At 65.3% G+C, this 111,858-nt stretch carries 100 protein-coding genes and 2 pseudogenes (1 of these 102 only partly in view); 49 read left to right on the top strand and 53 right to left on the bottom strand.

Going from position 1 to position 111,858, the window contains the following annotated elements; genetic code table 11:
- Positions 1-83: 83 nt before the first annotated feature.
- The 6 genes and pseudogenes from QX041_RS18415 to QX041_RS18390 form a co-directional block, all read right to left on the bottom strand.
- Entirely contained in the window at positions 84-512 is a 429-nt protein-coding gene (locus tag QX041_RS18415) for a tyrosine-type recombinase/integrase (RefSeq protein WP_316166199.1), read from the bottom strand.
- Positions 397-912, bottom strand: a complete 516-nt coding sequence (locus QX041_RS18410; RefSeq protein ID WP_316166177.1) for a site-specific integrase — start codon at positions 910-912, stop codon at positions 397-399. The genes QX041_RS18415 and QX041_RS18410 overlap by 116 nt, the downstream gene beginning before the upstream one ends.
- The gene (locus QX041_RS18405) at positions 909-1,835 is read right to left on the bottom strand and encodes a tyrosine-type recombinase/integrase (RefSeq protein ID WP_316166176.1); all 927 of its coding nucleotides are present in this window, start codon (positions 1,833-1,835) and stop codon (positions 909-911) included. The genes QX041_RS18410 and QX041_RS18405 overlap by 4 nt, the downstream gene beginning before the upstream one ends.
- Positions 1,836-1,843: 8 nt before the next feature.
- The gene (locus tag QX041_RS18400) at positions 1,844-2,233 is read right to left on the bottom strand and encodes a tyrosine-type recombinase/integrase (RefSeq protein WP_316166198.1); all 390 of its coding nucleotides are present in this window, start codon (positions 2,231-2,233) and stop codon (positions 1,844-1,846) included.
- Positions 2,234-2,526: 293 nt separating this feature from the next.
- A pseudogene (locus tag QX041_RS18395) lies at positions 2,527-2,742 on the bottom strand (site-specific integrase); the annotation flags it as partial.
- Positions 2,743-3,214: 472 nt separating this feature from the next.
- Positions 3,215-3,373: pseudogene (locus QX041_RS18390) on the bottom strand (transposase); the annotation flags it as partial.
- A gap of 281 nt (positions 3,374-3,654) precedes the next feature.
- Here QX041_RS18390 and QX041_RS18385 point away from each other — a divergent pair.
- Positions 3,655-4,812 (top strand): glycosyltransferase family 4 protein, encoded by a 1,158-nt coding sequence (locus QX041_RS18385; RefSeq protein ID WP_316166175.1) that lies wholly within the window; start codon positions 3,655-3,657, stop codon positions 4,810-4,812.
- Positions 4,809-5,810, top strand: coding sequence for a glycosyl transferase (locus QX041_RS18380; protein WP_316166174.1), 1,002 nt, complete (start codon positions 4,809-4,811; stop codon positions 5,808-5,810). The genes QX041_RS18385 and QX041_RS18380 overlap by 4 nt, the downstream gene beginning before the upstream one ends.
- 4 nt (positions 5,811-5,814) lie before the next feature.
- On the opposite strand, the gene QX041_RS18375 is transcribed toward QX041_RS18380, so the two are convergent.
- The 4 genes from QX041_RS18375 to rfaD are packed head-to-tail and all read right to left on the bottom strand — an operon-like array spanning position 5,815 to position 11,496.
- A complete protein-coding gene (locus tag QX041_RS18375; RefSeq protein ID WP_315825085.1) occupies positions 5,815-7,728 on the bottom strand; it encodes a nucleoside-diphosphate sugar epimerase/dehydratase in 1,914 nt (637 codons plus the stop codon).
- Positions 7,725-9,008: an O-antigen ligase family protein gene (locus tag QX041_RS18370; RefSeq protein ID WP_316166173.1), complete on the bottom strand. Its 1,284-nt coding sequence runs from the start codon at positions 9,006-9,008 to the stop codon at positions 7,725-7,727. Before QX041_RS18370 ends, QX041_RS18375 begins: the two co-directional genes overlap by 4 nt.
- Positions 9,005-10,477: a D-glycero-beta-D-manno-heptose-7-phosphate kinase gene (gene rfaE1, locus QX041_RS18365; RefSeq protein ID WP_316166172.1), complete on the bottom strand. Its 1,473-nt coding sequence runs from the start codon at positions 10,475-10,477 to the stop codon at positions 9,005-9,007. The genes QX041_RS18370 and rfaE1 overlap by 4 nt, the downstream gene beginning before the upstream one ends.
- Positions 10,478-10,515: 38 nt before the next feature.
- The gene (gene rfaD / locus QX041_RS18360; protein WP_315768713.1) at positions 10,516-11,496 is read right to left on the bottom strand and encodes an ADP-glyceromanno-heptose 6-epimerase; all 981 of its coding nucleotides are present in this window, start codon (positions 11,494-11,496) and stop codon (positions 10,516-10,518) included.
- Between the two features lie 148 nt (positions 11,497-11,644).
- On the opposite strand from rfaD, the gene waaF reads away from it, so the two are divergent.
- The 3 genes from waaF to QX041_RS18345 are packed head-to-tail and all read left to right on the top strand — an operon-like array spanning position 11,645 to position 13,887.
- Positions 11,645-12,709, top strand: a complete 1,065-nt coding sequence (gene waaF, locus QX041_RS18355) for a lipopolysaccharide heptosyltransferase II (RefSeq protein WP_316166171.1) — start codon at positions 11,645-11,647, stop codon at positions 12,707-12,709.
- Between the two features lie 56 nt (positions 12,710-12,765).
- The gene (locus tag QX041_RS18350) at positions 12,766-13,359 is read left to right on the top strand and encodes a D-sedoheptulose 7-phosphate isomerase (RefSeq protein ID WP_315768717.1); all 594 of its coding nucleotides are present in this window, start codon (positions 12,766-12,768) and stop codon (positions 13,357-13,359) included.
- The gene (locus QX041_RS18345; protein ID WP_315825089.1) at positions 13,360-13,887 is read left to right on the top strand and encodes an HAD family hydrolase; all 528 of its coding nucleotides are present in this window, start codon (positions 13,360-13,362) and stop codon (positions 13,885-13,887) included.
- On the opposite strand, the gene QX041_RS18340 is transcribed toward QX041_RS18345, so the two are convergent.
- A complete protein-coding gene (locus tag QX041_RS18340; RefSeq protein WP_316166170.1) occupies positions 13,869-14,915 on the bottom strand; it encodes a glycosyltransferase family 4 protein in 1,047 nt (348 codons plus the stop codon). The two genes, QX041_RS18345 and QX041_RS18340, sit on opposite strands and share 19 nt — an antisense overlap.
- Positions 14,916-15,044: 129 nt before the next feature.
- On the opposite strand from QX041_RS18340, the gene galE reads away from it, so the two are divergent.
- The 4 genes from galE (at position 15,045) to QX041_RS18320 (ending at position 20,257) form a co-directional block, all read left to right on the top strand.
- Positions 15,045-16,058: a UDP-glucose 4-epimerase GalE gene (gene galE, locus QX041_RS18335; RefSeq protein WP_316166168.1), complete on the top strand. Its 1,014-nt coding sequence runs from the start codon at positions 15,045-15,047 to the stop codon at positions 16,056-16,058.
- 102 nt (positions 16,059-16,160) lie between these two features.
- The gene (locus QX041_RS18330) at positions 16,161-17,966 is read left to right on the top strand and encodes an ABC transporter ATP-binding protein (protein WP_316166166.1); all 1,806 of its coding nucleotides are present in this window, start codon (positions 16,161-16,163) and stop codon (positions 17,964-17,966) included.
- Between the two features lie 33 nt (positions 17,967-17,999).
- Complete coding sequence (locus tag QX041_RS18325) at positions 18,000-18,701, top strand: fumarylacetoacetate hydrolase family protein (RefSeq protein ID WP_316166165.1); 702 nt, start codon at positions 18,000-18,002, stop codon at positions 18,699-18,701.
- 1,151 nt (positions 18,702-19,852) lie between these two features.
- The gene (locus QX041_RS18320; RefSeq protein WP_315771443.1) at positions 19,853-20,257 is read left to right on the top strand and encodes a hypothetical protein; all 405 of its coding nucleotides are present in this window, start codon (positions 19,853-19,855) and stop codon (positions 20,255-20,257) included.
- 142 nt (positions 20,258-20,399) lie between these two features.
- On the opposite strand, the gene QX041_RS18315 is transcribed toward QX041_RS18320, so the two are convergent.
- From QX041_RS18315 to QX041_RS18305, 3 genes are all read right to left on the bottom strand, one after another.
- Positions 20,400-21,329, bottom strand: coding sequence for an aspartyl/asparaginyl beta-hydroxylase domain-containing protein (locus QX041_RS18315; protein WP_315768730.1), 930 nt, complete (start codon positions 21,327-21,329; stop codon positions 20,400-20,402).
- A gap of 220 nt (positions 21,330-21,549) precedes the next feature.
- The gene (locus QX041_RS18310) at positions 21,550-21,705 is read right to left on the bottom strand and encodes a hypothetical protein (protein ID WP_315712861.1); all 156 of its coding nucleotides are present in this window, start codon (positions 21,703-21,705) and stop codon (positions 21,550-21,552) included.
- A 176-nt stretch (positions 21,706-21,881) separates the two neighbouring features.
- Positions 21,882-22,574 carry a PilZ domain-containing protein gene (locus QX041_RS18305; protein WP_315753618.1) on the bottom strand — a complete coding sequence of 231 codons (693 nt, stop codon included), beginning with the start codon at positions 22,572-22,574 and terminating at the stop codon, positions 21,882-21,884.
- Positions 22,575-23,248: 674 nt separating this feature from the next.
- On the opposite strand from QX041_RS18305, the gene cpaB reads away from it, so the two are divergent.
- Genes cpaB through QX041_RS18285 form a run of 4 tightly spaced genes read left to right on the top strand, consistent with a single transcriptional unit; the run spans position 23,249 to position 27,587 of the window.
- Positions 23,249-24,064 (top strand): Flp pilus assembly protein CpaB, encoded by an 816-nt coding sequence (cpaB, locus tag QX041_RS18300; RefSeq protein ID WP_316166163.1) that lies wholly within the window; start codon positions 23,249-23,251, stop codon positions 24,062-24,064.
- 17 nt (positions 24,065-24,081) lie between these two features.
- Positions 24,082-25,551, top strand: a complete 1,470-nt coding sequence (locus QX041_RS18295; protein ID WP_315712866.1) for a type II and III secretion system protein family protein — start codon at positions 24,082-24,084, stop codon at positions 25,549-25,551.
- 33 nt (positions 25,552-25,584) lie between these two features.
- Positions 25,585-26,322, top strand: a complete 738-nt coding sequence (locus QX041_RS18290) for a CpaD family pilus assembly protein (protein ID WP_315712867.1) — start codon at positions 25,585-25,587, stop codon at positions 26,320-26,322.
- The gene (locus tag QX041_RS18285) at positions 26,319-27,587 is read left to right on the top strand and encodes a CpaE family protein (RefSeq protein WP_315712868.1); all 1,269 of its coding nucleotides are present in this window, start codon (positions 26,319-26,321) and stop codon (positions 27,585-27,587) included. The genes QX041_RS18290 and QX041_RS18285 overlap by 4 nt, the downstream gene beginning before the upstream one ends.
- 132 nt (positions 27,588-27,719) lie before the next feature.
- Here QX041_RS18285 and QX041_RS18280 read toward each other — a convergent pair whose 3' ends face one another.
- The 3 genes from QX041_RS18280 to QX041_RS18270 all read right to left on the bottom strand — a co-directional run bounded on the left by QX041_RS18280 (position 27,720) and on the right by QX041_RS18270 (position 30,978).
- The gene (locus tag QX041_RS18280; RefSeq protein WP_315712870.1) at positions 27,720-28,589 is read right to left on the bottom strand and encodes a tetratricopeptide repeat protein; all 870 of its coding nucleotides are present in this window, start codon (positions 28,587-28,589) and stop codon (positions 27,720-27,722) included.
- Positions 28,590-28,673: 84 nt separating this feature from the next.
- Entirely contained in the window at positions 28,674-28,919 is a 246-nt protein-coding gene (locus tag QX041_RS18275) for a PilZ domain-containing protein (RefSeq protein ID WP_315712872.1), read from the bottom strand.
- Positions 28,920-29,055: 136 nt separating this feature from the next.
- On the bottom strand, positions 29,056-30,978 hold the full coding sequence (locus tag QX041_RS18270; RefSeq protein ID WP_315825095.1) for an FAD-binding monooxygenase: 1,923 nt from the start codon (positions 30,976-30,978) through the stop codon (positions 29,056-29,058).
- 100 nt (positions 30,979-31,078) lie between these two features.
- Between QX041_RS18270 and QX041_RS18265 the strand changes: the two genes are divergently transcribed.
- A complete protein-coding gene (locus QX041_RS18265; protein ID WP_315825457.1) occupies positions 31,079-31,531 on the top strand; it encodes a MarR family winged helix-turn-helix transcriptional regulator in 453 nt (150 codons plus the stop codon).
- Between the two features lie 174 nt (positions 31,532-31,705).
- Here the strand turns inward: QX041_RS18265 and QX041_RS18260 are convergent, their stop codons facing one another.
- A complete protein-coding gene (locus tag QX041_RS18260; RefSeq protein ID WP_409998680.1) occupies positions 31,706-33,256 on the bottom strand; it encodes a flavin-containing monooxygenase in 1,551 nt (516 codons plus the stop codon).
- Positions 33,257-33,316: 60 nt separating this feature from the next.
- Between QX041_RS18260 and QX041_RS18255 the strand changes: the two genes are divergently transcribed.
- Both QX041_RS18255 and QX041_RS18250 read left to right on the top strand, forming a co-directional pair.
- Positions 33,317-34,042, top strand: coding sequence for a hypothetical protein (locus QX041_RS18255; protein WP_315753612.1), 726 nt, complete (start codon positions 33,317-33,319; stop codon positions 34,040-34,042).
- A 175-nt stretch (positions 34,043-34,217) separates the two neighbouring features.
- Positions 34,218-34,949, top strand: a complete 732-nt coding sequence (locus tag QX041_RS18250; protein ID WP_316166162.1) for an alanyl-tRNA editing protein — start codon at positions 34,218-34,220, stop codon at positions 34,947-34,949.
- Positions 34,950-35,067: 118 nt separating this feature from the next.
- Here QX041_RS18250 and QX041_RS18245 read toward each other — a convergent pair whose 3' ends face one another.
- A complete protein-coding gene (locus tag QX041_RS18245) occupies positions 35,068-36,060 on the bottom strand; it encodes an AraC family transcriptional regulator (protein WP_315753626.1) in 993 nt (330 codons plus the stop codon).
- Positions 36,061-36,530: 470 nt separating this feature from the next.
- Here QX041_RS18245 and QX041_RS18240 point away from each other — a divergent pair, with 470 nt between their 5' ends.
- Positions 36,531-38,216 carry a PAS domain-containing methyl-accepting chemotaxis protein gene (locus QX041_RS18240; protein WP_315712876.1) on the top strand — a complete coding sequence of 562 codons (1,686 nt, stop codon included), beginning with the start codon at positions 36,531-36,533 and terminating at the stop codon, positions 38,214-38,216.
- A 92-nt stretch (positions 38,217-38,308) separates the two neighbouring features.
- Entirely contained in the window at positions 38,309-38,563 is a 255-nt protein-coding gene (locus tag QX041_RS18235; RefSeq protein ID WP_315712878.1) for a hypothetical protein, read from the top strand.
- A 112-nt stretch (positions 38,564-38,675) separates the two neighbouring features.
- Here the strand turns inward: QX041_RS18235 and QX041_RS18230 are convergent, their stop codons facing one another.
- Positions 38,676-39,167, bottom strand: coding sequence for an ATP-binding protein (locus QX041_RS18230; RefSeq protein ID WP_315825098.1), 492 nt, complete (start codon positions 39,165-39,167; stop codon positions 38,676-38,678).
- A gap of 466 nt (positions 39,168-39,633) precedes the next feature.
- Between QX041_RS18230 and QX041_RS18225 the strand changes: the two genes are divergently transcribed.
- The 4 genes from QX041_RS18225 to QX041_RS18210 all read left to right on the top strand — a co-directional run bounded on the left by QX041_RS18225 (position 39,634) and on the right by QX041_RS18210 (position 43,862).
- A complete protein-coding gene (locus tag QX041_RS18225) occupies positions 39,634-40,014 on the top strand; it encodes a hypothetical protein (protein WP_315825099.1) in 381 nt (126 codons plus the stop codon).
- 275 nt (positions 40,015-40,289) lie between these two features.
- Positions 40,290-42,692, top strand: coding sequence for a TonB-dependent receptor (locus QX041_RS18220; protein ID WP_316166161.1), 2,403 nt, complete (start codon positions 40,290-40,292; stop codon positions 42,690-42,692).
- Positions 42,693-42,960: 268 nt separating this feature from the next.
- Complete coding sequence (locus tag QX041_RS18215) at positions 42,961-43,239, top strand: PepSY domain-containing protein (RefSeq protein WP_315825101.1); 279 nt, start codon at positions 42,961-42,963, stop codon at positions 43,237-43,239.
- 47 nt (positions 43,240-43,286) lie between these two features.
- The gene (locus QX041_RS18210; RefSeq protein WP_316159257.1) at positions 43,287-43,862 is read left to right on the top strand and encodes a cytochrome b/b6 domain-containing protein; all 576 of its coding nucleotides are present in this window, start codon (positions 43,287-43,289) and stop codon (positions 43,860-43,862) included.
- 9 nt (positions 43,863-43,871) lie between these two features.
- On the opposite strand, the gene QX041_RS18205 is transcribed toward QX041_RS18210, so the two are convergent.
- A complete protein-coding gene (locus tag QX041_RS18205; RefSeq protein WP_315753598.1) occupies positions 43,872-44,051 on the bottom strand; it encodes a hypothetical protein in 180 nt (59 codons plus the stop codon).
- A 294-nt stretch (positions 44,052-44,345) separates the two neighbouring features.
- Between QX041_RS18205 and QX041_RS18200 the strand changes: the two genes are divergently transcribed.
- Positions 44,346-45,368 carry a hypothetical protein gene (locus QX041_RS18200; RefSeq protein WP_315712887.1) on the top strand — a complete coding sequence of 341 codons (1,023 nt, stop codon included), beginning with the start codon at positions 44,346-44,348 and terminating at the stop codon, positions 45,366-45,368.
- 282 nt (positions 45,369-45,650) lie between these two features.
- On the opposite strand, the gene ahcY is transcribed toward QX041_RS18200, so the two are convergent.
- From ahcY to QX041_RS18185, 3 genes are all read right to left on the bottom strand, one after another.
- Positions 45,651-47,072 (bottom strand): adenosylhomocysteinase, encoded by a 1,422-nt coding sequence (gene ahcY, locus QX041_RS18195; RefSeq protein WP_315712889.1) that lies wholly within the window; start codon positions 47,070-47,072, stop codon positions 45,651-45,653.
- A gap of 121 nt (positions 47,073-47,193) precedes the next feature.
- Positions 47,194-48,390, bottom strand: coding sequence for a methionine adenosyltransferase (metK, locus tag QX041_RS18190; protein WP_315712890.1), 1,197 nt, complete (start codon positions 48,388-48,390; stop codon positions 47,194-47,196).
- Between the two features lie 57 nt (positions 48,391-48,447).
- Positions 48,448-49,797 (bottom strand): hypothetical protein, encoded by a 1,350-nt coding sequence (locus QX041_RS18185; RefSeq protein WP_172112675.1) that lies wholly within the window; start codon positions 49,795-49,797, stop codon positions 48,448-48,450.
- Positions 49,798-49,952: 155 nt separating this feature from the next.
- Between QX041_RS18185 and QX041_RS18180 the strand changes: the two genes are divergently transcribed.
- The 4 genes from QX041_RS18180 (at position 49,953) to QX041_RS18165 (ending at position 54,147) form a co-directional block, all read left to right on the top strand.
- Positions 49,953-51,620 carry a caspase family protein gene (locus QX041_RS18180; RefSeq protein WP_316166159.1) on the top strand — a complete coding sequence of 556 codons (1,668 nt, stop codon included), beginning with the start codon at positions 49,953-49,955 and terminating at the stop codon, positions 51,618-51,620.
- Positions 51,621-51,803: 183 nt separating this feature from the next.
- A complete protein-coding gene (locus tag QX041_RS18175) occupies positions 51,804-52,181 on the top strand; it encodes a DUF2147 domain-containing protein (protein WP_315712895.1) in 378 nt (125 codons plus the stop codon).
- Between the two features lie 57 nt (positions 52,182-52,238).
- Positions 52,239-52,931, top strand: coding sequence for an SGNH/GDSL hydrolase family protein (locus tag QX041_RS18170; protein WP_316166158.1), 693 nt, complete (start codon positions 52,239-52,241; stop codon positions 52,929-52,931).
- A gap of 85 nt (positions 52,932-53,016) precedes the next feature.
- Entirely contained in the window at positions 53,017-54,147 is a 1,131-nt protein-coding gene (locus QX041_RS18165; protein WP_316166156.1) for an acyltransferase, read from the top strand.
- 42 nt (positions 54,148-54,189) lie between these two features.
- On the opposite strand, the gene QX041_RS18160 is transcribed toward QX041_RS18165, so the two are convergent.
- The 6 genes from QX041_RS18160 to QX041_RS18135 form a co-directional block, all read right to left on the bottom strand.
- Entirely contained in the window at positions 54,190-55,308 is a 1,119-nt protein-coding gene (locus tag QX041_RS18160) for a cobalamin-independent methionine synthase II family protein (RefSeq protein ID WP_315712900.1), read from the bottom strand.
- 448 nt (positions 55,309-55,756) lie between these two features.
- Complete coding sequence (locus tag QX041_RS18155) at positions 55,757-56,473, bottom strand: ABC transporter ATP-binding protein (protein WP_315825106.1); 717 nt, start codon at positions 56,471-56,473, stop codon at positions 55,757-55,759.
- Positions 56,473-57,219: an ABC transporter ATP-binding protein gene (locus QX041_RS18150; protein WP_315712902.1), complete on the bottom strand. Its 747-nt coding sequence runs from the start codon at positions 57,217-57,219 to the stop codon at positions 56,473-56,475. Before QX041_RS18150 ends, QX041_RS18155 begins: the two co-directional genes overlap by 1 nt.
- Positions 57,216-58,253, bottom strand: a complete 1,038-nt coding sequence (locus QX041_RS18145) for a branched-chain amino acid ABC transporter permease (RefSeq protein WP_315768766.1) — start codon at positions 58,251-58,253, stop codon at positions 57,216-57,218. Before QX041_RS18145 ends, QX041_RS18150 begins: the two co-directional genes overlap by 4 nt.
- 7 nt (positions 58,254-58,260) lie before the next feature.
- Positions 58,261-59,130, bottom strand: a complete 870-nt coding sequence (locus QX041_RS18140; RefSeq protein WP_315825108.1) for a branched-chain amino acid ABC transporter permease — start codon at positions 59,128-59,130, stop codon at positions 58,261-58,263.
- A gap of 244 nt (positions 59,131-59,374) precedes the next feature.
- On the bottom strand, positions 59,375-60,553 hold the full coding sequence (locus tag QX041_RS18135; protein ID WP_315768767.1) for an ABC transporter substrate-binding protein: 1,179 nt from the start codon (positions 60,551-60,553) through the stop codon (positions 59,375-59,377).
- A 344-nt stretch (positions 60,554-60,897) separates the two neighbouring features.
- Between QX041_RS18135 and QX041_RS18130 the strand changes: the two genes are divergently transcribed.
- A complete protein-coding gene (locus QX041_RS18130; protein ID WP_315825109.1) occupies positions 60,898-61,137 on the top strand; it encodes a hypothetical protein in 240 nt (79 codons plus the stop codon).
- 15 nt (positions 61,138-61,152) lie between these two features.
- Here QX041_RS18130 and purU read toward each other — a convergent pair whose 3' ends face one another.
- On the bottom strand, positions 61,153-62,016 hold the full coding sequence (gene purU, locus QX041_RS18125; protein WP_315825110.1) for a formyltetrahydrofolate deformylase: 864 nt from the start codon (positions 62,014-62,016) through the stop codon (positions 61,153-61,155).
- Positions 62,017-62,171: 155 nt separating this feature from the next.
- Between purU and QX041_RS18120 the strand changes: the two genes are divergently transcribed.
- A complete protein-coding gene (locus tag QX041_RS18120; protein ID WP_315768773.1) occupies positions 62,172-63,005 on the top strand; it encodes a uroporphyrinogen-III synthase in 834 nt (277 codons plus the stop codon).
- Positions 63,006-63,063: 58 nt separating this feature from the next.
- Here QX041_RS18120 and QX041_RS18115 read toward each other — a convergent pair whose 3' ends face one another.
- From QX041_RS18115 to QX041_RS18105, 3 genes are all read right to left on the bottom strand, one after another.
- Positions 63,064-64,011 carry a GDP-L-fucose synthase family protein gene (locus tag QX041_RS18115; protein ID WP_409999193.1) on the bottom strand — a complete coding sequence of 316 codons (948 nt, stop codon included), beginning with the start codon at positions 64,009-64,011 and terminating at the stop codon, positions 63,064-63,066.
- Positions 63,995-65,077 (bottom strand): GDP-mannose 4,6-dehydratase, encoded by a 1,083-nt coding sequence (gene gmd, locus QX041_RS18110; RefSeq protein ID WP_315768775.1) that lies wholly within the window; start codon positions 65,075-65,077, stop codon positions 63,995-63,997. The genes QX041_RS18115 and gmd overlap by 17 nt, the downstream gene beginning before the upstream one ends.
- A gap of 132 nt (positions 65,078-65,209) precedes the next feature.
- Positions 65,210-65,884: a Crp/Fnr family transcriptional regulator gene (locus QX041_RS18105; protein ID WP_315768777.1), complete on the bottom strand. Its 675-nt coding sequence runs from the start codon at positions 65,882-65,884 to the stop codon at positions 65,210-65,212.
- Positions 65,885-66,211: 327 nt separating this feature from the next.
- Between QX041_RS18105 and QX041_RS18100 the strand changes: the two genes are divergently transcribed.
- The 10 genes from QX041_RS18100 (at position 66,212) to QX041_RS18055 (ending at position 80,361) form a co-directional block, all read left to right on the top strand.
- The gene (locus QX041_RS18100) at positions 66,212-67,033 is read left to right on the top strand and encodes an ABC transporter ATP-binding protein (RefSeq protein WP_315712912.1); all 822 of its coding nucleotides are present in this window, start codon (positions 66,212-66,214) and stop codon (positions 67,031-67,033) included.
- The gene (locus QX041_RS18095; protein WP_316166155.1) at positions 67,030-68,961 is read left to right on the top strand and encodes a long-chain fatty acid--CoA ligase; all 1,932 of its coding nucleotides are present in this window, start codon (positions 67,030-67,032) and stop codon (positions 68,959-68,961) included. The genes QX041_RS18100 and QX041_RS18095 overlap by 4 nt, the downstream gene beginning before the upstream one ends.
- A gap of 121 nt (positions 68,962-69,082) precedes the next feature.
- Entirely contained in the window at positions 69,083-69,976 is an 894-nt protein-coding gene (locus QX041_RS18090; protein ID WP_316166153.1) for a branched-chain amino acid ABC transporter permease, read from the top strand.
- Between the two features lie 3 nt (positions 69,977-69,979).
- A complete protein-coding gene (locus QX041_RS18085; protein ID WP_315712915.1) occupies positions 69,980-71,053 on the top strand; it encodes a branched-chain amino acid ABC transporter permease in 1,074 nt (357 codons plus the stop codon).
- 58 nt (positions 71,054-71,111) lie between these two features.
- Complete coding sequence (locus QX041_RS18080) at positions 71,112-72,398, top strand: ABC transporter substrate-binding protein (RefSeq protein ID WP_315753568.1); 1,287 nt, start codon at positions 71,112-71,114, stop codon at positions 72,396-72,398.
- Between the two features lie 166 nt (positions 72,399-72,564).
- Positions 72,565-73,401, top strand: a complete 837-nt coding sequence (locus QX041_RS18075) for an ABC transporter ATP-binding protein (protein ID WP_315712917.1) — start codon at positions 72,565-72,567, stop codon at positions 73,399-73,401.
- Between the two features lie 126 nt (positions 73,402-73,527).
- A complete protein-coding gene (locus QX041_RS18070) occupies positions 73,528-74,748 on the top strand; it encodes a phenylacetate--CoA ligase family protein (RefSeq protein WP_316166197.1) in 1,221 nt (406 codons plus the stop codon).
- A 137-nt stretch (positions 74,749-74,885) separates the two neighbouring features.
- Positions 74,886-76,076, top strand: a complete 1,191-nt coding sequence (locus QX041_RS18065; RefSeq protein WP_315753562.1) for a CaiB/BaiF CoA-transferase family protein — start codon at positions 74,886-74,888, stop codon at positions 76,074-76,076.
- Between the two features lie 167 nt (positions 76,077-76,243).
- Entirely contained in the window at positions 76,244-76,405 is a 162-nt protein-coding gene (locus QX041_RS18060) for a hypothetical protein (protein ID WP_316166151.1), read from the top strand.
- An 896-nt stretch (positions 76,406-77,301) separates the two neighbouring features.
- The gene (locus tag QX041_RS18055; protein WP_316166150.1) at positions 77,302-80,361 is read left to right on the top strand and encodes an autotransporter domain-containing protein; all 3,060 of its coding nucleotides are present in this window, start codon (positions 77,302-77,304) and stop codon (positions 80,359-80,361) included.
- A 61-nt stretch (positions 80,362-80,422) separates the two neighbouring features.
- Here the strand turns inward: QX041_RS18055 and QX041_RS18050 are convergent, their stop codons facing one another.
- The 6 genes from QX041_RS18050 to QX041_RS18025 all read right to left on the bottom strand — a co-directional run bounded on the left by QX041_RS18050 (position 80,423) and on the right by QX041_RS18025 (position 87,162).
- On the bottom strand, positions 80,423-81,943 hold the full coding sequence (locus QX041_RS18050) for a tripartite tricarboxylate transporter permease (RefSeq protein ID WP_315712921.1): 1,521 nt from the start codon (positions 81,941-81,943) through the stop codon (positions 80,423-80,425).
- Between the two features lie 119 nt (positions 81,944-82,062).
- On the bottom strand, positions 82,063-82,605 hold the full coding sequence (locus QX041_RS18045) for a tripartite tricarboxylate transporter TctB family protein (protein ID WP_315712922.1): 543 nt from the start codon (positions 82,603-82,605) through the stop codon (positions 82,063-82,065).
- A gap of 32 nt (positions 82,606-82,637) precedes the next feature.
- Positions 82,638-83,624 (bottom strand): tripartite tricarboxylate transporter substrate binding protein, encoded by a 987-nt coding sequence (locus QX041_RS18040; protein ID WP_315825115.1) that lies wholly within the window; start codon positions 83,622-83,624, stop codon positions 82,638-82,640.
- A gap of 133 nt (positions 83,625-83,757) precedes the next feature.
- Positions 83,758-84,555, bottom strand: a complete 798-nt coding sequence (locus tag QX041_RS18035) for an enoyl-CoA hydratase/isomerase family protein (RefSeq protein ID WP_316166149.1) — start codon at positions 84,553-84,555, stop codon at positions 83,758-83,760.
- Entirely contained in the window at positions 84,555-85,748 is a 1,194-nt protein-coding gene (locus tag QX041_RS18030) for a pyridoxal-phosphate-dependent aminotransferase family protein (RefSeq protein WP_315753552.1), read from the bottom strand. Before QX041_RS18030 ends, QX041_RS18035 begins: the two co-directional genes overlap by 1 nt.
- A 208-nt stretch (positions 85,749-85,956) precedes the next feature.
- The gene (locus tag QX041_RS18025; RefSeq protein WP_316166148.1) at positions 85,957-87,162 is read right to left on the bottom strand and encodes an alanine--glyoxylate aminotransferase family protein; all 1,206 of its coding nucleotides are present in this window, start codon (positions 87,160-87,162) and stop codon (positions 85,957-85,959) included.
- Positions 87,163-87,289: 127 nt separating this feature from the next.
- Between QX041_RS18025 and QX041_RS18020 the strand changes: the two genes are divergently transcribed.
- The 5 genes from QX041_RS18020 (at position 87,290) to QX041_RS18000 (ending at position 93,373) form a co-directional block, all read left to right on the top strand.
- On the top strand, positions 87,290-88,048 hold the full coding sequence (locus QX041_RS18020) for a GntR family transcriptional regulator (RefSeq protein WP_316166147.1): 759 nt from the start codon (positions 87,290-87,292) through the stop codon (positions 88,046-88,048).
- Between the two features lie 113 nt (positions 88,049-88,161).
- Positions 88,162-91,116: an FAD-binding and (Fe-S)-binding domain-containing protein gene (locus QX041_RS18015; protein ID WP_316166146.1), complete on the top strand. Its 2,955-nt coding sequence runs from the start codon at positions 88,162-88,164 to the stop codon at positions 91,114-91,116.
- A gap of 167 nt (positions 91,117-91,283) precedes the next feature.
- Positions 91,284-91,712 (top strand): GlcG/HbpS family heme-binding protein, encoded by a 429-nt coding sequence (locus tag QX041_RS18010; RefSeq protein ID WP_315753544.1) that lies wholly within the window; start codon positions 91,284-91,286, stop codon positions 91,710-91,712.
- Positions 91,713-91,918: 206 nt separating this feature from the next.
- A complete protein-coding gene (locus QX041_RS18005) occupies positions 91,919-92,923 on the top strand; it encodes an SDR family oxidoreductase (RefSeq protein WP_316166145.1) in 1,005 nt (334 codons plus the stop codon).
- 87 nt (positions 92,924-93,010) lie between these two features.
- Positions 93,011-93,373: a VOC family protein gene (locus QX041_RS18000; RefSeq protein WP_315753540.1), complete on the top strand. Its 363-nt coding sequence runs from the start codon at positions 93,011-93,013 to the stop codon at positions 93,371-93,373.
- 1 nt (position 93,374) lies between these two features.
- On the opposite strand, the gene QX041_RS17995 is transcribed toward QX041_RS18000, so the two are convergent.
- Complete coding sequence (locus tag QX041_RS17995) at positions 93,375-94,247, bottom strand: GNAT family N-acetyltransferase (RefSeq protein ID WP_410051239.1); 873 nt, start codon at positions 94,245-94,247, stop codon at positions 93,375-93,377.
- 163 nt (positions 94,248-94,410) lie between these two features.
- Between QX041_RS17995 and QX041_RS17990 the strand changes: the two genes are divergently transcribed.
- Positions 94,411-94,896, top strand: coding sequence for a hypothetical protein (locus QX041_RS17990; protein ID WP_315753536.1), 486 nt, complete (start codon positions 94,411-94,413; stop codon positions 94,894-94,896).
- Between the two features lie 250 nt (positions 94,897-95,146).
- Here QX041_RS17990 and QX041_RS17985 read toward each other — a convergent pair whose 3' ends face one another.
- The 7 genes from QX041_RS17985 to QX041_RS17955 form a co-directional block, all read right to left on the bottom strand.
- On the bottom strand, positions 95,147-95,371 hold the full coding sequence (locus tag QX041_RS17985; protein WP_316166143.1) for a hypothetical protein: 225 nt from the start codon (positions 95,369-95,371) through the stop codon (positions 95,147-95,149).
- 159 nt (positions 95,372-95,530) lie between these two features.
- Positions 95,531-95,911: a hypothetical protein gene (locus tag QX041_RS17980; RefSeq protein ID WP_316166142.1), complete on the bottom strand. Its 381-nt coding sequence runs from the start codon at positions 95,909-95,911 to the stop codon at positions 95,531-95,533.
- 303 nt (positions 95,912-96,214) lie between these two features.
- Positions 96,215-96,994, bottom strand: a complete 780-nt coding sequence (locus tag QX041_RS17975; RefSeq protein ID WP_315753532.1) for an enoyl-CoA hydratase/isomerase family protein — start codon at positions 96,992-96,994, stop codon at positions 96,215-96,217.
- Positions 96,995-97,066: 72 nt separating this feature from the next.
- Complete coding sequence (locus QX041_RS17970) at positions 97,067-97,804, bottom strand: esterase/lipase family protein (RefSeq protein ID WP_316166196.1); 738 nt, start codon at positions 97,802-97,804, stop codon at positions 97,067-97,069.
- On the bottom strand, positions 97,804-101,229 hold the full coding sequence (locus QX041_RS17965) for an acyl-[ACP]--phospholipid O-acyltransferase (protein WP_316166141.1): 3,426 nt from the start codon (positions 101,227-101,229) through the stop codon (positions 97,804-97,806). The genes QX041_RS17970 and QX041_RS17965 overlap by 1 nt, the downstream gene beginning before the upstream one ends.
- 268 nt (positions 101,230-101,497) lie before the next feature.
- Positions 101,498-101,764, bottom strand: coding sequence for a hypothetical protein (locus tag QX041_RS17960; RefSeq protein WP_315753528.1), 267 nt, complete (start codon positions 101,762-101,764; stop codon positions 101,498-101,500).
- A gap of 187 nt (positions 101,765-101,951) precedes the next feature.
- Complete coding sequence (locus tag QX041_RS17955; RefSeq protein ID WP_316166140.1) at positions 101,952-104,039, bottom strand: molybdopterin oxidoreductase family protein; 2,088 nt, start codon at positions 104,037-104,039, stop codon at positions 101,952-101,954.
- Positions 104,040-104,400: 361 nt separating this feature from the next.
- Between QX041_RS17955 and QX041_RS17950 the strand changes: the two genes are divergently transcribed.
- The 3 genes from QX041_RS17950 (at position 104,401) to QX041_RS17940 (ending at position 106,599) form a co-directional block, all read left to right on the top strand.
- Entirely contained in the window at positions 104,401-105,087 is a 687-nt protein-coding gene (locus QX041_RS17950; RefSeq protein WP_315713634.1) for a GntR family transcriptional regulator, read from the top strand.
- A 55-nt stretch (positions 105,088-105,142) separates the two neighbouring features.
- Positions 105,143-106,141: a TRAP transporter substrate-binding protein gene (locus QX041_RS17945; RefSeq protein WP_316166139.1), complete on the top strand. Its 999-nt coding sequence runs from the start codon at positions 105,143-105,145 to the stop codon at positions 106,139-106,141.
- Positions 106,142-106,347: 206 nt separating this feature from the next.
- Positions 106,348-106,599 carry a TRAP transporter large permease subunit gene (locus QX041_RS17940; protein WP_316166138.1) on the top strand — a complete coding sequence of 84 codons (252 nt, stop codon included), beginning with the start codon at positions 106,348-106,350 and terminating at the stop codon, positions 106,597-106,599.
- A 23-nt stretch (positions 106,600-106,622) separates the two neighbouring features.
- On the opposite strand, the gene QX041_RS17935 is transcribed toward QX041_RS17940, so the two are convergent.
- Both QX041_RS17935 and QX041_RS17930 read right to left on the bottom strand, forming a co-directional pair.
- On the bottom strand, positions 106,623-107,354 hold the full coding sequence (locus QX041_RS17935) for a Crp/Fnr family transcriptional regulator (RefSeq protein ID WP_316166137.1): 732 nt from the start codon (positions 107,352-107,354) through the stop codon (positions 106,623-106,625).
- 571 nt (positions 107,355-107,925) lie between these two features.
- On the bottom strand, positions 107,926-108,639 hold the full coding sequence (locus QX041_RS17930) for a helix-turn-helix domain-containing protein (RefSeq protein ID WP_316166136.1): 714 nt from the start codon (positions 108,637-108,639) through the stop codon (positions 107,926-107,928).
- Positions 108,640-108,777: 138 nt separating this feature from the next.
- Between QX041_RS17930 and QX041_RS17925 the strand changes: the two genes are divergently transcribed.
- A complete protein-coding gene (locus QX041_RS17925) occupies positions 108,778-109,095 on the top strand; it encodes a cytochrome c (RefSeq protein ID WP_315825125.1) in 318 nt (105 codons plus the stop codon).
- A gap of 10 nt (positions 109,096-109,105) precedes the next feature.
- Here QX041_RS17925 and QX041_RS17920 read toward each other — a convergent pair whose 3' ends face one another.
- The 3 genes in view from QX041_RS17920 to QX041_RS17910 are tightly spaced (at most 3 nt apart) and all read right to left on the bottom strand, a layout consistent with a single transcriptional unit that may run on beyond the window.
- Complete coding sequence (locus tag QX041_RS17920) at positions 109,106-110,206, bottom strand: ABC-type transport auxiliary lipoprotein family protein (protein WP_316166134.1); 1,101 nt, start codon at positions 110,204-110,206, stop codon at positions 109,106-109,108.
- Between the two features lie 3 nt (positions 110,207-110,209).
- Complete coding sequence (locus QX041_RS17915; RefSeq protein ID WP_315712944.1) at positions 110,210-110,989, bottom strand: ABC transporter ATP-binding protein; 780 nt, start codon at positions 110,987-110,989, stop codon at positions 110,210-110,212.
- A 2-nt stretch (positions 110,990-110,991) separates the two neighbouring features.
- On the bottom strand, positions 110,992-111,858 hold the 3' portion of the coding sequence (locus QX041_RS17910) for an ABC transporter permease (RefSeq protein WP_315753517.1). It continues 270 nt past the right edge of the window; the window shows 867 of its 1,137 coding nt (coding positions 271-1,137); its start codon lies off the right edge, out of view; it ends in the stop codon at positions 110,992-110,994.

The following is a 111,858-nucleotide window of genomic DNA, read 5'->3' as shown; positions in this document are numbered from 1 at the left end:
GCCATCCGAGTTCGCCGCCACCTGCAATCCGCGTCGGGATCTGGCGCTGCGCTATGCCGAGAGCTCCGCGCCAGCTCTCGCCGCTACGACTGGCTTACAGCAGTTCCATAGCAGCGCTGCCTCAGCACGTGCGGTGACACGCTCTTGGCCTTCAAGGACGGGCAACTCTTGTGAGCGGCACGGACATGCTTTCCCAGCAGGGACTGCACGCTGTCGGCACTGAGCCGACCCCCGCGCACGTTCGGGAACAACGCTGGTGCTCCTTTCCGCAACGGTTCCTTGAGCCATGCCTGGAGCGCAGACCGAGCGAGTGTGGTCAGCGGAGTGGTCCGCTCCTTCCGCCCTTTACCGACGCATCGTACGTGTGCGCCAGACCCGAGGTGGACAGCATCCCGGTCAAGGCCAGTCAGCTCTGACAGGCGCAAGCCTGTCTGAGCCGCGACCAGCAGCAAGGTGGGATCGCGGCGGCCAAGCCACGTCGTTCGATCGGGCGCTGCGAGAACCGCCTCGATCTCGGGCCGCGTCACGAAGTGCACAGCGCACCTGTCGCTTGTCGTGGCGTTTGCTCGGTATGGCGAGCACGCGTTGGATCAGCGCACCGTGTGCCGGCTCCTCGAAGGACACGAACCTGAAGAAGGATCGGATGGCGGTCAGACGCAGGTTACGCGTATTCGCCCTGACGCCGCGCTTTACCTCGAGATCGGTGAGGAACGCGCCGATGAACGTTGCGTCCAAGTCGGTGAGCGTCAAGGCCGATGGGGGCTTCCGCAGCTGCGCCTGTGCGAACAAGAACAACAGCCGGAACGTGTCCCTGTAGGAGGCGATCGTGTTGGCGCTCACATTGCGCTGGCGCATGAGACGCTCGGTGAAGAAGCGCTCAATCAACGTGGTGACATTGCAGGTGGGCTTCATGCCGTCACTTCCCACCGCCGATCGAGACGCCGCGCCGCTTCTTCCATCAACTCTGGGCAGGCCGAGAGATACCAGTAGGTGTCACGCACGCAGGCGTGGCCAAGGTAAGTGGAGAGCACAGGGAGTTGCTGCTCGACGTTCTTGCCTTCGCGATACCAGTCGAGCAGCGTCCGGATGGCGAAGCGATGACGGAAGTCGTGCACGCGTGGTCCGGTACGATCACCTGGGCGCCGCAGCCCGATCTCTCGGGACAATCGCCAGAAGACGCGATGAACGTACTGGTGCAGCAAGCGGCCTCCCCGTTCGGCAACGAAGAACGTCGAGCCGCAGCGTGATCCGAGCATCGCGTCGCGCCGGTGGGCGTAGTCGCGCAACGCGGTTCTCGTCGTGGGATGCAATGGCATGAGCCGCGACTTGCCGAACTTGGTCAGCCGGACCGTCAGCACGCCGGCGTCGAGGTCGACGTCATCACGCTCCAGGCCGATCGCCTCGGATATACGCATGCCCGTCACCGCGATCAGCCCGAACAGGGTATGGTAGGTCCATCGTCGCAGCCCGCCCGCTGGCGGCAGAGCCAGCGCTGCCGTCAGCAACGCATCGAGCTCCGCGTCGCTGTAGACGTAGGGCTTGGCGCGCTTCCATCGGGGCAGCATGCCGACAGGCGGTACCTCCGTTCTCGGATCGAAGTTGGCGACATGGCGCGCGAACCCGCGCACGTCGATCAATCGCAGCGCCCAGGATGCATGACGATAGGGCGGCAGCGTTGCCCATTCCATTGCCAGCTTCGTCGTGATGATCCTGGCTTTGCGCTTCGCCATGAAGGCGACGAAGTCGGCGAGCCGACGGGTCTGGTGCTCGTACTTGTAGCCAACCCCCTTGCGCATGCTCAGGTACTTATCGAGTGCGGCGCGCAGATTGGTCATTGCACGCCTCACGGCCAGGGCAGGCTCAATGTTCTCAGCGCATCGATGTCGACCTTCGCGTAAATCCGGGTGGTGTCGTGGTTCTCGTGCCGCAGCAACTGTCCGATCTCCGACAAGGTCGCGCCAGATCGGAGAAGCTCGGTAGCGAGACTGTGTCGGAAGATATGGGCGCCGCGGTGGGCGCAACCTTCGATTCCAACGCGATCGAGAGCGGCCTTGGCGATCATGGTGATCGCGCATCCGGAAGCAAAACCGACGTGTGGCGCGAGTGTGCGGACGAACAGCCGTCGGCACGACGACTTTGGGCGGCCATTGCGCAGATATGCAACGATAGCCGCGCCAACGTCTGGCGGTATCGGCATCCGTGCACGCTGTCGGCCCTTGGCGCGAGCGAGTATCTCCCTGGCGCGCCAGTCGATATCGTCGAGGTGAGCGTCGCGACCTCGTCGGCTCGCAGGCCGAGCTTGGCCAGCAACAACAGAATGGCGTAGTCGCGCCTTCCCATCACCGTCTCTCGGTCGCTACCGTCGAGAGCCTTCCGCACCTGAGCGGCAGGTAGATAGGTCGGCAGAGTTGCAAGCTTCCACCTGCGTATCGATGGAACGCAATCCGCCAACGGGCGCGAGTTCAGCCCCCGATGGTGGAGATAACGGAGAAAGGCACGCAACGACCAGCACATCGCCTTGCCTGTTGCCGGGGTCCAATCCCGGGCGTGGCGCTCAACGTAGTGGATCACGTCCTCTTGGCTGATCTTGCTCAGGGCGCCGCCGGAGCACACCTCGTGCAGGAACCTGCGGATGACTGGGAGATGGCGGACGATGGACTTCGGGGCCAAGCCGCGCTCTGATCGCAGGTAGGCATCGAACTCCTTGAAGATCCGTTCGTGCGGAGTGAGAGGCGGTAGCACCAACGGCGAGATCGCGCCTTCCTCGCGCAGCACCGACAGCCATCGCTTGAGCGCGGCCCGGTCGCCGGGTTGGATAGACTGCCTCCCGCCTCGATGTCGGAGGTACCGCTCAACGACCTGTTCATCAAGATCGACCAGCTTGTAGCGACGGCCGGCGATCCAACTCAGGAGCCCGCTAACCACGTTGAGGCAACGCCACGCGCCATGCCGAACGAGCCTCTCTTCGACGAGACGAGCGGCGTAGCGCTCGACGAACTGTCGTGTGGCCCGCCTCTGAGACGCCGGTACAGCCGGCTTCTGCCCATGTACTCTTCAACTTCTATCGTCCTGTTCTCCGCTGTTGAAAGCGGAGGCACAGAACGAACTATGCCGAACCAACCAAACGACGGTCAGCGAGAAATCTGGGGAAAACGGCCCGACTCGGCATAGTTCGGCGGGCGGCATAAACCGCCCTATGCCGCCCTCGGCATAGGGCGGTCTGGATCAGCATGTAGATGGCGGCAGCGCGGCAGCCGCCTTCGTCGGAGCCGGCGAAGGTCCAATTCTTGCGGCCGAGGGCCACGGCGCGCAGCTCGCGCTCGACCACATTGTTGGTCATGCACAGCCGGCCATCGTCGATGAAGCGCGTGAACAAAATGCACAAGATTGCCAACAAAGGTGCTCTGGAACCAGCAATCCGGCGCGGCCGAAGACTGCGCAGTAAGCTCCTCGTCGGCGTGCGGGCATGCCGAGGGGATCGCTGGTTTTCGCTGCCGCCGCAATGGTCTTATTGTCACCGGCGAAGTGTCTGAGATGCCGTGGCGCCGAACGTGGCCGGTAACACGCAGGCATTTTCTCGCGTACATCTACCCCCTCGCCGACGGCGTCGGCTTGCCGTATACGGCGCCCTGACAGCCTAAGACCGTGAGCCGAATGCCCCCGCCCCGCTCCGCTTCGCCGCGCCGCCTGCTCTACGTGGCCAACGAGGATTACGCCTTCCTGATGCATCGCCTGCCGATGGCGCGCGCGGCGCGCGAGGCCGGCTACGAGGTGCATGTCGCGACCAACGTCAATGCCGGCGCCGCCGCGATCGCCGCCGAGCGGTTCGTGCTGCATCCGATCCCGTTCCAACGCGGCGGGCTGTCGCCGTCATCAGCCCTGCCCACGATCCGCGCGATCCGCGCCGTCGAGGCTGCGATCAACCCCGACGTGGTGCATCATTCCGGATTGCAGTCGAGCGTGCTCGGCTCGCTCGCCGCGCTTGGACGCACCACTCCGGTCGTCAACGCCATGACCGGCCTCGGCTATGTGTTCACATCGGCGAGCTGGCGCTCGCGTCTGCTCAAGCAGGGCCTGCTGTGGCTGCTGCCGCAGCTCATGAACCGGACACCGAGCTGCGTGCTGGTCCAGAATCCCGACGATCGCGAGGCGCTTCAAGCCATGGGCGTCCGGGGCGACAAGATCACGCTGATCCCGGGCTCGGGCGTCGATACCGACCGCTTCCAGCCGCTGCCAGAACCGGACGGGCCGATCACCTTCGGCTTCGCAGGACGGCTGCTGACCGACAAGGGCGTCCGCGCCCTGGTCGCTGCGCACCGCATGCTGCGCCAGCAGGGCCGCGACGACCAGTTGCTGATCGCCGGCTCGCCTGATCCGGCCAATCCTGCCTCGGTCTCGGCCGAGGAGGTCGAGGCCTGGCGGAAGGAACCCGGCATCACCCTGCTCGGCCAGATCAAGGACATCACCGAGCTCTGGCGCCGCTGCCACGTGGCCGTGCTGCCGTCGCATCGCGAAGGACTTCCGGTCAGCCTGCTGGAGGCCGCCGCCTGCGCCCGGCCGTTGATCTCCACCAATGCACCCGGCTGCCGCGAGATTGCGATCCACGACCAGACCGGACTCGCCGTGCCGGTCGAGGATGCGGCGGCGCTCGCGCAGGCGATGGCGCAGCTGGCGGCGTCGCCCGAGATGCGCGCACGTTATGGCGCGGCGGCCCGTCAACTGGTCGAGGACAAGCTCTCGGCCAGGATCATTGGCCGTTCGGTGGTGGCGCTCTATGATCGCCTCATCTCGGCCGCAGAGGTCTGCGGATGATCGCCGATCCCACCGCGGTCCTTGCCGCCATCGCCGTGCTCGCGGCCGCGATGTGCGCCATCCTGATCGTGCTGTTGCGTCCAGTGCTCCAACGCTACGCGCTGGCGCGGCCGAATGCGCGCTCGTCGCACAAGATCCCGACGCCGCAGGGGGCCGGCATTGCCGTGATCGGCGCCACGATCGTTGTCGGCGGCGCGTTCGCCTCCGTGGCCGGTTTCGCGCCGCTGCTGATGCTGTTCATCGCCGTGCCGATGCTGGCGCTGGTCGGCCTGATCGACGACATCAGGCCGATCCCGGTGCTGCCGCGCCTGGTCCTGCAGGGATTGGCCGTCGGCCTCGTCGTATTCACCGCGCCTGACGATCTCAGGCTGTTTCCGATCCCGCTGGCGGTCGAGCGCGCGCTGCTGCTGATCGCCGGCCTGTGGTTCGTCAACCTCGTCAACTTCATGGACGGGCTCGATTTGATGACCGTGGCCGAGGCGGTGCCGATCACGGCGGCGCTCGTCCTGTTTGGCCTCTCCGGTGAACTGCCCTGGCCGGCGACTGCCATCACTGCGGCGCTGGGTGGCGCCATGCTCGGCTTTGCGCCCTTCAACCGTCCCGTCGCAAAGGTCTTTCTCGGTGATGTCGGCAGCCTGCCGATCGGGCTGCTGCTCGGCTGGGGCCTGCTCCATCTTGCCTGGCAGGGCGACGTCGCAGCGGCGCTGCTGCTGCCGCTGTATTATCTAATCGACGCCACTTTCACCCTGTTGCGGCGGATGGCGCAGCGCGAGCCATTCTGGGCGGCGCACCGCACGCATTTCTATCAACAGGCCACCGATAACGGCTTCACCGTCTCGCGCGTCGTCAGCGAGGTGTTCATTCTCAATATCGTGCTTGCGACGCTCGCAGCCATCTCGGTCGCGCAGCGTTCCATGACGGTCGACGCCATCCTGCTCGTCTTCGGTCTCGGCGCCGTCACCTGGGTGCTGAGCCGCTTCTCGCGGCGGCGCCATTGAAGACTCAGGCCGCGCTCGAGCCGAATTCCGGCACCGCATCCTTCAGCACCGACTTGATCGTCACTGGATCATTGCGCGCGATCGCCTGATCGAGCGCCGCGATCCAGGCCTTCAGCGTCGGCATCGGCGGCTCGTTCGGGTTGGCGGCCATGATGCCGGCGACACCGATCTCGACCGGCGGCTCCTCGCTCGCAAACAGGATTTCGTTGAGGCGCTCGCCGGGCCGGATGCCCGTGAACACGATCTCGACGTCGTAGCCCGGCTGCAGGCCGGACAGGCGAATCATGCGCTCGGCCAGTTCGACGATGCGGACCGGCTGGCCCATGTTCAGCACATAGACCGAGACGTCCGGGCGCTGCGGCGCCAGCGCATGGGAGGCCGCGGTGATCACGAGATCGCAGGCCTCGCGGATGGTCATGAAATAGCGCACCATGTCCGGGTGCGTCACCGTGACAGGACCGCCCGCCTCGATCTGGGCCTTGAACTTCGGCACCACCGAGCCGTTCGACGCCAAAACGTTGCCGAAGCGCACCGAGATCAGCCGCATCGGCGGCCGTCCCACCGGCCGGTCGGCGAGCTGGCGATCGAGCGCCTGGCAGTACATTTCGGCGAAGCGCTTGGTGAGGCCGAGCATCGACACCGGCTCGATCGCCTTGTCGGTCGAGATCATCACCATGGCCTCGGCCCCTGAGGCCACCGCGGCATCGGCCACGTTGATCGAGCCGAAGATGTTGGTCTTGACGCCCTCGCTCCAGTCGCGCTCGAGGATCGGCACATGCTTCAGGGCGGCGGCATGGAAGACCAGATCCGGCTTGAACTCGCCGATCAGCGCGAACACCCGGTCGCGATCGCGGATGTCGGCGATGCGCCCCTCGACGGCGACGGCAGCCTCGGGATCGGCCGCGAGCACCTCGGTGATCGCGTAGAGCGCCGGCTCGGAATTCTCCAGAATGAGCAGCCGCGCCGCGCCGAATGCCACGACGCGCTGGCAGATCTCGGCCCCGATCGAGCCGCCGCCGCCGGTGACGACCACCGCCTTGCCACGCACCAGCGCTTCGAGACGTCCGTAATCGATCTTCTCGCTCGGCCGCAGCAGGAGGTCCTCGACCGCGACCGGCGCGAGCCTCGGCGCATCGCCGCTCTCCAGCGACGGCAGGCGGCTCACGATCAGGCGCAACCGGCGCGCCCGCATCAGGAAGGTTTCCGGATGACAGTCCGGATCGAACGCCGTCGGCATCATCAGGGCGCGCGCGATCGGCCGGTCGCGGCGGGCGAAGTCGGCCGCGACATCCTCGACATCGTCGATGCCGCCCAGCACCGGCACGCCGCGGATCAACTGCCCCCGGTCGGCGGCCGATGGCGAGAGAATGCCGATCGGCCAGATCCGCTTGACCGCGCCGCTCTCGATGCCGCGCAGCACGACCTCGGCGTCGGCAGCACGGCCGATCAGGAGCGCGGGGGCAGCGTCCTCGGACCGCGCGTGCCGTCGCACCCGCGTGTAGCGGAAGTAGCGATAGGCGAAACGCAGCGCGCTCAGCGCAAAGATCTCCAGGAACCAGTAGAGAATGATCGTGAGCTTGCCGAAGAAGAAGGTGCCGCGGACGTTCGGCGCAACGATGATGTAGTCGAGAACCAGCAGCGCCAGCGTCAGCACGGTCGCGACTCGGACGATGTTCAGCGCGTCCGGCAGCGAGATGAACCGCCACTTCGTCGTCAGAAGGCTCGAGAAGTAGAAGACGACGAAGCTGAAGGCGATGAAGTACGGCAGGATCTGCAAGAGCAGCGGCACCCGCTCCCAGAAGGTGCTGGCGCCTTCGAAGCGGATATAGAACGCCGCGAACAGCGCGACGACGCTGACCAGGAGGTCATGCGCGGCGATCAGCATATTCCGGTAGGTCAGTTGAGACGGACGCGTCATGGTTCGAGCGTCCCCTGCCTAGCATCAGGCGGCGTCCGCGATCGCCACACCATTCCGCCGGCCACGCCGACGCCGATCACGTACATCCACCCCTCGTGGAAATCGAAGATGTGGGAATTGAACAGCGAGGTGAAGATGTTCTGCACGACGACGAGCAGCCCGATCCAGGGCACCAGCCCGTCGCCGCGGAACAACAGAAGGTGCACGGCCCACATCGCGTAGAGAATCACGATCCCGAGCGCCCCCCATTGGACCGCCACGTAGAGCGTCTGATTGTGCGGATTGCTGACGACCTGGCTCGAGGAGAGGTCGCGCGACCCGCTCGCGGCCAGCTCGAACAGATGACGCGTCGAGCCCGAGCCGTGCCCGATCAGCGGCGCGTCGGCCAGGAACCGCAACGACTTGCGCCAGAACTCGAGCCGCTCGCCGATCGACGTCACCGCGCGATCGTTCCTGTAGTCCTGATATTGGCTCGTGAACGTCGCCACCTTGCCCTGCAATTGCGGGGACACGGTCCATGCCGCGAGGCCCAGCGCAAGGGCAACGGCCGCGATCAGCAGGTTGGCACGCCATTTCAGGTGGATCAGCCCGAACACCGCAAGCAGGATCGGGATCGTCACCAGCGCGGTACGCGAGACAACGATGAAGATCATGTTGGCGAGGAACGCGATCATGATCGCAGTGAGCAGGCCGGCCGGAAGGAAGCGGCGGGCGCGCAGCAACTGGGCGATCGGATAGGCCAGCGCCACGGCGCAGAGCGAGAACTCCTGGCCCTGGTCGATGTAGTTCTTCACGAAGATGCCGCGATCGGCATTGGCCTTGAGCGCGAGCGCAGGATTGAACGCGACCGCGGTCGACACCACGACCATCAGCACGCAGGAGGCGAGAAACGCGGTGAAGACCCACAGGCCGCGCTCCGACCGCTGGAAATGGTAGAGCAGCGCGGGCAGCACCAGAAGCTTGGCCGCAGGTCCCACCGCGTAGAACCGCGCGCCCCATGCGACGTCCGACCACAGCGTTCCCACCAGCGCCAGCAGGAACAGCGCGATCGGCGCCAGCGCGATCGGCCGCTTCAGGACCTGCAGCAGACGCTCGACATCGAGAAACGGCACCATCGTGATCAGCATGACGACGCCGAGGATCGACACCAGCGAGGTCGACCACGGCAGCGAGGCCGCCAGCAGAATCGCCACGACATCGACCGTCGTCCGCCACGCCGCCGGATCGCGCCAGCGGCGCGCCAGCAGCGCCGGGCCGGGATGACCTGCCAGCGCGCTCATCGCGCCTCGCTCCGGGCGCGATCGACCAGCGCGGTCGTGCTGTGCCCTTTCAGGATGTCGATCAGGATCACCTCGCCGCCGCCGGCCTCGACGACCTCATGCCCCACCACCTGCTCGCGCGTATAGTCGCCGCCCTTGACCAGGACGCTCGGCCGGACCAGCTCGATCAAGCGGAGCGGCGTGTCCTCGGCGAAGATGGCGACGAGGTCCACCGCCTCGAGCGCGGCCAGGACCTCGGCGCGCGCGCGCTCGTCCTGCACGGGCCGGCTTTCGCCCTTCAGCCGCTTGACGGAGGCATCGCTGTTCAGCCCGACCACGAGCCGGTCGCAGGCGGCGCGCGCCGCGGTCAGCACCTTGACGTGGCCGGGATGCAGAATGTCGAAGCAGCCATTGGTAAAGCCCACGCGCAGGCCCTCTCCCCGCCAGACCTCGACGCGGGCGGCGAGCTCGTCATCGCTCTCGATGATCTTCTCCTCAGCGGCACGATAGGCATGCGGCAGGATCTTTCGGCGCAGCTCGGCCGATGTCACGCTGGCGGTGCCGTGCTTGCTGACGGCCACCGCCGCCGCGGCGCTCGCCATCCGCAACGCATCCGCCCAGGCGGCGCCGGCCGCGAGCGTCGCGGCAAGCACCGCAACAACCGTGTCGCCGGCGCCGGAGACGTCGCGCACCTTCACGGGATAGGCCGGCACGTGAATCGGATCGCCCTCGCGCGGGACCAGCGTCATGCCGCGCTCGCTCTGCGTCACCAGGATCGCCTCGCAGTCCGCGAGATAGATCGCATCCTGCGCGGCCGCGGCGATCTCCTGTTCGGTCTCGGCGCGGCTGCGGGTCGCTTCCGAAAACTCCTTGCGGTTCGGCGTCAGCACGCTCGCGCCGCGATAGATCGCGAGATTCGCGCTCTTGGGATCGACGATGACGCGCTTGCCGGCCTTGCGCGTCGCGTCGATCACGTTGCGCAACACGCGCGCCGTGAGCACGCCCTTGGCGTAGTCCGACAGCAGCACGATATCGGCCCGCGCGATCAGTGGCAGGATGGCCTCGATCAGCTTCTGCTCGATCTCGCCGGCCGCCGGTGCGGCGCGCTCCCAGTCGGCGCGGAGCATGTGGGTGGAGAAATGCTCGGAGACGAAGCGCACCTTGCGCGTCGTCGGCCGCGAAGGATCACGGACAAGCACGCTCTCGATGCCGCCCTCCTTGGCGAGCTCGGCCTCCAGCTGGTCGCCGGCCGCATCCTGCCCGACGAGACCGACGAAGATGCAGCGGGCGCCGAGCGCGGCGATGTTGCGCGCGACGTTGCCGGCACCGCCGATAGTGGTCTCGCTTCGCTGGACCGCGATGACCGGCGCCGGCGCCTCGGGGGAAATCCGCGACACCTCGCCATAGACGAACTCGTCCAGCATCAGGTCGCCGATGCACAGCACCGTCTGGCGGGCGATCGCTTGCGAGAGATCGTCAAAGTCGAACATCAGCGGCAGTCTCGGTGCAATGGTCGGAACCAGATCGTCTAGCGGAAGCGGTCGGCGGAATCGAGATAGTTCCGGATATAGCCAGCGACCGCATCCTCGAGCGACGTGAAGCCGCCGTTGTAGCCGGCCGCCAACAGCCGGTCGACCTTGCTCTGGGTGAAATACTGGTAGCTGCCGCGAATCGCTTCGGGCATGTCGATGTACTCGATCCGCGGCGTCGCACCGAGCGTAGCATAGGCCGCCAGCATCATGTCCTTGAAGCTGCGCGCCTGGCCCGTGCCGACGTTGAACAGGCCCGAGACGGAGGGAGAGGCCAACAGCCACAGCATCACGCGGACGACGTCGTCGACATGGATGAAGTCGCGGCGCTGGTCGCCGTCGGCGATGCCTTCGCGGTGCGACTTGAACAGTTGCAGGGTGTGTCCGGCCTTGATGTCGTCGAAGCGGCGGGTCAGCACGCTCATCATCGATCCCTTGTGGTACTCGTTGGGACCGAACACGTTGAAGAACTTCAACCCGGCATATTGCGGCGGCAGCCTCTCGCCGCGCTCGGCGCGCGCGGCCACCGCCATGTCGAACAGATGCTTGCTCCAGCCATAGAGATTCATCGGCCGCAACGTCTTCAGCGCCGCCAGCGACGGCTCATCGACGAAGCCCTGCGCGCCGTCGCCATAGGTCGCCGCCGACGAGGCGTAGATGAACGGCGTGGTGTTGGCCGTACACCAGTCGAGCAGGCGCAAGGAACTGCGGAAGTTGCGCTCCATCACGAGATCGCCGTCGACCACCGTGGTCGCGGAGATCGCGCCCATGTGCAGGACGGCCTCGAGCCGGCGCCCCTTCAGCCAGACGTCCAGATCGGAAGGCGGCACGACGTCGGCCAGCTGCCGCTTGGCCAGGTTGCGCCACTTGCCCTCGCTGCCGAGCGTGTCACAGACCACGACATCGGTCCGGCCGGCGTCGTTCAGCGCCGCGACCAGATTCGATCCGATAAACCCGGCGCCGCCGGTCACCAGCAACATTCCGCAACCCGTCCTGATCCCGAAAACCCCGGCCCTCGCGTAGCGCATGCGGCGGCAAAGTGTAAGCGCTTTGGTGACGGCCCGCTCGGCCCACTTTACCTGCGGCGGCCGAGCGGCTACCAGCGCGCCTGAGCTAGGCAGACAAAGAATGAATTCGAATTCGGCCAAGGTCGAGGTGGACGCGGCGGACACCAGCCCGATCCTGATCATCCCCTATATGTGGATCGGCGATTTCGTGCGCGGCCACACCGTGGTGCGGGTGCTCAAGGAGCGCTGGCCGAATCGGCCGGTCGACCTGCTGGTGACGTCGCTGTGCGCGCCGCTGGTCGATTACATGCCCGGGGTCCGCTCCGGCATCGTCTGGGATCTGCCGCGCAGCCGGCTGGCGCTCGGCCGGCAATGGCAGCTCGCCGCGATGTTGCGCGAACGTCGCTATCGGACCGCCCTGGTGATGCCGCGGACCTGGAAATCGGCGCTGGCACCGGCGCTGGCCGGCATCCCCGAGCGGGTGGGCTTCGTCGGCGAGGTCCGCTTCGGCCTGCTCAACCGCTGGCGCTGGGGCGAGAAGGCGCTGCCCCGCTTCATCGACAAGAATGCCGCGCTGGCGCTGCCCGACGGGGCGCCCCTGCCGCCGGAATGGCCGGTCCCGCAGCTGCGGGTGCCGCCGGAGGACGTCGCGCGCTGGCGCGAGGCCAATGGCCTGGGGAACCGCCCGGCCGTGGCGCTGGCACCGGGATCGGTGGGTGCCGCCAAGCGCTGGCCCTATTACGGCGAGGCGGCCCGGCTGCTGCGCGGGGCCGGCCTCGACGTCTGGGTGGTCGGCGGCCCCGGCGAGAAAGCGCTCGCCGCCGAGATCGTCGCCGCTGGCGGCCCGGACGTCCGCGACCTCACCGGAACCGACCTGCGCAACGGCATCCTGGCCATGGCGGCGGCCAGCGTCGCGATCTCCAATGATTCGGGGCTCATGCACATCGCCGCGGCGTTGGGGACGCCGACCATGGGCATCTTCGGTCCGACCAGCCCATACCATTGGGCGCCGCTGAACGGCCTCGCGGCGACGGTCCAGACCAGGACACAGGTCCCCTGCCAGCCCTGCCACCGGCCGGTCTGCCGGATGAACGACCACCGCTGCATGCGCGACATTCCGGCGACCGATGTCGCCGCCATCGCCCAGCAGGTCCTTGCCGACGCGGCAATACCGGTCGTGCACTAGCTTGCGAAGCGACACCGCGCCCCATACACCGGCCCTGACGTAACCTGAGCCGCCACGTGACCCGCGCCCTCGACCCGATCGCCAACCATCTCGCCCGCTCCCGCGCCGCCATGGAGCGCGCGGCCGACGATGCCGCGATGCTCACCAGCGCCGGGCGGATCGCAACGAAAATCATCTCTGCGCTGCGTGGCGGCCACAAGCTGCTGATCGTCGGCAATGGCGGCAGCGCGGCGGACGCGCAGCACATCGCCGCCGAGATCGTCGGCCGCTACAGGCAGGAGCGGCCCGCCTATGCCGCGATCGCGCTGACGACCGATACCTCGGCGCTGACCGCGATCGGCAACGACTACGGCTTCGATCACGTCTTCGCCCGCCAGGTCGAAGGGCTCGGTACACCGGGCGACGTGCTGCTGGCGATCTCGACCTCCGGCCGCTCGCCGAGCATCCTCAACGCGCTGCGCAAGGCGCGCGAGCGCGGACTGGTCACGGTCGGCTTCACCGGCGCCAAGGGCCTCCCGATGGGCGAATTGTGTGACGAGCTGCTGGTGGCGCCGAGCGACGACACGCCGCTGATCCAGCAGATCCATCTCGCGACGGCGCATGGCATCTGCGAGATGATCGAGGCGGCGCTGATGCAGGACGAGGGCTAGATGACGACCGCTCAGCTCAAGCCGGCGGCGTTTCTCGACCGCGACGGCGTCATCAATCACGACGACAACTACATCGGCTCGCCCGATCGCATCCGCTGGATGCCGAACGTGGCGCAGGCGATCCGGCGGCTCAACGACTCCGGCTATCACGTGTTCCTGTTCACCAACCAGTCCGGCGTGGCGCGCGGGCTGTTCTCGGAGGATGACGTCACGGACCTGCACGACTGGATGCGGGCCGAGCTCGCGGCGCAGGGGGCTGTGATCGACGACGTCCGCTATTGCCCCTACCACACCGAAGGCTCGGTCGAGCGCTATCTGCGCGAGCATCCCTGGCGCAAGCCGGCGCCCGGCATGATCCTCGACCTGATGCAGCACTGGCCCATCAGGCGCGAGGGCAGCTTCGTGATCGGCGACCGCGCCTCGGACATCGCGGCGGCCGAAGCCGCCGGCCTGCCCGGCTTCCTGTTCGCCGGCGGCGATCTCGATGCGTTCGTCGCCGACATCATCGCTCAGACCAGTTCGCGATAGACGGCTGCGATCTTGTCGGCCTCGGCCTCGAGGCTGAATTTCTCCACCACGCGCGTCCGAGCCCGCGCGCCCATCGCTAGTGCGGCATCCGGATCCCGCATCAATGGCTCGAGCGCTGCGACCAGCGCATCGACGTCGCCGGGCGGGACCAGCACGCCTGTGACGCCATCCTCGACCACGATCTCCGCCGCCCCGGCACGCGCCGCGACCAGGGCGGCTCCTGCCGCCATTGCCTCGATCAGCGTGAGACCAAAGCCTTCGTTGCGCGAGGTGAAGGCGTAGATCGTGAGACGCTGGTACCAGCGCTGCACGTCGGCGATGTCGAGCTCGCCGGTGATGACGATGCGCTGCTCCAGGCCCGCGGCGGCGATCTGCTTCTTCAGCTCGCTCGCGAACGGCATCTGCTCGGGCGTCACGGCGCCGACCAGCACCGCGGAAAAATCCGGAAAACGCGGCAGCAGCCGGCACATCGCCGCGACGAACACGTCGCTGCCCTTCTGCGCGCGGACGCGGCCGAAGCAGCCGATGGCATATTTGCCCGGCAGTCCGCTCTCGGCGAAGGCCGCGGCGCGATCCGCCGGCGGGGAATACACGTCGGTGTCGACGCCATGCGTCACCACCGTCGCTTCGCGCTTCAGATAGGACGCCGAGATGTCGCTGGTCGCGATGATCGCGTCCATGCGGCGGATCAGCCAGCGCGTGATCCAGCTGTGATGGCGCTGCGCGGCCGAGGTGAACACCAGCTTCAACGGCCAGCCGAGCGCCCGCATGATCACGCCGACGATCATCTCGTCGTTGCGGCGGGCATGCCAGATCAGCGGCCGCCGCCGGCCCCACAATTTGAACAGATCGCTCGCGCGCATCCGCGCGATCCCTTCGGGCGCGTAGGAGCCGAGCCACGCCGCGCGCACCAGCCTCGCCAGCTTCGGCGCCACCATCCGGTTGGTCGCGGTCACGCCGGAATAGCGCCGGTGCAGGTTGGGCACGATCACGTCGAGATCTGCGGCGGAAAACGGCTCGGCTTGCACACTCAACTCCAATTGCAGCGGTTCCCTATACGCAACATTAAGCATCGCCGCCAGTTCGCTATGCACGCAACAGGTCGTTCATTTCGCGGGCGTTAGTCTGCCGGAAACAAACAGGGATCGCGTCAAACAATGACCGTGCTCGTGACCGGCGGCGCCGGCTATATCGGCAGCCACATGGTGCTCGCGCTGGCGGAAGCCGGCGAAAGCGTCGTGGTGATCGACAACCTTTCGAGCGGCTTTTCCGCCTTCGTGCCCGACGGCGTGCCGCTGTTCATCGGCGATGCCGGCGATGAAAATCTCGTCGACGGCGTCATCGGCCAGCACGGCGTCGACAGCATCATCCATCTGGCGGGCTCGGTCGTGGTGCCGGAATCGGTGCGCGATCCGCTGCTCTACTACCGCAACAACACCATGACCACGCGCAGCCTGTTGAATGCGGCGGTCAAGCGCGGCGTCAGCCGCTTCGTGTTCTCCTCGACCGCGGCCGTCTACGGCAATCCGAACGAGGTGCCGGTGCCCGAGAGCGCGCCGACCCGTCCGACCTCGCCCTACGGCACCTCGAAGCTGATGGCCGAGATCATACTGCACGACGTGGCCTCGGCACATGACCTCAACTACGTGGTGCTGCGCTACTTCAACGTCGCCGGCGCCGATCCGTTCGGACGAGCCGGGCTTGCCACCGTCGGGGCGACGCACCTGATGAAGATCGCGATGGAAGTCGCCACCGGCCAGCGCGCCAAGATCGACGTCTACGGCACCGATTATCCGACCCCCGACGGCACCTGCATCCGCGATTTCATCCATGTCTGCGATCTCGCCCAGGTGCACCGCTCCGCGCTGGCCTATCTGCGCGCCGGCGGCAGCTCGGTCACGCTGAATTGTGGGTACGGCCGCGGCTATTCCGTGCTCGAGACCATCGAGGCCGTCCGGCGCGTCTCCGGCCGCGCCATTCCCGTCCAATACGCACCGCGGCGCCCCGGCGACATCATGAGCATGGTCGCCGACACCAGCCGTCTGAAGGCGCTGCTCGACTGGACGCCGATCTATGACGATCTGGAAACGATCGCCGCCCATGCGCTGGCCTGGGAGGAGAAACTGTTCCTGGAACGCCACAGCGGCGTGCTGCAGCGGGCCTCGGCCTAGAATCAACGACTTAGCCGGACGCCGGGGGGCTTGAAAAAGCCGCCCCGAGCGGGCAAGCACTGCTGTCCGCCCGGCGATTTGTCCCGGCGGCCAGGGACCAGAATGGCCGAATTTCCGAAGAAGATCACCGACGATCCCTATGGCGCCGCGATCCTGATCCGCCGCCTCGTGATGGAACAGGGCATCCTCTACTGGCGCCGCTATCTCACCGCCTTCGCGCTGATGGCGGTCTCGGCCGGCGCCAGCGCCGGCGCCGCCTACATCCTCGGCCAGGTCATCAACAAGGCCTATGTCGACAAGAGCATCCCCGGCATCGCGGTGCTCTCCGGCGTCACCGTGCTGCTGCTGTTCGTCAAGGGCGTCTCGACCTACGGCTACGCGGTGATCCTGTCGAAGATCTCGAACGCGATCCTCGCCAACAACCAGCGCGCGCTGTTCGCGAAGCTGATGAGCGAGAGCATCGGCTTCTTCTCCGAGCGGCACTCGTCGGAGTTCCTGGCACGCCTCACCGCCGGCGCCAAGTCCATCACCGACGTCCTGACCATGCTGATCAACGCGATCGGCCGCGACCTGCTGCTCTTGATCAGCATGATCGCCGTGATGGTCGCGCAGGACCCCTGGATGTCGCTGCTCGGCCTCGTCGTCGTGCCGCCGGCCATGCTGGTGCTGCGCAAGCTGGTCAAGCGCATCAAGGGCCTCGCCCACAGCCAGTTCACCGGCAATGCGGACATCCTGGAGACCATGCAGGAATCGCTGCAGGGCATCCGCACCGTCAAGGCGTTCACGCTCGAGGACGCGATGCGCGCCCGCATCGACGAGAACATCGCAGTGGTCGAGCGCAACGCCAACAAGATGGCCCGCGTCTCCAACCGTTCCAACCCGCTGATGGAGATGCTCGGCGGCTTCGCCGTCGCCGGCTGCCTGATGTATGGCGGCTATGCCGTGGTCGCGCTCAACGCCACGCCCGGCCAGTTCTTCTCGTTCATGACCGCCTTCCTGATGGCGACCGAGCCGGCGAAGCGGCTGGCGCGGCTCAACATCGATCTCAACAGCCAGCTCGTCGGCGCCCGCATGCTGCTCGAAGTGGTCGACAGCCCCGCCAGCGAGCAGCCGGACGACGACAAGCCGGCGCTGAAGCTGACGCAGGCCAAGATCGAGCTGCGCGACGTCTCCTTCGCCTATCGCGACAACGAGCCGGTGCTCAACCGCATGAGCTTCACGGCCGAGCCCGGCAAGGTCACCGCTTTGGTCGGCCCGTCCGGCGGCGGCAAGTCGACGGTGCTGGCGCTGCTGCTGCGGTTCTACGAGGCGACCGCGGGCGACATCCTGATCGACGGCCAGTCGATCGCGCAGGTGTCGCGCCGTAGCTTGCGCGAGCAGGCCGCCTATGTCGGCCAGGACGTCTACCTGTTCCGCGATAGCATCCGCGCCAACATCGCCTTCGGCAAGCCCGGCGCGACCGAGGCCGAGATCATCGAGGCGGCGAAGGCGGCCTGCGCGCACGACTTCATCATGAGCTTCCCGCTTGGCTACGACACGCCGGTCGGCGAGCACGGCACCCAGCTCTCCGGCGGCCAGCGCCAGCGCATCGCGGTCGCCCGCGCGCTGATCCGCAACGCGCCGATCATCCTGCTCGACGAGGCCACCGCGGCGCTGGACTCCGAATCCGAGCGCCAGGTGCAGGAGGCGATCGAGCATCTCTGCCAGAACCGCACCACCATCGTCATCGCGCATCGCCTGCACACCATCATGAACGCCGACGCCATCCTGGTGGTCGAAGCCGGCGAGATCGTCGAGCGCGGCCGGCATGACGATCTGTTGCGCCGTGGCGGCCGCTATGCTTCGTTCTTCCGCCTGCAACAGCGCGACATGGGGCCTAACGTCATCCCCATGACCGCAACCTCCTGACCCGCTTATTTCACCGCACCCGAGATCCATTTCATGAGCGCCTCCACCGTCATCCCGGCCTTCCCGCAGCCTTCGCTTCCCGTCGTCGGCGAAGCCGGCGTCTTTCCGGTCCGCCGCATCTGGTGCGTCGGCCGCAACTATCTCGAGCACATCCGCGAGATGGGCAATGACGAGCGCGACCCGCCGTTCTTCTTCGCCAAGCATGCCGACATGCTGGAGCCGGACGGCGCCGTGATCCCCTACCCGCCGCTGACCAAGGACATGCATCACGAGGTCGAGCTGGTGGTCGCGCTGAAGAGCGGCGGCCTCAACATTCCGACCGACAAGGCGCTCGACCACGTCTACGGCTACGCCGTCGGCATCGACCTCACCCGCCGCGACCTGCAGCTCGCCTCCCGCAAGATGCAGCGCCCCTGGGAGGTCGGCAAGTCGTTCGACCATTCCGCGCCCTGCTCGGCCATCCAGCCCGCGGCCAAGATCGGCCACCCCGCGAAGGGCAAGATCTGGCTGTCGGTCAACGGCACCGAGCGCCAGACCGGCGACCTCTCCGAGCTGATCTGGAACGTGCCGGAGATCATCTGGAAGCTCTCCCAGCAGGTCGAGCTCGCCGCCGGCGACATCATCATGACCGGCACGCCCGCCGGCGTCGCGGCGGTCGTTCCGGGCGACAAGATCGAATGCGGCGTCGACGGCGTGGGCACACTGAAGGTCTCGATCGGGCCTGCGGCGGCGTAAGCGGCGCCCACGGTCCCTCGCAACACTTCCAAAAAGGCCGCGCTCTGCGCGGCTTTTTTCGGTCTGGCGCCCGATCGCAGCCAGGCACCGGGGTCACCCTCCCCTGGAGGGGGAGGGTCAGACCTGCTTTGCGACATCATCTGATCCACAATCTCAACAGCGTTCAGGCTGAGACGAACATCCACGCTCTCGCGACGCAGTCCGCGCCCTGAACGGCTTTCCTTCATTGAAGCCCAATCGCAGCCGAGGACTGGTTCACCCTCCCCTGGAGGGGGAGGGTCGCCTCACGAGGAGCGAAGCGACACGTGAGGCGGGGTGGGGTGATCTCTCCTCTGGCACCGGTGCGCGTGGAGAGATCACCCCACCCCGCTCGCCCGCTTCGCGCGCGAGCGACCCTCCCCCTCCAGGGGAGGGTGGGCACCGGCCGAGCGGCAACACTGATCCACAATCTCAAACAGCATCAAGGAAGAGACGAGCACCCACCTTCTCGCGACGCATTCCGCGCCCGAGTGATGCTCCAATTCCCGCCCTCTCCAGATGGAGGGCGCAGGGAAGGCCGGGCGCTGGCCGCGCCCGTGGCCCGCCTGCAGAAAAAAAGCAGGCGGCAGTCACCACAGGTCTGGCCGAACACACCCGGCCTTCCCCGCGCGATGGTTTTAACGGGCTATAGCGCGCTCTTCCTGGTGCACCGGGCTTTCTGGCCACCATCCGCTGCGCAAAGCGAAGCTTTGTCGCAACGTTGATACTAGCATCGGAGTATCAGAACCACACGCCTTCACCGTCCACGAGGAAAGCGTTCGTCCGTGCTCATCACACGCCGCCGCCCCGCGTCCACCGCTCCCCGCTGCCAACGTCCGTGACGACCGCGAACCGTCCCCTACCGTGCAACGGGATGGGGCGGACCATAATGCTGATTTGGCGAAATTGTCAAGCAGCTCGTATCTTTTTAGAAGAGGTCGGCAGTCCCCTGATGGTGATCCGCACAGCGGACAGTCTTAGCTCCGTTAGATTCCGCTTAACGAACCATCGCTGCGCCGATAGCGGCCGGGCTTGACGTAGGCAATAACACAATCATCGAGATCTCAACGTCTTGGCCATCCATTTGCCGTTTGCGTCGATTGCGGCAAGGTACCTGAGCCCAGGTGGAGTAGATGCAGAGAAAATTGATAGTGGCGTTGGCAGCAGCACTCGTTGGCGTCTCGGGTGGCACGCCCTCAACCAACGCGCAAGATGCCGGGCGCGCTAACTGTGAAAGCCAACTTTCCACGTTCGTCTTGAAGATCGACAATCTACTGGCGCAGCACCCTCGAGACTTGAATGAAGTTCTTTCGGTCGTGCACCGTCACCTTCCCGCGGAAGGTTGTACGGCCGACGTGGCGTCGAAGGCGATGAAGACTTCGGCGTTCTTCAAGGGAGAGGAACGAAATGACCACAGCATCCAGTTCTCGCTCTTCAATGGGACCTCGGCGGCGCGTGGCGCTGCGGTCCTGCTCGTACTGAACGATTCCGGCCAATGGAGCCCGCCATTTGCGATTTGGCACCCGCCATACCCCTGACCACGGCAGAGTGACCGCGAACGTCCGTTCCGAACCCATCTTTGGAACGCGTAGGGCGGATTAGCCGAAGGCGTAATCCGCCGTCCCTCCGCGGAGAAGAAGCGGCGGATTACGCTCCGCTAATCCGCCCTACTCCCCAATCTCACCGAAACGCCGACACCACGATGGCGCCGACGATCGCCACCGTCAACGTGTACTTCGCCGCATAATACACCGTCCTGTTCCACGCCTTCACCTTCCGCGTGGCCAGATGAAGCTCATACAGCTTGCCGAACACCTTGTTCAGCACGCCGACGTGCTCGCCGTCGACGTTCTGCGTCGCCGAGGCCTTGACGATGTGGTGGCTGACCCAGCGGTTGATGGCGGCGATGAAGCCGAGCTTCATCGGGCGCTCGACGTCGCAGAACAGGATGATGCGGTTGACGTCGGTGGCGTTCTCGGCGCTGTGGATGAAGGTCTCGTCGAACATGAAGGCTTCGCCGTCGCGCCAGACGCAGGGCACGCCGTCGACCAGGATGCGGCACTTGTCGGAGTTCGGCGTGACGAGCCCCAGATGATAGCGCAGCGAGCCGGCGAAGGGATCGCGGTGGGCGCCGAGCTTGCCGCCGGGCGGCAGCATCGCGAACATCGCGCCATGCACGTTCGGGATGGAGTTCAAAAGCTCGACCGTCTTCGGACACAGCGTACGCGCCGACGGTAGGAAGTCGTCGTACCATTTCAGATAGAAGCGCTTCCAGCCGCTCTTGAAGAACGAGTAGAAGCCCCAGTCGTTGTTGGCGGCGGCGGCGCGGATGAAGCCCTCGTCGAACAGGCGTACCGCCTCCTCGCGGATGGTCTGCCAGTTATCGGTGAGCTTCTTCAACTCGGGAAACTGCTCCACCGGGATCACCGGCGTGTTGGGCACAGCCGAGCCGGCATACATCAGCACATTGTAGGGGGCGAGATAGGTGGAGTGGTCGCCGAGCTGGCGGGCGAAGCGCAGCCGCTGCTTGCCGCGGAAGTGGACGTAGATGGTGGCCCCGATCAGGATGTAGAGGCCGATGAGCTGTGGCGCGAAGAGCTGTCTGAGCATGTCCGGGACCCATGATCCGGCCGCTCAGAGCGTGTTGCGCAGATGTGTCGCCTTCTGGGCGAGATCGAAGGGGTGCTCTGATGCCGGCCAAGGGCCTCAATTTAGCCGCAAGCGCGACCGGCCGCATCCCTTCGCACGAGGGTTGTGAACGGGAATCGGGGTTGAAAGTTCTGCGGCGTGACCCGGCTGCAACAGCCGCCGGCCCCGGCTCGCGATCGCGCTAAGCCCGCGTCAGCTCCTGCAGGCCCTTGAAGGTCAGCCGCTTGGGGTCCCGGACGCCGGCCAGATACATGCGGCGGATGAAGGCGGCCACCGCGTCGCGGTCGCAGCCGGTGAGGACGACGATGGCATCCACCGCGGTCTTCTGGGCCTCCATGGGACTGGTCCTCCTGGCAATGCACCCGGCACGCGCAAGCTGTCACGATGCCGATTAACATCGCGTTAACCGTGCGGACGGCCGCCGGTTCCCATGCCGCGATTCCTGCCGCCGCTCCATACGCGAAACCGCGCAGGCCGGAGCGGCCGCCGTCGAGCGCCGCAGGAGCGCCGCCGTCACACCAGGAAGAAGTCCTCCGGCGCCCCGATCAGGCGGTCATCGCCATGGACCACGAGGTTCCGCCGCATCGGGCGCACCGGCGGCGTGATGACCCGCCGTTCGAGCTCGTTGGCGCCTGGCAACTGGTCGACGAAGCGGACGGCGAAGCCGTCGGGGAAATGCCTGATGACACGGCCGATGCAACTGCCCACCGCCAGCGGCGTGCCGATCTCCGGCTGGATCTCCGCCGAGACCGCGGCGCCCGACATCGAGGCATCGATCACGAAGCACGGGATGCAGCTGCCGTCGGCGAGCGTCAGCGCCGAATGCGGCGAGTTCGGCACGAAGCGCGCATCGCGGCGGGAATCGCGGATCGACGGATCCTTCTGCTTCTTCTCCAGCCAGACCAGCTTCTCGGCGAGCTTGGCGCGCTCGGCGCGCGTCATCTCCAGCTCGAGCAGAAAGCCGCCATGCACGGTGTCGCTGATCTCGCCTTCGAACTTGCCGAAGTCGCGGAAATACGAGGTCAGACGATCGCCGACCTTGCCGACCACGGGCACCTCGAGCAGCGCGCGAAACGGCGACACCCGCGTGGTGCGGCAGGCGAAGGATCGCAGCCGTCCTTCCGGGGAATACCAGTTCGGAAGCGTGTAGGACCCGACCGTCTGAATCCTGACCGCGCGCTGCTTCAGGAATCGAGCAACCGACATTGCACGTCTCCCCCCGACCCCATGCTGTCCCCGACGATGGCCCGGCCCACGCCGCGGCACGATATGCCTGTTACAATTTCTACGTGCATTTTCGGTCGAACTAAATCGAATTGGGCAAAGCCGCCATGCCCCGGACCGTGCGCGCAAATTCTTGAGGAAATCTGAATCCGAAACGGAAATCCCGCTCAACGGAATCGTATGTCCAACCCGTTTCTGCTTTCTAAAAATGCCGGCCCGTCGGACTACGGTGCGGCGCGGCACTTGTTCGTTGCGGGCACGAGCGGCTGATCGCATCAGCCGCGGCGCCATCGCGCCACGACGCACACCGTCTCACGATGAGCGTCCGTTCGCGTCCAACGTGATTAGTCAATGATTCATCCTAACGCGCGGCCACCGAGGCGCGGCTGCAACTCACAATTTCATTCAATCTGGTGAGCAACTATCAGCGCGCGCAACCGCGCTGCGAGCAAACAGCTAACACATTCGCGTCGTTTCGCTATTTGCTTGCTAACAACCTGTTCACCACTTGCGCAATCGGTCCGCACGGCAGCTGCTGCAGCCCATGCCGTTCAATTTCGCTTATACTATTGCCGCTTAGTCGTAAGTGAGGGGGACGGCTGTCAGTCGGCTCGCGCGTCGCCCCAGGCGTATGAGTAAGCAAAGTAGTCACACGTATGATGACCGCACGCATCGTGGTGTTAACCATCGCTCTCGGCGCGGGCGGCGTTGCGGCCTATCTGGTCAGCAATTCCGACGGCCAGCGGCAGACGCCGGCGGCGCCGGTCGTGCAATTGCCGACGGTCGAGGTGCTGGTCGCCAAGACCGACATCGGGCTCGGACAGGCGATCAAGCCCGGCGACCTGATCTGGCAGACCTGGCCCGAGGCCGCGAGCAACATCTTCATCCGGCGCGGCGACCGTCCCGAGGCGGCCAATCAGCTGGTCGGCACCATCGCCCGTTCGCCGTTCGTGATCGGCGAGCCGATCCGCGAGCAGAAGCTGGTGAAGGCGGACGGCTCCGGCTTCATGGCGGCGATCCTGCCCGCGGGCATGCGCGCGATCTCCACCGAGATCTCACCCGAGACCGGCGCCGGCGGCTTCATCCTGCCGAACGACCGCGTCGACGTCATCCTATCGAAGCGCGACAAGAACCCTGACAAGCCCGGCGCCGCCGACTTCGTCAGCTCCGAGATCATTCTCTCCAACGTCCGCGTGCTCGCGATCGATCAGGCGCCGAAGGAGAAGGAAGGCCAGAACACCGTCGTCGGCAAGACGGTGACGCTCGAGCTCAGGCCCGAGCAGGCCGAGACCCTGGCGCGCGCGCGACAGGCCGGCTCGCTGGCGCTGGCGCTGCGCAGCATCGCCGACGTGAACGCCGCCGACGGCAACAAGACCGAGGCGCAGCAACAGCAGCAGCAGATGGCGCGACGGGGCAGCGCCATCGAGATCATTCGCTATGGGATCACGAGCTCGCTGACGGCGCAGAAGTGACCGAAAGGACGAGGAAGATGATGGGTGGGCATCAACGCGCAAAATTCGGGACGTGGGTCGTCCGCGCGCTATCGACATCGGCCGTGATCGGGCTTGCGCTCAATCCGGCGCTGACGCCGGTGAAGGCGGCTGACGACAGGCTGGAGACGCCGGTGGTGTCGGTCGGCTCGTCGAAGGTGCGCTTCCTCTCGCTCGGCATCGGCAAGTCGGTGGTCGTCGACTTCCCGCAGGACGTCAAGGACGTGCTGGTTGCCGATCCCAAGGTCGCCAACGCGGTCGTCCGTTCGGCCCGGCGCGCCTACATCATCGGCGCCGCAGTCGGCCAGACCAACGTCGTGTTCTTCGACGGCGAGGGACAGCAGGTCGCGGCCTATGACATCGCGATCAAGCGCGACCTCAACGGCGTGCGCCAGGCGCTGAGCCAGAGCATTCCCGGCGTCAAGATCGACGGCGTCGGCGAGGGCGTGATCCTGACCGGATCGGTGTCGAGCCCGGTCGAGGCGCAGCAGGCCGGCGAGATCGCCGCACGCCTCGTCGGCGGTGCCGACAAGGTGGTCAACTCGATCGTCGTGCGCGGCCGCGATCAGGTGATGCTGAAGGTCAACGTGTCGGAGGTCCGGCGCGAGATCGTCAAGCAGCTCGGCATCGATCTCAGCGCCAGCCTGAACTACGGCACCGCGGTGGTGAACTTCAACAACACGAACCCGTTCACCGCCTATGGCAAGTCGCTGGTCGGCCCCAACGGCCTTTCCGCCACCGGCGGCGGCTTGTCGTCGGTCTCGGCGACGCTGCGCGCCATGGAGACGGCCGGTGTCGTCAAGACGCTCGCCGAGCCAAACCTGACCGCGATCTCCGGCGAATCCGCGACCTTCATCGCGGGCGGCGAATTCCCGATTCCCGGCGGCTATTCCTGCGATCCCACCACGCGGGTCTGCAGCACGTCGATCACCTACAAGAAGTTCGGCATCTCGCTCAACTTCACGCCCGTCGTGCTCGGCGAAGGCCGCATCAGCCTCCGGGTGATGACGGAGGTGTCGGAGCTGTCGAACGACAACGCGATCACGGTGTCCTATGCGCTGACCTCGGCCTCGACCTCGTCGGTGACGATCCCCGCGATCCGCACCCGCCGCGCCGAGACCACGGTCGAGATCCCCTCCGGTGGCTCGATGGCGATGGCCGGCCTGATCCAGAACCAGACCAAGCAGGCGATCAACGGCCTGCCCGGGCTCAACCAGCTGCCGGTGCTCGGCCAGCTGTTCCGCAGCCAGGACTACGTCAACAACGAGACCGAGCTGATGGTGCTGGTGACGCCCTATGTCGTGCGCGCCGTCGCCCAGAAGGAGCTGTCGCGTCCGGACGACGGCTTCGCGCCGGCCACCGACTCGGAGTCGGCGCTGCTCGGCCGCATGAACCGGCTGTACGGCATCGCCGCCAGGGTCGACGCGGCCACGGGACAGCCGGCCGGCTTCGGCTTCATCATCGACTGAGATTGCGGGACGACGGGGCACGGGGGAACGATCATGTCGGCAACATCCATACCAGACGGCAGGCGCGCGCTGCGCCGGATCGTCGCCATCGCCGGGCTGGCGCTCACGCTGGGCGCCTGCAACACCACCACCGGTGAGGTCGTCGCGACGATCCCGGACGACTACAAGATCCGCCATCCGATCGCGATCGAGGAAGGCCGGCAGTCGACCGTCGTCTTCATCGGCAGCGGCCGCGGCGGCCTGACCTACCAGCAGCGCGTGGACGTCGCGGGGCTCGCGCGCTCATGGCTGCGCGAAGGCACCGGCGGGATCATGGCGGAGGTGCCGACGGGCACGTCGAATGCGCGCGCCGCGGCCGACGCCTACCGCGAGATCCGCGCCGTGCTGACCGCCGGCGGCGTTCCCTCGCACGCGATCACCCTGCGCAACACCATGCCCGACGATCCGCGGCAGCTCGCCGTCATCCGGCTGAGCTATCCGAAGATCGCCGCCGTCGCCGGTCCCTGCGGGCTGTGGCCCGACGACCTCGGGCCGAACTTCAGCAATCCCGGCTACAGCAGCAACCAGCACTATCAGAATTTCGGCTGCGCCACGCAGCGCAACCTCGCTGCGATGATCGACAACCCGGCCGATCTCGAGCAGCCGCGCTCGGAGATGGCCGCCTACACGCCGCGCCGCTCCGCGCTGTTCGAGAAGTACCGCAAGGGCGAGTCGACGGCGGTGGCGTATCCGGAGTCCGACAAGGCCAAGCTCAGCGATACAGGCAAATGATCAACGCGTCCCGTCAGAGCCAGGATGAGCAGCCCGGCCCCACCGGCCCGGCCCTCGACGATCACATCGCGCCGGTCCCGCGCGTCTCGGTGCAGGCATTCTGCGAAACCGACCAGACCTCGGCCGCGATCCTCGCCGCGAGCCAGGACCGCCGGCTCGGCAAGGCGCACATCACGATCAAGGCGGGCGGCATGCCGCGCGCCATCGAGACCTATCATTCGCAGCCGACGCCGAACGTCATCGTGATCGAGACCAGGCCCGGCGGCGACATTCTCGGCGGCCTCGACGATCTCGCCAGCGTCTGCGATCCCGGCACCCGCGTGGTGCTGATCGGCAGCCCGTCCGACGGCGTCGCCTATCGCGAGCTGGTCCGGCGCGGCGTCAACGACTACGTGCTCGGCCCGGTCGAGACCATCGACGTGATCCGCTCGGTCTGCAGCCTGTTCTCGGCCTCGGAGGCCGTCATCACCGGCCGCATCATCGCCGTGGTCGGCGCCAAGGGCGGCGTCGGCGCCTCCACCGTCGCCCACAACGTCGCCTGGAGCATGGCGCGCGACCTGACGCTGGATTCGGTCGTGATCGATCTCGACATGGCGTTCGGCACCGCGGGGCTGGACTACAACCAGGATCCGCTGCAGGGCATCGCCAACGCCGTGTTCCAGCCGGACCGGCCGGATACGGCGCTGATGGAGCGCCTGCTCGCCAAATGCACCGAAAATCTCAACCTGCTCGCCGCGCCCGCGACGCTCGACCGCGTCTATGATTTCGGCGCCGACGCGTTCGACGCGATCTTCGACACCCTGCGCATGACCCAGCAATGCATCGTGCTCGACGTGCCGCACCAATGGTCGGCCTGGACGCGGCATGCGCTGATCAATGCCGACGACATCCTGGTGGTCGCCGAGCCCGATCTGGCGAACCTGCGCAACGCCAAGAACCTGCTCGGCGTGCTCAAGGCCTCGCGTCCCAACGACCGGCCGCCGCTGTACTGCCTGAACCAGGTCGGCATGCCCAAGCGGCCGGAGATCGACCTGAAGCGCTTCGCCAAGACCGTCGAGGCCGAGCCGGTCGCGGTCATCCCGTTCGACTGCAAACTGTTCGGCACCGCCGCCAACAACGGCCAGATGATCGCGGAGATATCGGGGCTGAGCCGCACGCCAAAACTGTTCCAGGACATCGCGAACCGGCTCACCGGACGGATCGACCACAAGCCGCAGCGCGGCTCGCTGCTGGCGCCGATCGCGAAACTGCTCGGCGCGAAATAGCGCCTGAGATCATGATGCGATTCCAGGGACTCGCATCATGATCTCATCTCCGTGTTTGAGCATGATCTCCGCGCAAACGCCTTTGGCGTTTGTCGCGAGGGAAAACCGGTTTCAACCTTTCCGGATCATGCTCTAGTCGTCGGACCGGCTGAGTGCCCGCGCCAGCGCCTTGTCGGGCTCGCCGGCCACCGGACGGTCGCGACGCGGCGACAGCTCGCGCTGCGCGATCTTGCGGCGCTCCAGGATGCGCTTGACATAGGCGACGCTGGCGCTGGCCTGCTCCGGCGGCAGCCCCGAACGCGCGATGCTCTCGGCCTCGCTCATCCGGCCCTGCAGGCCGACGATGACGGCGAGATTGGTCCGGACCCGCGGGCTGGCATCGGGGTGCGCGCTGGCCTTGCGCAACTGCTCCTCGGCCTTCGGCAGTTCGTTCGAGAGCGCATAGGAGAGACCGAGATTGGACAGCACGGAAGGATCGTCAGGGGCGATCTTCAGCGCCGTCATGTAGTATTGCCGGGCCTCCTCGTTGCGCCCCATCTGGTCGAGCGTGGCGCCCTGCGCCGACAGGATGCGCCAGTCGGGATCCTCGGGCGAATGCGCGCGGCTGAGCACGTCGAACGCCTGCTGGAAATTGCCGTTGTCGGCAAGCGCGCGGCCAAAGGCCGCCAGCAGCGCCTTGTTGCCGGGATTGGCGATCGTCGCCTGCTCGAGCACGGCGACCGCCTGCGAGCGCTGGCCGGTGCCGCGCAGGGCGCTGCCATAGCGCAGCGCCACCTCGGGATCGTTGGGATTGGCGCGGAAGCGCTCGCGGAGCTGGTCGATCTCGGCGCGCGGGTCGGCGGCGGCCGCGCGGCTCTTTTCGGGATTGCCGCCCAGTGCCCCCGTGACCTCGCTGAGATCGGTGGTCTGGCAGGCGCCGAGACCGAGCAGCACGGCCGTGAACGACAGCGCGAACGCGGCCGGCCGGAGCAGAGGGAGAGAGCGAAGGGGCCGCGTACGCATGCAACTGAACTACTTCGGGACCAGATGATCTGCACGCTGGCAGATTAACCCTAAGGTCCCGTTAAGCGGGCGCGGCCGGCCCGCTCAATCGATGAATTCGGCGCCGAACTCGCAGCCGATGCGCCAGGCCAGCCGGCACTTGCGCTGGTGGTCGGGCGCGAAGACGATGGTGAACTGCGGGGGAATCTCGACGAATTCGGCGATCACCTTGACGCCGCCGTCGGAAATATCCGTGACCGTGCAGTCCCGCGGCAGGCTGCCGTTGCCATAGTGAATCTTCGCGATCCTCCTGCACAGCCGACGTTCACTCTTGCGACGGTTCGCCAACATCAACATTTCGACGTCTCACCCACTCAATCGTCCAATCCGGAGACCTCGTTTGTAGCGAGGAAACCTTGGGATCTGGCTAGCGCCAAGCCCGGAAATCCGGCGACCGGATTTGGGTTTCGTTTACCCTCTGCATCCCTCAGCGGACCGGCAGCAGCACACGATCGAAATACGCCGACAGCCTCCCGACGTCGTCGAGCGGCAGGACGTCGGCGACATACTGATCGGGCCGCACGATCACGATGCAGCCCGCGGCGCGATCGATGCCGCGCATCGCAAAGATGTCCTGGCCGCTCTTCAGATCGGCACAGAACATCTTCTCGTAGTCGATGAGACCGTAACGGCCCTTCCGCGGCAGCAGCAGCTCCGGCATTCGTTCGAGCGCGAGTTCGCGATGCCCCTGCTGGAACACCGCGCGCAGATCGATCACGGAGTCGATGTCGGCGCCCACCTGGGTGTGGCGGCGCACGGGCGAGGCCGAATCCTCGCTGAGGAATGTGCACAGGCGGCGGATCGCGGACCCCGGCGCGGCCGGATCCTCCGCGGCCGCGAAAGCGAAGATGCGGAAGCGGCCGTCGGCTTGCACGACATGTCCGAGCTGCGCCGGCTTGGCGTCGCCGAGCCGGATGACCGGCGCCGAGTGAAAGCGCTTGCCGATGACGAAGCCGGTGGCGAGCGGCTGGAAGGTGTCGTCGCCGGTGAGGACGGAGGGCCGATAGTGCGTGGCGGTGCCCGCCGTGTAGCGGCCGTGACGGACGAAATAGTCCTGCGTCTTGGCCGCGTCGGCGCCGCCCTGCTTGGCGGCGGAGGCAAGAATTCCTGACCATTCGCGATCGAAATCGATCAGCTCCTGGGCGATGGCCCGCCGTTCGGCCGAATAGCTGTGCAGGAGCTGCGGCGCGCAACGCCTGCCCAGCACGGCGGCGAGCTTCCAGCCGAGATTGAACGTGTCCTGCATCGACACGTTCATGCCCTGCCCCGCCTTCGGGCTGTGGGTGTGGCAGGCGTCACCGGCGATGAAGACGCGCGGCAGCCGCGTTGCCACCTCGGCCTCCGGCACGTCGTCGAACTTGTCGGTGATGCGCTGGCCGATCTCGTAGACCGACCACCACGCGACCTCCTTCACCTCAAGCGTATACGGCGCGAGAATGCGCTGCGCCTTGGCGATCACCTCGTCGACGGTGATGTTGCGCCCGGCCACGCGCTCGCCGACCTCGAGCTTGGCGAGCTCGACATACAGCCGGACGAGATAGCCGCCCTCGCGCGGGATCACCAGCAGGCTGCCGTCCTTGGCGGACTGGATCAGCGATTTGAAGCGGATGTCGGGAAAATCGGTCACGGCGAGCACGTCCATGACGCCCCAGGCGTGGTTGGCGGAATCCCCGTGCAGTTCGCGGCCGATCGCCTTGCGCACGACGCTGCGCGCGCCATCGCAGCCGACGACGTAGCGCGCGCGCACCGTCTCCACCTGGCCTTCATGCTCCGGGTCTATGCGATCGAAGCTGACGGTCACGCCGTGCGCGTCGACGCCTGCGGCCGGATCGATCCGCAGATCACGCAGTCGCCGCGCGTAGTGCGGCTCGAGCTTCGCGGCCGAACGGCGCATCACGTCCAGGAAGAAATCGTGGACCCGAGCCTGGTTGAGCACGACATGCGGCATCTCCGACAGGCCATCCTCGACGTCCTGCACGCGACCGCTGCGCGCGATATGCTTGCTGTCCTGGTCGCTCGGCTTCCAGAACGTGGTCTCGTTGATCCAGCACGCTTCCCTCAGCACTTTCTCGGCAAAACCATAGGCCTGGAACATCTCCATGGTGCGGCAGGCGATGCCGTCGGCCTGGCCGAGCAGCAGCCGGCCCGGCTTCTGCTCGACGATGCAGGTCCTGATGTCCGGAAAAGCGGAAAGCTGGGCAGCGAGGTTCAACCCGGCGGGGCCACAGCCGACGATGAGGACATCGGCCTCGGGCGGCAGCGGGCCGGTCGCGCCGGCGCTCGCCACACGTTCGGCCGCGTCGAAGATCTCGGGATCGCCCGGCTGGAAGCCGTTGAGATGAAACTGCACGTGACCACCTTCCCTCGCCATTCTTATTGATCAGTATGCTGATCATCAGTATGCTTGTCAAGCTGGTGACAGGAGATTCGAATTGACCGAGATGCGGGACATGCCGGGGCACCTGGCGCGCCGGTTTCAGCAGATCGCCGTGGCGGTGTTCCTGGCGGAGGTGGAAGCGGCCGGCTTCGACCTGACGCCGGTGCAATATGCGGCGCTGGCGGCGATCGCGGCCAACCCGGCCATCGACCAGATCACGCTCGCTGGCCTGATCGCCTATGACCGCACCACGATCACCGGAGTGATCGACCGGCTCGCACAGAAGGGCCTCGTCGTCCGCCGTGCGAGCGCGCGCGACCGCCGGTCACGGGAGCTGTTGATCACCGATGAGGGGAGAAGGACGCTGGAGGCGATCACGCCGGCGGTCGAGGCAGCGCAGCGGCTGATGGTGCGCGGCCTCAGCGAGGCCGAAGCGAAGGAGTTGGTCCGCCTCATGCAGAAGGCGATCGCCGCCGGCAACGATCTCAGCCGCGCGCCGCTGCGGGAGGGGGCGGCGGAGCGGTAAGCCCAAGCAAAACTGCTGGTTGCTTACCCGTCATGCCCCGGACCGGTTCCGGGCATCCGCGTTCTTCCAAGCCCAACGACATCGATGGCCGGATCCAGCCCGGCCATGACGATGTGGAGAGAGCCGCCCCAAGCTGACGTCATAGAGGCGAGCGCCGCTCGTGCCCCCCTGCCCTCACGAATACCGCATCACGCCGTCGTCGACCTTGCCGAAGCGCAGCGAGACGATATCCAGCGCGTAGTTCTGGTACAGCCGCCACGGCCGCTTGGAGCCCTGTTTCGGCAGGTCGGCGACCGCGCGCTGCACATAGCCGGAGCTGAAGCTCAGCGACGGCAGCGGCGTAACGGTGGAATCGTCATTGTGCGGCACGCATTGGCGATAGCCGTGCCGGTCCATGTAGTTCAGGAGACGGCAGACATATTCGCAGGTGAGGTCGCATTTCAGCGTCCACGACGCGTTGGTGTAGCCGAGCGTCGCCGCCAGATTCGGCACGTCGGAATACATCATGCCCTTGTAGTTGAGCGTCTTGGCGAAATCGACGGTGCGGCCATCCACGACGACCTCGATGCCGCCGAGCACCTGCAGCACCAGCCCGGTCGCGGTGACCACGATATCGGCCTCGATTTCGCGGCCGTCGGTGAGGCGCAAGCCGCGCTCGGTGAAGGTCTCGATCCCGGCCGTCACCACCGAGGCGCGCTGCTCGCGAATGGTCTTGAACAGGTCGCCATCCGGCACCAGGCACAACCGCTGGTCCCACGGGTTGTAGCGCGGCGTGAAATGGGTGGCGACGTCGTAATCGGGACCCAGCGCGGCGCGCACCCCGCCCAGGATCAGCTGCTTGACCCGCTGCGGCTTGCGCCGGCTGAGCTGGAAGAAGTACATCCCGAACAGCACGTTGCGCCAGCGGATCAGGTGATAGGCGAGGCCAGCGGGCAGATGCCGGCGCAGCTTGTTGGCGAGCGCGTCCTGCGCCGGGCGCGACACCACATAGGTCGGTGAGCGCTGCAGCATCGTCACATGCGCGGCGGACTTGGCCATCGCCGGCACCAATGTGACCGCGGTCGCGCCGGAGCCGATCACGACGACGCGCTTGCCGGCATAGTCGAGATCCTCCGGCCAGGCCTGCGGATGCACGATGCGGCCCTTGAAATCGGCCATGCCCTTGAAGTCCGGCAGATAGCCCGACTCGTAGCGGTAGTAGCCGGAGCACATGAACAGAAAGCCGCAGGTCATCGACACTGTCTCGACCGTGCCCTGCTCCGTCCGGCGCTCGGCCTCGACGGTCCAGCGTGCGTCCGCGCTCGACCACGACGCGCGCCGGACCCGATGGTTGAACCGGATGTGGCGGTCGATGCCGTTCTCGGTCGCGGTGTCCTGGACGTATTTCAGGATCTGCGGCCCGTCGGCGATCGCCTTCGGATCGGTCCACGGCTTGAACGAATAGCCGAGCGTGTACATGTCGCTGTCGGAGCGGATGCCGGGATAGCGGAACAGGTCCCATGTGCCGCCGATCGCGCCTCGCCCCTCCAGGATCGCGAAGCGCTTGCTCGGGCACTTGTGCTGCAGATGATAGGCGGCGGCGATGCCGGACAGCCCGGCGCCGACGATCAGCACGTCGACATGCTCTGTTGACATGAGGTGTTCCTGGCGTTTCCTGGTGCGGCTTTCTTGCTCTGGCTGCGGACAGTCGCAACCCGGCTCGTCGCTGTCAAATCGCCGGCGCATTCGTCGTCGGTCAACCCTCCTCCGCTATCAGCGGGAAACACCCTCGATACGGATCTGGTGATGAACGCTCCCCACCCGCGCGACGACAGGCCCGGCGACAGCGACAGCCGGGACGGCAGTGGTGCGCCGTCGCAGCGCATCGCCCTGGGCTTTTCGCTGTTCGCAATCGGGCTCGCAGCCTGGTCGCTCTTCCCGAGCTTTCCGGCCGGCCAGCTGATCGCGGTCGTCACCGTCATCCCGCTGGTGGCGCTCATCCTCACCTTGCGCTTTCCCGGGCGGTTCCGCATCGGCCTCGGCTCCGGCTACGGCGCCAATCTCGGCACCGGTTGCATCGTGGCGGCCGGCACGCTTGCCGCGCGCACGCTGTCGGACATCAATCTCGTCGACTGGCTGCCGCTGACAGCCTTCGCGACCGCGGTCGCGATCATTTTCCTCATCGTCGCCGCGCGGTTCGAAACCCAGCTCCGCCGCCGCGGCTGGCGGCTGCTGCTCGCCGCTCTCTTCGTCGCTGCCTATGCGTTCGGGACGCTTGGCCAGTTCAACACCGCGCTCGACCACTCGGCGCCGGCGCTGCTGCGCAGCCGCGTGCTCGCCAAGCATCTCGGCCACAGCCGGCTCGCCACGCATCAGGTGACGCTCGAGCCGTGGGGCCCGTTCGCGCGAGCCACCGATGCCCATGTTGCGCAGGCGCTGTACGAAAGGTTGCAGCCGGGCGACACCGTGTGCCTGCGCCTGGGCGATGGCGCGTTTCGCATGGCGTGGTTCACGGTGGCCGCATGCCGTTGAGACCCGGCGCTGCGGCCGAGACAGGAACGGCCATTTGCGCAGCGCGGCGATGCTGCGTATCGTCGTAGCTTCGTGGCCCGCATGAGCGCAGCGATATGCGGGGCCTCACGCGCCGTCTCGATGAACCCGGACGTCGCTCCGCTCATCCGGGCGATGCGATTGCGAGCCGTTCTGCATGACCGACTTCCTGCCCCGCCCTTTCGCTGTCGATCGTCCCGACGTGCTGGAGCTCGACATCACCGCGCTCGACGCGCGCCCCGGCGCGGTGCTGGTGGCGCGCTCGCCGTTCTATCCCGGCGGCGGCGGCCAGTTGCCGGACCGCGGCACGATCGCGTGGAACGGGATCGTCCGCGTCGTCACCGGGTTCGAGCCGACCGCCGACGGCATCTGGCACCTGATCGGTGATGACGCCATCCCCGACGGGGCGATCGAGCTGCGCGTCGATCCGGCGTTCCGGCAGCGCATGAGCGAGCAGCACACGGTGGCGCATCTCGTCAACAGCGCCGTCTACACCCTGTTCGACGGCGCGCTGCTGACCGGCGTCCGCATGACCGAGACCGACGAGTTCAGCGTCGATTTCGATCTGCCCAAGGTGGCGCCGGGGCAACTGCGCGCGGTGGAGGATGCGGTGAATGCCGCGATTTCGGACGATCGTCCGGTGCGTGCCTTCGACATGCCCTATGACGACGCGCAGGCGACCGCGGGACTGTTTCGCGCCAAATCGGTCGCCCCGCCGCGCCAGGCCGACGGCCTGATCCGCATCGTCGACATCGACGGCCTCGACCGCCAGGCCTGCGGCGGCACGCACCTGGTCTCGACGGCGCAGGCGCGGCGCATCCGCATTCTCAAGGTCGACAACAAGGGCCGGCAGAACCGGCGGTTGAGGATCGGATTCGTCACGGCTTGAGAATCGCGCGGCTCGCGATGAAACGGCCGGCGTCGCAATGCACATTGTCAAACGCGTATATCATCGCTCGACGTCCGATACGATTGTAACGCAGGCGCGTCCGTGATCCCATGGAAGCTCACGTCTTCCTTGCGTTCCGCAACGTCTCCGAGGGCAACTCACCCATCATCTGACGGTACTCGCTGGCAAAGCGGCCCAGATTGCCAAAGCCGCATTTGAAGGCGACCGACACGACGCTTGTGTTGGCATCGGGCCGTCGCAGAAGTTCGGATGCCCGCTGAAGTCGGACGCGCTTGGCAAACTGGCCGGGTGATCCGCGTCCCGACTCCGAGAACTCGCGGAAAATCGACCGGACGCTGACCCCCGCGATCGCGGCAATCTTCTCGAGGTCCAGAGGCTCGTCCCAATGTGCCTCGATATAGGACTCGACGGTATCGACAACCATACGGTTGACTCGCTGGGGCGCATTCAGCAGGCGGCTGCTAAAGCTGTGCCGATTTGCAAGCAGGAGCCGGATCATCAAGCTCCGCTCGAGCTCTGCGATGGCTATCGGCGAGTAGTCCGCTCCGAACATCTGCAACTCACCGGCAAGCCTGAAAACGTCCTGGCGGACGAGAGCCATGACAGCAGGATCGGTTGGGCCTTCGTCAAAGGTCAGATTCGTATCTCTGTCATCGCCGAGCATGGCTCTCAACAGCTGGTGCAAAGGCGCGCTTTCGACCCTGACCACCAGTTGGCAGTAGCCGGCAGGAAATTCGAGATCCAGTCTTGAATCCCCGGATATCAGGGGACTCCAGGCGACGATCGCCTGGTGGCCTCGCGCAGTCCTGTATCCGGCAGTGCCCTGGATCGAGAAGAACTGTCTGTAGATCGTCGATTCCGGAAACGACACCGACGCCGCGCCCGCATATGAGCAGAACGCCAGCCCCGCGGTGCTGAGCCGCGCAAGATTGGCCTCGATGCCGAAGCTGGAGTCGGAGCTGTCGAAACGATCGACGGCGTAGATGCTGAACAAGCGATCGCGCGCGAACTCGCGATCACGCGAGCGAAACAGCGGATATCGATCGAGATATGAGATTTGACCCAAACAGCTCCTCCGCCCGATCGGCATCACCACCTGGTCAACCCTCGTGCAATCGTCAGGCGCGTGAGCACAAGGCCGTGCGTTAGGACACGTGGCAAGCACGAATTTCGTTCAGTTCCACAGTTCGGACAACGTCCCGGCGCGAGGGGGCGTACGATTTTCGCGGTGATAACCGAACACCCCGTATTGTTACGGACAGAATGCTGCCTCGCGGGGCTGGCCGTGGTCTGCGCCGGGTCGTCCAATGGCTCGCTCGGAACAACGGCGTACCAAGCGGCCAAATGCGATGGGTATCGGGGTCATCGGAGCGGCAGCATACGGCCGATCTGTCGGGGATCGGACAAATACTTGGATAATTCGATTCAACTACGATCCGCTCACTCTGGACCAGAGTCGGGCCTCGCGGCGGCGTTTGGCCCCAGCGAACCAAGGTCCTGGAAATCGACAGACGTGCATGTGCCGAAACCCCGGCAGAGCAGACCTAGAGAGGAAAGAGAATGTTCGGCCGCAGACACGCCAAGGGTGACGCACAGGCCATGCTCGACGCGATCAGCCGCTCGCAGGCCGTGATCGAGTTCAACATGGACGGCACGATCATCACGGCAAACAAGAACTTCCTCGATACGCTCGGATACCGGCTGGATGAGATCCAGGGCAAGCATCACAGCATGTTCGTGGCGCCGGCCGAGCGGGACAGCGCGGCCTATCGCGAATTCTGGGCGGCTCTCAACCGCGGCGAATTCCAGGCCGCAGAATTCAAGCGGATCACCAAAGGCGGCGGCGAGGTCTGGATCGAGGCGTCCTACAATCCGGTTCTCGACGGCAACCGCCGACCGGTGAAGGTGGTGAAGTTCGCGACCGACATTACCGCGAAAAAGCTGCGCAGCATGGCGGACGGCTCCAAGATCGCTGCCATCGATCGCGCCCAGGCCGTGATCGAGTTCAAGCTGGACGGAACGGTCGTGACGGCGAACCAGAACTTTTGCGACGTTCTGGGTTATCGGCTCGACGAGATCCAGGGCCGGCATCACAGCATGTTCGTCGAGCCGTCACAGCGCGACAGCGCGGCGTATCGCGAGTTCTGGACGGCCCTCAATCGCGGCGAATATCAAGGCGGCGAATACAAGCGCATCGGCAAGGGAGGCAAGGAGGTCTGGATTCTCGCCACCTACAATCCCATGCTCGATACCGCCGGCAAGCCGTTCGGCGTGGTCAAGTTCGCGACCGACGTCACCGCGCAGAAGCTCAGGAACGCGGATCTGGCCGGCCAGATCGATGCCATCGGCAAGTCGCAGGCTGTGATCGAGTTCAACATGGACGGCACGATCATCACCGCGAATGACAATTTCCTGCATGTGCTCGGCTACACCCTGGCCGAGGTCAAAGGCAAACATCATAGCATGTTCGTCGAGCCTTCGGAGCGCGATGGTGCCGCATATCGCGAGTTTTGGGCCGACCTGAACCGGGGGCAGTATCAGGCGGCGGAATACAAACGCATCGGCAAGGGCGGCAAGGAGGTCTACATCCAGGCCTCGTACAATCCGATCCTCGATCTCAACGGCAAGCCGTTCAAGGTCGTGAAGTATGCGACCGACGTCACCAGGCAGGTGCTGGTGCGCATAGGCAACGAGCGCGTCCGTGCGATGATGGAATCCGTCGCAGCAGGCTCCGAGGAGTTGAACGCGTCTGTGCGGGAGATTTCCGAAGCCATGACCAAGTCCCGCGAGACGGCGATGGGCGCCGTCGGTCAGGTAGCATCCGCCGACGGCCAGGCGCAGCGGCTGTCCGAAGCCACGCAGGCGATGAGCGGCATCGTCGAGATGATCAACAACATCACCGGGCAGATCAACCTGCTCGCGCTCAACGCCACCATCGAATCCGCCCGCGCCGGCGAAGCCGGGCGTGGCTTTGCGGTCGTCGCCGCCGAGGTCAAGAACCTCGCCAACCAGGCCAAGCAGGCCACCGACAAGATCGCCCAGGAAATCGAGAACCTCAACGGCATCTCGGGCGACGTCGTGACGGCGCTCAACTCGATCAAGCAGGCGATCAACAGCGTCAGCGAATACGTCACCTCGACGGCGGCGGCGGTGGAAGAGCAGAGCACGGTGACGAACGAGATGTCGTCCAGCATGGCCCGCGCCGCAGCCGAAGCTCAGGCCTTGGCCGCCCGGACCGCGGCTTAGCTGCGCGCGACCAGGGCGGCGGAGCCCGGCGGGCCGCCGCCCCATAAGCGATCGAATGCGGGCGTTCACAAGAAGGCGCTGACGAGAAGACCGTGGCCGACATCATTCATTTTCCTGCTCCCGATTCCTCGCGATTCGTCGAACAGCACGCCGTGGCGGCTTGTCGGGCACTCCTGCGTCCCCAGACCGAACGCCTCCAGCAAGAGTTGCAGCAGTGGCGCAACGCCTTGGATGAGTTGGATCAGCACATCGGCGCGGACCCGTCATTCGCCGCGCTGCTGTCTGAGAGCGCAAAGGTGCGCGAGCTCATCTCCGCTGCCGAAAGCGCGCTGGACGCAATCTTCTGAGACCAGGCGGTGATCGCCGCGGCACGGCTGACGGTTGCGCGGCGACGCGCACCGCCAGGATTGCCGCCAACAAGCCAGCGGGACGACAGCAGTCCCGGTCGCCGCCGCAAGGTCACGGCCGATGCAAGATCACGTCGAATCCTTCCTCCGCGGTCGGCGCCACGAAGTATGAAGTGAACAGGTCGAACTCCTCGTCGGTCACGGTGAAGGCGTGGCGGCCTTCTGCGTTGCGCGCGCGCAGCCGTGCCTTGCAGACCTCGTCGGGGACGTCGAGGTGATGCAGCTGGTGCGGCACGCCCGCGGCTTCGAACAGGCCGCGCATCCAGGCCCGGCTCGCCGGCGTGTTGGCGGGGAAGTCGAGCACGACCGAAACGCCGGCCCGCAACAGCGCGACGACGTGCGGCCCCATCACGCTGCGCAGCCGTGACGAATTGCGCACGTAGTCCGCCAGGCTGCTCTGCTCGCCAGGATAGAGCCGCGACAGCCAGTCGTCCTCGGCGACCACGACGGTGGCCGGGCGATGGCCGAGCTCCGCGGTGAGCGTCGATTTGCCGGCAGCGATCTTGCCGCACACGAGGTGCAGCGTCGGTTGGTTGGGAGACACGGATACAGACCTCGCATACGGCGCCGCTTCGGGCGCCAAGAGCATTCACAGGCAATTCTCGCAGGCGGAAGCGCCCGGCCCGACGGATCAGGCCGGGTCGGTAATTCGGCTGCTGACGGCAGCGCCTGCGATGCGAATGCGGAAGGTCATGAGGATATATTTGACAGATGTCGCTGACGGCGTCCAGGCCCGGCCGTCATCCGTTGCGAGACCGCACCGCGATTGAGTTCGACTCGCAAGAATGGCCCGCGCGCATTTCAGTCGCACCGGCCGCTCGCGAATGAGTTGAAGTCACTTCACTGTGGCCGAATTGATCCACTGCGACGGGAGTCGAGCCGGCCGCGTGTCGTCCATTGCCAACCGGATGTCCGCTCCTGTAGGTAGTTGCGAGGGACGGGGGCGTCAGTCGGTGGCTCGTCAAGGGCGTCAACTACAAGGCATCGCATCAGCACGACGTGAGGCGCGCATGCGCTCGGCGCGGCGGCGCGCAGCGCTGTCGCGGCTCGGCGGCGCTCTCGTCTGGTTCGCGGCATGGGCCCTGATCTTCCAGTCCGCGCTGGCGCTCTCCGCGATGAGCGCTGCGGTTGCTGCTCCCGATGCCGTCGCCATCATCTGTCAGAGCTCCGTCGACGGTCCGACGTCGGACGACATCGGCACTGCGGCCAAGCAATGCGCGAGTTGTCCGTTCTGTGCGCTCGGGCGCGGCGTCACTGTCCCGCACGTCCCCGCCGTGGCGCGGCCGATGCCGGTGGTCGTGGCGATCCTGATCGAGCGGACAGACCTCGTTGCGGCGCCTCGGCCTGCGCTCGAACTGCCGGTCGCTCGCGGACCACCGGCGGCCCTCTAGGCCGATACTCCAGACATCTCATCCCGTCACGATGCGGCCGGTCTCGTCCGCGCGCGCTGTGGGCTGCCGTCCGGCGGTCGCCGCAGCCGTGCCCGGAGCCGCCTCGTCGCGACATGTTCACGAGGCCACGGCGCGCTCGCAGCCGGGCGCCTCTCCCATTCCTATTCCGAGATCCCCTCATGGACCATTGTTCGACACCCGTCCGGCGGCGGTTGCTCCGCTCAACCACCGTGCTCACATCGCCGGCGCTGCTGGCATTCGCCCTTTCGAGTCCCGTGCTCGCGCAGGACCCATCGCAGGCTCGCTCCGCCGCCACGCTGCCGCAGGTGACGGTCGCTGTCCCGAAGCCCCGGCCGGCCGCCCGAACGGCAGCCCGCCGCAGGGGCGCACATGCGGCGACCAATCCGGCCAGCGCGCCACCGCCGCAGGCGGCCTCATCCGACGGCGTCGGCGCGCCTCCCGGCGCCACTTCGGTTGCACCGGATGACATCCTGGCGAAGCGGGCCACCACGAACGACACGGCTGCGCTGTTTGCGGATGTCCCCGGAGTCAGCCTCTATTCGGCCGGCGGGGTCTCCAGCCTGCCGGCGATCCATGGCCTCGCCGACGACCGCCTGCGCATCAAGGTCGACGGCATGGACACCATCGCCTCGTGTCCCAATCACATGAACCCGGCGCTGTCCTATATCGATCCGGCCCAGGTCGCCGCGGCCAAGGTCTGGGCGGGCATCACGCCCGTGAGCGTCGGCGGCGACTCGATCGGCGGCACCGTCGCCGTCAGCTCGCCGGCGGCCCTGTTCGCGGCGCCGGGGCAGAGCCTGCTGACCAAAGGCAGCATCGGCACCTTCTACCGCAGCAACGGCAACGTGCGCGGCGTCAACCTGTCGGCCACCATGGCCACCGAGAACTACAGCGTCAGCTACAGCGGCGCTGCGGTCAAGGCCGACAACTATACGGCCGGCGGCAACTTCAAGAACTTCACCCTGAGGAGTTCGATCACGCCGGTGCTTCCCCTCGATCAGGTCGGCTCGTCCGCCTACGAGACCAGGAATCATCTGATGGGCATCGCCTGGAGCAAGGACGGCCAGCTCATCGAGCTGAAGGCGGGGGTGCAGGAGGTGCCCTACCAGCTCTACCCGAACCAGCGCATGGACATGCTGGGCAACGACGCCTACAGCCTCAACCTGCACCATCTCGGCCGGTTCGACTGGGGGGATCTGGACACCCGCCTCTATCACCAGTCCGTCGATCACTACATGGACTTCGGCGGCGATCGGCTGTTCTCGTATGGCACACTCAGCCCGCCGAACACGACGGGTGCGCGCTATCCGGTCAACGGCATGCCGATGTATACGCACACCAAGACCAACGGCCTGACCTCCAAGGCCGACATCACGCTGTCGTCCCGCGACGTGGTCCGCGTCGGCGTCGACCTGCAGACCTACCGTCTCGACGACTGGTGGCCGCCGGCCCCCGATTGCGGCGTCGGCAACTGCATCGGCGGCATGGCGCCACTGACGTTCTGGAACATCAACGGCGGCAAGCGCGACCGGGCCGGCGTGTTCAGCGAGTGGGAGGCGAAGTGGAGCCCGTCCTGGCTGTCGCTGCTGGGCGTGCGGTTCGAACGCGTCGAGACCGACACCGGACCGGTCGTCGGCTACAACACCAGCACCACGCCGCTGACATCGGGATTCATGTCCGGCATGTACGAGACGAGCTCGGTCGGCTCCCGCGCGGCGTTCAACGCCGTGGATCGCTCGCGAAAGGACAACAATGTCGACCTGACGGCGCTGTTTCGAAACACGCCGAGCGCCCATCTCACCTTCGAGTTCGGCGCGATGCAGAAGACCCGCTCGCCGAATCTCTACGAGCGTTATTCCTGGTCGCGCAACACCATGGCGCTGGAGATGAACAACTTCGTCGGCGACGGCAACGGCTATCTCGGAAACCCCAATCTGAGACCCGAGGTCGCCCATACCGTGAGCTTCACCGGCGCCTGGCACAGCGCCGACCATGAGGCCGAGATCCGGCTCACGCCCTACTACACCCATGTACGCGACTACATCGATGCGGTGCAGTGGAAGGCCGCCACCAACACCGCCGCCGTGCCTGCCGTCGCCAACCAGTTCGTGATCATGAAATACATGAACCAGCAGGCACGGCTGTACGGCTTCGATCTGTCCGGCAAAGCGCCGCTGGGCAGGACGCCGATCGGCGATTTCGGCCTGAAGGGAGTCCTGAGCTATACCAACGGCCGGAATCTCGACACCGGAAGCGGTCTCTACAACATCATGCCGGTCAACGGCAGGCTGACGCTCACGCACCGGCTCGACGGCTGGGACAGCGGCCTCGAGCTGGTGATGGTAGGCCGCAAGTCCGACGTCTCCGTCGCGCGCAACGAGCTCAAGACCCCGGGCTACAGCCTGGTGAACCTGCGCAGCAACTACACCTGGCAGAGGCTGCGCATCAGCTTCGGCGTCGAGAACCTGTTCAACAAGCTCTACTACCTGCCGCTCGGCGGCGCCTATATCGGCGAGGGCGCATCGATGTCGTTCAACAAGGAGGCCGGCACCGTCGCTGCCACCGGCGGCGGCGTATCGGGCACCGCGACGATGTGGGGCACCGCCGTTCCCGGCCCCGGACGTTCGTTCTATCTGGGTGCGAACCTGGAATTCTGACGCCGGCATTCGTATCTCGCCCTGTCCCGCCAGCGGGACAGGGCGAGAGCGGGCGCCAGACGACCACGGCGTCGCGACGAGCGGCACGAGCGAGACGTAACGTCGCGCATCACGCCGTCTGCGTTTCTCGGCCGAAATCGCGGCTCTCACGAACTTGGAAAAGCTCTAAGAGCGATTCCAGCCGCCGCTCCGTTGACACATCGGGGCGGTTGCCGTCTCCACTGATCCCACGATGCATCGTATTTGAATTTGCTCATTGGAGGGATTGATGAGACTGACCATCGCGGCCGTGCTCGGTGCCGCACTCGCCGGCTTCGCCATCTCGCCGGCTCTGGCCGACGGCTACAAGGACTGCACCAAGCTCGACAAGGCCCAGTGGAAGCCGGCCGCCGAGGCGGAAGCCAAGGCCAAGGAAGCGGGCTACGAGGTGCGCCGCTCGAAGATCGAAGGCTCCTGCTACGAGGTCTACGGCGTCAAGGGCGGCAAGCTCCATGAGCTGTTCTACAGCCCGGAGGATCTCAGCCTGAAGCACACGATCGCCAAGTAGTTGGCGCAAGCGTCGTCCAGCGTGCTGGATGACGTGACGTGAGAGCCATGCACGGCACAGCCCCCCGAGCCAGCCTGAAACGCCAGGACACCGCCGACACCGTGCAGGTCTGGGACCTGCCGCTGCGGCTGTGGCACTGGATGCTGGCCGTGCTGGTGCTCATCGCCTGGGTGACGCCGAACGTCCATGACGGCCTGCACCGGATCGCGGGCTACGCGATCCTCGGCTTGCTCGCCTTTCGCCTGATCTGGGGCATTATCGGTACGCGCCATTCGCGCTTCCGCAGTCTCAAGCTCCGGCTGCGCGCGACGCCGGCCTACCTGTGGAATCTGCGGCGCGGCAAGACCGGGCGCTATCTCGGGCTGAATCCCGCGGGCACGGCGATGCAGCTCGCACTGCTGCTTCTGCTCATCGTCTCCGCGATGACCGGCGCGATGCAGGTGACCGTGCGCTTCTTCGGCATCTGGTGGGTCGAGGACACCCACGAGGTGACGTCATATCTCCTGATCCCGCTGGTGGTGCTGCATGTCGCCGGCGTCGTGCTGGTGAGCCGCCTGCAGCGCGAGAATCTCGCCCGCGCCATGCTGACGGGGCGCAAGCTGCTGCGGCGCGGCTCGCGCTGACCGGGCGGCTCAGCCGCGCACGGCGTAGGGCGTCTGCGCCAGACGGTCGGCCCCCACGGCGAGATCGCGCTGCGCATCGGCCAGCGCCTTGCGTTCGCGCTTTTCCTCGGGCAGCGACCAGATCGAGTCCTCGGGCGCGTAGTCCCGGATCAACCTCGTGCCACCGACGATGATCTCGATGGTGCTCATGTAGCCAGCTCCACGAACGAGTTCCAAGAGAGTACGCGGCGCGGCTGGCGTTGGCAACCGAGCGTCGGCCGAAGGCCCTGCGGTCTCCGCCACCTGTCATCGCTGAACGATCGTTCGCAGCGAGTCGCGCCACACACGGAACTCACGATCGTTGCACGCAGGCCACAGTTCTCGCAAAAGCTGCGCGGGCGCGGAGATGCGTTATTGCGCCGGGCCGTCTTGCGCCGAACAATCGCAGGTCTCGGATGCCTGACCGCCCCTCACCAGCAGGGGCTCGGATTTTGGGGAGGCCGGATGATGAGCTCGCAGCAGCTTTTGGCGCGTGCGTTGTGTCGGTCCGTTGTCCTGGTAGCTTGTGCGGCGGCATGGCCCGCGGCCGCCGCCGAGATCGAGGCAGCGACGCCGCCCGTCGCCGCGGAGCCGATCGCGACGTCGCCGCAGCCGACCGCAGCCGAGACTGCGCTGACGACCGCGTCGATCACTCCATCGGCTGTCCTGCCGGCGGACGAACAGGCCGCGCCCGGCGCGGCGACCGAACCGCCCCGGCCCACTGTCGCCAGCGCCGACCGCATCGAGATCCTCGACGAGTGCCCCGACATCGATGCCTGCATCGATCGCTATCTGTGGGCGCTGTACGAGCGCGCGCCGAAGCTCGACAAGATCCGCGAGACCGAGCGCCGCGTCGTCACGGTCAAGCGCAAGGGACGCATGGTGAAGGTGACGCGCAGCTTCACCAAGCTCGTCGACAACGACTTCACCTGGAAGGATCCGAAGGCGGCCGAGCGCATCGGCCGCAGCATGATGGAGTATGTGATCGGCGGCATGGACCGCGGCTTCAAGCTGAAGCTGTTCCACACCTTGCATGCCGCCGAGGCCGCAGGGCTCGCGCCCGGCATCACCAGCGGCTTCCGCGACGACTACCGGCAGGAGATCGCGAGCGGCCTGAAGGCCGCCAGCAACCGCTCCTATCACGGCGGCAGCCTGCGCGGCGGCTACGGCCACGGACTCGCGGCCGACATCGTCAGCGTCAACGGCGCGACGCGCGCACAGCGCTGGGTGGCGACCGAGGCGCTGTGGAAATGGGTCGATGCCAACGGCAAGACGTTCGGCATCGGCCGGCCCTATCTCGATCACGACCCGCCGCATGTCGGCCCGGTCGACGGCGAGGAATATGCCAAGCATCGCGCGCCGGCCGTGAAGGTGGCAGCGGCGGAGACGAAGAAGCACAAGCGGATCGCGGCACGGCCTGAGCATCATGCGGCGAAGCGTACGAAGGCGATCCGCGCGTCGGCGCTGGCCTCGCGGCGAACGAGCTGATTGTCACGTTCACCGCAGGTCGCGGCGTTCCGCTGATTTCATAGAGCGCGCCGCGATCTCCGTCATTGCGAGGAGCAAAGCGACGAAGCAATCCAGAGTCCCGTCCACGACTCTGGATTGCTTCGCGGAGCTTGTCATCGGGCCGCGCACCTGCGGGGACAAGGTGGCTCGCAATGCCGATCGGAGGCAGGCGCAGATTCAACTCACAACTACGCCGAAGCAAGCAAAAGGCCGGGGCAATGCCCCGGCCTTCGCCATGTCAGCCGCGCGGTGCGCCGGATATCAGTAGCGGTAGTGGTCCGACTTGAACGGGCCTTCCGGCTTGACGCCGATGTAGGAGGCCTGGTCGGGGCGCAGCTTGGTGAGATTCACGCCGATCTTGGCGAGATGCAGCATCGCCACCTTCTCGTCCAGCGACTTCGGCAGCACGTAGACTTCCTTCTTGTACTTGCCGTCCTTGTTGTTGGCGTAGAGCTCGATCTGGGCCAAGGTCTGGTTGGTGAAGGACGCCGACATCACGAAGGACGGGTGGCCCATCGCATTGCCGAGGTTCACGAGGCGGCCTTCGGACAGCAGGATCATGCGCTTGCCGTCAGGGAAGGTGATCTCGTCGACCTGCGGCTTGATGTTGGTCCACTTCAGGTTCTTCAGCGAGGCGACCTGGATCTCGTTGTCGAAGTGGCCGATGTTGCAGACGATGGCGCGATCCTTCATCGCGCGCATGTGCTCGATGGTGATGATGTCCTTGTTGCCGGTGGCGGTCACGAAGATGTCGGCGCGCGGCGCGGCGTCCTCCATCGTCACCACCTCATAGCCCTCCATTGCCGCCTGCAGCGCGCAGATCGGGTCGATCTCGGACACCATGACGCGGCAGCCGGCCTGGCGCAGCGAGGCGGCCGAGCCCTTGCCGACGTCGCCGAAGCCGGCGACCATCGCGACCTTGCCCGACATCATCACGTCGGTGCCGCGGCGGATGCCGTCGACCAGCGACTCACGACAGCCATAGAGGTTGTCGAACTTCGACTTGGTGACGCTGTCGTTGACGTTGATCGCGGGCCACAGCAGCGTGCCGGCCTTCTGCATGTCGTACAGGCGGTGCACGCCCGTGGTGGTCTCTTCCGAGACGCCCTTGATCGACTTGGCGATTTCGGCGAAGTAGCCCTTCGGCTTCTCCTTGAGCTGCTTCTTCAGCAGCGCGAAGAACACCTCCTCTTCCTCGGACGCCGGCTTGTCGAGGAACGCGGTGTCGCCGTTCTCCGCGCGCAGGCCGAGATGGACATACATGGTGGCGTCGCCGCCGTCATCGAGGATCATGTTGGGATGGCCGCCGCCGTGCCAGTCGAACAGTTTTGCGGTGTAGTCCCAATAGTCGACCAGCGTCTCGCCCTTGACGGCGAACACCGGAATGCCGGCGGCGGCGATCGCGGCGGCCGCGTGGTCCTGGGTCGAATAGATGTTGCAGGAGACCCAGCGGATGTCGGCGCCGAGCGCCTTCAGCGTCTCGATCAGCACCGCGGTCTGGATGGTCATGTGCAGCGAGCCCGCGATGCGCGCGCCCTTCAGCGGCTGCTTCGGGCCGTACTCCTCGCGCGTCGCCATCAGGCCGGGCATCTCGGTCTCAGCGAGCGAGATCTCCTTGCGTCCGAACTCGGCGAGCGAAATGTCCTTGACGATGTAGTCGTTGAAACCTGGCTTGGCGGTCATGTGGGGTTCCTGTCTGTAAAAGGCGTCATTCCGGGCGCGCGTCAGCGCGAACCCGGAATCCATCACTTCGAGATTCCGGGTTCAGCGCTGTCGCGCGGCCCCGGAATGACGGCACTAAGAGCTACACCGCACGCTTGAGCGCCTCGACGAGGTCGGTCTTCTCCCAGGAGAAGCCGCCCTCATTGTCCGGCGTACGGCCGAAATGGCCGTAGGACGAGGTGCGCGCATAGATCGGGCGATTGAGGTCGAGGTGGGTGCGAATGCCGCGCGGCGTCAGGTCCATCGCCTGAGCGGCCGCCTTCTCGAGCACCTCCTCCGGCACCTTGCCGGTGCCGTGGGTGTCGATATAGATCGACAGCGGCCGCGCCACGCCGATCGCATAGGCGAGCTGCAATGTGCAGCGATCGGCGAGACCGGCGGCGACGATGTTCTTTGCGACGTAGCGCGCGGCATAGGCGGCGGAGCGGTCGACCTTGGTCGGATCCTTGCCGGAGAACGCGCCGCCGCCATGCGGGGCAGCACCGCCATAGGTATCGACGATGATCTTGCGGCCGGTCAGACCAGCGTCGCCATCGGGACCGCCGATGTAGAACTTGCCGGTCGGGTTGATGTGCCAGATCGTCTTCGGCGTGATCCAGCCTTCCGGCAGCGCCTTGCGCACATAGGGCTCGACGCGCTCGCGGACCTGCGCCGAAGTCATGTCCTCGACCAGATGCTGGTGCGACACCACGATCTCGCGCACGCCGACCGGCTTGCCGTTCTCATACTGCACGGTGACCTGGCTCTTGGAATCCGGACCGAGCACCTTCTCGACACCGGCGTGGCGGGCTTCCGAGATCAGCCGCAGGATCTTGTGGGCATAGAAGATCGGCGCCGGCATCAAATCCGGCGTTTCATTGGTCGCGTAACCGAACATGATGCCCTGGTCGCCGGCGCCCTCTTCCTTGACTTCGCCGGGCTGCAGCGCGTCGACGCCCTGGGCGATGTCGGCCGACTGCGGATGCAGCAGGATCTCGATATCGCAGGTCTTCCAGTGAAAACCTTCCTGCTCGTAGCCGATGTCCTTGATGGCCTCGCGGACGACGTGCTCGATGTGCTCGTTGGTGACCGAAGCCGGGCCGCGGGTCTCACCGGCGATCACGACCTTGTTGGTGGTGGCGAGCGTCTCGCAGGCGGCGCGGATCTGCCAGGGGTCGATGCCGGCCTTCGGCCCTTCACGGTAGAACAGGTCGACGATCTCGTCGGAAATACGGTCGCAGACCTTGTCCGGGTGGCCTTCGGACACCGACTCCGAGGTGAACAGATATGACGCGCGCATCAAGCAACCCCTTCTTCGCCGCCCACGGCGGTCGTTTGTATTGATCCCTAAGGAATGTCAGTCGCGACGCCGCGAGATGACGTAGGATTCATCGTAGAACCACAGCCCGTTGTGCTTTCGCAGAACCTCTCTGGCGGCGTCGAGCGCGCGGGACGAGTGGGCCACCTCGGTCAGGCGGTCTTCCTCGATCTGCGCGACATACACCGCCGCGTTCCAGGCTGCAAAGGCCGTCGAGGTTCCGATCGCACCGGTGACCTCGTTGGGCAGAGCCTCCATCTCATACCTGAAAATCGAGCGATTGTCCGCATAGGCGTTAAAATTTAAGTCCCGCCCACTGGAGCCGAGCTCGTATTTCACGGCGCGCAATAGCTCATGGCGGCTCACCGAGAAAGGATTTTCTCCCGGCCAGACCGCCTGGATGATGTCCAGGCCCGGATCCTGGCCGTGGGAGTGGATTCCGATCAGCCGGCCGCCCGGCTTCAGCGCCCGCGCCAGCGGTGCGATGATGCGCTTGGCGCGGAAATTGACCGAGGACCGGGCCCGGTAGGGCTGCGAGGCGATGATCAGGTCGAAATTGGCCTCGACCCGACCGGCCCGCGGGATGATGCCGTCGAGCAGGAAGCGGTGATCCTCGCGATACAGCACCAAGGCGATCGGCCGCTCATAGACCGGCATGCCGGTGCGCTGGGAGACGTTGGCGCGCCAGTTCTGCTCCAGAAACGGCTTCAGCGCCGTGATCTGGGCCTCGAAATCCCCGGACGAATCGCCCTGCAGCACGACCTCGTGCCAGATCATCGAGGCGGCAACCGAAGGCGACGCCGGCGTCAGCCAGGGCGCCTCGGCATAGTTCATGTTGGTGAACACGAACACGCTGGCCGGATGCTCGAACAGCCGGTCGGGCACCTTCTCCAGTGTCAGCCGGACGTCCTCGAGGCTCAGCTCCTTGCCGGCGACATAGAACGGAATGTGTGGAAAACGGCCGTGCATGGTGCGCAGGACCTTCGACAGCACGGTGCCGTCGCCGACGCCGGCGTCGAACAGCCGCAGCGCCGGCGGCCGCGGATGGATGCTGGCGAGCTCGAGGCCGACGCGCTCGGCCACCACCCGCTTCTCGCTGCAGGTGTGCACGAACAGCAGGTATTTCTGACGGTTCTCGAAGAAGCGGAAATTGCTCTTGGGATCGCGCTTTTCGGGCACGACGTCGAGCCGCGGCGGCGGCAGCGTGCCAGTCGAGGCCGCGATATAGGCCTGGATGCGATCCAGCGTGTCGATGGTGATGCGCTTGCCCTCGCGCAGCCGCTGCACGAGCTTGCCGTCGTTCACGGCGCGCCGGCCGAACGTCGATTCCGCCATGTCGGACTGGCGGCAGAACTCCGTGATCTGGGCGAGCAGCTGGTCGTTCTTCATTCGGCCCGACGGGTGGGAAATAGGAGTGGGCAACGCGCCCTTGGCCCAACCTCCTAGCACCATCTGCCCACCATTGGAAAGAGCCTGAACCCGGAACCTTCCGGACGCAACAAACCGGATAGGTTCCCGCCTCTCGTCCCCCACGGTCCGTGCCGATGCGCCGCTCCCTCCTGCTGCTGATACCGCTGCTGGCTGCCCTCTGGGCGTCTCCCGGCCTCGCCCAGTCGAAGTCCCAGCTTGGCCCCCTCTGTACCACCGAGACGACGCCGGCCGACCAGATGATCGCCGCCTGCACCAAGATCATCGCGCTGAAGGTGTTCTCCGGCAGCCAGCTCGCCACGATCTATTTCTGGCGCGCGGTCGGCTGGAACAAGAAGGGCGACTACACCCACGTCATCGCCGATGCCACCGAGGCGCTACGGCTGCAGCCGGCGCAGGCGATCTATAATCTGCGCGGCTCGGCCTATTACGACAAGGGCGAGTACGAGATCGCGATCGCCGACTTCAACGACGCCATCAAGAGCGGCGCGCCGAGCGGCACGCTCTTCCACAACCGCGGCAACGCCTATCGCGGCACCGGCGACTACGCCAGGGCGATTGCCGACTATGACCAGGCGATCAGGCTGACGCCGAAATCCGCGCTGTCCTGGCAGAATCGCGGCATCTCCAAGGAAGCGACCGGCGACCTCGACGGCGCGCTCGGCGACATCAACGAGGCGATCCGGCTCGATCCGGCGCTGGCCTCGCCGCTGATCAACCGCAGCGTGATCTGGCGCGCCAAGGGCCATCTCGACCGCGCCGTTGCCGACGCCTCCGAGGCGGTCCGGCTGGCGCAGAATCCGCCGGCCAACGTGATGACACCGCCGGGCAGCGTCGTCATCTCAGCCCACGTGCATCGCGCGCTGGCCTATGAGGCCAAGGGCGAGTTCGATGCGGCCAAGGCGGATTACGCCGCGGCGCTGAAGCCCACCGCATCCGATGCCGGCAGCAAGGCCAGCCAGGCCACCGCCAGGGTGCGGCTGTCGCTGCTGTCGGAGCCGGCGGCGCGCCCCCAGCAGCGGCCGGAATCCCCGGCCCCCTCCTCGGCCGCAGCGGTGCCGACCGGGCAGCGCATGGCGCTGGTCATCGGCAACGGCGCCTACACGCACGTGCAGCCGCTGCCCAATCCGCCGCGCGACGCGCGAGCCATCGCCAGGAGCCTGCGCGACATCGGCTTCACGGTGACGGAGGGCCTCGATCTCGACCGCGCGGCGATGCAGGCGAAGACGCGCGACTTCCTGCGCGAGGCGGCGCGGGCGCAGGTCGCCGTGGTGTTCTATGCCGGCCACGGCGTGCAGATCGACGGCCGCAACTATCTCGTCCCCACCGACATTGCGCCGTCTGCAGGCAGCGGCGTGGTCACGGCGATGGTCGACATGGACCAGATCCTGGCCGGGCTCGACGACCAGGTCCGCACCAACATCCTGATCCTCGATGCCTGCCGCAACAATCCGTTCGCCCCGCCGGAGACGGCAGGCGCCGGCCCCGGCCGGGGTCTCAGCGCCAGCGGGCTCGCCGCGCCATCCTCGCTCGGCTCCGGCGCGACGTCCGGGGCCGGCACGCTGATCGCGTTCGCGACGGCGCCGGGCAAGGTCGCGCTCGACGGCGACGGCGACAACAGCCCGTTCTCGGCGGCGCTGACCCGCCACATCGGCACGCCCGGTCTCGAGGTGCAGCAGATGCTGACGCGCGTTCGCGCCGAGGTCGTGGCCGGCACCAAGAACAAGCAGGTGCCGTGGTCGAACTCCTCGCTGCTCGGTGAGGTCTATCTGGCGGCGAGATAGACCTGCGGCTGGGCAGGCGCTGCTCCAGCCCGACCGTCACGGCCCTCGGGGAGTCAGGCGCAGCATGCCCGAATCCTGATATGCTGCCGCACAATGGAGACGAAGCGTATCGCCGTCGGCCCGCCCAATCGCCGACACGATCCGCCGGCAACAAGCTCGTCTCGAAGGATCAGGGAGGCTCGCATGATCGGTCGTTTCGTTGTTGGACTTGGTCTGTCAGTCGTGCTGGCCGCAGGCCCGGCGCTCGCCGACGATGTCACCGGCGTCTGGCTGCGCGAAAGCGGCGCCTCCAAGGTCAAATTCGCGCCCTGCGGCGGCGCCGTCTGCGGCACGCTGGTCTGGATCAAGGAAGGCACCGACACTCCCGCCAAGGTCGGACAGCGGCTGTTCTCCGGGATGAAGCCGACCGGCCCCAATGCCTGGGCCGGCAGCTACAGCAATCCCGATGACGGCAAGACCTATGATGCCAAGATGACGCTCACCGGTGGCACCCTGACGACCGCCGGTTGCGCCTTTGGCGGCGTCATCTGCCGTTCCTCGACCTGGACGCGGGCGAATTAGAGCTCCGTTTGCGAATTCAGACTACGGTCGGGTCGCATCAAGGCATCGATCGTCCATATGGCAGCAAAGACGCAGGCGCGGCTGGGATTCGTGCTGTTTGCGGTGATTGCCGCAGCAGCCGCGACGTTCGTGCTGGCGCGCCGCTCCGCGACGCCGTCGGGCAGCGACCACCGCACGGTTCGCCAGCTCATCGTCCACTACAACCTGATGGCGCGCTCCGATGACCCGATCGTCGTGCTCGGCGACAGCATCGTCGAGGCGGCGACGCTGCCGGCCAGCGCCTGCGGACATCCGGTCGTCAACGCCGGTCTCGCCGGCGCCGGGACGCGCAGCGACCTGGCCGGCTGGCTCAAGCCCGCACTCGGCCCGAAACGGCCGTTCGCGATCATCGTCTCCCTCGGCGTGAACGATGCGCTGACCGCCAAATCCGACTCCAGCGAGGCCTTCGCCGGGCGCTACGAGGCCCTGCTGCGCGAGCTGTCAAAGCTCACCACGCGCATCTTCGTCACCGAGTTTCCCTCCGTCGAGGCGCGCGGGCCATTCACGCCTGCCATGGAGAAGGCCGCCATGGCGAGCATCACCGGCTATCGCGCCATGCTGCCGGACCTCGCGAGGCGCACCGGCGCGACCTTCCTGCCCCTGCCGCCGATGGAATCGCCGTTCACGCTCGAAGGCATCCACCTGAATGCCACGGGCTATCGGTCCTGGGACCAGGCGATCCTGCAGGGAACCGAGCTCGCCTGCCGCTGATCCCGCAGGCTGCGAAAACAATCCTTCACTTCGCGCCGGCTAGGATGGGGGCGCACATCCCGTCGAGACGGTTAACGATCACCGCATGGCCCCGCTTCACACATCGACATCGCCTGGGACTCACAAGCTGCTCGGACTGGAGCTGCTGCGTTTCCTCGCCACGATCTCGGTGCTGCTGTGGCACTACCCGCACTTCGCCTACATCGCCGATGCCCCTGTCGATCTCATCCGCAGCGAGCTGCCGTTCTACAATGTCCTGTTTCCGTTCTATGAGCTCGGCGAATACGGCGTCGTGATCTTCTGGTGCATCTCGGGCTTCATCTTCTTCTGGAAGTACAGCGCGATCATCCCCGATGGCACGGTCGACGGCTGGACCTTCTTCGTCAACCGGCTGTCGCGGCTCTATCCGCTGCATCTCGCAACGCTGCTGCTGGTCGCGGGGCTGCAGGCCCTCTATGTCGCGCAGCACGGCGTCTTCTTCGTCTACCAGAGCAACGACCTCGCTCATTTCGTCGCCCAGCTTTTCATGGCGAGCGACTGGCTGCCGCCGACCGGGATCAGCTTCAACGGCCCGATCTGGTCGGTCTCGATCGAGGTCCTGGTCTATGCGGCGTTCTTCCTGGCGCTGCGTTTCGTCACCACATCGCCGCTCTTGAACCTGGCGATGATCCTGGCCGGCATCGCGAGCGGGACGCTGGTCGGCAAGTGTTTCGTGTTCTTCTATGCCGGCGGACTGGCCGCCATGGCGCGGCAGGGCGTCGCCGATGCCCCGTACCGCGCGCGGCTGGAAGCGTTCGCCGCGTGCGCCGTCGTTACAATTCCGCCGGCCCTCTGGCTCTCCGGCGTTGAGCTTGCCGAGCGCTCCGCAGCGCTCCTGCTCGTTTATACACCCATCCTCTTGTTCGTCTGCGCGACGCCCATCACGCTGCCGCGGCGCACCGAAGTCCTGCTGCAGGCCGCCGGCAACATGACTTATTCGTGCTACCTGTTGCACTTCCCGATCCAGCTCACGATCGCGCTGGCTTTCGGCGCGCTTGGACGAGCGATCCCCTACGGCAGCCCCTCGTTCTGGGTCGGCTTCATGGGGCTGACCCTGACCGCGGCGTATCTCACCTATTCCGGGTTCGAGGCCCCGGCACAGCGGCTGATCCGCCGCGCGCTGCTGCGCAAAAAAGAAGCGGAGCGGATTGCTCCGGCCCCGCTTCCGCATCACTGATCAGCACGCCCCATGTCGAGGCGTGCAGTGTTCACGGCGCGCTTACTTCCCCCAGATCTCCTCGGCAAGCTCGACGCAGAGGCGCAGCTTGGCCCACTGCTCTTCCTCGGAGAGGATGTTGCCTTCCTCGGTCGAGGCGAAGCCGCATTGCGGCGACAGCGCGAGCTGGTCGAGCGGGGCGAACTTCGAGGCCTCTTCCAGGCGGCGCTTGATGTCGTCCTTCTTCTCGAGCTCGCCGACCTTCGAGGTCACGAGACCGACGACGACGACCTTGTTGCCCTTGGGCAGGAAGCGCAGCGGCTCGAAGCCGCCAGCGCGCTCGCTGTCATACTCCAGGAAATAGCCGTCGTAATTGGTATTGGCGAGCATGGTCTCGGCGACCGGCTCGTAGCCGCCCGAGGAAATCCAGGTCGAACGGAAATTGCCGCGGCAGACATGCGTGGTGATCGTCATGTCGGCGGGCCGCTCGGCGATCGCGTAGTTGATGATGCGCGAATAGATCTGCTGCAGACCGTCGGGATTGTCGCCGCGCTCGCGCGCCTTCTTGAGCTCGTCCTGCGAGCACAGATAAGCCCAGACCGTATCGTCGAACTGCAGGTAGCGGCAGCCGGCGTCGTAGAAGGCCTTCACGGCCTTGCGATAGGTCTTGCCGAGATCCTCGTAGAAGGCGTCGAGATCGGGATAGACGTCCTTGGAGATCGACTTGCGGCCGCCACGGAAGTGCAGCACCGCCGGTGACGGGATCGTCATCTTCGCCGTGACATGCGCGGTGTCGGCGTGCTTCTTGAGGAAGCGGAAGTGGTCGAGCATCGGATGACTATCCGGGAAGTCGAGCTTGCCGATCACGCGCACCGCGTCATGACGGGTCTGCACGCCGGTGAACTGGATGCCGGTGTCCGGGTGAAACAGCTCGCATCCGGTCAGCTTGGCGAGAAAGTCGAAGTGCCACCAGGAGCGACGGAACTCTCCGTCGGTGGCGAGCTTGAGACCGGTCGAGGCCTGGCGATGCACGACCTTCTCAATCTCCATGTCCTCGATCTTTCGGAGATCGTCGGCCGAGATCTCGCCCTTCTCGAGCTTGGCGCGGGCTTCCTTGATCTTCTGCGGCCGCAAGAGGCTGCCGACTTCGTCGGCGCGGAATGGGGGCTTGGTGCGTTGCATGTGCTCACTCCTTGGAAGGCGTCGATTCGTTGGATAGGGTTGTTGGACCGGCTGCGATCTGTCCTGGCTGGTTACCTGGGCAAAGCGTGATGGACTGGGTCCATCCCCTAGCCCGTATCCGGTCGGTATACAATTCTATCGAGGAGAGATCGTGGAGGGGCATGGCGCAATCCATGGCCCGTGCAATGGGCTGACCTACCCTGACCTCGTTCAATGGGGCATCCTGAGGTGAACCCATCAAATCCGCCTCCAGGTGAAGTGCCATCGCGACAACGGCGCTGGCCAGCCTTCCTGCTGTAACGACCGGATCCTGCATACCGGTGTCCACGGCGGCCGCACCATACCGCCGGATCTTCCGGCATGGCCTTCACGCTGACTGCGCGAGCCACACCGTCCCTGCAACCAAGGATGACGCTTCGCCCTGTAGCGTTCAAGCCCGACGATCAGGTCAATGCGCGGCCGCGCTCGCGACGCCGAGGTGCCGCTCCAATGGCGCCGGATCGGCCTTCAAGGCGCTCGACGGCGCGTCATGCACGATGGTGCCACGCTCCAGGATGACGACGCGGTCAGCCAGCGCGAGCAGCTTCTGCGCGTGCTGCTCGACGATCACGGAGCACAGGCCGCCGGCGCGGCTGATGGTGCCGATCGCGGCCAGCAGCTCCTCGACGATGATCGGCGCGAGGCCCTCGGTCGGCTCGTCGAGCAGCAGCACCTTGGGATTCAGGGTGAGCGCGCGGCCGATCGCCAGCATCTGCTGCTCGCCGCCGGAGAGCTGATTGCCGAAATTGTTGCGTCGCTCCTTGAGCCGCGGAAACATCTGGTAGACGCGCTCGATCGACCAGGGTCCCGGCTGCGCCACCGCCGTCATGTTCTCCTCCACCGTGAGCGAGCGGAAGATGTTGCGCTCCTGCGGCACCCAGCCGATGCCGGCGCGGGCGCGCTGGTCGGCGCGAAGAGCCGTGATGTCGGTGCCGGCGAGCGCAAGCTTGCCGGAGAAGCGGCGGGTGACGCCGACGATGGAGTTGATCAACGTGGTCTTGCCAGTGCCGTTGCGGCCGAGCAGCGCCAGCACCTGGCCCTCGGGCAGCTTGAGCGACATGTTCGGCAGCACGACCGCCTGGCCGTAGCCGGCGCGAAGATTTTCAATCGCGAGCAGATCGGTCATCACGCAGCCTCGCCGAGGTAGACCGCCTTGACCTGCGGATCACGCGCAACCTCGTCGGGCGTGCCTTCAACCAGCAGAGCGCCGGAGACCAGGACCGAGATGCGGTCGGCAAAGGAGAAGACGAGGTCCATGTCGTGCTCGATCAGCAGCACCGTGACGTCGCGCGGCAGCGCGGCGACCGCGGCGAGGATGTCCTTGCGCTCGCCCTCGGGCACGCCGGCGGCGGGCTCGTCGAGCAGCAGCACGCGCGGGCGCGCGGCGATCGCGACCGCGATCTCCAGCAGGCGCTGCTTGCCATAGGGCAAGGTCGAGGTACGGTCGTTCATCACGTCGAGCAGCCGGAAGCGCTCGAGCGTCTCGGCGATCTCGGCATTGATGTCGTCGCGCGTGCCCATGCGCCGCCACCAATTGCCGCCGCCGCCGAGCCGCTCGGAGACCGCAAGCCCGATGGTCTCCAACGGCGTCAGGTCGGGATACAGCTGGTTGATCTGGAAGGTGCGCGACAGGCCGCGCAGCACGCGCTTGTGCACCGGCAGATCGGTGATGTCCTGGCCTTCGAGCAGGATGCGGCCGGCGCTCGGCTCCAGCACGCCGGTGAGCTGATTGATGACCGTGGTCTTGCCGGCGCCGTTCGGACCGATCAGCGCGTGGCGCGCGCCGGGCGCGATCTGCAGCGACAGATCGCGGGTGACGTGAAGGCCGCCGAAATGCTTGTCGAGGCCGCGGGTTTCCAATGCGTAGGTCATGGCGCCTCGTTATCGGTGAGGGCCACCGCGGCCTTGCGGCCGGCGATCTGGCGCAGGACGAGGTTGGGCAACCACAGCGCATAGGCGTGGATGCGGTGGCGGCCGACCAGCACGATGACGACCAGCACCAGGCCGATCCAGAACATCCAGTACTGCGGCGTGATCCACTGGAACAGTTCCTGCAACATCCGGAACACGGCGGCGCCGATCAGCCCGCCATAGAGATAGCCGGAGCCGCCGATGACCAGCATCAGCACCAGATCGGCAGAGCGCTCGAACGCGAACACGTCGAGCGAGGCGAGCGCCGTGGTCTGGGTGAACAGTGCCCCCGCAATGCCGGCATAGAACGCCGCGACGGTGTAGATCGCGATCAGGCGCTTGTTGACGGGAATGCCGACGGCGGCGGCGCGCAAAGGATTGTTCTTGATCGCGCGCAGCGACAGGCCGAACGGCGAGTGGACGATGGTCCGCGCCAACAGGAACAGCACGAACAGCACCGCAAGCGAATAGAAGAAGCCGGTCCTGCCGAACATGTCGAAGGCGAACACGCCGAAGATCGGCTGGATGTCGATGCCCTGGAGACCGTCGGTACCGCCGGTGATGTTGGAGAAGCGCTCCGCCAGCGCCTCCATCAACAGCGCGATGCCGAGCGTCACCATCAGCCGCGTCAGGTCGACGCCGCGGATGACCAGGAAGCTGGTGGCGAAGCCAAGCACGGTGGCGGCGAGGCCGGCCACGATCAGCGCCAGCACCGGCTCGTTGATGATGCCGTGCACCGAGAGCAGGCCCGCGCAATAGGCCCCGACGCCGAAGAAGGCGGCGTGGCCGAGCGAGACGATGCCGGCATAGCCGAGGATCAGGTCGAGCGAGAGCGCGAACAGCGCCAGCCGCAGGATCTCGGTCATGATCAGGTAGCGCGAGGGAAACGCCAGTCCGACCGCCAGCACGACGATCCAGAAGGCGAACTCGCTCCAGTGCCAGCGGCCATGCTGCCTGGCGTGAAATCCGACCTCGGTTTGTGCGTTCGTGGTCATGCGATCCTCACCGCGTCGCCGTGCGACCGAACAGGCCGTTCGGACGCCAGATCAGGATCACGATCATGATGGTGTAGATGACGAAGGGGCCGAGCTTCGGCACGTAGTATTTGCCGGCGACGTCGCCGATGCCGAGCAGCAGCGAGGCCAGGAACGGCCCGGTGATCGAGGACGAGCCGCCCACGGTGACCACGATCAGGAAGTAGATCATGAACTTCAGCGGGAAGTACGGATCGAGGCCGAGGATCTCGGCGCTGAGCGCGCCGCCCAGGCCAGCGAGCCCGCAGCCGAACGCGAAGGTGAAGGCGAACACCTGCGGCACGTTGATGCCGAGGCCGCTCGCCGCGCGGGGATCATCGACGGCGGCGCGCAGTCGGCTGCCGAACCGGGTCTTGGAGAGCACCAGCTGCAGCCCCACCGTGAGCAGCCCGCAGATCACGATGATCATCAGCCGATAGCGGCCGATGCCGACGCCGAAGACGTCGAACTGGCCCTGCAGCACGTCGGGCAGATTGATGAAGATTCGCGAGGAGCCCATGATGTAGTCGACCGCGGCCACCGTCATGAAGACGAGCCCGATCGAGAACAGCACCTGGTCGAGATGGCTGCGCGCATAGAGATGCTGATAGAGCGCCCGCTCCAGCAGCGCGCCGATCATGGCGCTCGCGACGAAGGCCAGCGGCAGCGCCGCGAAGAACGGCCATCCCATCCGGTTGACGAGCACGGCGCAGACATAGCCGCCGGCCATGGCGAAGGCGCCATGGGCGAGGTTGACGAAGTTCATCAGGCCGAGCGTCACGGCGAGCCCGCAGGCCAGCACGAACAGCAGCATGCCGTAGGCGACGCCGTCGAACAGGTTGGTGAGGATGGCGGTCATTGAAGTGTACGTCGGTCCCCGGTCCTATCCCTTCCAGGGAAGGGCACACATGTCACGCTTCGCTCGGTCTGCGCCTCCCCCGCGTGCGGGGGAGGTCGGATCGCATCGAAGATGCGATCCGGGTGGGGGAACTCTCTGCACACGACCAGCGCGCCGCGGGGCGCCCCCACCCCAGCCCTCCCCCGCAAGCGGGAGAGGGAGCGGCACCTGTCGTGCCGCGCGTCCCTCGATGACGCCTATCGCGTCACTTCTTGGCCTTGCCCGGATCCTTGACGGCGTCGAAGGTCTGGAACTCTACGTTGTAGAGCTCGCCGTCGACCTTCTCGACCTTGCGGATGTAGACGTTCTGAACGATGTCGCGCGTCTCCGGATCGATCGAGATGGGACCGCGCGGGCTCTCCCAGGCCATGCCCTTCATCGCAGCAATCAGGGAATCGCCGTCGGTCTTGCCACCGGTCTTCTTCAGCGCCTCGTAGATCAGATGGATGCCGTCGTAGCCGCCGACCGCCATGAAGCCCGGACGGCTGTTGAACGCCTTCTTGTAGGCCGCGACGAACTCCTTGTTCTTCGCCGACGGATGCGCCGCCGAATAGATGTGCGCAGTGACGGCGCCGAGCACGGCGTCGCCCATGTCGTTGAGCAGGTCGTCGTCGGTGACGTCACCCGGTCCGATCACCTTGATGCCGCTCTTGTCGAGGCCGCGCTCGGCATATTGTTTCATGAAGTTGCCGCCCTGGCCGGCCGGCACGAACACGAACATGGCGTCCGGCTTGGCGTCCTTCATGCGCTGCAGGAAGGGAGCGAAGTCGGGGTTCGCCAGCGGAACCTTGATTTCCTCGACGATCTCGCCACCGCCAGCGGTGAAATGCTCCTTGAACGAGGCCAGCGCGTCGTTGCCGGGCGCGTAGTCCGAGGTCAGCGTGGCGACCTTCTTGATGCCGTTCTTGACCGCCCAGTCGCCGATGATGGTGGAGGACTGCGGCAGCGTGAAGCTGGTGCGGACGATGTAGGGCGACTTCTCGGTGATGATGGAGGTGCCGGCCGCCATGACGACTTCCGGGATCTTGCCCTGGGTGGCGAGCGGCGCGGCGGCGAAGGCCGCCGGCGTCACGCCAAAGCCGGCGATCACGTTGACCTTGTCGTTGACGATCAGTTCCTGCGCCAGACGCTTGGTATTGTCGGGCAGCGCCGCGTCGTCCTTGAGGATGACCTGGATCTTCTTGCCGGCGACGGTGTCGCCGTTCTGCTGCATGTACAGCTTGATCGCGTTGTCGATCTGCTTGCCGGTCGACGCCTGGCCGCCGGTCATCGGCACGATCAGGCCGATCTTGAATACGTCTTCGGCCCGCGCCGCACCCGACGCGAGCGCAGCCGCGGCAAGAGCCGCACTGGCGAGCGTCAGTGTCTTGCTTCGCACGAACATTGAAACTACCTCCCTGGTCGGATCAGGACCGCAGCCCCCGGCCATTGTTGTCTTAACCGTGCGATCTCGTTCACGATATCGCGGGCGCATCGCTGCGGACTCGGGACCCCGTTGTCAATGGCGATCATGGGAGGCTTCGTGAACGGTAGGTTTCCGCAACGGACCACCAATCCGTGATTGGTATATTAATACCCAAATCATCGAACGGCCAAATTTTGCCAATTGATGGCAAGTCGTTAGGGTCCAGGCCGCGGGTCGCCCGCAGCACGAAAGGTCACCCATCAATGCCGGCCAGACACCCCCACCGGACCAGACTGTTTCCGGCCGCGATGATGCTTCTCGCCATGGCCGGGCCGATCCTTTCCGGCTGCTCGTCGATCAATGAGAAGGTCGGCGCGGGGATGGGCGATCTGATGCCGCAATGGGCCGGCGGCCTGCCGGCCGACGCGCCACCCCGTCCAGGAACCCCGGAATACGACCGTTTCATGCAGGAGCGCGAGCGGCAGCGGCAGATGCCGGCCGCCGAACGCGACAAGGAGACGCAGTCGAACGCCAACGCGCAGGCGACCGTCCCCGGCCGCTGACGGGCGGTCGCGACATCAATCCATGAAGACGACGGTCTTGCGCCCGTTGAGGATGACGCGATCCTCGAGGTGATAACGGATCGCCCGCGCCAGCACGCGCCGCTCGATGTCGCGGCCCTTGCGCACGAGGTCCTCCGGCGTGTCGCGATGGCTGATGCGCTCGACATCCTGGTCGATGATCGGACCCTCGTCGAGATCCCGGGTCACGTAATGAGCTGTGGCGCCGATCAGCTTGACGCCGCGCTCATAGGCCTGGTGATAGGGTTTTGCGCCCTTGAAGCCCGGCAGGAACGAATGATGGATGTTGATGCAGCGGCCCGACAGGCTCGCCGACATCTCGTCCGACAGAATCTGCATATAGCGCGCCAGCACGACGAGATCGGTCTTCGTCTCATCGACCAGCTTCAGGATCGCCTGTTCCTGGTCGCGCTTGGTGTCCTTGGTCACCGGCATGTGGTGGAACGGGATGTCGCCGAAATCGAGCCCGGCATAGGTCTCGCGCGGATGGTTGGAGACGATGGCGGTCGGAATCATCGCGAGGTCGCGGGTCCGCCAGCGATAGAGGATGTCGACCAGACAATGGTCGAACTTCGACACCAGCAGCATCACCCGGCGCTGCCCGGCGCGGTCGCGCATCTGCCAGTCCATCGCAAAGCGCTCGGCGATCGCGGCGAAGCCGGTCTGCAGCGCCGGCAGGTTGACGGCGAGATCGGCGGCCGTGAACACCACCCGCATGAAGAAGTGACCCGTCTCGAAGTCGCCGAACTGCTGGGCATCGAGAATGTTCTGGCCATTGTGGGCGAGGAAGGTCGAAACGGCCGAGACGATCCCGGGACGATCCGGGCAGGACAGGGTCAGGACATATTGGTGGTTGGACATGGCGATGACGTACCGGGCGGATGATATGAGGGGAATGATGCGGCAGGCTTGGCGCCCGTTCGGGCCCTGCTCTACCACCCTCCGCGCCCTTGCGCCAACGCTCGGCGCGGGGGCAGGATGAACAAAACATCAACTCTCAAACTTCGAGCATCGCCATGGCTGACAGGCTGACCGGCAACCGCATCCTGATCCTGGAAACCCGCGAGGAGGCGCAGTTCTCGCGGCTGCTCGCCGAGCAAGGCGCCGACGTGCTGCAATGTCCGATGTTCACGATCCAGGATGCGCCGGACCCCGCGCCGATCGAGGCCTGGATCCGCCGCTGCATCGAGCGGCCGTTGGATGATCTCGTGCTGATGACCGGCGAGGGCCTCAGGCGGCTGATGACCGTGGTGCGCCGGATCGGCGTCGAGGCCGAGTTCATCGCCGCGCTCGGCAAGGCCCGGAAGTTCACCCGCGGCCCCAAGCCAGGGCGTGCCTTGCGCGAGCTCGGCTTGGAGGCGCAGGTCACCACGGAGAAGCCGACCTCGGAAGGTGTTGCCGAACTACTGGCAAGCTACGACCTCAAGGGCCATCGGCTCGGCCTGCAGCTCTATCCCGACAAAGATCATTCCGCGCTGATCGGTGCAATCAAGGCTGGTGGCGCCGAGGTCGATCCGGTGCTGCCCTATGTCTATGACGCCAAGGCGGCGGATGCGAACATCCTCATCGCGATCGACGAGATGATCGCCGGCCATGTCGATGCGATCGCGCTGACGAGTTCGGGCCAGCCGCGGCGGCTGTTCGACGTCGCCAAGGCGCACGGCGTGGAGGATCGACTGCGGCAGGGCTTGGCGCGTACGCCGATCGCCTCGGTTGGGCCCGTGGTCACGGAGGAGCTGGCTGCGCATGGGCTGGCGCCGTCGATCACGCCAGCGGGCGAGGCCTATTTCATGAAGCCGCTGATCTCGGCGATGGCGACCGCGCTGGGCGCGAAGGCGCAGCGGGTTTGATCGCGCTCCTGGAGAGCCGTCATTGCTTCGGCGCTTCGCGCCTCGCAATGACGGAGAACTAACCCTGCCCTGTCTCGCGCAGGAACGCCTGATAGGCCCGCGCGATGCCGTCCTCCAGCGTCGTCGTCGCGCGCCAGCCGAGCGCGGCGAGGCGCGAGACGTCGAGCAGCTTGCGCGGCGTGCCGTCAGGCCGCGAGGCGTCGAAGCTGATCCGTCCCTGATAGCCGACGGTGGCCGCGACCACGCGCGCGAAATCGGCAATGGTGATGTCCTCACCGGTGCCGATGTTGACCAGCCCGGTGTCCGAATAGGTCTTCATCAGGTGCACGCAGGCATCCGCCATGTCGTCGACATAGAGGAATTCGCGCCGCGGCGTTCCCGTGCCCCAGACGACCACCTCGGGCGCATCGGCGAGCCTGGCCTCGTGGAAGCGGCGGATCAGCGCCGCGACGACGTGGCTGTATTCGGGATGATAGTTGTCGCCCGGACCATAGAGATTGGTCGGCATCACGTTGATGAAGTCGGCGCCGTACTGGCTGCGATAGGCCTCGACCATCTTGATGCCGGCGATCTTGGCGATCGCATAGGGCTCGTTGGTCGGCTCCAGCGGCCCGGTCAGCATGGCGTCCTCGCGCAGTGGCTGCGCGGCAAGCTTCGGATAGATGCAGGAGGAACCGAGAAACATCAGCTTCTCGGCGCCATTCACATGCGCGGCGTGGATGACATTGGCAGCAATGGCAATGTTGTCGTAGATGAACTCGGCGCGCAGCGTGTTGTTGGCGACGATGCCGCCGACCTTCGCCGCAGCAAGGAACACTACCTGCGGCCTGGCGCGCGCGAACCATGCGAACACCGCCGCCTGGTCGCGCAGATCGACCTCGCCACGCGGCACCGTGAGCAACTCGACGCCTTCGCTCGCCAACCGCCGCACCAGCGCGCTGCCGACCATCCCGCGATGGCCGGCGACGAAGACACGCTTGCCGCGGAGATCAAACGGCGTGGCCACTGCTCGCCTCCCGCCGCGCGGCGCACAGATCGCTGGCGACCATCTCCTTGACCAGTTGGGCGAAGCTCGTCCTTGGTTTCCATCCGAGCTTGTCGCGCGCCTTGCTGCAATCGCCGATCAAGAGGTCGACCTCGGTCGGGCGGAAATAGGTCGGGTCGATCCGCACCACCGCCTTGCCGGATTTGGCGTCGATCCCGGTCTCCTCGACCCCCTCGCCGCGCCATTCGATGCGGCGACCGACCTCGGCGAAGGCGAGTTCGACCAGTTCGCGCACCGAATGGGTCTCACCGGTCGCCAGTACGAAATCGTCGGGCGTATCGGCCTGCAGGATGCGATGCATGCCCTCGACATAGTCGCGCGCATGGCCCCAGTCGCGTTTGGCCTCGAGATTGCCGAGATAGATCGTCTCCTCCAGGCCGGTTTCGATGCGGGCGACGCCGCGGGTGATCTTGCGGGTCACGAAGGTCTCGCCACGGATCGGGCTCTCGTGGTTGAACAGGATGCCGTTGCAGGCGAACATCCCGTAGGCCTCGCGATAGTTCACCGTGATCCAGTAGCCGTAGAGCTTGGCGCAGCCATAGGGCGAGCGCGGATAGAACGGCGTGGTCTCCCGTTGCGGGATCTCCTGGACCAGGCCGTACAGCTCCGAGGTCGAGGCCTGGTAGAACCGCGTCTGCTTCTCCATTCCGAGAATGCGAATGGCTTCCAACAAGCGCAGAACCCCGAGCGCGTCGGCATTGGCGGTGTATTCCGGACTCTCGAAGCTGACGCCGACGTGGCTCTGGGCGGCGAGATTGTAGATCTCGTCGGGGCGGATCTGCTGCACCAGCCGGATCAGGTTGGTGGAATCGGTCATGTCGCCGTAGTGCAGCAGGAACGGCACGTTGCCTTCGTGCGGATCCTGGTAGAGATGGTCGATCCGCGCGGTATTGAAGGACGATGACCGCCGCTTGATCCCGTGCACCGTGTAGCCGAGACCGAGCAGATATTCGGCCAGATACGCGCCGTCCTGGCCCGTGACGCCCGTGATCAGCGCCACGCGGCCGCTGCAGTCCTTCCCCGCCATGCTCACTCCAACACCGTCTCGGCCCTTCAAGGCCGGAGTTCCCGGTGAGCAGTCCACAGCCGAGGCCGCGGGTCAAGCTCAACGACGAACCAGCGCCGGATAGACCCTGAAGGGGCCTGCGAAAAGCGGAATCTAATCCCCGTAACAGCGCAGGCGGTCGAGATCGATGACCGTCACTCCGCCATATTCCACGCGCAGCAAGCCTTCGCGCTCCAGCGTCTTCAGGCATTGGTTTGCATTCTGCCGCGACAGGCCCGAGAGCGCTCCGATCTCCTCCTGGGTGATCTCCAGGTGACGGGTCGTATTCGGGTAGAGGATCGGGTTGAACAGCGAAGCGATGCTGCGGGCGAGCCGCGCTGTCGCATCCAGCGTGCGGCCGACCTCGACCAGGCCGATGAACTGGCCGAGCCGCTCGTTGAGCTGGGTGACGAGGAATCGGTTGAAGCCGACGCTGTTCTCGAACAGCCACATGAAGGTCGGCCGCTCCATCAGCGCGACGCGCGTATCGCGCAGCGCCACGACGTCATAGCGGCGCGGCTCGTTCTTCAGCACGCTGCCCTCGCCGAACCAGGCGCCCGCCGACATGCCGGCGAATGTCGTCGCCTTGCCGCCGCGCGACACCGTGCTCATCCGCGCGAGACCGGTGACGATCCCGGTCCAGTAGTCGAATTGGTCGCCGCGAAGGAAGATGTGCTCGTTGGCCGCAAACGACCGCTCGACGATGCCGGCCGCAGCCGTGTCGATTTCCTCGGGCTTCAGATGGCGGGACCAGGGCGCGATGCGCAGAAGGGTATCGGGAGAGATCAAGCCGGCATCTCGTCTCGTCGAAGCTCGCGGCGACCATATTGCATCGCAACAATCCTGCAGTGAATTTTGCCTGGTAATTGTCAGGCGCAAGACAATTCCTGATAGCGCTTTCCCCTATCGAGGACCACCGTCTTCGACTCGCGCCTCTGGACACGGACGAGGCGCATCGAGATGCGGCAAAATGCGCCCGCCCGGGCGGCCCGTCATTCGTCGGATGGCGCGGAACCGATGCCCGGGATAGGATTGCACCAATGCGACGAACTCAACGTCGCACGACACGATGCCTGAAGAGCGCACCAAGCGCCGAAGACAGTTCGGGAGGACGACTTGGACTATACGTTGGAAGCGCGCGGAGTGTCGCTGCGTTTCGGTGGGGTGCGAGCCCTGACCGACGTCAGCTTCGGCGTGCGCGAGGGCGAGTTGTTCTCGATCATCGGCCCCAACGGCGCCGGCAAGACCTCGATCGTCAACTGCATCTCCGGCCGCTACAAGCCGACCGAAGGCCGCCTGTTCCATCGCGGCCGCGACATCACCGGCCTGCCGCCGAGCGCGCGCGCCAACATCGGCATCGGCCGCACCTTCCAGAACCTCGCGCTGTTCCACCACATGAGCGTGCTCGACAACATCATGGTCGGGCGCCATCACCTGCTGAAGAACAATTTCCTCACCGGCTCTCTGTATTGGCTCACCGGCGCGCGGCGCGAGGAGCTGAAGCATCGCGAGAAGGTCGAGCAGATCATCGACTTTCTCGACCTGCAGTCGGTGCGCAAGGCGCCCGCCGGCACCCTCTCCTACGGTTTGCGCAAGCGCGTCGAACTGGCGCGCGCCATGGCGCTGGAGCCGCATCTGATCCTCCTCGACGAGCCGATGGCCGGCATGAACTTCGAGGAAAAGGAGGACATGGCGCGCTACATCGTCGACCTCAACGAGGAATTCGGCATGACGGTCGTGATGATCGAACACGACATGGGCGTGGTCATGGACATCTCCCATCGCGTCATGGTGCTCGATTTCGGCCGCAAGATCGCCGAGGGCGACCCGGCCGCCGTGCTCGCCGATCCTCACGTCAAGCGTGCCTATCTCGGCGAGGAGGACGAACTGCTGGTCGATCCCGACGAGGCGCCGTCCATCGCGGAGGACGCGGCATGATGGACTATGCGGGTCGCGTCAAGCAGGCCGACACCTATCCGAAGCTGCTACGGCTGAACGCGAAAGAGCACGGGACGGAGATCGCGCTGCGCGAGAAGAATCTCGGGCTGTGGCGCACCTTCACCTGGGCCGACTACCAGGCGCGCGTGCGCGATTTCGCGCTCGGCATGGTGGAGCTCGGCCTCGGCAAGGACGACGTGATCGGCATCATCGGCGACAACCGGCCGGACTGGGTTGCCGCGGAGGTCGCGACGCATGCGATCCGGGCCATGAGCCTCGGGCTCTATCGGGACGTGCTCGACGACGAGGCCGCCTACCTGCTCAATTACGGCGAGGCGCGACTGGTGTTCGCTGAGGATGAGGAGCAGGTCGACAAGCTGCTCAACCTCGCCGAGCGCGTGCCGGCGCTCAAGCACATCGTCTATTCCGATCCGCGCGGCATGCGCAAATATGACGATCCCAGGCTGCTGCCGGCGGACAAGCTCGCCGAGCTCGGCCGCAACCGGGCGGCGCGCGAGCCCGATCTCTACGACCGCATGGTCGATGCAACCGTCGGCGACGACGTCGCCATCCTCTGCACCACCTCGGGCACGACCTCGCATCCAAAGCTCGCGATGCTCTCGGCCGCGCGCGTGCTCAAGCATTGCGCCACCTATCTCGCCTTCGATCCCAAGGGACCGGAGGACGAATACGTCTCGGTGCTGCCGCTGCCCTGGATCATGGAACAGGTCTATGTGCTCGGCAAAGGTCTGCTCTGCCGGATGAAGGTCAACTTCGTCGAAGAGCCCGATACGATGATGAACGACTTCCGCGAGATCGCGCCGACCTTCGTGCTGTTCGCACCGAGGGTGTGGGAGCAGATCGCGGCCGACGTCCGTGCCGCCGCCATGGACGCCTCGCCGCTGAAGCAGCGGCTGTATCATCTGGGCATGTCGACCGGCCTTGCCGCGCTGGAGAGGGGCCAGCATTCGAGCCTTGCCGACATGCTGCTGTTCCGGGCACTGCGCGACCGGCTCGGCTTCACCCGGTTGCGCTCGGCCGCCACCGGCGGCGCCGCGCTCGGGCCCGACACGTTCAAGTTCTTCCGCGCCATGGGCGTGCCCTTGCGCACGCTCTACGGCCAGACCGAGCTGCTCGGGGCCTACACGCTGCACCCGGCCGACAAGGTCGATCCGGACACGACGGGCGTGCCGATGGCTGAGGACATCGAGATCAAGATCGACCAGCCCGACAGCCAGGGGATCGGCGAGATCCTGGTACGCCATCCGAACATGTTCCTGGGCTACTACAAGGCCCCGGAAGCCTCGGCCGCCGACGTCAAGGACGGCTGGATGCATTCGGGCGACGCCGGCTATTTCAACGAGGCGAAGCAGCTCGTCGTCATCGACCGCATCAAGGATCTCGCCGAGACCGCGCGCGGCGAACGCTTCTCGCCGCAATATATCGAGAACAAGCTGAAGTTCTCGCCGTATATTGCCGAGGCCGTCGTGCTCGGCGCCGGCCGCGAGCATCTCGCCGCGATGATCTGCATCCGCTACTCGATCATCTCGAAATGGGCGGAGAAGAACCGCATCGCGTTCACCACCTACTCCGATCTCGCCTCGCGCAACGAGGTCTACGCGCTGTTGCAGAAGGAGGTCGAGACCGTCAACGCCCACCTGCCGCCGGCGCAGCGCATCGCCCGCTTCCTCCTGCTCTACAAGGAGCTCGACGCCGACGACGGCGAGCTCACACGTACGCGCAAGGTGCGTCGCAGCGTCATCAACGAGAAGTACGCCGATATCATCGACGGCATCTATGGCGGCAAGCCTGCCATCCCCGTCGATACCGTCATCCGCTTCCAGGACGGCACCACCCAGCGCATCCGCACGACGCTGAAGGTGGTGGATCTGGGTGGACATGGCGCCATGGCGGAGGCCGCGGAGTGATGCGCCTTCTGCCACATGAGGTCGTCATGCGCGGGCTTGACCCGCGCATCCATCCTCTTCCGAAAATCTCCTTCGCGATGGATCGCCGGGTCGAGCCCGGCGGTGACGAGTGAGAACGATCATGAACACCGCCTTCCTCATCCAGCTCCTGGTCAACGGCCTCGTCGTCGGAACGCTCTATGGCGTGGTCGCGATGTCGTTCGTGCTGATCTACAAGGCGACCCAGGTCGTCAATTTCGCGCAAGGCGAGCTGCTGCTGATCGGCGCCTGGGTGTGCTGGGCATTGCTGACGAAATATCAGGTGCCGTTCTGGGTCGGCATGCCGCTGACGCTGGTCTTCATGTTCGCGTTCGGCATCGCGATCCAGGTCGTGATCCTCCGTCCGATGATCGGGGAGCCGATCATCTCCGTCATCATGGTCACGATCGGCCTTTCGACCGTGTTTCAGGCGGCGCTGAAATGGATGTTCGGCGTCAACCCCCAGCCGTTCCCGCCAGTGTTCGCCAGCACGTCCGTCGACCTGTTCGGACTTCAAATCCAGACGGTCTACGTCATGAGCCTCGTGGTATCGGTCCTGATGATGCTCGGCATGGCTTGGTTCTTCAAGGCCTCCAAATATGGCCTGGCGATGCGGGCGACCGCCTTCAACCAGCAGGTCGCGCAGTCGCTCGGCATCTCCGTCAAGAACGTGTTCGCGATGGCCTGGGCCATCTCGGCAACGGTCTCGGCCGTGGCCGGTGTTGTCGTCGCCGTGGTCAACGGCGTCTCCTCCGGCCTGTCGGCCTACGGCATCAAGGTTTTTCCGGCGGCGATCCTCGGCGGCCTCGACTCGGTCGGTGGCGCCGTGCTCGGCGGCATCATCATCGGCCTCCTCGAGAACATCGCGCAGTATGTCGACAGCCAGTATCTGCACTGGGGCAATCTGTACGAGATCGCGCCATTCTACGTGCTGATCATCATCCTGATGATCAAGCCCTACGGCCTGTTCGGCACCAAAGACATCGAGCGGATCTGAATCATGGTTGCGCGCTCCACGATACCCGCCGGCGACTTCCGCACCTCTTACGCGGCCGACACCACGATCTTCCCGACCAGAACCAGCCGCAATTTCGCGATCGCCGGCGTGATCCTCCTGTGCTTCGCGCCGCAGGTGTTCTCCGAATACTGGCTGTCGGTCTCGATCCAGATCGGCATCTTCGCCATCGCCGCACTAGGCCTCAACATCCTGGTCGGCTTCACCGGCCAGATCTCGATCGGACAGGCCGGCTTCTTCCTGCTCGGCGCCTTCACCTCGGCCTATATCAACAACACCTACGCGATCCCGGTGTTCTTCGCGATCCCGCTCGCCGGGGTGATCACAGCACTCGTCGGGCTGATTTTCGGACTTCCGGCGGCGCGGCTGAAGGGTCTCTATCTCGTCATCGCCACCCTCGCCGCGCAATACATCCTGCTCGACTTCTTCTCCCGCGCCGAGTGGTTCTCCGGCGGCTCGGTGCCGGCCTCCGCCAATCCGTTCTCGATCTTCGGCTATACGCTGCGCGGCGACCGGCAATATTTCTACGTCGTGCTGGCCTATGTCGTGGTGTGCTACCTCCTGGTCACCAACCTGATGCGCACCCGCGACGGCCGCGCGCTGATCGCAATCCGCGACCACTATCTCTCGGCCGAGATCATGGGCATCAACCTGACGAAGTACCGGACGCTGTCGTTCGGCCTCGCCGCGTTCTTCGCCGGCATTGCCGGCGCGCTCTACGCGCACTACCAGCTGGTGATCTCGCAGGAAGGCTTTGGCATCGAGCGCTCGATCCTGTTTCTCGCCATGATCATCATCGGCGGCACCGGTTCGATCATGGGCACCCTGATGGGGACAGCATTCGTCGTTCTGCTGCCGGAATCGATGGAATGGCTGAGCCACCACCTCAAGGGCGGCGCGATCGACAAGGCGCTCGCGCTCAACAACAACATCACTTTTTTGCGCGAGATTGCGATCGGCCTGATCATCATCGCCTTCCTGATGTTCGAGCCCGACGGGCTGGCGCATCGCTGGCGCCAGATCAAGACATACTGGAAGCTCTATCCGTTCTCACATTGAACTCAACCAACAGGGACCGGCGACAATCCGGCCCGAACGCATCACAGGAGGAAGCACTATGACGATGAAATCATTGCTCGGCTCGGCGGCGCTGGCGCTGCTCGCAGGCGCCTTCGCCTCAACGGCGCAGGCGCAGCAGATCGCAATCGGACATCTGCAGGATCTCTCGGGCGGCACGTCCGACGTCGGCACGCCCTATGGCCAGGCCGTGATGGACACCTTCGCCTGGGTCAACAAGAACGGCGGCATCGGCGGCAAGCAGCTCGCGGTCGACAGCAACGACTACGGCTACCAGGTGCCGCGCGCGATCGCGCTGTACAAGAAGTGGTCGGCCCCGGACAACAAGGTCGCGGCGATCATGGGCTGGGGCACCGCGGACACCGAGGCGCTGACCGGCTTCCTCGCCAACGACAAGATCCCTGACATGTCCGGCTCCTACGCCGCCGCGCTGACCGACCCTGAAGGCACCAGCGGCAAGGCCAAGGCCGCGCCGTACAACTTCTTCTACGGCCCAAGCTACTCGGACGCACTGCGCGCCGAGCTGACCTGGGCGGCCGAGGACTGGAAGTCGAAGGGCAAGCCCGGCAAGCCGAAATTCGTGCACATGGGCGCCAACCATCCCTATCCCAACGCGCCGAAGGCCGCGGGCGAAGCGCTCGCCACCGAGCTCGGCTTCGAGGTGCTGCCGCCGCTGGTGTTCGCGCTGGCGCCCGGCGACTACAGCGCGCAGTGCCTGAGCCTGAAGAGCTCCGGCGCCAACTACGCCTATCTGGGCAACACCGCGGCCTCCAACATCTCGGTGATGAAGGCCTGCAAGAATGCCGGCGTCGACGTCCAATTCCTGTCCAACGTCTGGGGCATGGACGAGAACGCCGCCAAGACCGCGGGCGATGCCGCCGACGGCGTCGTCTTTCCGCTGCGCACCTCGGTGGCCTGGGGCGGCGATGCGCCGGGCATGAAGACGGTGCAGGAGATCTCCAAGATGTCCGACCCGACCGGCAAGGTCTATCGACCGGTGCACTATGTCGCCGCGGTCTGCTCGTCGCTCTACATGAAGGAGGCGATCGAGTGGGCTGCGAAGAATGGCGGCGCCACCGGCGAGAACGTCGCCAAGGGCTTCTACCAGAAGAAGGACTGGGTGCCCGCAGGGATGGAAGGCGTCTGCAGCCCCTCGACCTGGACCGACAAGGATCACCGCGGCACGATGAAGGTCGACCTCTATCGCGCCAAGGTGACCGGCCCGACCGATGGCGACCTCAACGATCTCATGGCCAAGGGCACGATCAAGCTCGAGAAGGTCAAGACCATCGAGCTGCCGCGCAAGGCGGAATGGGCGGGTTGGTAAGTTGCCAGGCGGCCGCTGATTCAACTCAGCAGCCGCTCCGCACGCCATCGTCATCCCCCGCGAAAGCGGGGGATCCGGTACGCCGCGGCTTCTCCACCGAGCATCGGCGGCTCTGGAATACTGGGTCCCCCGCCTCCCGCGGGGGACGACAGTGAGGTGAACGGATATGGTTGAGACCCTCGATAAGCCCAATGCAAATGCGACCGCGAGCGCAGCCCCCCTGCTCTCCGTCCGCAACATCGAGGTCGTCTATGACGACGTCATCCTGGTGCTGCGCGGCCTCAGCCTCGACGTGCCCAAGGGCGCGATCGTTGCGCTGCTCGGCGCCAACGGCGCCGGCAAGTCGACGACGCTGAAGGCGATCTCCGGCCTCTTGAAGACCGAGGACGGCGAGGTCACGCGCGGCGAGATCATGTTCGACGGCACGCGCATCGACGGCATCGATCCGGAGAAGATCGTCCGCCGCGGCATCTTCCAGGTCATGGAGGGCCGCCGCATCGTCTCCGACATGACGTCGCTGGAGAACCTCAAGCTCGGGGCGTTCACGCGATCCGATCGCGAGGTCAACAGTGACATCGAGATGGTGTTCAACTATTTCCCGCGGCTGAAGGAACGCACCGGCCTTGCGGGTTATCTTTCCGGCGGCGAACAGCAGATGCTGGCGATCGGACGGGCGCTGATGGCGCGGCCGAAGATGATCCTGATGGATGAGCCGTCGATGGGCCTGTCGCCGCTACTGGTGAAGGAAGTGTTCGCGATCATCAAGGAGATCAACAGGGATCTCGGCGTCACCATCCTGCTGGTCGAGCAGAATGCGCGCGCGGCGCTGTCGGTGGCCAGCCACGGCTACATCATGGAACAGGGAAAGGTGGTGCTCGACGGCACCGCCGACAGCTTGCGCGACAACGAGGACGTCAAGGAATTCTACCTCGGCGGCGCCGGCGACCAGCGCAAGAGCTTCAAGAACCTGAAGAGCTTCAAGCGGCGGAAGCGGTGGCTGTAGCCGAACTCTCTCCTCGTCATGGCCGGGCTTGACCCGGCCATCCACGCACGAGCCGCAACGATGAACGACGTGGATGCCCAGGACAAGCCCGGGCATGACGACCGCAAGATTCAAGGACTGGGTACGATGACCCACTACGACGCCCTCGAAACCCGTGATCCCGCAGCCCGCGAGCAGGATCTGTTCGGCCGCCTGCCCGACGTGCTGCACGCGGCGATGAAGGCGCCGGCCTATGCCGCGCTGCTGCAGGGCATCGATCCCCAGGACATCACGACGCGCGCTGCGCTCGCGCAACTGCCGGTGCTGCGCAAATCCGAGCTGCCTGCCCTGCACAAGGCGGCCCCGCCATTCGGCGGCTTCGTCGCGCAGGCGCCCGGCGCGTTCTCGCGTCTGTTCACGTCGCCCGGGCCGATCTTCGAACCGGAGGCGGCGCACAGCGATCCCTGGCGCGGCGCCCGCGCCCTGTTCGCCTCGGGCTTCCGCAGCGGCGATATCGTACTCAATACCTTCAGCTATCACCTCACGCCCGGCGGCTTCATCTTCGACGCCTCGGCGCGCGCGCTCGGCTGCGCGGTGATCCCGGCTGGCCCCGGCAACACCGAGGCGCAGTTCGAGTTGATCGAGGCCTATCGCCCGATCGGCTACAGCGGCACGCCCGACTTCCTGAAGATCCTGCTCGACAGCGCCGCCAGCGCCGGCCGCGACGTGTCCTCGCTCAAGCGCGCGCTGGTGTCGGGCGCGGCGTTCCCGCCGTCGCTGCAGGCCGAGATCAAGGCGCGCGGCATCGATGCCTATCAGGCGTTCGGCACCGCCGATCTCGGCATCGTCGCCTACGAGACCGCAGCGCGCGACGGCATGGTCGTCAACGAGGACCTGATCTTGGAGATCGTCCGCCCCGGCACCGGCGATCCGGTGGCGCCAGGCGATGTCGGCGAGATCGTCGTCACCTCGCTCGATCGCCACCATCCCTGGATTCGGCTTGCCCTCGGCGACCTCACCGCCGCCCTGCCCGGCACCAGCGCCTGCGGCCGCACCAACATGCGCATCAAGGGCTGGATGGGCCGCGCCGACCAGACGACCAAGATCAAGGGCATGTTCGTGCGCCCCGAGCAGGTCGCCGAGATCGGCAAGCGCCACCCGGAGCTCGGCCGCCTCCGCCTGGTCGTCACCCGCGCCGGCGAGACCGATGCGATGACGCTGAAGGCGGAATGCGCCTCGCCATCAGATGGCCTGCAGGACGCGCTCGCCGCCAGCCTGCGCAACATCACCAAGCTCGGCGGCAGCATCGAGCTGATCGCACCAGGCACGCTGCCCAACGACGGCAAGGTGATCGCCGACGAGCGGTGAAGTCCTCGCGTTGTTCCCGTAGCAGGAAGCCCTGCGCCAGCGGCATGAGCGGGGCGGCCCGCACCACCCGCACGCAATTGTCGCCTCCCGCGCGCTCTCCTATACAGCCATGTCACGTTCTCTCGGAGTTCGTCCGCATGGCCTTTCCGCGCGCGTCCAAAGCCCTGTCCCGCTTCACTGTCCTCGATTTGACGCGGGTGCGCGCCGGCCCGACCTGCGCACGGCAGTTCGCCGATTGGGGCGCCAACGTCATCAAGATCGACGCCATGATGGAGGATGGTGGCGAGGCCCTGGGCGGCCCGCGCCGCGGTTCCGACTTCCAGAACCTGCATCGCAACAAGCGCGCGATGACGCTCAACTTGAAAGACCCAAAGGGCGTCGAGGTGTTCATGCGGCTGGCCAAGCGGGCCGATGTCGTCATCGAGAACTATCGCCCTGATGTGAAGACCAAGCTCGGCATCGACTACGAGGCCGTGCGCAACGTCAATCCGCGCATCGTCTATGGCAGCATCTCCGGTTTCGGCCAGGACGGCCCCTATGCGAAGCGGCCGGGCTTCGATCAGATCGCGCAGGGCATGGGCGGGCTGATGTCGATCACCGGCGCGCCTGGCGAGGGCCCGATGCGCGCGGGCATCCCGATCGCCGATCTCTCCGCAGGCCTGTCCTGCGCGATGGGCATCCTCACCGCACTGCTCGAGCGCGAGGTCTCCGGTGAGGGCCAGTGGGTGCAGACGTCGTTGTTGCAGGCGCAGATCTTCATGCTCGACTTCCAGGCCGCACGCTGGCTGATGGAGAAGGAGGTCGCCCCTCAAGCCGGCAACAACCATCCGACCAGCATTCCGACCGGCGTGTTCAAGACTTCCGACGGCTACATCAACATCGCCGCCACGGGGGGGCGGATCTGGGAGCGGCTGTGCCAGACGCTCGGCGCGCCCGAATGGATCGACAATCCGGACTACGCGACCGCGCCGGCGCGCTCCAAGAACCGCGATGCGCTCAACGCCGAGATCAATGCGCGCACGCTGGCGAAGACGAGCGAGCAATGGGTCGCCGAGCTCAATGCCGCCGGCGTGCCCTGCGGGCCGATCTACGCGATCGATCAGATGTTCGAGGACCCGCAGGTGAAGCATCTCGGCATGGCGCAGCAGGTCGCCAGCGACGACGGCCGCGACATCACGCTGGTGGCGCAGCCCTTCACCTTGTCGCGCACGCCGAGCCGGATGGCGGCACGGCCGCCGGAGTTCGGCGAGCAGACCGAGGAGATCCTCTCCGAGTTCGGCTTCACCGACGGCGAGATCGCCGATCTCCGGCTGCACCGCGTCGTGTGAGCAGGTGCAATATGACCAAGCTGCGGCATCCCGCCGCTGTGGCCCAGATGTCACCACGTTGGAACTTCGACCTGGGCGGGATTGAGGCCAGAGGGAGACCGCGTTAATCTCTTCGCATCAGTTGATCGCGGACCCCTTCGGCCCGCGCGTGTGAGGAGTAGCCTTCCATGAGCGCGACGGAATTGAACGAGTTTCTGACGGCGATGGACATGGTGCGCGACGTCAACGCGGCCGCTCTGAATCACGTCGGCGTTTTGCCGTTCGACGAAACGATGCTCGACAACGAGTCCGACTGGTCCCACATGCCGGTTGCGGAGAAGGCCCACTGAGGCTGACTCGCCTCGGGTCCGCGCGCCCGCTGACCTGCATCATCTTTGCTCGAAGCCTTCGTTCCGAAAGCTGGACGGAGGCTTTTTCTTTTCGAGGGCGACGGGATGAGCTGCGAACTCTGATCCACCGAACGCAAAAAAAAGCCCGACGCACGCGCCGGGCAAGGTGATCGTCTCGGGAGGAAACATCAGGGCGCGATGACCAGAGATCAGGCACCGCGCGTGAGCAGAACGATATCTGCCCATGAATGGAGCCTATCACCGCTCTGCCTAAAATGCTGTCATCGCAAAGACACAACCTCTGGAGAAGCACCGGACGGCTTCGAACATCGGTACGATTGTTTTGGTGTTCCCAGCCAAGTCCTATCCACCACAATCCGCGAACCAATTACGGCATGGTCCCAATCAGAAACTCGCAACTGATGCCGATGGTCGTGGGAGCCTCAGCGTGTGGCCTGTTCACCCGCCGCGTTTGGTCTGCTCGGTCCGCGAGGCTGACGCGCAGGGAGAATCTGGGCAATTCAGGTGCTCGTCGCGGTCTATCCGCAGCGTTTGAGGCAGGATCGCTGATGCCACAGCCCATGCTGCACAAGCCCGCCGCATGCGCGCCATTCGGTTGCAGAACGACCACGCACAACCGGAGGCGGAGGCTGGTTCGTATCGAATGTTGCACGACGGTCACAGGCAGCGACGAACTTAGGCCGTCTCGAAATCCACCCAAAAAATCGCAGTACCCGCCGAGGCGATCTTGGCTGCGATATGCCGTCTGGCACGATTGGAGGCGCCTGACGGCGCCTGCACGACATGGATTCAATCGCGAAGATGCAAAGGCTGACGTGCTGATCGCAAACCGATCCGGTCCCCATACGGTCTCGCGCTCGAGGCGGTTGTGCTGGTTGTCAGCGGCCGCGCTGGTCACCCCGGTGCTTGCGGCGGCGCCAGCCGTTGCGCAGGCCACCAGAGGCGGCGCCGGCGGCAGCAGCCAGGACACCTTCGCCAATGGCGGTGCCAGCTCGGCCACGGCCGTTGGAAATGTCGGCGCCAATGCACCTATTCCTACCCGAGGCGGCGGCGGTGGCGGCGCCGGCACACTCGGCGGGGCCGGCGGCAGCGATTCGACCGGTGCCGCACCGGGTGGCAGCGGCGGGATCGGTCCGGGCGCCAACGGACTAAGCGGTCAAAGCGGCTTCTCGATTCACAGCGGAGGCGGAGGTGGCGGTGGCGCACATGGCGCCGTCGTAACCACGGACACGAGCAACTCCGCAGCGCTGTCCGGCGGCAATGGTGGACGTGGCGGCGCCACCACCGGGGATTTCGGCGGTGGCGGCGGCGGCGCCGGCGGATACGGGGTGGTCGTCGATGGCAACGGGCTCACCTACAGCAATGGCAGCAGCATCACGGGAGGCAAGGGCGGCAATGGCGGCGCGGCTGCCTCGCTAAATGTCGTCGTGAATGGCTGGGGCGGCAATGGCGGCCAGGGCGGTTACGGTATCTTTCTGACGGGAAGCAGCGTCGTGCTGAACAACGCCGGCACCATCAAAGGCGGTGGCGGCGGAAATGGTGGTGACGCGCCATCCAGCACCCAACCGAATGCGAGTGGCGACGGTGGTAGTGGTGCCGCCGGCGTCGCCTTCGCCGCGGGCGGCACGCTGATCAACTCCGGCACCATCACCGGCGGCGACGCAGGCGTGGCCGGCGCGACGGATACCAGTCACTCCGGCACGGCTGGAACGGCCGGTGCGGGCGTCATCGGCGCCAATCTCGCGATCATCAACAGCGGCACGATCTCGCGCGGTAACGGCTTCGGATTGTTCGCAGCCCCCGCCGCCATCAGCTTCACCGGCGGCAGCAACGTGCTGGAGATCTGGGCGAGCTCGATCATCAATGGCAACGTCGTCGGCACCGGCACCGATACGTTCCGGCTCGGTGGCGCCGCGAACGGCAGCTTCGACGTTTCCACGATCGGCGCGACCGCACAATTCCAGGGCTTCTCGAGTTTCGTGAAGACGGGCACCGCGACCTGGACGCTGACCGGCACGACGACCGCGGTTACGCCGTGGAGCATCAACCAGGGCGCGCTCGCGGTGTCATCAGATGCCAATCTCGGCGATGCTTCCGGCAGCGTGTCGTTCGGTGGCGGCACGCTGCAATATCTCGCCGGCTTCAGCTCCAGCCGGACCGTGACCCTCAATGCCGGCGGCGGCACGTTCGATACCAACGGCAACAACGCGACACTCAGCGGGACGATTTCGGGCACGGGGGGGCTCACCAAGGTCGGCGTAGGCATCCTGACCTTGTCAGGCACCAGCAGCTACACCGGGGCGACGACCATCGACGGCGGCGTGCTCGACGTCGAAGGTGCGATCACGAACACCTCTGGGGTGACCGTGAATGCCGGCGGCACGCTGACGGGTGCGGGTCTCGTCGATCCGCCGATGACGGTCGGCATCAATGCCGGCGGCACGCTGGCGCCGGGCAATGGCACCGCCGGCTCGTCGATGACCATCGTCGGCAATCTCGCCTTCCAGTCCGGTGCGTACTATCTGGTGCAGCTCGATCCGACCACGGCCTCATTCGCGAGCGTCACCGGAACGGCCACCCTCGGCGGCGCCACCGTCAACGCCGTGTTCGGCACCGGCGGCGGTTATATCGACAAGCGCTACACCATCCTGACCACGAGCGGCGGCATCTCGGGCGGCTTCGGATCGGTGGTGAAGACCAACCTGCCCTCCGGCTTCAAGACCAGCCTGAGCTACGACGCCAACAACGTCTATCTCGATCTGATCCTCGCCTTCGCCGTGCCCGGCGGACTCAACGGCAATCAGAAGACGGTCGGCGATACGCTGTCGGCGTTCTTCGATCGCACCGGCGATATTCCCGTCGTGTTCGGCAAGTTGAACCAGGCGGGCCTCACGCAAGCGTCCGGCGAGAGCGCCACCGGCGTGCAACAGACCACGTTCAACGCCATGAGCCAGTTCGCCAGCCTGCTGACCGATCCCTTCGCACAAGGTCAAGCCAGCGGCGGGGGCGCGATCAGCTATGCTGACACATCCCGCAAGCGCACCGATGCTTTCGCGATGCTGACTGACGACAGGCCGGCCGAGTTTGCGCAGCGCTGGAATGTCTGGGCGGCGGGCTTCGGCGGCTCGCAAACGACCAGCGGCAATGCAGTCGTCGGCTCCAACGATACCACCAGCCGCATCGCCGGCACCGCCGTCGGCGCCGACTACCGGATCGCACCGCGCACGATTGCGGGCTTCGCGCTCGGCGGCGGCGGCACCAGCTTCAGCGTCAACGGCCTCGGCTCCGGCCGCTCCGATCTGTTCCAGGCCGGCGCCTATCTGCATCATCATATCGGCCCGAGCTATCTGAGAGCGGCCCTGGCCTATGGCTGGCAGGACGTCACCGCGGATCGCACCGTCACCATCTCCGGTGTCGACCGGCTGCGCGCGACCTATCAAGCCAATGCCTGGATCGGCCGCATCGAGGGCGGCACGCGCTTCGTCGCTCCCATAGGCGGCATCGGCCTGACGCCTTACGCGGCTGCGCAGGTGACGAGCCTGCGCCTACCGGCCTATGTGGAGCAGGCCATCTCCGGCACGTCGACCTTCGCACTGAGCTACACCGGCAAGACCGTCACCGACACACGCACCGAGTTCGGCCTGCGCACCGACAAGTCCTACGCGCTGGCAGACGGCGCGCTCACCTTGCGCGGCCGCCTCGCCTGGGCGCACGACTTCAATCCCGATCGTTCGGTCGCGGCGACGTTCCAGACGCTGCAGGGCGCAAGCTTCGTCGTCAACGGCGCCGCGCAGGCGCGCGACTCCGCGCTGACGACGACCTCGGTCGAGATGAGCTGGCAGAACGGCTGGAGCGCCATGGCGACGTTCGAAGGCGAGTTCTCGAGCGTCACCCGTTCCTATGCCGGCAAGGGCAGCGTGCGCTACTCGTGGTAGGAGCGGCGTAGCCGATCGAGCGCAGGCGTCCAGCTGGCAGGGGTGATCAGCGACAACCGTACTAAGCCTCGGCCTTCGCGGCCGGCGCTCCCGACTTGCTGAAGGTCGCGATCACACGATCGATCAGCGGCCAGAACAGCAGCACGATCGCCAGCGTCGTGATGGTGCCCACCAGCCCGTTCGCCCAGAACACCTTCATGTTGCCGCCGGAGATGATCATCGACTGCCGGAACGCGTCCTCGGCACGGCTGCCGAGCACCAGCGCCAAGGTGAACGGCGCCAGCGGGATCTTGATCTTCTTGAAGACATAGCCGACGACGCCGAAGCCGAGCATCAGCCAGACGTCGAACATCGCGTTCTGGATCGCGTAGGCGCCGATGGCGCAGGACACCACGATCATCGGCGCCACGGCCGCGAACGGCACGCGCAGGATCGAGGCGAAGATCGGCACGGTGGAAAGCACGAGCACGAGGCCGACGACATTGCCGAGATACATCGAGGCGATCAGGCCCCAGACGAAGTCCTTGTGCTCCACGAACAGCAGCGGGCCGGGATTGAGGCCCCACACCATCAGGCCGCCGAGCAGGATCGCCGCGGTGCCCGAGCCGGGGATGCCGAGCGCCAGCATCGGCAACAGCGCCGCCGTGCCTGAGGCATGCGCTGCGGTCTCAGGCGCGAACACGCCCTCAATGCGTCCCTTGCCAAAACTGTCCGGATTCTTGGAGAATCGCTTGGCGAGGTTGTAGCCCATGAAGGAGGCCGCGATCGCGCCGCCCGGCGTGATGCCGAGCCAGCAGCCGATCACCGAGGAACGCAGCAGGGTCATCCAGTATTTCGGCAGGTCCTTCCAGACGGCGAGCACCGTGCGCAAGGAGATCGCGGCGGCGTGACCGCGCAGCGCCAGGCGTTCCTCCATCGTCAGCAGGATCTCGCTGATGCCGAACAGGCCGATGACCGCGACCAGGAAGTTGATGCCGCGCAACAGATCGGTCGAGCCGAAGGTCATCCGCAACTGACCGGACACGGTGTCCATGCCGACGCCGGCAAGCAGCAGGCCGAGCGCCATCGCAATGACCGTCTTGTGCTTGTCCTCGCGTCCCAAGCCCACGAATGAGCAGAAGGTCAGGAGATACACGGCGAAGAATTCAGGCGGACCGAACTTCAACGCAAACGACGAGATCCAGGGCGCCAGGAAGGTGATCAGCATCACCGCGACCAGCGAGCCGATGAACGACGAGGTGAAGGCGGCCGTCAGCGCCTCCGCCGCCTTGCCCTGCTGCGCCATCGGATAGCCGTCGAAAGTGGTCGCCACCGACCACGCCTCGCCGGGAATGTTGAACAGGATCGAGGTGATGGCGCCGCCGAACAGCGCGCCCCAGTAGATGCAGGACAGCATCACGATGGCCGAGGTCGGGTCCATCGAGAAGGTCAGCGGCAGCAGGATGGCGACGCCGTTGGGCCCCCCCAGCCCGGGCAGCACGCCGACGAAGACGCCGAGCACGAGCCCAACCATCATCAGCAGCAGCGTCTTCCAGGTCAGGAGGACCGCGAACCCGTGCAGCAGCAGACCCAAGGCTTCCATGATTTCATTCCAACTGTTTCCTCGTCATTGCGAGCGCAGCGAAGCAATCCAGAGTCGAGTGCGCAGCCCTGGATTGCGTCGTCGCGTTGCTCCTCGCAATGACGGCGGAGAGACCGGTGTCAGTACCCGAACGCCGCTTCGAGCGGGCCCTTCGGCATGATCACGTCGAACACGACATCGAACGTCACGAACATCACGGCGCTGAACAGGAACGCCGTGAGCAGCGATTTCCAGATCGCGATCTTGCCGACGAGACGCATGAACCCGGCGATGAGCAGGAAGCTCGCGACATAGATGCCGAGAAACTGCATGGCGATGCAGAACAGCAGCGTCGGCACGAACACCGCCATCACACGGCGCAGCTGCGCGCGCGTCACGAAGGTCTCGACCGCTTCTTTGCTGGACAGAAACGCCGCGCCGATCCCGTAAAGGCTGGCGCCGCCGAGGATCACCGACAGATAGAACGGAAAGTAGCCGGGCTCCGGACCGGTCGAGTCCCAGGACGCGCCGGTCCGCCAATTGTCCCAGGCGAGTACGGCCGCGAGCGCGAGCAGCAGCAGCGAGACCGCGACGTCGACGGTCCGGGTGGAGGTGACGGCCGGAGAATTCTCCTCCGGCGCGGTCGGATCGTCGACGGCAATCTCGAGCTCAGCGTTGGACATCGATCCTCCTCATCCCCTCGCCCCGCCCAGCCTCACTTGGCGACGAAGCCGGCTTCCGTCATCAGCTGCTTGTTGAGCGAGCCGTCCTCTTCGAGGAACTGCAGCATGTCCTTGCCGGTGAGGAAGATCGGCTTCAGCGCCTGCTTCTCCATGTAGTCCTTGTACTCCGGTGTCTGCACCAGCTTGCTGAACAGGTCGACGTAGAACTCCTGCTGTTCCTGCGTCACCTTGCCCGGCAGGAACATCGCGCGCAGCATCAGGTATTGCACGTCCAGCCCCTCCTCCTTGCAGGTCGGAATGTCGTTCCAGGACTGCGTCTCCGTGACCTTGGTCGTGTAGGAGATGCGCTCCTTGTCGAACACGCAGAGCGGACGCACCTGGCCGGCGCGCCAGACTTCGAGATTCTCGGAAGGATTGTTGACGTTCGCTTCGGTGTGCCCGCCGACCAGTTGGGTCGCAGCCTCGCCGCCCGACTTGTAGGGCAGATAGGAGAACTTGGCTCCGGTCTTCTTCTCCATGAAGACCGTGAGCACGTGATCTTCGCGCTTGGAGCCGGTGCCGCCCAACTTGAACGGCGAGCTCGACGCCTTGGCAGCCTCGATGAACTCCTTCACCGTCTTGGGGCCGTTGACGTTGTCCCACAGCACGAACTGATCGAGTGCGATCACCGCGACCGGCGACAGCTCGTGCCAGTCGAACGGCAGCTTGGCCGACAGCGGCAGCATGTAGATCAGCGAATAGGCGATCAGGATCTTGTTCGGATCGCCGTCGCTGGACTTCATGTACATCAGGGCTTCGGCGCCCGACGCGCCGCCCTTCAGCGACACGACAACCGGCTGCTTCAGAAGATTGTTCTTCTGAATGGCAGCCTGCATCATCCGCGCCATCTGGTCTGATGCACCGCCAGCGCCTGCGGCGACGACAATCTCGACCGGCTTGGTCGGCTCCCAGCCGGCAAAGGCGGGCGCAGTTGCAAAAAAGGCCGCCGTTGCGGCCGCGATCTTGATGAGTTTGCGCACGTGTTTTCTTCCCCGTTCGAAGCGCCAGCTTGCATCCTACCAGGATACTGCTGGCTTATTGTGGTCAGTTCAAGAACACAAGCATGATGCGGCCTCATGTTCCTCGGCATAAGGTCGCAAGCACGGCATTGGACTACTTGCCTTTCCAATTCGGCGTCCGCTTGTTGAGGAACGCCTCCATCCCCTCGCGGAAATCCTCACTCATATAGGCGCGCAGGATCAAATCCTCGCCCTCGTCCCGCGACAGGGTCCGGCGAATGCGGCGCACCGCCTCCTTGGTCACCTCGAGGGTGATCGGCGCGTGCGAGGCGATGAGCCTCGCGGTCTCCAGCGCGCGTGTCTGCAGCGTCTCGACGTCAGGCACGATCTCGTTGAGCAGACCGAGCGCGAGCGCCTCCGGCGCCTCGACCAACCGTGCCTTGAAGATCAGATCCTTGGTGCGCGCCGGTCCGATCAAGGAGACCACGCGCGAGATGTTCGACATCGACAGGCAGTTGCCGAGCGTGCGCGCGATCGGAAAACCGATACGTGTCGTCTCGGTGCCGATGCGAATGTCGCAGCAGGCGGCAATGCCGGCGCCGCCGCCGGTGCAGGCGCCCGCAATCGCCGCAATCACCGGCACACGGCACAGCTCCAGCGTGCCGAGCACGCGGTCGATCCGCGCCTCGTAGTCGAGCGCATCCTGCGCGGTCTTGAAGGCGCGGAATTGCGAGATATCGGTGCCGGAGGCAAACGCCTTGTCGCCCGCACCGGTCAGGATCAGCGCCTTGATCGACCGATCGGCGTTGATGGCCTCGCAGATCGAGGCCATCCGGTCGTACATCGCGAAGGTCATCGCGTTGCGCGCCTGCGGCCGGTTGAAGGTGATCTTGGCGATGCCGTCGTCGACGGCATAGATCAGATCGTCGGAGCCGGTCACAGGCGCGGTCATCAGGCCACCTTCGGGATTGGCGCCGCCTCGCGCGCCTTCAGGACGTCCATTGCCGCGAGCACGCCACCGGCACGATGCGGCACATTGGCGAGCGCAAGGCCCATCTCGACGCCGGCGAGCGTCCCCATCAGCATCAGGTCGTTGAAATGACCGATGTGGCCGATGCGGAACACCTTGCCCTTGATCTTGTTGAGGCCGGTGCCGAGCGACATGTCGAAGTTTTCCAGCACGGTCTTGCGGAACTGATCGGCGTCATGGCCTTCGGGCATGACCACGCCGGTCAGCGCCGGCGAATGCGCCTGCGGATCGGCGCATTGCGTGTCGAGGCCCCACGCCTTCACGGCGGCGCGCGTCGCAAGGCTGTGGCGGCGGTGGCGGGCGAACACGTTCTCGTGCCCCTCCTCCTCCAGCATCTTCAGCGCCTCGTTGAGGCCCATCAGCAGATTGCAGGCCGGCGTGTACGGGAAGGTGCCGAGCTTGTTGAAGGTGATGATCTCCTGCCAGTCCCAGTAGGAGCGCATGCCGGGATTGGCCTTGGCGGCGGCGAGCGCCTTCTCCGAGACGGCGTTGAAGCCGAGGCCCGGCGGCAGCATCAGGCCCTTCTGCGAGCCCGCAACGGAGACGTCGATGCCCCACGCGTCGTGCTCATACTCCATCGAGCCGAGGCCGGAGATGGTGTCGACCATCAGGAGTGCCGGGTGGCCGGACCGGTCGAGCGCCTTGCGCACCTCGAGCGGCGGCGTTAGGCAGCCGGTCGAGGTCTCGTTGTGCACGACGCAGACGGCCTTGATCTTGTGCGCCTTGTCGTCGACCAGACGCTGCTCGATCGCCGCGATGTCGGCGCCATGACGCCAGTCGCCGGGGATGAAGTCGACGTCGAGCTTGAACTTGTCGGCGATGCCCCGCCACAGCACAGCGAACTGGCCGGTCTCAACCATCAGCACCCTGTCGCCGGGCGCGAGCGCGTTGACGATCGCGGCTTCCCACGCGCCGGTGCCCGACGACGGATAGATGATCACCGGCTGCTTGGTGCGGAAGATGCGCTGGCTGGCCGCCAGCACGGCGAAGCCGAGCTCCGCGAACTCCGGACCGCGATGGTCCAAGGTCGGCATGTCCATCGCGCGCAGCACGCGGTCGGGCACGTTGGTCGGTCCCGGAATCTGAAGAAAATGCCGTCCCGTGTGCACAGTCATTGGCGTCCATCCCCGGTCATTTGGTTGGTGCGCGGACGTGGCATCCCACGCGCTGGCCGCGCTTTTCTCCCGCCAGACCGCTGGCGTCAATAAAGAAGACGCAAGCACCGATCGCTCCGGGCTGACATCCCTCAGATGCACACAAATCCCCTTCTTCTGTGCAGTGCGGCATAGCGGGACGCCCCAGCTTGCTGCACGCGGTTTGGCCTCATTTCACCGCCGCAAGCTGGCGCGGCGCATTGCCCTGCGATGGCTCATCCAGCAGTACCATCGCGGCATCGACACCGCCCGCGCGATGCGGCACGCCGGCCGCACGCAGCCCCATCTCGACTCCGCTCAGCGCCGCCATCAGGGTCAGCGCATTGCACTCGCCGAGATGGCCGATGCGGAACACCTTGCCCGCGACCTTGGACAGGCCCGAGCCGAGCGACATGTTGTAATTGTCGAGCACGACCTGTCGGAACTGATCGGCGTCATGGCCCGGCGGCATCAGCACGGCGGTCAGCACCGGGGAAAAATCCTTCGGCTCCTGGCACAGCACCTCGAGACCCCAATGCTCGACCGCGGCGCGGGTCGCGGCCGCAAGCCGCTGGTGGCGCGCGAACACCTGGTCGAGTCCCTCCTCGAGCAGCATGGCAATCGCTTCGCGCAGGCCATAGAGCAGGTTCGTCGCCGGGGTATAGGGGAAGAAGCCGTTCGCGTTCAGCTTCAGCATGTCCTCCCAATCCCAGAACGAGCGCGGCATCTTGTTGGCCTTGGCAACAAGGCGCGCCTTGTCCGAGACGGCGTTGAAGCCGAGCCCCGGCGGCAGCATGAAGCCCTTCTGCGAGCAGGACACGGCGACATCGACCTTCCACTCGTCGAAGCGGAAGTCGGCCGAGGCGAGACCGGAGATGGTGTCGACCATCAGCAGCGCCGGATGCTTGGCGCGGTCCATCGCGGCGCGCACCTCACCGATCCGGCTGGTCGCGCCGGTCGAGGTTTCGTTGTGCACGACCATCACCGCCTTGAGCCGATGACCGGCGTCGGCGACCAACGCCTCCTCGATGACGGCAGGGTCGACGCCACGGCGCCAGTCGCCGGGAATGAAGTCGACCTCGATTCCCCACCGCGCCGCCATCTGCCGCCACAGCGTGGCGAAGTGGCCGGTCTCGACCATCAGCACCTTGTCGCCCGGCGACAACGTGTTGACGATGGCAGCCTCCCAGGCGCCGGTGCCCGAAGACGGATAGATGATCACCGGGCTCGTGGTCTTGAAGATCGCCTGCGAGCCGCCGAGCACGGCCTTGCCGAGTTCGGCGAACTCGGCGCTGCGGTGATCGATCACCGGCATATCCATCGCCCGCAGCACCCGCTCGGGCACCGGACTCGGGCCCGGAATATGCAAAAAATGACGGCCTTGGGGACGGGTCACGACAGAGCTCCGGGCAACGACGGCATTCTGGCACCCATGATTGCATTCAATCTTTCAGCATGCAAGAGCTTAACCGCATGCACGTATGAGGTCGACCACATCTGTAACTACCGCTACAATGCGTAAGATGAGTTCCACGATTCCCGATATCGAGACGCCACCCTTGGCAGGGCCAAGTGGTCGATCCGTGCCTGCGCGGGACGAGACCTCGCTGCATGACGAGATCCTGGCGCGGCTGCGCGACTACATCGTCGAGGGCCATGTCGCCGACGGCGGACGCCTGTCCGAGCGGCAGCTTTGCGAAATGCTGGGGGTGTCCCGCACCCCCTTGCGCGAAGCGCTCAAGGTGCTCGCAGCCGAGGGGCTGGTCGAGCTGCTGCCCAATCGCGGCGCCCGGGTGCGCCCGCTCAGCGCCGCCGACATCCACGAATTGTTCGACCTGATGGGAGGCCTGGAAGGCCTCGCCGGACGCCTCGCCTGCGAGAAGATTTCAGATGAAGCGATCGCGGAAATCGAGCAGTTTCATCATGATATGTACGGATTCTACATGCGGCAGGACATGCAGGGTTATTTCCGCATGAACCAGTTGATCCACCGGGCGATCGTCGACGCCGCCGCCAACGCCACCCTTCATGCGACCTATGAGAGCCTGGCGGGCCGCATCCGCCGGGTTCGCTTCTCCGCCAATTTCGCCCGCAAGCGCGAACGCTGGAGCGAGGCCATGCGCGAGCATGAGCTGATCCTCGATGCCCTGCGCCGGCGCGCCGGAAGCGAGCTGTCCGACATCCTGTTCCAGCATCTGCGCAACAAGGGCGCGGCTGCGATCGCGTACTTCGCCGAGAGCCAGCCGCCGCTGGCGGGAGCCAAGCCAGACAAGGTCGAATAACGCCGGGGATTGCCCAAATTTGCATGCAATCAGATTGACGCATTTGCGGAAATGAATGACACCGGGCGGAACAGCGCCCGCCGGACGACAGCCGGGCCCGACCAGGGATCACCATGCCGAACGCCAAAGCCGGTCCGTCCAGGCTCGAACAGAAGCTCCGCGCCGAGATGACGGGCGACGTCTTCTTCGACCGCTTCAACCGCGGCCGCTACGCCACAGACGCCTCGTTCTACCAAGTCATTCCGGCGGGCGTGGTCGTGCCGCGCACGATGGACGAGGCGCTGCGTGCGCTCGCCATCGCCCGCGACGACGGCCGCATCGTCACGCCCCGCGGCGGCGGCACCTCGCAATGCGGCCAGACGGTCAACGAGGGGATCGTCGTCGACTTCTCCAAGCACCTGAACCGCATCGTCTCGCTCGATGTCGAGGGGCGGACCTGCGTGGTCGAGCCGGGCATCGTGCTCGACGACCTCAATCGCCAGCTCAAGAAGCACGGCCTTTGGTTTCCGGTCGACGTCTCCACGGCGTCCCGCGCCACGATCGGCGGCATGGCCGGCAACAATTCCTGCGGCGGCCGCTCGCTGCGCTACGGCACGATGCGCGACAACACCATCGCCATCGACGCCGCGCTGGCCGACGGCACGCTGGCGCATTTCGGCGAGGTGGCGCGAGACCTTCGTGACGTCAGCGCGCCGGAGAGCGCGCGCACGCTGTTTCGCGACATGCTGGCGCTGGGCGAGCGCGAGGCCGCGGAGATCGCCGACAGATTTCCCAAGGTGCAGCGCCGCGTCGGCGGCTACAATCTCGACGCACTGACGCCGCGCAACGCCGCCAACAACCTGGCGCATCTGCTGGTCGGCTCCGAGGGCACGCTGGCCTTCTCCACCCGGATCGAGCTCAAGCTGTGGCCGCTGATCCGCACCAAGGTGCTCGGCGTCTGTCATTTCGGCAGCTTCTATCAGGCGATGGATGCGGCCCAGCATCTGGTCAAGCTGAAGCCGATCGCGGTCGAGCTGGTCGACCGCACCATGATCGGGCTGGGCCGCGACATCGCGATGTTCCAGCCGGTGATCGCGGCGGCGGTGCGCGGCGATCCCGACGCGATCCTGGTGGTCGAGTTCGCGGAGGAGACGAAGGACGAGAACCTCGCCAAGCTGAAGCAGCTCTCCGAGCTGATGGGTGATCTCGGCTTCTCCTGGAGCAACGAGATCAGCAAATGGGGCGGCGTCGTCGAGATATCAGACCCTGTGCTGCAGACCGCCGTCGCCGACTTCCGCGCCGCCGGCCTCAACGTGATGATGTCGATGAAGGAGGCCGGCAAGCCGGTGTCGTTCGTCGAGGACTGCGCCGTGCCGCTGCCCCACCTCGCCGACTACACCGCGCGGCTCAACGAGGTGTTCGCCAGGCACGGCACGCGCGGCACGATGTACGCGCACGCCTCCGAGGGCTGCCTGCATGTCCGCCCGGTGCTGAACCTGAAGCTGGAGAAGGACGTCAAGGCGATGCGCGCCATCGCCGAGGAAGCTTTCGCCATGGTGCGCGAGTACAAGGGTTCGCATTCCGGCGAGCATGGCGATGGCATCGTGCGCTCGGAATTCCATGAGCAGATGTTCGGCAGCCGCATCGTCGCCGACTTCAAGGAGGTCAAGCAGCGCTTCGATCCGGCGAACGTGCTCAATCCTGGCCGCATCGTCGATCCACCCAGGATGGACGACCGCTCGCTGTTCCGCTATCCGCCGGACTACCGCATCGACGACATCAAGCCGGTGCTCGACTGGTCGGCCTATCCGGGTGCCGCCGGCGGCTTCCAGGGCGCGGTCGAGATGTGCAACAACAACGGCGCCTGCCGCAAGCTCGACGGCGGCGTGATGTGCCCGTCCTATCGCGCCACCCGCGACGAGAAGGATGTCACGCGCGGCCGTGCCAATACCTTGCGGCTCGCGATCTCCGGCCAGCTCGGTCCCGGCGCGCTGTCGTCCGACGAGATGATGGAGACCTTGAAGCTCTGCGTCTCCTGCAAGGCCTGCCGCCGCGAGTGCCCGACCGGCGTTGACATGGCCAAGATGAAGATCGAGGTGCTGGCGGCCCGGGCGACGACGCATGGCCTCACGCTGCGCGACCGGCTCATCGCCTATCTGCCGCGCTATGCCGATATGGCTGCCCGCATCGCGCCGCTCGTGAACCTGCGCAATCATGTTGCGCCCCTGCGCGTGCTGATGGAGCGCGTTGCGGGCATCAGCGCCAAGCGCAAGCTTCCGGCCTTCCGCACCGACACCTTCCGCGTCGACGCCGACGCGTTCGGTCCGGCTGATGGCCCCGAGGTCGTGCTGTTCGGCGACACCTTCAACCGCGTCTATGAGCGCGAAAATCTCGACGCCGCGCTGCGCGTGCTGATCGCCGGCGGCTATCGCGTCTACGTGCCCAAGCCGGCCGATGGCGGCCGCGCCCTGTGCTGCGGCCGCACCTTCCTCTCCGCCGGCCTCGTGGACGAGGCCAAGTCCGAGCTGCAGCGCCTGGTCGAGACCTACGCGCCGTTCGCCTCGCGCGGCGTGCCGATCATTGGCCTCGAGCCAAGCTGTCTGCTGACGCTGCGCGACGAACTGCTGTCGCTGCGCAACGACGCCACCGCGAAAACAATCGGCGCACACGCGCTGCTGCTGGAAGAGTTTCTGGCGCGCGAGGCCGAGAGCGGCCGGCTGGCGCTGCCGCTCGCCCCCCTGCCCGGCAAGGCCTTGTTGCACGGCCATTGCCATCAGAAATCCTTCGCCGCCTTCAAGCCTGTCGAGCAGGTGCTGCGACTCATTCCGGAGCTCACGGTCGAGACCATCGAATCCTCCTGCTGCGGCATGGCCGGCGCGTTCGGCTATGGCGCGGAGACCTACGAGGTCTCGCTGCAGATGGCGGAGGCGTCGCTGCTGCCCGCCGTGCGCAACGCCGACGCCGCGACGTTCATCGTTGCCGACGGCACCTCCTGCCGCCACCAGATCCAGGACGGCGCCGCCCGCGGTGCCGTTCACGCCGCGCAGCTCCTGGCGATGAGCCTGGACCGGGCGCAAGCATCAACGTAGGTCACGAGAGACCGGACGCCGCGGAGCGCGACCTCAATGTTCGTCATTGCGAGGAGCGTAGCGACGAAGCAATCCAGACCTTTTCTTTCGTCCTGGATTGCTTCACTTCGCTCGCAATGACGGATGATAGAGCCGACTTTTCATCACAAATCGCAAAGGACACCGACATGGCCGATCTCAAGCTCGACGCCGCTCGCAAGATTCTGGATGCCACGCTCGCGAAGGGCATCGAGAAGAAGCTCAAGCCGCTCGCCGTGATGGTGCTCGACGCCCGCGGCTGCCTGAAGGCCGCCGCCGCCCAGGACGGCACCAGCCTGATGCGGGCCGAGGTCGCGCATGGCAAGGCTTATGGCGCGCTGGCGCTCGGCCTCGGCTCCCGCGCCCTGTTCCAGCGCGCCCAGGAGCAGGCCTATTTCATCGACGCCGTGAACACGCTGGCCCAGGGCCGCATGGTCCCGGTGCCCGGCGGCGTGCTGATCATGGACGGCACGACGCTCGTCGGCGCCGTCGGCGTCTCCGGCGACAGCTCCGACAATGACGAGATCTGCGCCGTCGCCGGTATCGAGGCCGCCGGCCTCAAGGCCAATCCGGGCTGAGCTCCGGTCGCACCTGCAAAGCTCAGCGAGCTTTTCCGTCCCACAATCTCGAGGGGGCTGGCCGCCCTCTCGAAGCCTGATCGATCATGCGTCGAATTCCACGGCTCAGATCGCGGCTGACGGAGAATTCATTCGGCCGGCTTGACCGGCCCGAAACATTGCCGGCTGCTGCACGTTTGTACGACGGGGCGCGTGGAGAACCGGACATGCCTCGCAGACGAGCTCGCACCATCATCATCACTGGCGCCTCCGCCGGCGTCGGCCGTGCCATCGCGAACCGCTTCGGCGAGGCCGGCGATCGCATCGGCCTGATCGCGCGCGATGAGCATGCGCTGCGCGACGTCCAGCGCGAGCTGCAGGCGCGGTTTGCCCATGCCGAATACGAGGCCGTCGATGTCGCCGATGCGCAGGCCCTGTTCGACGCTGCCGAGCGGCTCGAGCAGCGCCTGGGTCCGGTCGACATCTGGATCAATGACGCCATGGAAACGGTGTTCTCGACCGTGGCCGACATCACACCGGAGGAATTCCGCCGCGTCACCGAGGTGACCTATCTCGGTTTCGTGCACGGCACGATGGCGGCGCTGCGATCGATGCGCCGACGCGGCGAAGGCCGCATCATCCAGATCGGTTCGGCGCTCGCCTATCGCGGCATTCCGCTGCAGGCGGCCTATTGCGGCGCCAAACATGCGATCCGGGGCTTCACCGACTCGCTGCGGGCCGAGCTGATGCACGAGCGCTCAGGCATCACGCTCTGCATCGTCGATCTGCCCGCGGTGAACACACCGCAATTCGACTGGGCTCGCGCGCACCTTGCGCATACGCCACGGCCAATGGGCCGGCCGGTGGAGCCTGAGGTGATCGCGGACGCCGTCTATCGCGTTGCCGATGGCGGCTTCCGCGAATATTGGATCGGCTGGCCGACGCTGCTGACCATCCTCGGCAACGCCGTCGCCCCGGCTTTGCTCGACCGCTACCTCGCCGCCAAGGCGATCGCCGGGCAGCAGACCGACGTGCCGCTGGTGCCCGACCGCACCGACAATCTCGATCACCCGGTTACACGCCTGCACCGCACACGCGGCTCGTTCAGCCGTGGCGCGGCCCTGCACGCGATGCTCGTGCCCGGCGATGTGGCCCGCGCCGCGACCGTCGCAATCGGGGCCGCTGTCTTCTTTGCGCTGGGAGCGACGCTGAGCCGGCGGGGGAGGCGCTAGGCCGCGCGTTGCAACGCGGTGCTTGCGTGACACCGGCGAGATGCGCTTTTCTGCTCCGCGCTATCCATTCCCGTCCGGAGCGCCTGCATGACCATCGAAAGCATCAGCGCGATCACCATTGCCACCCATGACATGGCCCGCGCGGTCGCCTTCTATCGCGCGCTCGGCTTCGACGACATCCCGTATGGCGGCGCCGACACCCCGTTCACGACCTTCCGAGTCGGCGCGGGCTATCTCAACCTGATCGCCATGCCGGAGGACAAGCAGTGGAGCTGGTGGGGCCGCATCATCTTTCATGTCTCGGACGTCGACGCCGTCTACGCCAAGGCGCTGGCCGCCGGCTTCTCGCCCTCCACCACGCCGCGCGACGCCGAATGGGGCGAGCGCTACTTCCATCTCACCGATCCCGACGGTCACGAATTGAGCTTCGCGCGGCCGCTCGACAAATGAGCTAGCCGAGCTCGAAAGTGGTGACGCCGAACAGCCGCTCGATGCGTAGTGGCGCGATCGGGCGGGTGTACATGCGCGCGGTCTCGAACACCGGCTTCAGCCCGAGACTCTCCGCCAGCGCCACCGCCTCCGGGTTGATCGCCGGCACATCGAGGAAGACCTCGGAGTCGCCGATCTCGCTCAGCAGCGCCGAGACGATGGCCTCGGCATCGGCCCGGCTGTGCGCGACCAGCGGACCGATCTTAGAGCCGGTGCGGCACGGCCGGATCACGCCCCAGGCGGCAAGCGCGCCATCGCGGATGACAGCGCGGCCGACATGGCCGGCGGCTCCGATCCAGGCCTGCAGGAACGCGCGGCGCGACGCCGGAAACACAGCCGCGTCGGAGGCTTCGATGTCGGCCAGCGGCACGTCGCTCAGCGCAACGAAGTCCGATCGCGCAGCAGCCGGCAGCACCGTAGCGGCCTTCCCGCCATAGCGGACATTGGCATAGGCATATTTGAAGCCGGACTTTCGATAATTGTCCTGCTGCGCGACGACACCGTCGAGGCCGACGACACGCGATCCCGCATGCGCCATCGCAGCCTGCCAGAGCCGCAGGCCATAGCCATGCCCCCGCAGATCAGGACGTACGATGTAGAAGCCCAGAAACGCGAAGCGTTCGTCGTAGTTGACGCAGGACACCGTCGCGACCGGCACACCGTCACGTTCGGCGATGAGAAATCCCTGCGGATCGACCACGGAAAAGCACGCGGCGTCGGACAGGCCGGGATTCCAGCCCTCGGCCGCCGCCCAGTCGATGGCCAGCGGAATCTCTTCCGGCCGCATCGGCCGGATGAGAAGGCCGTCGGTTGCAATTGGGCCACTTTGCATCATCTCACAACGCTAGTGCCAACTGCCGTCCTTCGCAGCAACAAAGATGCCCTTGGGCGGGAATATTGCGATCGTTGCGCACAACGCTGCGCAGGGCTAACGTTCATCTCCCATGATACGACGAAACGCACAAACCGATCGCATGCGCCCTCGGTGGCTGACATGGATGCTGCGTGGCCTCATGGCCAGTGCCGCATTGCTCGCGACGGGGTCAGCTTTCATCGCCATCTTCAATCCACCGGCCGCCGTTCTATTTCTTTCAATACTCACCTCGCCGCTGTTCATGAATACACGGCCACCTCCGATGTTCGAGAACGACGTTGCGGACTCCTGGCTCAAATCAGTGGAGAGCGGAAAACGGCTCACGGCCCACCTTCAGGCGGAATTCCCATCCGGAACACCAGCCGCGATGTTGACAGCAACGCTGCTGAAGCAAGGATTCGAACCGTTCCCGGATTGCGTCCGCGACGGACATATCGTGGTGCGGCTGGGAGAGATTCATGCACCATGCCGAACGTCCGAGACCGCCAATGTCCATTTCTATCGATGGGGCAATCCAGCCTGTGTGCAGACGATCGACGTGACCTGGAAGTCAGACGATGCAGGAGCGATCACAGAGGTGACAGCAAGCCATCATGACGCCTGCCTGTGAACGCGGAAGTCAGTCCATTCCCTGCTTATGAGTTCTCAGCCCTATGACTGCGACGATCGGATCAGCTAATCCGACGGGGCCTGCCTCTGGTGGCGACCGGCTGCCAGCCATCGACATCCTCCGCGGCCTCGCCCTCTTTGGCGTCATGGCGATCAACGTCGTATTTGAGTTCCGTATCTCGATCTTCCAGCAATTTCTGCCGACGCCGAGAGCGCACGAAGCGGGCACGACCTTCTTCGCCGGATCGTCATCACCGGAGACGGTCAAGCTTTTGTGGGCCATCGTCGGAGACTCGCCCTTCAATCGCGCCATCGAAGATGGTCTCGCGCGCGCCGTCTCCATGAAGGCGCTTGCCCTGTTCTCGCTGCTGTTCGGCATCGGGCTGGCCATGCAGTTCGACCGGATCGCTCCGGAGCGACGTATCCCCCTGCTGCTCCGGCGGCTGCTCGTCCTGCTCGCGATCGGCATTTTGCACCTGACGCTGCTGTGGAATGGTGACATCCTGACCGAATATGCGCTTGCCGGACTGCTCGTGCTGCCGTTCCTGTTCGCGCCAAGCTGGCTGGTGATCGCGAGCAGCCTCACTCTGCTCGGGCTGTACTTCACCAGCTGGCTTATTCCCGTGCTGCCGCTACTAAGCTCCTCCTGGATGATGCAGCATGTTGTCGATGCCAATCGCATCTATGCCAACGGCAACTTCTCGCAGATCCTGGTGTTCCGGCTGTCCGAAATCAGCGCCATCGCGCCGCTGCATTTGTGGATCTTTCCGCGCACGCTCGGACTTTTCCTCGCCGGCATCGTCATCTGGCGATCCGGCCTTCTGCGCGATATGCCGCATCACCGCGTCATGCTGCTGCTGACGGCCCTGGCCGCACTCGCTGTCACGATCGACGCCGGCGCATCGCTTGCGACTGTGAGCCTGGCGCTTGCCTATGGTGCGCTGATCCTTTCGGCTGCAAGCACCATCTGGGGCGCCCGCCTGCTCGGCTGGGCGGCTCCCGTCGAGGCGGGCCATGGGGGCGGCGAGCTCCCGGCCTTCCCTGCGCCCTCTTCGTTCAGAGGGCGAAATCTGACGCAAGACTCGGACGCGAAGCGTCGCGAGATCGCCGATCCATGTATCACCCTAGGTGGACAAATATTGTTGGAGCAAAGAACCTTTCCACCCCTCCACTGTCATCGCCCGCGAAAGCCGGCTATCCAGTATTCCAGAGGCCGTGGTCATCGAACCGGGAGGCCTCGGCGTACTGGATGCTCCGCCTTCGCGGAGCATGACAGCGGCAACAACAGAGCCGCCGTCACACACTCTACCCGCAGCGAGCTACTTCCCCGGCCACACCGGCTTGCGCTTCTCGGCAAACGCCCTCAGGCCCTCCTTGGCATCCTCGGTCATCGCCAGCAGCGCGATCTGGCTTTCGAGATAGGCGATGGACTCGTCGAACGACATCGAGGCGATGGCGCGCATGGCGTATTTGCCGCGGCGGATGGCGGTCGGCGACTTGTCGACGAGACGGCCGATCAGCCAGTCCATCTTGCCGTCGAGCTCGGCGGCGGGAACGACATGGTTGAGCAGCCCGGCAGCCTGTGCAGTCTTGGCGTCGAACGGCTCGCCCGTGAGCGCCCATTCGTTGACGAGACGCGGCGGCGCGATACTCTGCAAGAGGCTCAGGACCTGCATCGGGAACACGCCGACCTTCACCTCCGGCAGGCCGAAGACGACGTGATCGGCTGCGACCGCCATGTCGGTCATGCACAGCAAGCCCATGCCGCCGGCCATACAGACGCCGCCGACGCGCGCAATCGCCGGCTTGGTGGAATTCTGCGACAGCCGGAGCAAGTCCGCGTAATCGACATTCGGGCGGGAGAAATCCATCGCGAAGGCCGCGCCGGAGTTCTGCAGGTCGGCGCCGGCGCAGAACGCCTTGTCTCCTGCGCCGGTCAGCACGATCACGCGCACCTCGGGATCGTCATGTGCCGTGCGATAGCCGCGCGAGATCCCGGCGATCACGTCGCCATTCAGCGCGTTGCGCTTCTCCGGACGATTGATGGTGATCCAGAGGGCCTGCCCGCGCTTGTCGAGAATCACGCTGTCGTCGGTCATCGCCTTGCCTGTCGCTTGATGTCGGATGCGAGATTGTCGCGGGATAGCTGCCGCGGGCAAGGAAAACTTGCGTCAAGAGGCCGCGCGGCGGCCGATCTCGGCGATGACCCCGTGCAGCAGCGGATGCACCGGCTCGAACTGGCCAGTGCGCAGGAACGCGATGGTCTGCCGGAACGACGTCGGATGCACCAGCAGGCCCATGTGCGACGCCTTGATGGTGGTGTGGTCCGTCATCCCGGCGAGCTTGCAGCTCTCGACGGAGACGCGGCCGTCGTTCGGCCACGGCAGCAGGAACAGCCCGGCGATCGGATCGAGGAAGCGGTTGCCGGCGATCACGCCGATCTCGTAGTCGGCGGGTGGCAGAGAGGCGAGCGTGACGTCCTTCGTGGTCACCAATTGCAGGCCGGCTGGACCGAAATAAGCGCGATAGAGCCCGACGTTCTGCAGCCGGTCGGCAAGCTCGCTGCCGCCATTGGGCGTTCCCAACATGACGACACGGCCGAGCCGCGCCGGCCGATGCTTCGCAATCGCGACCCGTGCCAGCAGCCCGCCCATCGAGTGGGTGACGAAGTGGATCGGACCGTCGATCCTGGCTGTGAAATCGGCGATCGCCGGGCGGATGTCGTCGGCAAGAAACTCGAGCGGTTTCTTGCGGCTTTCATAGTCGAGGTTCAGCGTCGCAAAACCTGCGCGCTGCAACCGCTTTTCCAGTGGACGCAGCATCAATGATCGGCCGGCGATGCCATGCAGCAGCACAACCCCCGCGCCGCGGGGGCCACTGTGCTGAGAACGCCGGCGCAGCGATGCGATCACGCGACTTCCCGCTCCTCCGGCTCGCGCTCCGTCGTAGCGGTTGCCGCACTCGCCTCGGCAAGTGCCTTGGCGCCGACATAGTCGGTCTTGCCGGAACCGAGCAGCGGGATCTTGTCGACCACCATCACGACGGCCGGCACCGCAAGCTCCGGCGCACCTTGGCCTTTGGCCTGGCGCCGCATCGCGGAGCGTTCGGCATCCTTCTGCGTCGTGATCAGCACGATGCGCTCGCCCTTGCGCTGATCGGGGATCGACACCGCGACCGAAGCCGCCTGCGGCCACAAGGTCGCGGCGATCTGCTCGACCACCGTCAGCGACACCATCTCACCGGCGATCTTGGCAAAGCGCTTGGCGCGGCCCTTGATCGTGATGAAGCCCTGCGCGTCGATGGTGACGATGTCGCCGGTGTCGTGCCAGCCCTCCGGCAGCGCCTCGAGCACGCCGGGATTTTCGGCCCTGACATAGCCGAGCATGACATTGGGCCCCCGGACCGAAAGCCGCCCGCCCTCCTCGATGCCCGGCACCTTGTCGAGCCGGTACTCCATCAGCGGCGACAGGCGCCCGACGGTGCCGACCCGGTTGGCCATCGGCGTGTTCATCGCCAGCACCGGCGCGGTCTCGGTGACGCCATAGCCTTCGAGCAGGCGGATGCCATAACGCTCCATGTAGATCTGCCGTGTCCGATCCTTGACCGGCTCGGCGCCGGCGATGACCAGCCGCAGCGTGCGGAAATCATAGGCATGAGCGGAGCGTGCGTAACCAGTCAGGAAGGTGTCGGTGCCGAACAAGATCGTGGCGCCAGTCTGATAGATCAGTTCGGGCACGATCCGGTAATGCAGCGGCGACGGGTACATATAGATCGGAATGCCCGCCAACATGGGCATCATCATGCCGCCGGTGAGGCCGAAGGAGTGGAACACCGGCAAAACATTGAACACAAGATCGTTAGCGTTGGCATCGACCCTCGCCAATGCCTGGGCGGCGTTCGCGAGAATGTTGCGATGGGACAGGACGACGCCCTTTGGCGTGCCTTCGGAGCCGGACGTGAACAGAATCACGGCGGGGTGGTCGGCATTGCGGGCGACGCGCGGCCTGGTGCCGTCGATCATTCCCTTGATCTTGTCGGCCAGGCTGACCGAGGCCTTGACGTCCTCGAGATAGACCAGACGGGCCTGCCCCTCGATCGCCGCGATCAGCTTGTCGAGCTTGCCCTTCTCGATGAAGGCCCGCGACGTCAGAACGGTCGTGACCTGCGCCGCCTTCATCGCCGCCAGCACGTTCACCGGGCCGGCGGAGAAGTTCAGCATGGCCGGCACGCGGCCGATCGACTGCAGCGCCATGAAGACCACGGCGACGCCGGCGGAGTTCGGCAGCAACAGGCCGATGTTCTCGCCCACCATCGTGCCCTGCTCGAGCTTGCGGCTGAGCACCTGCGAGCCCAGCAGCAGCTTGCGATAGGTCAGCTTGGTGCCGAGCGGATCCTCGATCATCACCTTGCCGGTGTCGTGGTCGCGATGGGCATGGGCGAGCGCCTCGAACAGCGTTCGATCCAGCATTGCGTTCTTCACCATGGCTTCGATCATCACGTCCTGCAGCGCAGCGCCAGCTGCATTGCGGCGGGTCTTGCCCTTGAGAGCCGCATCGATGGTGAGCTTCACCGGCGGCAGGATCGTCACCGTCACCTTGGGAAACCACGAGCGCTTGATTTGGCCATCCTTGAGATAGCTGAGATGCGAGCGCTGCGCGCCCTCGATGCGGACCGGCACCACGACGGCGTCGGCCTTGTCGGCGATCATCGCGGTGCCGTCATAGACCTTCATCAGCGAGCCCGACACCGTGATGCGGCCCTCTGGGAAGATCACCACCGGTTCCTGGCTGGCGACCAGCTTGATCAGATCGCGAGCACCGAGCGGCTTGGTCGGGTCAATCGTGATGTGGCTTACAAGTTTCAGGAAGACCTTCGCCCACCAGGCCTTGGAGATCCCGGTGTCGACGGCAAAGGTGGCATCGATCGGCAGCACCGCGTGGAGCAGCGGACCGTCGATCAGGCTGACATGGTTCGGCGCGATCAGCATGCGGGTGCCGGCCGGCGGCAGGTTCTCCAGCCCACGCACCTCAGTGCGGAACAGCGCGCGGAACAGCATCGCGCCGAAGTCGCGCACGCCCTCCCTGCCCCATTTGTTGAGCACGAACCAAACGGCGCCGAAGCTCGCCAAAGCCAGACCGAAGAAGATCCAGGCGATCGAGAGGCCTGCGGCCTGCAGACCGGCCACGCCCAGCGAGCCGACCACCATGAAGGCTGCCTGCAGCACGTTGCCGGCAGCGATGACCCGGGCGCGCTCAGTCGGCTCCGACCAGGCCTGCACCGCGGCGAAGGCAGGAACCACGAACAGGCCGCCACCAAAGGCGAACACCGCGAAATCAATCAGCATGCGCGCTCCCGCCCAGGAGCCGACGAAGGCGAGCGGCGAGAGGTCCTTCGCGGTCGCTGTCGTCCCGATCGTCCAGGACAGATCGAGACCGAGCACGCCCATGAGGATTGCGCCGATCGGCACCAGCGCGAGATTCGGCCTGACGTGGCTGAGATGCGCCGCGAACAGCGAGCCGATGGCGATGCCGATCGCGAAGACGGCGAGGCACAAGGTGACCACCCCCTCGGTGCCGCCGACGACATCCTTGACCAGCGCGGGCAGCAGCGACAGCACGACGGCGCCGACCAGCCAGAACCACGACACGATCACCATGCCGTCCCACAGCCGGGGCATGGCATGCAACGACTTCAGAAGGTGCGAGGTCGATGTCCAAGGGTTGGCCGTGATGCGCAGATCCGGTGCCGACGGCGAAGTGTGCGGAATGCGCGACGCCGAAGCCCAGGAGATCACCGCGAGGCCGATGACGGCGAGAGCGACCCATCCCATATGCGACGAGCCGGAGACGAGCTGGCCGCCGGCGATGGTGCCGATCAGGATGGCCATGAAGGTCGCACCTTCTACCAGCGCGTTGCCAGTAGCAAGTTCACCGACCGTCAGTTGATCCGGCAGCATGGCGTATTTCACGGGGCCGAACAGCGCGGCGATGACACCGAACATGCCGAGGGCGACGAACAGAAGCGGGATCGAATGCAGAAAGAAGCCCAGCGCCGCGAAGCCTGCGGCGAAGATTTCCGCGAACTTGAGCCGGCGCGCCACGATTCCCTTGACGTATCGATCCGCCAGCTCGCCGCCGAGCCCGGACAGGATGAAGAATGGGAAGATGAAGACGGCGCCCGCCACGGTCACAAGCGCGTCGCCATGCGTTGCCACGGCGCCGTAGAGCAGCATGATGACCAGCGCATTCTTCAGAACGTTGTCGTTCAGCGCCGAGGAGAATTGGGCCCAGAACAGCGGGGCAAAACGACGCGACGACATCAACTGCTTGATCATGATCGATTCCTGGTGTGCTGCAGCGGCTTGGCCGCAAGGACCGCAAGAGCCTTGGTTGGTGATGAAATGAAGTGGTGCCGGTGATGCATCCCGTTAGACGCAGTCATGCGGTTTCGCGTTCTGCTGTTGGTCGCCGACCAGCACGAAGAGTAGCGCGTAGGTCGTGTGCAAAAGGCTTATCCAGACCTGTAGGAGCTGGAGGGGATGTATGGAACGCAAGGACATGGTGACCGCTTCGTTGCGCCTGAGATGGGGATTCGAGACAAGGTCAGGTCAGTTCGCTCAGGTAGCGGAAGCAGCCGAATAGGCCGCCACGGCGAAGCCGGCGCCCTTCGCGCCCGGCGGCACGAAAAAGACGTTGTCCGGCCAGCCGCCTCGCTCGTCGCGCAGCGAGCAGACCGGCAACATCACAGGCATTTGCGATGCGCTCGACGCGCGCCGTCAAAAGGTGAGACGCGGACCGGGCCAGACCGTTCAGCATCACCATGGGATTGATCGAAAAAAGTTGCGGAGCGCGAGAGCTGAGGACCTGCATGGGACTTCTCCACGTTTTTGAGCGTTGCTCAAAATGTTTACAACAAATTTGAGCGACGCTCAAGCTGGGAATGCAAGAGGTCCGATAAAGGTAAAATAATCCTGTGAACGGCCCGCTCCTAGGCGTGAGAGGTGAATAACGCCTTGGAATCAAAAGGGATGTTGATAACTCGGCTTTGCCGAGCTGGTCAGCCCGCCGATTTGCGCAGCCAGACCTTGTTGTCGTGGAAGGCAGCGCCCCCGATCGGAGCGACGGTGTCGGCTGCGGTGAGCACGTTGATGCCCCGTCCACCGATATGGGCGCGATTGGGATGGATCGATTCGGCGATCAGCACCCCGCGTTGAACTCCGTCGAACAGCCGGGCGGCAAGCGAGGTCTGTCCGCGCTCATTGCCGAGCGTGACGATGTCGCCGTCGACAATGCCGAGCGGGGCTGCATCCAGTGGATGGATCATGACGGAGGGGCCCCCTTCCCGCGCCTGCGACGATGGCGTCTCGTTGAAGGAGGTGTTGAGGAACGAGCGAGCCGGACTTGTCGCAAGCCGGAACGGATGCTGCTGATCGACCTCTTCGGTCACCGCCCAATGGTCGGGCAATGACGGCATGCGCTCCGGATTGCCCATGACGCGGCCGAATGGCGGATGAGCCCAGTCGGCCTTGAAGTGGAATTTACCGTCCCTGTGCGCGAAACCGTCGAGATAGTGCGAGGTGCGAAAGTCCGGCTGAAGGTCACGCCAGACATCGGCCTCGAGCCCGGCGATATCGCCATGGCCGCTCTTCTTCAACGTCGCATCGATCAGCTCGCGCGGCGACATCTCGAAGCCCGGATGCACCGCCCGCAACCGGCGCGCTAGGCCCTGCAGCACCTCATGATTGGACCGGCACTCGCCGGGCGGGTCGATCAGCTTCGGTCCGACCGAAATGTGCTGATGGCCGCCGCCGTAATAGAGATCGTCATGCTCCATGAACATCGTGGCGGGCAGCACGATGTCCGCCATCTGCGCCGTCTCGGTCATGAACTGCTCGTGGACGGCGACGAAAAGGTCTTCGCGCGCAAATCCGTTGCGAACCAGCTCCTGCTCGGGTGCCACCGTCATCGGATTGGTGTTCTGGATCAGCATCGCCTTGACTGGCGGGCCGCCACAGAGGGCCACCGCGTCTCCCGTCAGGATGCGCCCGATCTGGGACTGATCGAGAAAGCGAGTGGAATGATCCACGGCGTCGTGGCCCTCGATGATGGACTCGTCGAAATGCCACAGCGCCGCGTTGTTGAAGAAGGCACCGCCTCCTTCGTATTGCCAGGCGCCCGTCACCGCGGGAATGCAGGATGCCGCATGCATCTGCGTCGCGCCGTTCCTGCTGCGGGTGAAGCCATAACCCAGTCGGAAGAAGGTCCGCTTCGTCTCTCCGACCAGACGGGCGAACGCCTCGATCTCGGCCACGGGAACGCCGGAGATTTGCGATGCCCATTGCGGCGTCCGCGTCTGCAGATGCGCTTCGAGTTCCGCAGGACAGTCCGTGTACTTCTCCATATAGGCGCGGTCGGCAAAGCCATCGCGAAACAGCACGTGCATCACGCCGCAGGCAAAGGCGCCGTCTGTGCCCGGGCGCAGGATGATCTTGATGTCGGCCTGCTTCATCGTCTCATTGTCGTAGACATCGATCGCCGCGATCTTGGCGGCCCGCTCTTTTCGGGCGCGCGCGGCATGAGTCATGACATTGACCTGCGTGTTCACCGGGTTCGTGCCCCAAATCACGACCAGGTCCGAGAGCGCCATCTCCCGCGGATCGACGCCGGCGATCTTCCCAGTGCCGATGGCAAAGCCGATACGCGCGACATTGGCGCAGATCGTCGAGTAGAACCGCGAATACTTCTTCACATGGGTGAGACGATTGAGGCCATCGCGCATCACGAGCCCCATCGTGCCCGCGTAATAATACGGCCAGACCGACTGAGCGCCAAAATCCTGCTCCGCCTGGAGAAATCGCTCCGCGATCTCGTCCAATGCCTCGTCCCAGGAGATGCGTGCGAATTGCCCTGAGCCTTTCGGACCGGTGCGACGCATCGGATGCATCAGCCTTTCAGGATGATGAATCCGCTCGGCATATCTCGCGACCTTGGCGCAAACCACGCCAGCCGTATAGGTCTGCCGTTTCGAGCCGCGAACGCGGCCGATCGTCTTCCGATCGAGCACTTCGACGTCGAGCGCGCAGGCCGACGGACAATCGTGCGGGCAGGTAGAATGGCGGATATCGACCCGAGTCTGCTGGTTCATGCCCGATTGGTAGCATCAAAGAATGCATCCGCCGAGAGCATTCGCGAGGCATTCGCATGAACGAGATCCGTGCGTGTCTGCTTCACCGCAGATTTGCTTCTGGATGTGGACAAGTCGCCGCCGACAACGGCCGATCCGCCGTTAGGGGCGAGATGAAGACGGCAAGAAAAGACGATAGGCTTTGTTGCGTGCCCGTGGTTGCTGCCTGCGTACATCGCATTGCACCATCACGCGCCCTCAGCTGACGGCAATTTCGATTGCAAAGCCAGTTTCATATATTAATATATCAGCTGAGGAAACGAAGATGTCCGGTCGACCCCCGAGGAAATTGGCCGCAGCGCCACGGCCCGTGGTCGCCCGCATGCGCCGCAATGGTCGCCCCCGCGGCGCGACAGCAGCGTCACGCATCTACACCGATCTCAGGTCCGAACTCGTGTCGCTCGTGCGCCTGCCGGGCGAACCGATTTCGGAAGCGCAGATCGCGACGGCCTATGGCGTCAGCAGGACACCGGTCCGCGAGGCCATTCTGAAACTCGCGGACGAAGGGCTGGTCGAGATCTTTCCGCAGTCCGGCATCTTCGTCTCGCGCATTCCGGTCGCAGCACTCCCCGAGACCATCATCATCCGAAAGTCTCTCGAAGAGACGACCGCACGGATGGCGGCCGAGCATGCGACATCGAGCCAGTTGCTCAACCTGCATGCGACCCTCGAACGTCAGCGCGAGGCCTGCGCCGCAAAGGATCGCGAAGCCTTCCACCAGGCGGACGAGATGTTTCACGCTGGCATCGCCGAGGTCGCCGGCTATCCCGGGATCTGGAAGCTGATCGTTCAGGTCAAGGTTCACGTCGACCGCTATCGTCGACTGACCCTGCCGCAGATCGGACGGATGGCCGAAGTGATCGCAGAGCACGAACCAATTCTCCAGGCCATCGAACGGCGCGATCCGGATCGTGCCAGGGCTGCCATGGCGAGTCATCTGGAACGCCTGCTCGACGACATCTCTGAAATTCAGACCAAGAATCCAGAGTATTTCGATCAACCAGGCTAACGAGATGATCGCATCGAACCTTGCGGCGACACGATCATTCCGTCGGAGAGACGCCATGAAAAGACGCGATTTCATCAGACTGAGCGTGGGCTTTGCGGGCGTTGCAACGCTGCCGCCGATCTCGGCCGCCCTTGCGCAATCGAAGGCGGTGTTCAAGGCATCCGACGTTCAGCCGCCGGGTTATCCGACGGTTGCAGCAACAGAAAACCTCGGCAAGAAGCTTGCAGCGGCAACCAACGGCAGGCTGTTGATCCAGATGTATCCCTCCGCTCAGCTCGGCGGCGAGAAAGAGACTATCGAGCAGACCCAGATCGGGGCGATCCAGATACTGCGGGTCAGCGCCGGCGCGCTCGGCCCGATCGTCGACGACGTCAACGTCGTCAACATGCCCTTCCTGTTCAAGAGCATCGAACATTCTGAAAAGATGATGGACGGTCCGATCGGTCAGGACCTTCTGGACCGCGTCAGCGCCAATGCCAGCGCAAATCTCGTCGCACTCTGCTGGATGAATTCTGGCGCGCGCAGCATCTACAACACCAAGAAGCCCATCAGGACGGTCGAGGACGTCAAGGGGCTGAAGATCCGCGTGATCGGCAATCCCATCTTCATCGACATGATGAACGCGCTCGGCGGCAACGGCGTCGCGATGGGCTACGATCAGGTCTTCAGCGCGCTGCAGACCGGCGTGATCGACGGGGCCGAAAACAATCCGCCGAGCTACGTCTCCAGCAATCATTACACGGCCGCGAAGTACTATTCGCTCACCCAGCATCTCGTCATTCCGGAAATCCTCGTGTTCTCGAAGCGGTCCTGGGCAAACCTGTCGACGGACGACCAGACCTTGATCAAGAAGTTCGCGCGCGAAGCGCAGATGGAGGAGCGCGAACTCTGGAAGATCTATGAGCGGGAAGCGATTGAGAAGGCCAAGGCCGGTGGCTCCGAGATTGTCGAAATCGCCAACAAGGCGCCGTTCCAGAAGGCCGTGAAGCCGGTCTGGGACAAATACGGTCCGAAGTACCAAGAAATGATCAAGCGCATTCAGGACATCGCATAGACCGCACGCTCGGTTCGGACGATCAAGAGGCTTACGATGGCCGGACTCTATCGCCGGGCGATGGATGCACTGTATCCCGCTTGCGTCATCGTGGGCGTAACGGCGCTCGTGCTGATCTCAGCCGTCATCCCTTGGGCGGTCTTCACCCGCTACGTCCTGAACGGCGCGGCTTCCTGGCCCGAAGCGATGGCCGTCCTGTTGTGCTGGTGCCACCAAGCCCTAACGCCGTCCTTCACGCGCTCGCGACCGGCGGGACGATCCCGATCAGCGCGCTGTTCATGGCGGGTGTATTCCCGGGGCCGCTGCTCGGCTTCTCGCTGATCCTGCTCTGCATCGTGATCGCCTATCGCGAGGGCCATCCCCACGGCCAGCGGGTTCCGGCCAAGGATTCGGTCCTCCCCCCCCCCCCCGAAATCCAGCTCGCGGCCGGCGGGATACGGTCATCATCGGCTAGGTAGGGCCGGAAAATGCCTCGCCGCCCCTACTCGTCTTCGTCTTGAGCAGCCTCCGCCAATCCGCGTAGCGGCTCGGGGTTCAGAAGCACGATCGCCCCGTGCTCAAGGCGGACCCAGTCCCGCGCGGCCCATGCACGCAACTGCTTGTTGATGCTCTCCCGCGTCATGCCGACCATTTCGCTGATCTCCTGCTGCGTGATGGCAATGGTGCGGCTCGCGGCATCCAGCTTGCGCTTGTCGGTCAGGCCGAGCAGCGCACTGGCAAGGCGGCGGGGAAGATCCTGAAGGATGACCTGCTCGACCTGGTCGCTGGTCCAGCGCAGCCGATCGCAAAGCAGCTCGATGAACTTCATTGCCAGCACCGGCTGGCTCTTTACGAACGGCAGGAATTCGCGCCGATCGATGACCAGGATCTCGCAGTTCGTATTGGCCGTTGCATCGGCTGTACGTTCTCGTCCGTCGAGCACGGCGACTTCGCCGAAGATCTCACCGGCGCTGATCAGGTTCAGGATAGCATTGCGGCCGTCGGGCGACGAGACACTAATTTTGACGGTGCCACTGATCACGGCATACAAGCTCGAGCCGGGATCGCCCTTTGAGAAGATGGTTGCACCGCGCTTGAGCGATGTCGGCTTGGCGTAGCGGCAGAGCTGATCGACCGCATCAGCCTCGAGTTCACGAAAAATCGGATGCTGACGCAGCACCGACAGTTTGCCGTTGTTGGTAGGTCGGACGCTCGCCCGCTTTTCCTCAGTCACACCGCATCTCCCAGGCGTCCGAATACCGCCGCCCAAGGGAGATGTCCAAAGCTGGTGGCCAAGGCCCCGCGGATGTCAGGGGACTATGGACACGCCTACAGCCACCAGCAAAGACGATCCCTCGGACTTGCGAGCACCGATCCTCGATTTCATTGCACCTCGGAATACGGCAGATCGGCGGATTGTCCAGGAAAATGCGGCGAACGCTCAACGGCGAAGCCATGCGCCAATCGACGCCGGAGGCGTTTCCGCCGCCGATACGGGCCCGGCATACATTGTGCAACGCGTGAGAGTCGCCCAGCCGCCCCGTCGGACCAGCAGCGCTACTCTTCTGAGCGCAAGATGCAGGAGTCCAAGGGCAGCCTGTAGCTCACACCCGATGCCTTGTCTGTGAATCAGCCCAAAGCAGGACCGCAGCGAACCCGACAAAAACCCCCACAACTGCAAAGCTGACGATCATAGCGTCGAGCGGCATGTCTCTCTCCCCTGTTCGAGTTTGAGACACAGTTCCCTACCGGCTGCGCGACAGTCCTTGATCCAGATCAATGCAATGCGGATTTCGCCAGCGATGTCAGGCAGCAGCCATTGCTTCGGCTCGCGCCGAGTCCCGAAGCGAGACGCCCCCGGGCAGGATCGCGATGATGCCCTCCCGTTCGAGCTTCGTGAACGTTCGACTGACGGTCTCGATGGTGAGCCCGAGATAGTCGGCGATATCCTGCCGACTCATCGGCAACGGTACCATGTTAGAGGCCCCCCGAAGCTCCACCAGCCGGTTCCTCCAGCCAACGAGGAATGTCGCGACCTTCTCCTCGGCGGATCGGCGCCCGAGAAGTACCATGTGATCACGCGCCTGATTCAGCTCCTGCACGGCCAGTTCGTTCATCCGACGCAGCAGATTTGGCTTGTCCTCGGCAAAGCGTCCGAACGGTCCCTTCGCGAACTGGCAGACGGTGACGGGACCGATTGCGTCGGCCGAAAATCCATGCCGCTCCTCCGTCGTCATGCCGACGAAGTCGCCGGGCAGCGCAAATCCGACGATCTGCCTGCGTCCGTCGGGGAGAAGCTTGTAGAGCCTCATGACTCCATCCAATAAATTGTAGAAGCAGGACGATGTGTCTTCTTGCGCGAAAACCGTCTCGCAGGTCGCAAAATGGGCTCGGCGGCTGAGGTGCTCGAATTCGCGCATTTCGAACTGGTCGAGCGACGCACAGACACTGAATCCCCGCACGGCACAATCGGCACAGGCCTGCCCGTGGAAATCGATTGCAACAAGAGACGTCTTCATACGGGGGCTCCGGTGGGCCAAGCGCAAAGAGAATGATTGCATTCTAACGGACGCTCGAAGTTCCGATTGATTCAAATCAAACGAACCAACAATCCGGGCCCTATCGTGGCCGCCACTCCCAACCAATGGATATCGTGAATGCAGCGGCTTGTTCTGTGCCACCTTCTCGCCGCGATTGCGTTAGCGACCCCGTCATACGCGACGTCGACGGCGCAGCAACGCGGACAGGCTTTCGCGAAGGCCCACTGCGCACGATGCCACGCCATTGGTCGAACGGGAGATAGCCCGTTCGAACCGGCTCCTCCGTTCCGAAGCCTCCATCTCCGCTACCCGATCGAATCTTTGGGCGAAGCGCTCGCGGAGGGGATCATGACTGGTCACCCGGCCATGCCCCAATTCCAGCTTGCGCCGCCGCAGATCCACGATCTGCTCTCGTATTTGAAGAGCTTGGAATAGCCCGATCGATTCAGAGCGCCTGTATCGTCCAGGTCAGAATCGATTTGGCAATCCGGCCGAAGGCCTCATCGAAGGCGGACACGGCATCAGCAGGATCAAGCCGGGCAACGGGCTGGCTTTCGCCAAACAGCCGAGACGCGATGGCCTTGCCGTTCTTGTCGACGAGGCGAGCCGACAGGCCAATTTCCACCGCGGCGGTATCGCCATTGATCCGGAAACGGCGGACATCGATCAGCAGCTGAAAATCCGGCTGGCCCAGATCGGATGTCCGCAGCGGAGCGTGGGCCACATCGTAGTTCTCGAAGGCATCGATCAGACGTGATTGCAGCAACTTGGGGATGCTGTCAGCCCACAGGAAATCACCGAACCCGGGGTAGTCCTTTGTGGGCGTGAACAGCATGCGCTGAGTCTGCAGCATCGCCACGGCCGTGGGCTCAGGTATCGAGAGCTGACCCTTGATGGTCTTGTTGACCGGCCCCAGTTCTCTTGGCGCGCTCAGATCATAGGTGACTTTCTGTGCTGCAGCACCGCCTCCCGTCATTTTCTCCAGACCCGAGACGATTCCATCGAGCTTGCCGGTATTCCGCGCGAGGCCGTCCGAGAATGTCTTGAGGTTAGCGATCGTATCTTTGAGCGGCCCGGCATTCTCCGCAAGAACTGCGTCGACACGCCGCAGGGCGTCCCGGGCGGCCTGCGTCATGCTTTGTCCGGCGCCTGGTTCTGCAATCAAGGTCGATACGGCACTCGCCGCTCCTGCAGACGCGCCGCCCTCCAGCGCGATCACCGGCACTCCGGTCAGCCCCTGAAATTCCAACCCTACTTTGGTGTCGGCGCGCACCGGGGTCGTCGACGCCACGGAAATCGTTGCGTTGACCCGACGCGGATCGTTCGGCGCCAGACCGAGCTCAGTCACCTCGCCGACCCGGATTCCGTTGAACAGAACGGCAGCCCCGACCAGCAGGCCGGGCACCGAGCCCTCGAACTGCACGTGATAGGTCGTGCGAGGCCCGAGTCCTCCGGTGTTGTTGAGCCAGTAAACGAAGCCAAAGATCGCGACGATGGCCGCCAGCACGAAGCCGCCGATGACAGCGAAGGGCGCACGGGTTTCCATCTTTCAACTCGCTTTTGGTTGCAGCATCTGGGATCGCTTGCCGTGAAAATAGGCTTTGACCCATGGATGTTCTGATCGGAGGAGGTCGCTCATAGGACCAATCGCCACGATCCTGCCATCGGCCAACGCAGCGACACGGTCGCAGACCGTGTTGAGGCTGGCGAGGTCATGGGTCACCATGAACACCGTCAATCCCAACGTCAGCTGGAGCGTCTTGATCAGGGCGTCGAAGTCGCCGGCGGAGATCGGATCGAGGCCGGAGGTCGGCTCATCAAGAAATACGATCGCCGGATCGAGAGCGAGGGCGCGCGCCAGCGCGGCGCGCTTCGTCATGCCGCCGGATAGCTCGGCTGGGAATTTATCACCGTCCTCTGCGCGAAGGCCGACCATTTCGAGCTTGGCTATCGCGATCTCATCCATCAACTCCTGCGACATCTGCAGGCTCTCGCGCAGCGGAAACTGTACGTTCTGTTTGACCGTCAGTGACGAGAACAGAGCACCCTGCTGAAACAGAATTCCCCAGCGCTTCGCTGCAGCCTGCGTCGTCCGCTCCTCGGCGCCCCCAACGGTTGTCCCCATGACCTCAATGGTCCCGCTGCGCCGAGGAATGAGTCCGATGATCGTCCGCATCAGGACGGATTTTCCGCCGCCTGACGCGCCAACCAACCCGAGAATCTCACCGCGACGAACGTCGAGCGAAAGATTGTTCAGAACGAGCTGCCGGCCGAACCCGACAACGAGATCGGTCACGCGGATCGCGCTGGACACGCCAAGATCATCCATCGCTACATTCCAATGGACGCAAAAAACACGGCGAAAAGACCATCGAGCACGATGACCAGGAAAATGGATTTCACCACGGATGTCGTAGTCTGTTGCCCCAGCGATTCGGCACTACCTTTCACACGAAGTCCCTCACTGCAGGCAACAATGCCGATCACCAGGGCCATGAACGGCGCCTTCAATATTCCCACTTCGAAGTGCGTCACCGAGATGGCATCGTGTAGCCGGGCGATGAAGATTGCCGGTCCCATGCCGCCATAGAGCTGGGCCACCAGCCCTCCTCCATACAGGCCAGCCATCGAGCCGATGAAGGCGAGAATTGGCAAGGTCAAGATCAACGCAACGATACGGGGCAGAATCAGCACCTCGACAGGGTCAAGTCCCATCGTCACCAGCGCGTCGATCTCCTCGCGCATCTTCATCGATCCAAGCTCGGCCGTGTAGGCGCTTCCCGACCGCCCTGCCACCATGATCGCGACGATCAGAACGCCAAGCTCGCGCAGGACCAGAATTCCGACCATGTCGACGACGTAAGACTCGGCACCGAAACGTCGAAAATGGAAGATCCCCTGCTGGGCGATGATGGCGCCGATCAGGAATGTGATCAACACCACGATTGGAATGGCCTGCCACCCGATGCGGTACATCTGATAGACGAGGGAGGTCACGCGCAGAGATTGAGGCCGGCGCAGCGTGCGCAGCAGCGCAAAGAACAGCGCGGCCAACATGTCCAGAAACACCTTGATGTCCTGGGCGGCCCCCAGACTCGAACGACCGAGGTCGGTGAGTTTGGCGAGGATCGGGTTCAGTCTCGGTGCCGGCTCGACGACTCGTCGATTGACCTGCCGGACCTCCTCGACGAGGCCGAC

The sequence above is a fragment of the Bradyrhizobium sp. SZCCHNRI2009 genome (assembly GCF_032485115.1).
Classification (GTDB): Bacteria; Pseudomonadota; Alphaproteobacteria; order Rhizobiales; family Xanthobacteraceae; genus Bradyrhizobium.
This window is presented reverse-complemented; position numbering and strand designations above follow the sequence as displayed.

Coding starts and splice junctions, on each gene's coding strand:
- gmd (WP_315768775.1), bottom strand. CDS start 65,077: ATGGCGGGGAAGGACTGCAGCGGCCGCGTGGCGCTGATCACGGGCGTC.
- QX041_RS18155 (WP_315825106.1), bottom strand. CDS start 56,473: ATGACCGATCTGCTCGCGATTGAAAATCTTCGCGCCGGCTACGGCCAG.
- QX041_RS18080 (WP_315753568.1), top strand. CDS start 71,112: ATGACGATGAAATCATTGCTCGGCTCGGCGGCGCTGGCGCTGCTCGCA.
- QX041_RS18050 (WP_315712921.1), bottom strand. CDS start 81,943: ATGGAAGCCTTGGGTCTGCTGCTGCACGGGTTCGCGGTCCTCCTGACC.
- QX041_RS17965 (WP_316166141.1), bottom strand. CDS start 101,229: ATGATCAAGCAGTTGATGTCGTCGCGTCGTTTTGCCCCGCTGTTCTGG.
- QX041_RS17945 (WP_316166139.1), top strand. CDS start 105,143: ATGAAAAGACGCGATTTCATCAGACTGAGCGTGGGCTTTGCGGGCGTT.
- rfaE1 (WP_316166172.1), bottom strand. CDS start 10,477: ATGTTCGACTTTGACGATCTCTCGCAAGCGATCGCCCGCCAGACGGTG.
- QX041_RS18245 (WP_315753626.1), bottom strand. CDS start 36,060: ATGCCGATCGGGCGGAGGAGCTGTTTGGGTCAAATCTCATATCTCGAT.
- QX041_RS17915 (WP_315712944.1), bottom strand. CDS start 110,989: ATGGATGATCTTGGCGTGTCCAGCGCGATCCGCGTGACCGATCTCGTT.
- QX041_RS18145 (WP_315768766.1), bottom strand. CDS start 58,253: ATGACCACGAACGCACAAACCGAGGTCGGATTTCACGCCAGGCAGCAT.
- QX041_RS18205 (WP_315753598.1), bottom strand. CDS start 44,051: ATGAGCACCATCGAGATCATCGTCGGTGGCACGAGGTTGATCCGGGAC.
- QX041_RS18320 (WP_315771443.1), top strand. CDS start 19,853: ATGCAGAGAAAATTGATAGTGGCGTTGGCAGCAGCACTCGTTGGCGTC.
- ahcY (WP_315712889.1), bottom strand. CDS start 47,072: ATGACCGCCAAGCCAGGTTTCAACGACTACATCGTCAAGGACATTTCG.
- QX041_RS18065 (WP_315753562.1), top strand. CDS start 74,886: ATGGCCTTTCCGCGCGCGTCCAAAGCCCTGTCCCGCTTCACTGTCCTC.
- QX041_RS18405 (WP_316166176.1), bottom strand. CDS start 1,835: ATGACCAATCTGCGCGCCGCACTCGATAAGTACCTGAGCATGCGCAAG.
- QX041_RS18060 (WP_316166151.1), top strand. CDS start 76,244: ATGAGCGCGACGGAATTGAACGAGTTTCTGACGGCGATGGACATGGTG.
- QX041_RS18325 (WP_316166165.1), top strand. CDS start 18,000: ATGAGCGCCTCCACCGTCATCCCGGCCTTCCCGCAGCCTTCGCTTCCC.
- QX041_RS18075 (WP_315712917.1), top strand. CDS start 72,565: ATGGTTGAGACCCTCGATAAGCCCAATGCAAATGCGACCGCGAGCGCA.
- QX041_RS18130 (WP_315825109.1), top strand. CDS start 60,898: ATGGCCGGGCCGATCCTTTCCGGCTGCTCGTCGATCAATGAGAAGGTC.
- QX041_RS18285 (WP_315712868.1), top strand. CDS start 26,319: ATGATCAACGCGTCCCGTCAGAGCCAGGATGAGCAGCCCGGCCCCACC.
- QX041_RS18280 (WP_315712870.1), bottom strand. CDS start 28,589: ATGCGTACGCGGCCCCTTCGCTCTCTCCCTCTGCTCCGGCCGGCCGCG.
- QX041_RS18210 (WP_316159257.1), top strand. CDS start 43,287: ATGCACGGCACAGCCCCCCGAGCCAGCCTGAAACGCCAGGACACCGCC.
- QX041_RS18015 (WP_316166146.1), top strand. CDS start 88,162: ATGCCGAACGCCAAAGCCGGTCCGTCCAGGCTCGAACAGAAGCTCCGC.
- QX041_RS17960 (WP_315753528.1), bottom strand. CDS start 101,764: ATGCAGGTCCTCAGCTCTCGCGCTCCGCAACTTTTTTCGATCAATCCC.
- QX041_RS18135 (WP_315768767.1), bottom strand. CDS start 60,553: ATGTTCGTGCGAAGCAAGACACTGACGCTCGCCAGTGCGGCTCTTGCC.
- QX041_RS17930 (WP_316166136.1), bottom strand. CDS start 108,639: ATGAAGACGTCTCTTGTTGCAATCGATTTCCACGGGCAGGCCTGTGCC.
- QX041_RS18375 (WP_315825085.1), bottom strand. CDS start 7,728: ATGACGCGTCCGTCTCAACTGACCTACCGGAATATGCTGATCGCCGCG.
- QX041_RS18120 (WP_315768773.1), top strand. CDS start 62,172: ATGGCTGACAGGCTGACCGGCAACCGCATCCTGATCCTGGAAACCCGC.
- metK (WP_315712890.1), bottom strand. CDS start 48,390: ATGCGCGCGTCATATCTGTTCACCTCGGAGTCGGTGTCCGAAGGCCAC.
- QX041_RS18170 (WP_316166158.1), top strand. CDS start 52,239: ATGGCAGCAAAGACGCAGGCGCGGCTGGGATTCGTGCTGTTTGCGGTG.
- purU (WP_315825110.1), bottom strand. CDS start 62,016: ATGTCCAACCACCAATATGTCCTGACCCTGTCCTGCCCGGATCGTCCC.
- QX041_RS18140 (WP_315825108.1), bottom strand. CDS start 59,130: ATGACCGCCATCCTCACCAACCTGTTCGACGGCGTCGCCTACGGCATG.
- QX041_RS18240 (WP_315712876.1), top strand. CDS start 36,531: ATGTTCGGCCGCAGACACGCCAAGGGTGACGCACAGGCCATGCTCGAC.
- QX041_RS18010 (WP_315753544.1), top strand. CDS start 91,284: ATGGCCGATCTCAAGCTCGACGCCGCTCGCAAGATTCTGGATGCCACG.
- QX041_RS18345 (WP_315825089.1), top strand. CDS start 13,360: ATGACGACCGCTCAGCTCAAGCCGGCGGCGTTTCTCGACCGCGACGGC.
- QX041_RS18410 (WP_316166177.1), bottom strand. CDS start 912: ATGAAGCCCACCTGCAATGTCACCACGTTGATTGAGCGCTTCTTCACC.
- galE (WP_316166168.1), top strand. CDS start 15,045: ATGACCGTGCTCGTGACCGGCGGCGCCGGCTATATCGGCAGCCACATG.
- QX041_RS17920 (WP_316166134.1), bottom strand. CDS start 110,206: ATGGAAACCCGTGCGCCCTTCGCTGTCATCGGCGGCTTCGTGCTGGCG.
- QX041_RS18310 (WP_315712861.1), bottom strand. CDS start 21,705: ATGGAGGCCCAGAAGACCGCGGTGGATGCCATCGTCGTCCTCACCGGC.
- QX041_RS18085 (WP_315712915.1), top strand. CDS start 69,980: ATGGTTGCGCGCTCCACGATACCCGCCGGCGACTTCCGCACCTCTTAC.
- QX041_RS18385 (WP_316166175.1), top strand. CDS start 3,655: ATGCCCCCGCCCCGCTCCGCTTCGCCGCGCCGCCTGCTCTACGTGGCC.
- QX041_RS18295 (WP_315712866.1), top strand. CDS start 24,082: ATGATGGGTGGGCATCAACGCGCAAAATTCGGGACGTGGGTCGTCCGC.
- rfaD (WP_315768713.1), bottom strand. CDS start 11,496: ATGTTGCTGGTGACCGGCGGCGCCGGGTTTATCGGATCGAATCTGGTC.
- QX041_RS18330 (WP_316166166.1), top strand. CDS start 16,161: ATGGCCGAATTTCCGAAGAAGATCACCGACGATCCCTATGGCGCCGCG.
- QX041_RS18305 (WP_315753618.1), bottom strand. CDS start 22,574: ATGTCGGTTGCTCGATTCCTGAAGCAGCGCGCGGTCAGGATTCAGACG.
- QX041_RS17955 (WP_316166140.1), bottom strand. CDS start 104,039: ATGAACCAGCAGACTCGGGTCGATATCCGCCATTCTACCTGCCCGCAC.
- QX041_RS17925 (WP_315825125.1), top strand. CDS start 108,778: ATGCAGCGGCTTGTTCTGTGCCACCTTCTCGCCGCGATTGCGTTAGCG.
- QX041_RS17975 (WP_315753532.1), bottom strand. CDS start 96,994: ATGACCGACGACAGCGTGATTCTCGACAAGCGCGGGCAGGCCCTCTGG.
- QX041_RS18290 (WP_315712867.1), top strand. CDS start 25,585: ATGTCGGCAACATCCATACCAGACGGCAGGCGCGCGCTGCGCCGGATC.
- QX041_RS18260 (WP_409998680.1), bottom strand. CDS start 33,256: ATGCGCCGGCGATTTGACAGCGACGAGCCGGGTTGCGACTGTCCGCAG.
- QX041_RS17980 (WP_316166142.1), bottom strand. CDS start 95,911: ATGGCCCGCCTCGACGGGAGCCGCCCAGCCGAGCAGGCGGGCGCCCCA.
- QX041_RS18315 (WP_315768730.1), bottom strand. CDS start 21,329: ATGCTCAGACAGCTCTTCGCGCCACAGCTCATCGGCCTCTACATCCTG.
- QX041_RS18185 (WP_172112675.1), bottom strand. CDS start 49,797: ATGAAGAACGACCAGCTGCTCGCCCAGATCACGGAGTTCTGCCGCCAG.
- QX041_RS18225 (WP_315825099.1), top strand. CDS start 39,634: ATGCGCTCGGCGCGGCGGCGCGCAGCGCTGTCGCGGCTCGGCGGCGCT.
- QX041_RS17995 (WP_410051239.1), bottom strand. CDS start 94,247: ATGATGCAAAGTGGCCCAATTGCAACCGACGGCCTTCTCATCCGGCCG.
- QX041_RS18380 (WP_316166174.1), top strand. CDS start 4,809: ATGATCGCCGATCCCACCGCGGTCCTTGCCGCCATCGCCGTGCTCGCG.
- QX041_RS18175 (WP_315712895.1), top strand. CDS start 51,804: ATGATCGGTCGTTTCGTTGTTGGACTTGGTCTGTCAGTCGTGCTGGCC.
- QX041_RS18160 (WP_315712900.1), bottom strand. CDS start 55,308: ATGCAACGCACCAAGCCCCCATTCCGCGCCGACGAAGTCGGCAGCCTC.
- QX041_RS18180 (WP_316166159.1), top strand. CDS start 49,953: ATGCGCCGCTCCCTCCTGCTGCTGATACCGCTGCTGGCTGCCCTCTGG.
- QX041_RS18250 (WP_316166162.1), top strand. CDS start 34,218: ATGACCGACTTCCTGCCCCGCCCTTTCGCTGTCGATCGTCCCGACGTG.
- QX041_RS18150 (WP_315712902.1), bottom strand. CDS start 57,219: ATGACCTACGCATTGGAAACCCGCGGCCTCGACAAGCATTTCGGCGGC.
- QX041_RS18035 (WP_316166149.1), bottom strand. CDS start 84,555: ATGACCGCGCCTGTGACCGGCTCCGACGATCTGATCTATGCCGTCGAC.
- QX041_RS18275 (WP_315712872.1), bottom strand. CDS start 28,919: ATGTTGGCGAACCGTCGCAAGAGTGAACGTCGGCTGTGCAGGAGGATC.
- QX041_RS17990 (WP_315753536.1), top strand. CDS start 94,411: ATGCTGCGTGGCCTCATGGCCAGTGCCGCATTGCTCGCGACGGGGTCA.
- QX041_RS18165 (WP_316166156.1), top strand. CDS start 53,017: ATGGCCCCGCTTCACACATCGACATCGCCTGGGACTCACAAGCTGCTC.
- QX041_RS18000 (WP_315753540.1), top strand. CDS start 93,011: ATGACCATCGAAAGCATCAGCGCGATCACCATTGCCACCCATGACATG.
- QX041_RS18200 (WP_315712887.1), top strand. CDS start 44,346: ATGATGAGCTCGCAGCAGCTTTTGGCGCGTGCGTTGTGTCGGTCCGTT.
- QX041_RS18090 (WP_316166153.1), top strand. CDS start 69,083: ATGAACACCGCCTTCCTCATCCAGCTCCTGGTCAACGGCCTCGTCGTC.
- QX041_RS18020 (WP_316166147.1), top strand. CDS start 87,290: ATGAGTTCCACGATTCCCGATATCGAGACGCCACCCTTGGCAGGGCCA.
- cpaB (WP_316166163.1), top strand. CDS start 23,249: ATGATGACCGCACGCATCGTGGTGTTAACCATCGCTCTCGGCGCGGGC.
- QX041_RS18255 (WP_315753612.1), top strand. CDS start 33,317: ATGAACGCTCCCCACCCGCGCGACGACAGGCCCGGCGACAGCGACAGC.
- QX041_RS18215 (WP_315825101.1), top strand. CDS start 42,961: ATGAGACTGACCATCGCGGCCGTGCTCGGTGCCGCACTCGCCGGCTTC.
- QX041_RS18265 (WP_315825457.1), top strand. CDS start 31,079: ATGCCGGGGCACCTGGCGCGCCGGTTTCAGCAGATCGCCGTGGCGGTG.
- QX041_RS18005 (WP_316166145.1), top strand. CDS start 91,919: ATGCCTCGCAGACGAGCTCGCACCATCATCATCACTGGCGCCTCCGCC.
- QX041_RS18370 (WP_316166173.1), bottom strand. CDS start 9,008: ATGAGCGCGCTGGCAGGTCATCCCGGCCCGGCGCTGCTGGCGCGCCGC.
- QX041_RS17950 (WP_315713634.1), top strand. CDS start 104,401: ATGCGCCGCAATGGTCGCCCCCGCGGCGCGACAGCAGCGTCACGCATC.
- QX041_RS18070 (WP_316166197.1), top strand. CDS start 73,528: ATGACCCACTACGACGCCCTCGAAACCCGTGATCCCGCAGCCCGCGAG.
- QX041_RS18045 (WP_315712922.1), bottom strand. CDS start 82,605: ATGTCCAACGCTGAGCTCGAGATTGCCGTCGACGATCCGACCGCGCCG.
- QX041_RS18095 (WP_316166155.1), top strand. CDS start 67,030: ATGATGGACTATGCGGGTCGCGTCAAGCAGGCCGACACCTATCCGAAG.
- QX041_RS18030 (WP_315753552.1), bottom strand. CDS start 85,748: ATGACTGTGCACACGGGACGGCATTTTCTTCAGATTCCGGGACCGACC.
- waaF (WP_316166171.1), top strand. CDS start 11,645: ATGAATTCGAATTCGGCCAAGGTCGAGGTGGACGCGGCGGACACCAGC.